The organism is Nonomuraea sp. NPDC048881 (genome assembly GCF_040649795.1).
Classification (GTDB): Bacteria; Actinomycetota; Actinomycetes; order Streptosporangiales; family Streptosporangiaceae; genus Nonomuraea.
Genome location: NZ_JBEZGC010000001.1, coordinates 1 through 110,993, shown reverse-complemented (window position 1 = coordinate 110,993; position 110,993 = coordinate 1). Strand labels below are relative to the sequence as shown.

Sequence of the window (110,993 nt, the reverse complement as noted above, 5' to 3'; positions counted from 1 at the left end):
CGACGGCCGCCGCCGGGAGGTCTACGACCGCATGCGGGCCGCGGGCATCGGCGTGCAGGTCAACTACATCCCGGCGTACTGGCACCCGGTGTTCGAGGACCTCGGCTACCGGCGTGGGCTGTGCCCGCGCGCGGAGGCGTACTACGCCGAGGAGCTGTCGCTGCCGCTGTTCGCCGACCTGACCGACGGCGAGCAGGACCTCGTCGTCGAGACCCTCACCTCGATCCTCACCGGATGAGCCCGGCCCTCAGCGTTCGGCCAGCAGCAGGCAGCCGTCCTCGCTGCGGTCGATGAGGAAGCGCCGGTCGTCCACGGTGGCGACCTGGCGCCCGGCCCGCCGCACGAGCGGGCGGATGGGCCGGCCCTGGTCGATGACCACCTCCCACCACGACTCGCGGCCGACGCTCTCGTCGATGCCGGCCAGCGGCACCCGCGCCGAGAAGTCCTGGCCGGCCAGCGCGACGGGGAAGTACATCTCCTCGCCGTCGCTCTTGCGCCGCAGCCGCACCACCGGCTCGCCGTCGCCGAGGTCGTTGATCCGGCCCGAGAACACCAGGTCGCCGTCGTCCACGCGGCACTCGCCGATGAGCGCCTGGGCGTTGCGCAGCCGCAGCCCCCACCCGCCCTTGGAACCGCGCGCCGGCACCAGCCACACGCCCGACCTGCGGCGCGGCGCGGGCACCTGCGGCGGCAGCCAGCGCGGCCCGGCCACCCTGGCGTCGAGCCTCAGCCCGTGGCCCCTGAGCTGCACGCGCAGGTCCCAGTGGCCGCGACGAGCGAGCTGGACGGACGTGAACACCGCGGGATCGACCGCGAACGCGAACGGGAAGGCGTGCTCGGGCGCCTCGACGCCCTCCTCCAGCTCGACGGTCTCCCAGACCGGGGCGCTCTCCTCGTCCGACAGGCGGATGATCTCGCCGGTCGCGCGTTCGGCCAGCCAGGCGCGCAGGCGCACCCGGCGCAGCGCGCCGGCGTCGAAGCGGCCCAGCGCGGCCCGGCCCGCGCCGGTCAGCACGCCGTCGCGCCACTCCAGCGACACCAGGCGGGCGGTGAGGGCCAGCTCCCCGGAGACCTCCGACAGGTGCGCCGGGATCGCCGGGTGGCGGCCGTACCAGCGCCTGCGCAGCAGGCCCGCCGGTCTGACGCGGGGTTGCAGCCGGCCCTCGCGGGCCTGCTCGTGCACCCCGGCCAGCTCCTGCAGCCGCCGCCGGTGCAGCAGGTGCACCTGGATCCGGTGCTCGAACGGGGCGCTCAGCCAGGACTCGCGGGACACGCCGTCGAGGTAGCGGACCATCAGGTCGAGCAGCTCGGGCCGCATCCCCGTCGTGGCGGCCGCCTCGACCGCCACCGTCATGTCGATGTCGAGCGTGTCGCGGTCGAAGTCGGGCTTGAGCCCCGGCGCGTCGCGGGCCAGCAGGTCGGCGGTCTGCAGCACCGACAACATCCGGTCGCGCAGGTTGCCCGGCTCCAGGCGGCACTGGGTGATCGAGGAGCCGGGCTCGTCACGCTGCCGCCAGTGGTAGACGACCTTGGACAGCACGTCCACCGAGCGGGCGCCCACGTGGGCGGCCATGGCGACGGGCTGGTCCTCGTACATGCGCTCGGGGAAGCTCAGGCCCAGCCGGTCCCAGAAGGACCGGCGGTAGACCTTGTTCCACAACATGCGGTCGCGGATCAGCAGCGGGTGGCGGGTGATGTGGGTACGCCGCATCGGCGTCGCGAACGCCTCCCGATGGGCCCAGGAGGGGATGAGCAGGTTGCGGTAGAGCCGCATGACGTTCCCGCAGGCCAGGTCGGAGCCCGTGGACTCCAGCGAGGACACCAGCCGCTTGAACGCCTCCCGCGGCACGGTGTCGTCGCCGTCGACGAAGGCCAGGTAGCGGCCGGTGGCCTGGGTCAGGCCGACGTTGCGGGCCTTTCCGACGCCCTGGTTGGGCTGCCTGATGAGACGGATCCGGGGATCGGCCGCCTGCCTGGACTCGACCTCGGCGCACCCGTCGTCGCGGCTGCCGTCGTCGACGCAGATGACCTCCAGGTCGGACATCGTCTGGCCGGAGATGGAGTCCAGGCAGGGGCCGATGTACTTCTCGACGTTGTGGAACGGGACGATCACCGAAAGAACCGGCACATGCACTCCTCAGCGTTGTCGTCGGCTCGTCAGCCGGACAGCAGTCGGAAGACCCGGCGGGCGACCTTGCGCGGGCGGGCCAGACGGCGGGAGAGGCGGTACCCGAGCGTGCGCCGGTAGGCGGCGGTCTTGCGCTGGGTCCTTCTCAGCTTGGACCTGGCCCGCACCAGCTCGCGCTCGCGGTAGGAGAGCTTGGTCTCCAGCCGGGAGATCCTGGCCAGGGCGGCGGTGAGCTGGTCGGCCAGGCGGTCGCGGGCGCCGAGCAGGTCACGGTAGGTGGGCGGGTCGGCGTGCTCGGCCGGGTGGCCCAGCTCGGCGTCGAACTTGCGGGCCAGGTCGAGGTCGCCCTGGTCGCAGGGACGTCCGGCCATGCCGCAGAGGGTCAGCGTGAGCTGGTCGGCCTCCAGCGGCCACGGCCACGGGTGGTGGTGGCCCGCCGCGAGCAGCCGTACGGCGAACCGCCACAGGACCCTGCACAGCACCACGCGCGGCTCGGGCGGCACGGCCGGCGCGGCGGTCTGGACGATGGCGGCGAACCGCTCGCCGTCGTGCACCAGGCCGTCGGCGGTCACGCACGGGCCGCCGTCGGTCTCCAGCCAGTCGGCCAGCGCCGACAGCAGCTCGCGCACGGCCCTGGTGTCCTCGCGGGCGCACGCCTCGACCAGGATCTCCTCGACCACCCGGCCGGCCGGGACCGGACGCTCGGCGCCGTCGGGCAACCGCCGCATGCCGCCCCTGGTCAGCTCGTGGACGACGGCCCCCTCCTCGATCAGGCCGAGCGGCAGCTCGACCGCGCCCTCCGCCTCCTCCGCGCCTGGCGTGTGCGGGGGCGACGGCGGCCGGGTGGCCACGGCGAGCCACAGCGGGGCCAGCTCCTCCCCCAGCCGGTGGCGGAACACCAGCCGGGTCAGCCGCAGCGGGTCGGCCACCAGCATGCGGTCGCCGCCCTTGGCGCTCAGCGGGAACGTGATCGCCTCCGGCAGGTCGAAGGCGAGCGCCTCGCGCGCCAGCAACGCCCGGGGGGCCTGCCGCCCCGGATAGGCCGCGTAACAGCGCTCGACGCTCAGCCCCGCCCCCTCAAGGGCGCCGTCGAGCGCGCCGGGCCCGCTCGGATGGCTCGGGTCGAACCCGTGCGGGGCCCACTGGTCGTCGCCGCCCTCCCGGTCGGCGGGCCTGGCCTCGATGAACCGGTCGACGCCCAGGTCGTTGCGCACGCCCAGCACCAGCCGCCCGCCGGGCGCGACGAGGGCCGACAGCGCGTGCAGCGACTCGATCCACGCCGCCGCCGGCGCCTCGGCCGAGTGCGTGCGCAGCAGCCCGTCGAGCGCCAGCACCAGCTCGTACGGCTCGTCCGCGTCGAACAGGTCGAGCCGCCCGCAGTGGACGGCGAGCCGCGGGTGGCGTTCGCCGAGTGCGCAGGCGTCGGGGTAGGAGCGCAGCAGCACGGCCGTCTCGCATGCCCGGTCCACCACGTCGTCGACCAGCACCTGCGGGTGCGGCCCGACCAGCAGCACCCGACCGGTCGCCGGGATCACGCGGCTGACCAGCTCCAGGGCCGCGCCGCGCCAGTCGGTGACGCCGGCCATGTTGGACAGGTCCGACCACAGCAGCATCTCGCCGCCGATCAGGCGCACGTTCGCGGGCGCCTCGCTCACGCGCTCGCTCATGACGTCACCCCGTGGAGCGCGCCCGGCCGCCCGGAGGCGGTCGCCCTCACCCAGGGCCCGGGACGTCCGGCTCCCGCCGCGCCTCCTCCTGGCGGCGCTCCCCCGGGCACCCGCTTCCATCCGAACATTCGCCGTAGCTCCTCCGGTGTCGCCTGATGTTCGAATCCCAGCTCCTGCCGCGCCACCTCGGCGGCCAGCTCGGGATCGACGTGCGTGCCGTGCAGCTCGGGCCAGAGCCGCATGCGGCGCGCCGTGCCGCCGTACTCGGGGCGCTCGTCCTCGTACTGCATCGGGTCTCCGTAGACGGCGACCTCGCAGCCGACGGAGGCGCCGTAGAACAGCGCGCTGCCGAGCCGGTTGGAGGCCACCCTGCGGTGGCGCCGCAACTGGATCAGCTGCCGGCGCAGGAAGTCGCGCCCCTTGCTCTCCCACCGGGAGCCGCGCTCGCCGTGACAGATGACCTTGAATCCCCTCGATTCGTACGCCCGCCGAATGTCCGGATTCGCATATTCCAGCCAGTAAAGACAGACAGTTACCGGTTCGGTCTCGACATTTCGGATTTCGTCGGCGAGGAGGGCATGATCCCCGGTCACGGACGACTTCTCCCAGCCATGAAAGGGATACCAGATCGTACCCTTGCGTTCGGAGACCACGCCGAGCTCAGGCTCCAGGTGAAGCAGGTAGATCCAGGGCGCGCCGATGAGGTAGTGGCCGCGTCTGCCCATCGACCAGCCCCGGCGACGAAGCACGTCAGACCAGATGAAACGGGGATATCCGGGGCTGCACCAATGGTCGTTCGGGGGAAATCCGTGAAGATAGTTCCATCCGTGTTGAAGGAAGCCCTGAATTCGCTTCGGCGTCTCGTCCGGCAGCTCGCAGTACCTGCCCAGAATGCGCGAGTGCCCGTACCAGTGATTGGATTCGTCCATCATTCCCCCTGTAGCGGTTGGCGCGCCCCTTGGGACATTCCCAGCCCTGAACGACGGCCACGCGCCGTTATACGCTTCCATTACTCACGTCGGGGGTTTGGTTTCTCCTGCCACCGCAATCCCCGCTACACTGCGTCGTGGCTTGAGGACAGAGAGTGAGACATCATGAGTCATCTCGACCGCCTGCGGGCCGTCTTCCGCACGGCGCTCAACCTGCCGGCCGACGCACACGTCGACGGTCTCGAATACCGCGGCATCCCCCAGTGGGACTCCCTGGCCCACATGGCGTTGATCGCGGCGATGGAGGACGAGTTCTCCATCATGATCGACACCGACGACATGATCGACATGAGCTCGTTCGCCAAGGCGGGCGAGCTGCTGGAGAAGCATGGAATCGGCGCAGCCGCGGTCTGAGGCCCGCGTCGCCCTGGTCACGGGGTCGACGAGGGGCATCGGCCGGGCCATCGCCACCACCCTGGCCGCCACCGGCCACACCGTCGTGCTGCACGGCCGCGACGCCGAGCGCGCCGAGAAGGCCGCCGCCGAGGTGGCCGCGGCGACCGGCGGCCGCACGTGGTCCGTCCACGGCGACGTCGCCGACCGGGCCGCGGTCGCCGGCCACATGCGCGAGATCGGCCGGCGCCACGAGCGGCTCGACGCCCTGGTGGTCAACGCCGGCGTCTACGCCTCCGGCCCGCTGGCCATGACCCGCGCCGAGACCCTCGACGAGCTCTACCGCACCAACGCCCTGGCCCCGGCCCACACGCTGCAACTGGCGTTCCGGCTGCTGCTGCGCGGGCAGGGGCCCGCCGTCGTGCTGGTCTCCTCGCTCATGGGCCGGGCGGGCGGCGCCAACCAGGCGGCCTACTCCGCGACCAAGGCGTCCGTCATCGGCCTCACCCTGGCCGCCGCCAGGGAGATGGGCCCGGCGGGCATCAGGGTCAACGCCGTGGCCCCCGGCTACGTCGAGACCGACATGCTGAAGACGCTGCGGCCCGACGACCGCGAGACGGCGATCTCGGCGACCCCGCTGCGGCGCATCGGCCGGCCCGACGACGTCGCCCAGGCGGTGGCGTTCCTGCTTTCGCCCGCCGCGTCGTACATCACCGGCCAGGTGCTCGGGGTCGACGGCGGGCTGGTGCCGTGATGTTCCCATCCCGGCAGGCCGGGCTCGTCGTCGCCGGCGACCAGGAGGGGCTGGCCGGCGACGAGCTGGCCCGGCGCGTCGCCCGCGTGGCCGAGGCCCTGTCCCGGCTGCGGCCGGGGCCGCTGTTCTGCGGCATGCGCAACAATCTGGCGTCCGTGCTGCGCTATCTCGCCGCCTGGCAGACCGGCAGGCCGATCGCGCTGCTCGACCCCGACCTGTCGGCCGCGGCCCTGGCCGACCTGGTGGGCCGGTTCCGGCCCGCGGCGCTGGTGGGGTTCACCCACGCGCCCGACGGGCCGCCGGGCGCCCGCGGCCAGGCCCCCGACCCGCATCCCGACCTGGCCGTGCTCCTGGCCACCTCGGGCTCGACGGGCAACCCCAAGCTGGTGCGGCTGTCCCGGGAGGCGGTCGCGGCCAACGCCGCCGCCATCGCCTCGGCGTTGTCGATCATGCCCGGCGAGATCGCGCCCACCAGCCTGCCGCTGCACTACAGCTACGGCCTGTCGGTGCTCAACAGCCATCTGCACGCGGGGGCGACGGTCGTCCTGACCGAGGCCGGGCTGCTCGAACGGTCCTTCTGGACACACCTCGACGAGCACAAGTGCACCTCGCTGGCGGCCGTCCCCTACCAGTACGAGATGCTGCGCAGGCTCCGCTTCGACCGCGCCGAGCATCCCACGATCCGCACGCTCACCCAGGCCGGCGGCCGGCTCAGCCCCGAGCTGGTGTCCCTGTTCGCCGCCCAGGCCGACCGCTTCTTCGTCATGTACGGGCAGACGGAGGCCACGGCCCGCATCGCCGTCCTGCCGCCCGACCGGCTCGCCGACAAGCCTGGCTCGGCCGGGCAGGCCGTCCCCGGCGGACGGCTGACGATCGACGGCGGCGAGGTCGTCTACCAGGGGCCCAACGTGATGATGGGCTACGCCGAGACCGCCGCCGACCTGGCCAGGCCCGACGACCTGGGCGGGGTGCTGCGCACCGGCGACCTCGGCCGCCTCGACGACGAGGGCTTCCTCTACGTCACCGGCCGGCTCAGGCGCATCGCCAAGATCTTCGGCGTACGGGTCAACCTCGACGACGTCGAGCAGCTGCTGCGCGACACCGTGCCGGTCGCGGCGACCAGCGGCGACGACCGGGTCACGGTGTGGGCCGAAGGGCTCGACGCCGCCGGGTGCCGCAACCTGGCCCGCCGGCTGGGCGCCGAGCTGCGGCTCCACTGGAGCGGCTTCGACGTGCGTGCCGTCGAACGGCTGCCGCTGCTGCCCACCGGCAAGATCGACTACCGGACGCTGGAGTCGGCCGCGGAGGCCGGGCGGTGAGCGTGTTCACGCTCGACGCGGCCGCGCGGGAGGAAGTGCTGGCCGGGGAGCTGGCGGCGCTGACCGAGCGGCACCGGCGGGCGTGCCCGCCCTACCGGCGGATCCTCGACGCGATCGGCGCCCATCCGCCCTACGAGCGGGTGGCCGACCTGCCGTGGCTGCCGGTGCGGCTGTTCAAGACCCACGAGCTGCGCAGTGTCCCGTCCGAGGCGGTGTTCCGGGTCCTGACCTCCAGCGGCACCACCGGGCAGCGGCCGAGCCGGGTCTACCTCGACCGGGAGGCGGCCGCCGCGCAGCCGCGCATGCTGGCCGCGACCCTGCGGGCGGTGCTGGGCGAGCGGCGGCTGCCCATGCTGATCGTCGACGGCCGCTCGGTCGTCCGCGGTCCGGCCCTGAGCGCCCGGGGGGCCGGGGTGCTCGGGATGATGAACTTCGGCAGAGACCACACCTTCGTCCTCGACGAGCAGGGCGAGGTCGACGCGGCGGCCGTCGAGGCGTTCCTGGCCCGCCACGGCGGCGAGCCGTTCCTGGTCTTCGGGTTCACGTTCATGGTCTGGCTCTACCTGCTCGGCCTGGGGGCCGACCTGTCCCAGGGCGTGCTGATCCATTCGGGCGGCTGGAAGCGGCTGGCCGAGCAGGCGGTCGACAACGACGCCTTCCGCCGGCGGCTGGCGTCCGAGTGCGGGCTGACCAGGGTCCACAACTTCTACGGCATGGTCGAGCAGATCGGCACGGTCTTCCTGGAGGGCCCCGACGGCGACGGGCTCTACTGCCCTGACTTCGCCGACGTCGTCATCCGCGACCCCGGCACCTGGCGGGAGGTCCCGCCCGGCGAGCCGGGGCTGATCGAGGTGGTCAGCACCCTGCCCACCTCCTATCCCGGCCACGCGCTGCTGACCGAAGACCTCGGCATGGTGCACGGCGTCGACGACGGCCACTGGCCGGGCAAGCGGTTCACCGTGCTGGGCAGGTTGCCGCGGGCCGAGGCGCGCGGCTGCAGCGACACGTTCGGGCAGGGCGGCTGATGACCGATCGATCGATCACCACCCGGATCCCGCGAGTGGGCGACGCGGGCGGGGTCGAGGTGCGTTTTCCGCCCGGCGGCTCGCCCGTCCCGGTCGAGGAGCTGGTCGCGCAGGTGCGGCGGGGGGCGCCCCTTGAGGTGGGCGACGAGCGGATGCGCGCGTTCCTGGCGGCGTTCGGCAAGCGGCTGCTGCGGCCCGCGCTGGCCCGCCGCCATCCCGAGCTGGGCTCGCTGGGGTTCTTCCTGCGGCCCAGCGAGCTGGCCCGCACCCTCGAAGAGCTGCGCACCCCGCACGTACGCGTGCCGCGCGGCCTGGTCTTCCACCTCCCGCCGGCCAACGTCGACACGGTCTTCGTCTACTCCTGGGCCCTGTCGGCCCTGATGGGCAACCGCAACGTGGTCCGCCTGTCGCCGCGGGCGGGGGCGGTCGCCGCGGTCGTCCTCGACACGCTCCGGGAGGCGCTGGCCGACGCCGATCCGGTGGTGACGGCCACGCAGCGCATCGTCTCCTACGACCGGCGTGCCGAGGCGGTCACCGCCGCCCTGTCGGCGGCCTGCGACCTGCGGGTGATCTGGGGCGGCGACGACACCGTACGCGAGGTGCGCCGCCACCCGCTCGCGCCGCACGCCCGCGACCTGACCTTCCCCGACCGCTCGTCGTTCGCGGTGGTGAACGCGGCGGCCTGGCTGTGCGCGCCGCGCGCGGCCAGGGTGGCGGCGGCCGAGGGGTTCGTCAACGACAGCTACTGGTTCGACCAGGCCGCCTGCTCCTCCCCCCGCACCGTGTTCTGGGTGGGGGCCGACGACGACTGCGAGGCGGCGCGGGCCGACTTCACCGAGCAGGTGTCGCGGGTGCTGGCCGGCCGCGGCTGGGACGTCGACGCGGCGATGGCGGTGGAGAAGCGGGTCTCGGTCTACGGGCTGGCCGCCGACGGGCTGGTCGATCTGATCGAGTTCCGGGGCAACGCGCTGGCCAACGTGACGCTGGCGGCGGCGGCCGCCATGCCGCGGCGGTGGCTGGGCGCGGGCACGTTCGCGCACGCGCGGGTGCGGACCCTGGCGGAGCTGATCCCGATGGTCGAGCGCAAAGACCAGACGTTGACCCACTTCGGCTTCTCGCTGGGCGAGCTGGAGGAGCTGGCCCGGGAGCTCGCCGGGCGCGGGGTCGATCGCATGGTGCCGGTGGGCAGCGCGTTGAGCTTCCACCGGGTGTGGGACGGCGTCGACCTGCCGGGCGAGTTCACGCGACTGGTGACCGTGGTCAGATGAGCCCTCATCGGACGAACCGGCCGCGCTCGGGGCCGGAGCACCGATGACGACCGTTCCCCCGCAGGCCATCGCGCCGCCGGGCGGTGATCCCCCCGTGGCGACCGGCCCGTCATCCGGGACGGGCGGCCCCCGGCGCCTGGCGCTCTCCTTCGTGGTGGTCGCGCCGATGCGGGCTGGACACGACCCGCGATCCCTGGCCGGGGCTCGGGGGCATGAGGGGGTGGCTTGGCGATGACGGCTGTGGTGGCGGAGGCCGGGGTCAGGGGGCGGCGGGCACCGGGGCGGGCGCGGCGGCTGCTCGCGGGGTGGCTGCCGGCCGGGACGGTGCTGGGCGGGGCGGCCTGGGTGTTGCTCTGGTGCGGCGTTCCGGCAGGCGATCTGGCGGCCTTCGGCGCGTACGTCCTGCTCGGGGTGGCGCTGCCGGGGACGTTGCTGTGGCGGGCACTCACCGGCGGCGGCCGGTCGTTCGCCGAGGACGTGGCCGCCGGGCTGGCCCTCGGGTACGCGGTCGAGGTCCTGGTCTACATCCTCGCCCGCGCGGCCGGCCGGCCGCTGCTCGTCCTGGGCTGGCCGGTCACCGCCGTCTTGGCGTTCCTCGCGGTGCCGCGGTTGCGGCGTCACTGGCGGGGCCGGGCCGAACGCGAACGGATGCCCTGGTGGTGCGCCTGGTCGCTGGCGGGGGTCGCCGGTTACCTGCTGGCCTTCTGCGCCCGGTCGCTCTACCGCGTGCCGATCACCGACGCGTACGTCGACATGCCCTACCACCTGGCCCTGCTCGGCGAGGTCAGGAACCACGTGCCGCCCACGCTGCCGTCGGTGCTGGGCGAGCGGCTGTCCTACCACTGGTTCGTCTACGCCGAGATGGCGGCCACGAGCTGGGTCACCGGGATCGAGCCGGTGACGCTGGTCTACCGGCTGTCCACGTTGCCGATGACGTTCGCGATGATCGTGCTCGTGGCGGTGCTCGGGCGGCGGCTCGGCGGGCGGTGGGGCGCGGGGCTCGCGGCGGTCGGCGTCACGTACTTCCTGTTCGCGCCGGTGCTGCAGGAGGGCGTGGTGTTCACCTCGCGGTCGATGTTCACCGCGTGGGCCAGCCCGACGCAGACGTTCGGCGCGTTGTTGTTCGCGCCCGTGATGCTGGTGCTCACCGCCATGCGGCCGACGGGGTGGGCGGCGGTGGCCGTGCTGCTGCTGGCGCTGACCGGGGCGAAGGCGACGTTCCTGCCATTGCTGCTGGCCGGGCTGGCGTTCGTGCTGGTCGTGCGGTTGCCGGTGGAGCGGCGGCTGCGGCGGGAGTGGCTGGTGCCGGCGGCGATCACGTCCGGCTGCCTGCTGATCGCGCAGTTCGTGGTGTTCGGGCGGGGGGCGCAGGGCACGGTGGTGGCGCCGTTCGCCACGATGCGCACGTTGTGGGGGGTGGTGGCGGACGTGCAGCCGCCCGCGCTGGCCGCCGAGCCGTGGGGGCCGGTGCTGGTGTTCGCCGGTGTGCACCTGTTCTGCCTGCTCTGCGTGTGGGGCGGCGTGCTGGCGCTGAAGGCCCGGCTGCTGGATCCGGGGGTGCTGCTGCCGGTGGGCGTCGGGCTGGCGGGCATCGGCGCGATCATGGTGCTCGGTCATCCGTCCGACGCGCAGCTCTACTTCCTGGAGGGGGTGCGGCCGTACCTGTCGGTGGCCGCGGTGTGCGGGGTGGTGGCGGCCATGGAGCGGCGGCGGGTGCCGTGGGCGGTGGTCGCCGGCCTGGCCGGGGCGGGGGCGGCGGTGGCCGTCGCGGCCGCGCGGCTGGTGCCGCCGGGTGCGGCGCTGGTGCGGGTGCTGGTCCCGTACCTGGTGCTCGCGGGGGTGGCCGTGGTGGTGCTGGCGTTCCGGCGCAGGGGGTTCTCGCTGGCGGTGGTGGCGCTGCTGGCGGGGTACGCGGTGCCGACCTCGCTGCGGGAGGTGGTCGTGCACGTCGCGCCCGAGCCGTGGGAGCGCGAGCGGCTGATCCCGGCCGGGGCACTGGAGGCCGGACGGTGGCTGCGCGACCATTCCGCGCCCGGTGACGTGGTGGCCACCGACCTCCACTGCCGCAACCCGGCGCCCCGCCGTACGTGCGACAGCAGGCACTTCTGGGTGTCGGGGTTCACCGAGCGGCGGGTGCTGGTCGAGGGGTGGGCGTACGCAGAGAGCACGCTGTCGCGCGCCGAGATGTTCGTGACCCCCTACCTCCAGGTGCCGTTCGCCGACCAGGCCAGGCTGGCGGACAACGACGCGGCCTTCCGCGAGCCGTCGGCCGCGAACGTCCGCAGGCTCTGGTGGAAATACGGCGTCAAATGGCTGTTCACCAGCAATGATCCGGCGTTGGAGAAATACGCCGAACTGCGCTTCCGCAACGCCGACGTCTCCGTGTACGAGCTCACGACCAGGTAAAGCTTGTCCCCGTTCATGGAATGGTGAGCAGAAACGGCACGCGCCCCGCTGGACGCCCCCAGCACCATTTCGGTGAACCTACCGCCGCAAGCGATCAGGGAATTCTATGGACACGCGTGCCGCCATGGACCCGAGCCCCAACGTCCTGGACACCTCGGCCGGCCTGGCGACCGTCGACATCGTCATCCCGGTGCTCAACGAGGAGCGGGCGCTGCCGGGCTGCGTGCGCACGCTGGCCGCGTTCCTGGAGGACAGGTTCCCGCTGCCGTGGCGCATCACGGTCGTGGACAACGGCAGCACCGACGACACCTGGCCCATCGCCACCCGGCTGGCCGCCGAGCACGACCGGGTGCACGCCCGCCGGCTCGACATCCGGGGCCGCGGAGCCGCGCTCAAGGCGGCCTGGCGGGAGAGCCCGGCCGACATCGTCGCGTACATGGACGTCGATCTGTCCACCGACCTGGGCGCGCTGTTCCCGCTGGTCGCGGCGGTGGCGAGCGGGCATTCCGAGATCGCCATCGGCACCCGGCTCGCGCACAGCGCCCGCACCCTGCGCTCGATCCGCCGCGAGGTGGTCTCGCGCAGCTACAACGCGCTGCTCAGGTACGGGTTCGGGGTCAGGTTCAGCGACGCCCAGTGCGGGTTCAAGGCGGCCAGGACCGACGTGGTCCGGCCGCTCATGGACAAGATCGAGGACGACGCCTGGTTCTTCGACACCGAGCTGCTGCTGCTGGCCGAGCACAACGGCCTGCGCGTGCACGAGGTGCCCGTCGACTGGATCGAGGACACCGACTCGCGCGTCCGCGTGGTCAGGACGGCGATCGACGACCTGAAGGGCCTGGCCAGGGTCGCCTGGTCGATGTCCATGGGCCGGGCCGACGTCGAGGTGGCGCGTTCGGAGCTCAGGCCCACGCATCCCGACGCGGTGGTCGCCCGGCCGAGGGCGGTGACGCTGGCGAAGTTCGCCTCGTTCGCCGCGATCGGCGTGTTCTCCGTCCTGCTGTACGCGCTCATCTACCTGCCGTTGCGCGGCGTGTGGGCGCCCGCGCCGGCCAACCTGGGCGCGCTGGTGCTCACCGGGTTCGTCAACACCGAGGCGAACCGGCGCTGGACGTTCAACCGGCTGGGCGGACGGCGTACCGCGATGCACTTCCGGGCGGCGCTGCTCTTCCTGGCGAACTACCTCCTGACCACCTCCGCCGTGCTCGGCCTGCGCAGCGTGTCGCCGGGGGCCGGACGGCTGATGGAGATGAGCGCGGTGGTCGCCACGTACGGACTGCTCACCCTGATCCGCTTCACCGCCCTGGACCGCTGGGTCTTCTCCCGCACAAGGAACCAACCACATGGAAACCACTGAGATCCGCCGGCTGCTCGACCTTGAGGACACCCACTGGTGGTACCGCGAGCGCCGGGCGATCCTGCGCAGGGAGCTGCGCGAGCTGGGCCGTCCCGGGCGGGCCCTCGATGTCGGCGCGGCCGGCGGCGGGAACACCCGGGTGCTGGTCGAGGCGGGCTGGGACGCCACCGCGACGGACTACTGCGAGACGGCGGTCGAGGTCGCCAGGGAACGCGGGCTCAAGGCCGTGCACGCCGACGCGCGGGCACTGCCGTTCGAGACGTCGAGCATGGACCTGGTGACCGCGTTCGACGTGCTCGAACACATCCACGAGGACCATCTCGTCACCGAGGAGATCGCCCGGGTGCTGGCGCCCGGCGGGCACGCGCTGATCGCCGTCCCGTGCGACATGGCGCTGTGGTCGGCGCACGACGACGCCGTGGGCCACGTCCGCCGCTACGGCCGCGACACGCTGACCGTCGTGGTGGAGAAGGCCGGGCTGAGGGTGGACCGGCTGTGGAGCTGGAACGTGCTGCTGCGTCCGCTGGTGGCCCGGCACCGGCGGCGGTCGAGGGGCAGCGACCTGCAGCGCACGCCCGCGGTGGTCAACGCGGGCCTGTCGATGGTGGTGCGCGCCGAGCGCTACCTCCCGGTCAGGTCGCTGAAGGGCGTGACGCTGTTCCTGCGGGCCAGGCTGGGCAGGTGACGGCTGCCGAACCACAGGCCGGGGTCAGATCTCAAGTCGATGTCCGGTGACGCGGACGGGCCCGGATGGTTCTAGGCTGTCGCGTGTGGTGATTCACGCCCTCCTCGCGGCCACCCTGGCCCTGACCGCCACGCCCGCGGCCGCCGCCCCGAAGATCGACTGCGCCCGGCTCAAGTGCCTGGCGCTGACCTTCGACGACGGCCCCAGCGAGCACACGGCGACGCTGCTCAAGGTGCTCAAGAAGGAGGGGGCCAAGGCCACCTTCTTCCTCGTCGGCAAGCAGGTCGAGCGGCGTCCGGCGCTGGCCGGGCAGCAGGCCGCGGAGGGGCACGCGATCGGCGACCACACCTACTCCCACCCCTCGCTGCCGACGCTGCGCGACGACGACATCATCGAGGAGCTGCGCACCACCCAGGCCCTCATCCAGGACGCCACAGGCCGGCGGCCGACGATGTACCGCCCGCCCTACGGGCACACCGACGAACGCGTGCTGCGGATGGCCGACCAGCAGGACCTCGCCGAGATCCTGTGGACGGGCACCACCCTCGACTGGAAACTGCGCGACGCCAAGAAGATCAAGGCGACCGTGCTCAAGCTGGCCAAGCGCGACGGCGTCATCCTCATGCACGACACGGTCCCGCAGACCGTCAAGGCGATGCCCGAGATCCTCAAGGAGCTCAAGAAGCAGGGCTACACCCTCGTCACCGTCCCGACGCTGCTGCGCGGCAAGGGGCCCGACTCCGGAGTGAGCTACTTCTGAGCACGTCTTCCTCCTGAGTGCTGGAACCATGGAGAGCGTCAGCCCCGCCGCCGCACGTCCCAGGCCGTGGGTCGCCCTCGTCACCTTCCTGATCATTCAGGCGGTGCTCGCCTGCTGGTGGGCGGCCTTCTACCCCGGGCTGTTCAGCCGCGACTCGGTGCTCTATCTCAGCCACACGATCGTCGGCCCGTGGGTGAGCGATCATTCGGTGGCCTACGACGCGTTGTTGTGGCTGAGCTTCACCAGGACGGGTGACCTCGGGGCGGTCACGTTCGCGCAGACCACGGCGATGGCGGGGGCGCTGACGTACCTGGCGCGGTCGCTCTGCGCGCTGGGGGCGCCGCGGTGGGCCACGACGCTGGTGGCGGTGCTGGCGCCGGTGACGCCGACGGTGGGGGCGTTCACGGTCACGTTGTGGAAGGACGTGCCGTTCACGATCTGCGCGATCATGATCGCCGGGGTCTGCGCGCGCATGGCCGCGCGCCGGCGGGTCTCCCTGGCCGGGCTCGGCGTGCTCATGACGCTGCTCGGGCTGTTCCGCGCGAACGGCTTCCTGGTGGTGGGCATCGCCGTCGTCGTCCTGCTGGTGGTCGTCGCCACGCGGCGGGTCCGGCTCGCGCTCGTCGGCACGGTGGCGGCCGCCGTGCCGCTGCTGCTGACGAACCTGCTGTTCCCCCGCTTCGGCATCACGCCGCCGTCCAGCACGTACGTCTACCACACGGCCTACGCCGACGTGGCGGTGGCGTTCAGGGAGCGGCCGGAGCTGTTCACCGAGCAGGACAAGGCGCTGATGACCTCGGTCGCGCCGCTCAGCAGGTGGTGGGAGGGCGGCACCTGCGCCACGGTCAACCTGCTGATCTGGCGTCGCGACTTCAGCTGGCCGGCCGCCGACGCGCACGCGGGCGAGCTGCTCGGCCTGTGGGAGCGGTTGCTGACCAGTGACCCCGGGATGATCGTCGGCACCCGCCTGTGCCGGGGGGCCATCGCGTGGAGCCCGGTGCAGGACCCGTACGTGGTCGGCGGGATGACGTACCGGTTCTCGCGGCGGCCCAGCGCCGACACCTACGTGGGGCCCGGCAAGGTGCCGGACTTCGCCGGCCGGGGGGTGTTCTCGCTCCGGCCGTTGTCGGCCGAGCTGAACCAGGTGGCCGAGCCGTGGCTGACGGGGGCGCTGCTCCCGCAGTGGGACTGGGTGTTGTGGCGGGGGGCCTCGTGGGCCTACCTGTCGTACGCGGCGGTGGCGCTGGGGGCGCTGGCCCTGCGCAACCGCTATGTGGTCGGGGTGGCGGCGGTCGTGGCCGGGCAGCAGCTCGCCGTGCTGGCCAACATCTCGGCCCAGGACTTCCGGTACATGGCCGCGCCGATCTTCGTCGGGCTGCTGCTGGTGCCGCTGCTCCTGGCGAGCGCCGGGCGGCTGCTGCTCGCCGCGGCCCGGTCGGCGTGGCGCGCGCTGCGCCGGCCGGCCCCGCCCGCCGCCGAGACCGGGCCGGACGACCAGGGCGGCTAGGCCAGGCCCTGGCCGTCGGGCAGCCGGGTACGGCCCGGCAGCCGCACCACGGTGACGAAGAACTCGTCGATCTGCCGGATGACGGCCATGAACTGCTCAAGGTCGACGGGCTTGGTCACGTACGCGTTGGCGAACAGCTTGTAGCTGCGCAGGATGTCCTCCTCGGCCGAGGAGGTGGTCAGGACGACGACCGGGATCGCCCGCAGCTCAGGATCGCCCTTGATCTTCTCCAGCACCTGTCGCCCGTCGTACTTGGGCAGGTTGAGGTCGAGCAGGACGAGGTCGGGCCGCGGCGCGCCCACGTGCGCCCCGCGCTGGTAGATGAAGTCGAGCGCCTCCAGGCCGTCGCGCACGACGTGGAGGTTGTTGCGGATCTTGTTGTCCTCGAACGCCTCGCGGGTGATGAGCTCGTCACCGGGATCGTCCTCGACCAGGAGCACTTCGATGGGCTGGACGGTCATGCGGTTGCTCCTTCGTCGGTGACGGCGGGCAGGGTGAAGCTGATCCGGGCTCCCTCGGTGTGGCCGGTGTCGAGCCAGATCGTACCGCCGTGGTTCTCCACGATCTTCTTGCACATCGCCAGGCCGATGCCGGTGCCGCTGTAGGCCTCGCGGCTGTGCAGGCGCTGGAAGATGATGAAGATCTTATCGGCGAACTCGGCCTCCACGCCGATGCCGTTGTCGGTGACCGAGAACAGCCACTCGTTCTCCCGCTGCTCGCAGGTGATCCGGATGCGCGGGGCGCGGTCGGGGGCGCGGAACTTCAGCGCGTTGCCGACGAGGTTCTGCCAGAGCATGCCGAGCATGGTGGGGTCGCCGATCACGTTGGGCAGCGGGTCGGGCCGCTCGATCTCGGCGCCGGTCTCCTCGATCACCGCCGACAGGTCCACCAGCGCCTTGTCGAGCGACTCCGCCAGGTCGACCGGCTTGCGGTCGTCGTACAGGCGGCCGACGCGGGAGAAGGTGAGCAGGTCGTTGATCAGGACCTGCATACGGGTGGCGCCGTCCACGGCGAAGTGGATGTACTGGACGCCGCGCTCGTCGAGCACGTCGCCGTAGCGCTTCTGGAGGAGCTGGCAGAACGTGGCGATCTTGCGCAGCGGCTCCTGGAGGTCGTGGGAGGCGACGTAGGCGAACTGCTCCAGCTCGGCGTTCGACCGCCGCAGCTCCTCGGCCTGGGCGTCGAGGCCGGCCGCCTGCTCACGCAGCACGACATGCTGCTTGCGGAACTCTTCGAGGGCAAAGACGATCTTCGTCCGCATCGACTCCACGTCCCGTGCGACCTCGCGGATGTCGGCCGGCCCGCTGGCGGGGATCGCCCGGTCGAAGTCGCCGGCGGCGATGTCGCGGGCGGCCTCGCGCAGCTCGTCGAGCGGACGCCCGATCGCCCGCCGCAGCAGCACCGCCATCGCGACGCCGGCCACCAGGAACAGGATCAGCATGATGACGAAGGCCAGGTTGCGGACCTGCTCGACCTGTCGCAGCTCCTCCTGGGCGCGCTGCCGGGCCTTGGCCAGCCGGTCGTCCTGCCGGTCGAGCAGCGCCCTGATCTGGTCGAAGGCGTGCTTGCCGCTCTCGATGCGGGCGGCGGAGATGACCCCGTCGGCCCGCTTGTCGGCGGTGAGCGGCTCGGCGTAGTCGCGCCGCCAGGTGGCCGCCGCGTCCCTGACCGCGTTCAGCTCACTGACCAGCTCCGGACGGTCGCCGATGAGCGCGGCGATGCGCTCGCGGCTGTGCCGCTCGGCCTCCATGCCCGCCGTGTACGGCTGGAGGAAGTCCTCGTTGCCGGTCAGCAGGAAACCGCGTACGCCGGTCTCCTGGTCGATCAGGGTGCTGCGCAACTGGGCGGCCTCGATCCTGGCCGGCGAGATGCGCAGGATGACCTGGTCGGACAGCCGCGCGGTGCGGTCGAGCATCACGGTGGCGACCACGACGCAGGTGACCACCAGGACCGACACGGCCGCGATCATCAGCACGAACCAGCCGTGGACGGTCAGCCGCCGCCAGCCCTGCTCGCCGCCACGCGTACGGGAAACCTTCTGCACGGCCTGCCTCTCCAGCACGGACGCCTGTTCGCTCACGATTCGTCTTTCCAGCGCAGGTGCACGACGGCGACGTCGTCGGCCGCCGCGTCGTGGACGGAGGCCGCCTCGACGTCGGCGAGGATCGCGTCGAGCAGTTCCTCGCTGCCCAGGCCCGTCCACCGGGAGGACAGCTCCAGCAGGCCCTCCTCGCCCAGCCACCGCGGAGTGTCGCCCGGCAGCCGGCGCTCGAAGAGGCCGTCGGTGTAGAGCGTCACGCCGCCGCCCTCGGGCAGCTCCAGGAGGTCCTCCTCCCAGTCGGCCTCGATGGGCAGGCCGAGCGCGGGCCCCTGCCGCGGGTCGGCGAGGAGCACGGAGTCGGCCGTGTGCACCAGCAGGCCGGGGTGTCCGGCGCGCCAGACGCGCATCGTGTGCCGGTCGGGCTCCAGGACCACCGTGGACATCGTGACGAAGATCTCGGAGCCGGCCCGCTCGGCCCGCAGAATGCGTTCGAGCTGGCGCAGCAGCGGGACGCCGGTCATGCCGTTGAGCACCAGCGCCCGCCAGGCGATGCGCAGGCAGACGCCGAGCGCCGCCTCGTCGGGCCCGTGGCCGCAGACGTCGCCGATCACCGCGTGCACGACCTTGTCGTCGGTCTCGACGACGTCGAAGAAGTCGCCGCCGAGCGTGGCCGAGCCGCGGCTGGCCCGGTAGCGGGAGGCGACCTCCAGGGGCATCTCCTGCAGCAGCGGGGTCGGCAGCAGGCCGCGCTCCAGGCGGGCGTTCTCCTTGGCTCGCATCCGTGCGGTGTGCAGCGCCACGGCCGCCTGCTCGGCCTGCTTGCGCTGCATGGCGTAACGCAGCGTGCGGCCCAGCCATTCGGCCTCGACCCGGCCCTTGACCAGGTAGTCCTGGGCTCCGGCGGTCACCGCGGCGAGGCCCGCGCTCTCCTCGGCCAGGCCGGTCAGCACGACGACCGCGGCGTCCCCGGCCTCCTCCAGCACCGACGACAGGGCGGAGAACTCGTAGGCGTCGGGCAGGCCGAGGTCGAGCAGCACGCACTGAGGGCGCAGCCGGGCCAGCGCCCTGCGGGCCTCGTCCACCGAACGCGCCCACTCCAGCCGGACGGCAAGGCCGCTGTCCTCCAGCAGCTCCTGGACGATCAGCGCATCCTGCGGATCGTCCTCCACGAGCAACACCAACGGCTGCCGGACATCCTCACTCGCATGGGCCATGTTGGCAATTGCACCCTTCGTCACCGGCACTGGGCTCTAACGAATCGACGCCTCAGGTGCCCCACTGCCCACTACGGCCAAGAAGTGGCCCAAACTCACGCACTTTTCCCAGGAAACTTTCCGGTATGCGTCCACAGGCCAAGCAATTCGTCACGGGCCGGGGTCGAGGGGGTCTGGCGAATCGACCTCCTTCCACCATAACCAACGCCCTGACCTGCATTAACCGCTCATGGCCGGACATACGAACGGCCCGGAACCGTCAGCCGGTCCGGGCCGTTCGCACACGGCGTCATTCCCACTCGATGGTGCCCGGGGGCTTGCTCGTGACGTCGACCACCACCCGGTTGACCTCGCGCACCTCGTTGGTGATGCGGGTGGAGATGCGCGACAGGACGTCGTAGGGCACCCGGGCCCAGTCGGCCGTCATCGCGTCCTCGGACGTCACCGGCCGGAGCACGACCGGGTGGCCGTAGGTGCGGCCGTCGCCCTGCACGCCCACCGAGCGCACGTCGGCCAGCAGCACCACCGGGCACTGCCAGATCTGCCGGTCGAGGCCGGCGCGGGAGAGCTCTTCGCGGGCGATGGCGTCGGCCTCGCGCAGCAGCGCCAGGCGGTCGCGGGTGACCTCGCCGACGATGCGGATGCCGAGCCCGGGGCCGGGGAACGGCTGCCGCCAGACCATGGCGGGCGGCAGGCCCAGCTCTTCGCCGGCCCGGCGGACCTCGTCCTTGAACAGCGCGCGCAGCGGCTCGACCAGCTTGAACTGAAGGTCTTCCGGCAGGCCGCCGACGTTGTGGTGGGACTTGATGTTGGCGGTGCCCGTGCCGCCGCCGGACTCGACGACGTCGGGGTAGAGGGTGCCCTGGACCAGGAAGTCGACCGGGCCGTCGGCCATGATGGCGCGCTTCTCGTCCTCGAAGACGCGGATGAACTCGCGGCCGATGATCTTCCGCTTCTCCTCCGGGTCGGTGACGCCCTCCAGCGCCTTCAGGAAGCGGTCGGCGGCGTCGACGACGCGCAGCTTGACGCCCGTGACGGCCACGAAGTCGCGCTCGACCTGCTCGGCCTCGCCCTTGCGCAGCAGCCCGTGGTCGACGAAGACGCAGGTCAGCCGGTCGCCGATGGCCCGCTGGACGATCGCCGCGGCCACCGCGGAGTCGACGCCGCCCGACAGCGCGCAGATGGCGCGGCCGTCGCCGACCTGCCGGCGCACGGCCTCGACGGAGTCCTCGACGATGTTGAGCATGGTCCACGACGGACGGCAGCCGGCCGCGTCGAGGAAGTGCTTGAGCACGGCCTGACCGTGCTCGGAGTGGAGCACCTCGGGATGGAACTGCACGCCGTACAGGCCGCGCTCGGGGTGCTCGAAGGCGGCGACCGGCGTCTCGCTCGTGGAGGCGGTGACCGCGAAGCCCTCGGGGGCCGCGGCCACGCTGTCGCCGTGGGACATCCAGACGGTCTGCGCGGCGGGCAGCCCCTGGAAGATGACGCCCTCGTCGAGCACCTCCAGCGCGGTGCCGCCGTATTCGGCGACGCCCGTGCGGGCGACCTCGCCGCCCAGCGCCTGGGCCATGGCCTGGAAGCCGTAACAGATGCCGAACGTGGGCACGCCGGTCGAGAACAGGCCGTGCGGCACGGGCGGCGCGCCTTCGGCGTAGACCGACGACGGGCCGCCGGACAGGATGATCGCCTTCGGCTTCTTGGCCATCATCTCCTCGACGGACATCGACGACGGCACGATCTCGGAGTAGACGTGGCACTCGCGCACCCGCCTCGCGATGAGCTGCGCGTACTGTGCGCCGAAGTCGACCACCAGCACTGTGTCGAATTCAGACACCGTGAGAACCCCCCAAAGGCGAAATGCGGTGCCTTCATTGTATCGGCCTCGGGTATTACGCCTGGCCTCACACCGTCACTCGTGCTAACACAGAACGGTGGATCTTGTCTGGCCGGCCTCGGCGTGGGCCCTGTGGTTCGCCGCGCTGGCCGCCGCGTTCGGGTTGACGACGCGCCGGGCCGCCGCGCCCCCGGCGGCCCCTGCTCCCCCGGCGCCGCCCGCCGTCGTCGAGCTCTTACGCGGGCTGCGGGCCGGTGAGGTCTTCCACGCCACGGTCTTCGAGCTGGCCAGGCGCGGGTTCCTGACGATCCGGGGCGACCGGCTCACGCTCTCCGCGACGGGCGAGGGGCAGGTGTGGCCGTACGAGCGGTGGGTGCTCGACCGGGTGGCCGCTCGGATGGGCGGAGCGCCGCAGGCGCCGGTCGTCGCCCTGATGCCGGACAGCGGCGACCTCGACGCCGAGTTCGTGCCCCTGGTGCGGCAGAGCGCCATCGACCTCGGGCTGGCCCGGCGGCGCTGGCAGAGCATGCTCGTGCCGCTGCTGCTGGCCGCCGGGCTCGCCGTGCCCTGGTACGTCACCATCTCGCAGGCGGGCGTGTCGTGGCCCGGCTGGATCGCGACGGCCGGGGCGTTCGTGGCCGGGGCCGCGCTGCTGCTGGGCGGGCGGGGGTTCGTGCTGACGCCGCTCGGCCGCGAGGTCGCCGGGCCCGAGCCGGCCCCGGTGGACCCGCGGCAGGAGTGGATCTTCACCGGCGACGGGTGGCGCGGCGTCCTGGTCGAGCCCGCTCCGCGCGACGGCGGCGCGCCCAAGCGGCAGGAGGTCGAGGGGCGGGTGGTCAAGCGCTGGATCGTGACCGAGCACGGCGACGACCTGTCCTCCTCGCGCACCTGTTACCTGGCGGTGCACGACGGCACGTCGGAGCGGGCGCCGGCGTACCGGGCCAAGGAGCGCGTCTACCAGGACGTGCTGCCGGGCGACTTCGTCCGGCTGCTGGTCAATCCGCGGCGCGGGAGCGTGGTGAGCGTGCTGTCCCACGAGCGCCGCTGGTAGCGCCGGGCAGTTCGCCGGCCAGCAGCAGCTCGGTCTGCCTGCGCAGCCGGTCGGCGAACTCGGGGTGGGTCAGCACGAGGAACCGTTCCTCGTGGATGGCCCGCACGACCAGGGCGGCGACCTCGGCGGGCTCGACGCCGCGCGCCATGGCCGCCCCGACGGCCTCGCGGGCGGCCGTCTCGTCGTCCGTCGGGGTGCTGACCAGGTCGGCCGGGCGGGAGCGGGCCGAGTCGTCGATCCGCGTCCTGACCGCGCCGGGGCACAGCGCGGTCACGCGGAGCTTGGAGCCCACGGCGGCCAGGTCCTGGGCCAGCGACTGCGAGGCGGCCAGCGCGGCGTACTTGGTGACCGCGTAACCGCCCGCGCCCGGCGCGGCGAGCAGCCCCGCCACGGACACGGTGTTGACCACGTGCCCCTCGGTGTCCTGTGCCATCATGCGCGGCACGAACGCGCGCACGCCGTGCAGCACGCCCCACAGGTTCACGCCGAGCAGCCAGGCGAAGTCCTCGGCGGTCCTGGTCCACAGGCGGCCGCCCTGATAGACGCCGGCGTTGTTGCACAGCACGTGCACCGCGCCCAGCTCGCCGAAGCTCCGGTCGGCCAGGTGCTGCACGGCCGCCGCGTCCGAGACGTCGGTGACCTGCGTGAGCACCTCGCCCGGCCCGGCGGACGCCTTCCCCGCGAGCGCGGCCGTCTCGGCCAGCCCGCCGGGATCGACGTCGGCCAGCATCAACGCCATGCCCTCGGCGGCGAACCGGACGGCCAGGGCCCTGCCGATGCCGCTGGCCGCGCCCGTCACCACCGCGACCCTGCCGGACAGTTCACGCACCGCCTGAACCTCCCTAGCGCTCGCTCGGCTACCCCGACGCTACAGGATCGCGCCGATCAGGCCCAGGGGCGGCGAGCCGAGGTCGAACAGCGCCTTGTGGAAGCGCTGGAGCGTGAAGCCCGCTCCCCACTGCGTGCGGGCCTGCTCGCGCAGGTCGAGGATGAGCAGCTTGCCCCAGGTGTAGCGACCGTACGTCGGGTCGAAGGAGGCGCGGCGGGCCTCCGACAGCGCGGCGGGACCGGCCAGGTGGGTGTCGGACTCGAAGCGCCGCGCGCCCTCCTCGACCGTCATCTGCCCGGTGTGCACGCCGATCGCGCAGGCCAGCCGGGTGACCCGGATCAGGGCCTCCACCCAGACGCCGATCTCGAACCGCGGGTCGTCGGGCGCGTAGCCCTCCTCGACGCACAGCTCCTCGGCGTAGTGGGCCCAGCCCTCGACGAAGGCCATCGACTGCAGCAGCCGCCGCACGTCGGAGGGGGCCCGGCGGAGCGCGCGGCCGTGCGAGAAGTGGCCGGGGGCCACCTCGTGCACGTTGATCGCGGGCAGCGTGGTGGCGCTGAAGACCTCCAGCCACTCCTCCTGGTCCTGCTCGCTCCAGGACGCGTCCGGCGGCGTGATGTGGTACCAGGACGGCCCCTCGGGCTCGCCCGGCGAGTTCCACGCCATCATGGCCATGGCCCAGCGGCGCGACTCCGGCGCCAGCCCGACCTGGCACTCGCCGTCGTGGTAGGGCACGAGGTCCTTCTCACGGGTGAAGGCGATGGCCCGTTCGGTGCCGATCCGGGCCGCCTCGATCACGCCGTCGGCGTCGGGGTGGTCCTTGACCAGCTCGCGGACGACGTCGAGGGGCCGCTCGGAACGTCCGAGCTTGGCGCAGGACTCGGCGAGCAGGCCCATGAGCCGGTCGCGTTCGGCGTCGGCGCGCTCGGCCAGCCTGCCCAGGTCGACCGGCAGGCCCTCGGCGCTGCTCATGAGCTTGACCAGGGCCGCGCCTCCGAGCGCGGCGTCGGGGTCGCCCTCGGCGGCGGCGCGGGCCACGTGGGCCACGAGCCTGCCGTGGGCCTCGATCGCGGCCTCGTCGGTGATGCCCGCGGCCAGGCCCTTGACCGCGCCCAGCAGGGACGTGGCGACCGGGGCCGCGACCTGGTCGAGCGCGGCGACCGCGGCGTCCACGGCGGCCGGCCACTGCGCGAGGTGGGCGGCCCTGGCGGCGGCGCGCTCGGCCTCGGGGCCGTAGTCGCGGTCGTAGCAGGCCAGGTCGAGGTTGGACAGGTGGATCAGCGGGTTCTTGCGGTGCAGCTCCAGCTCGCCGAACTGGATGCGCATGGCCTCCTCGAAGATCTGCAGATGCTCGGCGTCGTGCGGGTCGGCCGGCGCGTCGCCCTTGCCGAGGCGCGCCAGGCCGTCCCGTACGCCCTCGGGCGACAGGTCCTGGATCTGGCCGTCGTACTCGTGCCTGCCGCCCCCCTCGCGCGCCTCGGACACCATCAAATCGGTGATCGCGCGCAATCTGGGGTCAAGTTCCGTCATGTCGCCGACGCTAGCGCACACCCCTGATCCTGAGGACCCCGACGGAGCCGACCAGCGAGATCACGATGCCCACGACGAACAGCGCCGGATAGCCGCCCGTCCCCACCACGACTGCGGCGAGGGCGGGCGCCAGGATCTGCGGCCCGGCGTTGGCGATGTTGAGGACGCCCATGTCCTTGCCCGCGTCGCCGGGGGCCGGCAGCACCTTCGTCACCAGGGCCATGTCCACGGCCAGGTAGACGCCGAACGCGATGCCGTGCGCGACGTTGTAGACGATCATGCCCTCGAACGTCGGCATCGCCAGCGGGATGCCCAGGAACACCGCCGAGGACAGCCCGGCGACGAGCGCGAGGAGTTGCGGGGCAAGGGGTTCGAGGTGCGCGTGGTCACGGGGGCCGAGCACACGATCCACCGCCACCTGTTCGAGGACTTCCTGGCGGGGCTGGAAGGCTGGATCAGACCCGCTGCCGCAACTCGGTGAGGCGGCCGGCGACGTCGAGGCCCTTGCCGGCGGCCCAGGCGTCGTCGTGGTACGTCGCCAGGTGCCGCTCGGCCGCGTCGCCCACCAGCGAGACGATCGTGCCGCTCTCGCCCCTGGCCCGCATGCGCCCGGCCAGTTCGAGCGCGGCCCACAGCGCGGTGCCGGACGAGCCGCCCACCGGCAGCCCGGTGACCTCCCTGATGCGCCTGGCCGCCGCCACGCCCGCCGCGTCGGGCACCGGCACCACCAGATCGACCAGGTCGGACCGGAACCCCGGCTCCACGCGCGGACGGCCGACGCCCTCGATCCGCGAGGGCATGCCGGTGGCGTAGTCGGGCACGTCGAGGGTCCAGCCCGGGAAGTAGGCGGAGTTGTCGGGATCGGCGACCGCCACCCGGCAGCCGTGCGCCCCGGCCGCGGCGCCGAGCGTGGCCGAGGTCGCGCCGGTGGCCGCGCCGGTCACCACCCAGTCGGGACGGACCTGGGCGAACAGCTCTTCGGCCAGGTCGTGCGGCGTGGCCCGGCCGAACTGGTCGAGGTAGTGGCCCCCGACCTCCCCGGCCGCCTCCCTGGCCGCGTCGTAGATGGCCAGGGGCGGCGTCACGAACCTGCACTCGCCGCCCAGCGCCTCGACCGCGCGGGCCCGCGCCGGGTCGGGCGCGCCCGGCATGACCACGACGTAGGGCAGGCCGAGCCGCCGGGCGAACCACGCCTGCGCGACCGCGGCGTTGCCGCCGGTGGCCTCGACCACGGTGGTGCCCTCGGTGATCGAGCCGTCGAGCACGGCCCGCCGGAACAGCGCCCTGGCGTGCCGGTGCCGCAGGCTGCCCGTGGGCTGACCGGACTCGTCCTTCAGCAGCAGGCGCACGCCGGGGACCCGGACGGGGAAGTCGATCAGCCTGGTCGGCGGCCCGGCGGCCAGCGCGTCGAGCGCGCGCGTGCTCCAGCTCACCGGACCACCCTGTCAGGACGAGCTCAGGAAAGCTCGACCTGTTCGCCAGGGGCGAGCAGCACGAACCGCTCGCCGAGCCCGGCGAACGCCTTCTCCAGCGTGTCGCGGCCCTGCGTGAAGTGCGCCCACTGCTCGAAGTGCAGCGGGACGACGTGCCGCGCGCCCAGGATGTCGGCGGCGGTGACGGCGTCCTCGCTGGTCAGCGTCAGGAAACCGTCCACGAGCGGGGTGCGCGCGCCGCCCGCGAACAGCAGCGCCACGTCGATCCGCGGGAACCTGGCGGCCACGGCCCGCACGACGTCGAGCGAGGCGTTGTCGCCGCTCACGTAGACGGTGGGCAGGCCCTCGCCGCTGAGCACGAAGCCGGTGACCTCGCCCGTCAGGTGCTCGGTCCCGTCGGGGCCGTGCTGGGCGGGCACACCGGTCACCCGCAGCGGGCCGACCTCGGTCTCGCTCCAGTTGGGCAGGGCGCGCACCGGCTCGCCGACGCGCTCGGCCGCCGAGACGGTGGACAGCGCCAGCGGGGCCGCGGCGAGGAACGCGCGGCCCGCGTCGTCGAGGTTGTCGGGGTGCTGGTCGTGCGAGAGCAGCACGGCGTCCACCGGGCCCACCTCGTCGGGGCCGAAGGCGGGGCCGGCCGTCTTCTTGAGCACCCTGGCGCCGACCGGGTGGTCGCCCGGCGCGTCGAAGGTGGGGTCGACCAGCAGCCGGACGCCGCCCAGCTCGATGACGGCGGTCGGGCCACCGGCGTAACGAATCTTCATGTCCGTCAAGGACAAAGGGGCACAGAAGGTTTATTCCGCACGCCGTTGAGCACCCGGGTCACCGTGCGGTGGCACAGGGCGCGGAAGTCGGGCTCGGCCATGCTCATCCGGCCGCTCAGGTACTGCTGGACCAGGCCCTGGGTGCTCGCCGTGACCGCGAGCGCGGTCTCCAGCGGGTCGTCCTCGCGCAGCACGCCCGCGCGCATGCCCTCCTCGGCCAGCGCCACCACCACGCTGAACGGCGGGCCCTGGCCGTCGCGGAAGTCTTCGGGGAAGCGGCGGGCCCGCGCCCATGCGTCGGAGGTCAGGAAGTTGTACAGGTGGGGGCTGCCGAGCGCGAAGTCGAGGAAGTCGTCGAGCGCCGCCATCATGCGCTGCTCCACGTCGCCCGCGCTGGGCCTGCGGGTCCACGCCTCGGCCAGCTCGCGGGCGGCGGCGTCGGCGACGGCGCGCAGCAGGGCCTCCCTGTTGGGGAAGTGCCGGTAGATGGCCATGGCGGTGACGCCCACGGCCTCGCCGACCCGCCGCATGCTGACGGCGTCGGCGCCCTCCTCCAGCAGGATCTGCCGGGCCACGGCCTCGATGCGCGCAGCCGTCCCTCGTTCGCTCACGTTTACAGTGTATACAGACGGAGTGCCCCCGGCGCCCGCTCCGGCACGGCGGGCCGGCGGGGCGCCACCGGGGGCAGCCGGACGTACGGCGAGCCCGTGGCGGGCCTGGGATCGGGGTCGCCGGCGTTGGGCCACAGGGACATGGCCCGCTCGGCCTGCGCGGTGATGGTGAGCGACGGGTTCACCCCGAGGTTGGCCGACACCGCCGAGCCGTCCACGACGTGCAGCCCCTCGTGGCCGTAGACGCGGTGATAGGCGTCGATCACGCCGGTCTCGGGCGAGTCGCCGATCACGCAGCCGCCCAGGAAGTGGGCCGTCGTCGGGATGTCGAACAGGTCGAGCCAGGTGCCGCCGGGCACCCCGCCGATCTCGGCCGCCGCGTGCCGGACGGCCTCGTGCCCGGCCGGGATCCAGGTCGGGTTGGGCTCGCCGTGGCCGCGGGCCGACCGCAGCCCCCAGCGGGTGCGCCGGACGGTGATCGAGTTGTCCTTGGCCTGCATGACCAGCGCGATGACGGTCCGTTCCGACCAGCGGCGCAGGTCGAGCAGCCGCAGCGCCTCCAGGGGCCGCGCGGCGATCTCCCGGAACAGCGCCGGCCACCTCGGCTGGCCGCCGTCCACGAGCAGGGTGCGCAGCAGGCCCATGGCGTTGGAGCCGTCGCCGTAGCGCACGGGCTCGATGTGGGTCTCGGCGTCGGGGTGGATGGAGGAGGTGATGGCCACGCCCTTGTTGAGCTTCTCGCCGCCCGCCGACGTGCGCTCGAAGCCGAGCAGGGCCTCGGAGTTGGTCCTGGTCAGCGTGCCGAGCCTGGGCGACAGGCCGGGCAGGTCGCCGGTGGCGCGCAGCTTGTGCAGCAGGCGCTGGGTGCCGTACGTGCCGGCCGCGAAGATCACCTGCTTGGCCGTGAACGAACGGCGGCGCAGCGCCGACCCCGTCCGGCGGGCGACGACCCGGTAGCCGCCGGAGGGCAGCGGGCGCACCGAGGTGACCGTGCACTCGGCGTAGACCCGGGCCCCCGCCCGCTCGGCCAGGTGGAGGTAGTTCTTGACCAGCGTGTTCTTGGCGCCGTGGCGGCAGCCGGTCATGCACTGCCCGCACTCGATGCAGCCGCGCCGCCGCGGCCCGGCGCCGCCGAAGTACGGGTCGACGCCGTCCTCGCCGAAGTAGACGCCGACCGGGGCCAGGTGGAAGGTGTCGCCCACGCCCATCTTCTCGGCGACCCGGCGCATGACGTCGTCGGCGCGGGTGACGGTGGGGTTCGTGACCGCGCCGAGCATGCGTCTGGCCTGGTCGTAGTGGGGGGCCAGCTCCGCCTTCCAGTCGGTGATGCCGGCCCACTGCGGGTCGCGGAAGAACGGGTCGAGCGGCTCGTAGAGGGTGTTGGCGTAGACCAGCGACCCGCCGCCCACCCCGGCTCCGGCCAGCACCATCACGCCGGTGCCGCGTTCGCCGCGCAGCACGTGGATGCGCTGGATGCCCTTCATGCCGAGCCAGGGCGCCCACAGGAAGTCGCGCAGCTTCCACGAGGTGGCCGGCAGCGCGGAGTCGTCGAACCGGCGGCCCGCCTCCAGCACGCCGACCTTGTACCCCTTCTCGCTCAGCCGCAGCGCCGAGACGCTGCCGCCGAACCCCGACCCGATGACCAGAACGTCGAACGTCACTTGATCCGCAGCTTCCGCATCGCCTTGAGGGTGCCGGCCAGGACGTCGGCCCACGTCTCGTACGTCAGGTCGAAGGGCGGCTCGAAGCCCAGCCAGGACGCCTGCGAGGCCACGGTCTTGGACTCGGTGTAGCGCAGCAGGCCCTCCGCGCCGTGCCGGCGGCCGAGGCCCGACGCCTTCATGCCGCCCATGGGCGCGTCGTAGGAGGCGTAGGCCGAGCCGTACCCCTCGTTGATGTTGACCGTGCCGGCCTTGACGCGGGCGGCCAGGGCGCGGCCGCGGGCCGGGTCGGTGGTCCAGATAGAGGCGTTCAGGCCGTAGATGGTGTCGTTGGCCAGCTCGATCGCCTCCTCCTCCGAGTCGAAGGGGTAGAGGGCGACCACCGGCCCGAACGTCTCGTTGCGGCACAGGTCCATGTCGTCGCGCACGCCGGTGAGCACGGTCGGCTCGTAGAACAGCGGGCCGAGGTCGGGCCTGGCCCGGCCGCCGGTCAGCACGGTCGCGCCCTTGGCCACGGCGTCGTCCACGTGGGCGCTGACCGCGTCGAGCTGGCGTTGCGAGGTGAGCGAGCCCATCTGGACCGACCAGTCGTGGCCCGCGCCGAGCTTGAGGTTGCCGACCTGCCTGACCAGGCGCGCGGCGAAGTCGTCGAACACCGACGTGTGCACGTACAGCCGCTCGATGGACAGGCAGAGCTGGCCGGCGTTGGTGAAGCAGGCCCGGATCGCCCCCTGGACGGCGAGCGGCACGTCGGCGTCTTCGAGCACCACCATCGGGTTCTTGCCGCCGAGCTCCAGCGAGCAGCCGATGAGCCGCTTGGCCGCCTCCTCGGCGATCTTCCTGCCGCCCCTGGTCGAACCCGTGAACGCGACGTAGTCGGCGTCGTCGAGCAGCGCGTCGCCGATCTCGGCGGGCTCGCCCAGCACGACCTGCCAGATCTCACGCGGCATGCCCAGCTCGGCCAGCAGGTCGATGGTCCACAAGGTGGACATGGCGGTCTGGGTGTCCGGCTTGTGCACCAGCGCGTTCCCGGCCAGCAGCGCCGGCACGGCGTCGGTGACGCCGAGCGAGAGCGGGTAGTTCCACGGGGAGATCAGCGCGACCACGCCCTTGGGCTGGCGCAGCTCGGTCACCCGGGTGGCGCCGGGGAAGATGCCCTTGCGGGTGCGCGGCGCGAGCAGGCCGGACGCCCGCCGGGCGTAGTAGAGGCTGCACCCGGCGACGTCGAGCACCTCCTCGAAGGCGTGCTTGCGGGCCTTGCCGGTCTCGTTCTGGACGATGTCGAGGATCTCGTCCCTGCGGTCGAGGATGGCGTCGTGCAGCAGCAGGAACGGTCTGGCCCGCGCCGCGGCGGGCCTGGCCGCCCACTCGGCCTGGGCGGCCCTGGCGCGCTCGTAGGCCAGGCGTACGTCGTCGGCCGTGGAAATGGGCAGCTCGGCGAGCGGCTCGCCGGTGAAGGGGGCGGTGATCTCCCGGGTCTTGCCGCTGGACGTGACGTGCATGCCCGAAGGATATTCCGCTTGGCTACCGGCGGGTAGTTTTTGCGGATTCGCGGGGTGGGGTCAGAATCCTCTTATGCCATCGTTCGCTCCGCTACGCCCGGGAGATCCGGCGAGTCTGGCCGGCATGGACCTCCTCGGCAGGCTTGGCGAGGGCGGCCAAGGCGTCGTCTACCTCGCGAAAGATCATTCCGGCGCGCACGTCGCCGTCAAATGGCTGCGCCCCGACCTGTCCGGCGACGACGTGAGCGTCGAGCGGTTCCTGCGCGAGGTCCAGGTGGCCCAGCAGGTGGCGCCGTTCTGCACCGCGGCCGTCCTCGGCACCGGCGTCGAGCTGGACCGGCCGTTCATCGTCAGCGAGTTCATCGAGGGGCCATCGCTGCAACGGGTGGTGCAGGAGGAGGGGCCGCGCACCGGGTCCACGCTGCACCGGCTGGCCATCGGCACCGCGACCGCGCTGGCCGCCATCCACCAGGCCGGCATCGTCCACCGCGACTTCAAGCCCGCCAACGTCATCCTGGGCGCGGACGGCCCGCGGGTGATCGACTTCGGCATCGCGCGGGCGCTCAACGCGACCTCGACGATCAGCAGCATGGTCGTGGGCACGCCGTCGTACATGCCGCCCGAGCAGATCATGGGCCACACCGCCGGGCCGGCGGCCGACATGTTCTCGTGGGCCAGCGCGATGGTCTACGCGGCGTCGGGGCGGGCGCCGTTCGGCAGCGACACCATGCCCGCGGTGATCAACCGGGTCCTCAACCAGCAGCCCGACCTGGGCGTGCTCGACGGCGCGCTGCGTGACGTCGTGGCCGCGTGCCTGGCCAAGGACCCGGCGCAGCGGCCGACGGCCGAGCAGGTGATCATGCGCCTGCTCCAGCACCCGATGCCGGCGAACTCGCCCATCCTCGCCGCGGCCGCCGCCGAGGCCGTCCCCGCCGGGCCGCCCATGACCGGGCCGGTGGCGCGGCCGATGGCGGGACCGCCGCAGCAGCACCCGCAGGGACCGCCGCAGGGGCCTCCACAGGGGCCTGCACAGGGGCCTCCGCACGGGCCGATGACCGGGCCGGTGCCGGGGGGCCGGCAGCCGTACCCGCAGCAGCAGTGGCACCCGCCGGGCCCGTACGCGCAGCCCACCCACCCGGGCGTCCACCCCCGGCGGCCGGCCGGGAAGAGCAGGGCGCCGCTGGTCATCGGGGCCACGCTGGCCGTCGCCTTACTCGTGCTGGCCGGGCTCGTCGTGCTCATCGCCAACAACAGGACGCCCCTGGCCGCCGACGGCGGCGTCACGACGCCCGCGTCCGCCCAGCCGTCCGGGCGCAGCGTGCCGCCCGCCACGCCGTCGGTCGCGGCGTCGGTCGCGCCGGTCTCCGTCCCCGAGGAGGGGCCGCGCAAGGCGCTGCCCGGCGCCGCGATCGGCCTTTATGAGAACACCTCCGACGCGATCGTCCTGACCTCCTACGAGATCTACGACAAGAAGAAGGAGGACTGGATCGACCACGCCAGGGACTCGCTGCGCGGGCCGTTCCGCAAGTACGCCGGCAACTGGGAGTCGAACGTCTCCCCCGGCGGCCGCTACCTGGCCACCCGCGGCCGCAAGTACACCGACGACAACTACGACTACATCATCGTCAGCGACCGCCAGACGGGCGAGCGCACCACGATCAAGACCGTCCGCGGCCCGCTGATCGCCAGCATCCGCGGCTGGTCCGAGGACGGCTCCAAGATCCTGCTCAACATCGAGCGGAAGAGCGGCGACACCTGGACCTACCCCGGCTTCGTCATCGTGGACGTCGCCACGAAGAAGGCGAAGACCGTCATGGTGGACGACTCCGCCGTCCGCAAGACCGCCTTCGGCTGGGACGGCGAGGGCACGGGCGTGATCAACACCTTCGGCCCGGAGAAGAACCGCAGCCTGCGCTTCTTCGACGCCGACGGCAAGGCCACCCGCGACCTGCGCTCGATCGGCACGCTGCCCGCCGGCACCCAGGACGTCTTCTCCCCCTCGGGCGAGTCGTTCCTGTCCACCTGCCCCAACGGCAGCGACGGCGACACCTGCGTGTGGGACGTCAAGTCGGGCGACCGCACGCACAAGTTCGCCTCCGACTGCGACAAGGTGCTCGGCTGGTACGACGACACCCACCTCTACTGCTGGGAGCAGGACAACAACACCAGGGACGAGATCCAGGTCGTCGACCTCAAGGGCACCCTGCTCCGCAAGATCCTCGATGTGCCGGAAGACGTCGACTTCAGCCCGGTCTTCACCGCCAACCCGGCCAAGGGCTCCTGAACCATCCGGCCCGCGCAGCCGTCATGGAGGTCATGAAGACGCTGTTCCGTACGGCCGTGACCGCCGCGGCCCTCGCCATGGCCACGACGGCCTGCACCTCGGCGGCCACCGGCCAGGCGCCCGTGCCGAAGGTCACGCTCGACGCCGTCCGCCTGGTCGCCTACGACAGTTGCGACGACATGCTGTCGGGCCTGCGGGAGCACGCCGCGGAGAACGTCGGCCCGTGGGGGTTCGGCGGCCCGCAGATCATGTACATGGAGGACACCGCCGCCACCGCGCGGGCGAAGACCACCTCCGACACCCCCGAGCACTCCACCACGAACGTGCACGAGGCGGGCGTGGACGAGCCCGACCTGGTCAAGACCGACGGCAACCGGATCGTCACGGTCGTGGACGGCACCCTGCGGGTCATCGACACCGCGACCAAGAAGGTCACCGCCTCGCTCAAGCTCACCAAGAAGGACGAGCCGACCTTCGCCCCCGCCGACCTGCTGCTCTCCGGCGACCGCGCGCTGGTGCTGTTCCGCGGCGGCGACATCATGGTGAAGTCCTTCGCGCCGCCCGGAGAGACCCGTTACGTCGTGGTCGACCTGGCCGGGCAGCCGAAGGTGCTCAGCACGATCCGGGCGCAGGGCTCGTACGTGGACGCCAGGATGATCGGCTCCACGGTCCGGCTCGTCACCCGCAGCCAGCCCGACATCACCTTCCCCGAGCCCAAGAGCCCGGACGCCTCCGAGGCCGACCGCAAGAAGGCCAACCAGGACGTCGTCCGGCGGGCGCCGCTGTCCGCCTGGCTGCCCACGGTCGAGATCACCGGTGGGTCCGGCGCGGTCAAGAAGGACACGGTCAAGTGCGAGCGGGTCAGCCACCCCGCCGACTACACCGGCACCTCGCTGCTCACCGTCCACAGCATCGACCTGACCCAGGACGTCGCCGCGACCGGCACCGAGCCCATCAGCCTGGCCGCCGACGGCGACACCGTCTACGGCAGCGGCACGAGCCTGTACGTCGCCAGCAACCCCCGCTGGTGGTTCCCGGTGGTCACCGAGCCGATGCCGATCGAGCCCGTGCCGACGGCCACCGACGGCGCCGCCCCGGCCGTCGAGCCCACCCCGAGCGACCCGGCCGTGACGAGCAGCGCCCCGGCCACGCCCGCCACCTCCGAGCCCGTACCCGAGCCCACCCCCACGGCTCCGCCCGAGGAGACCGAGGTCCACCGGTTCGACATCAGCGCCGCCGGCGCCCCCTCGTACGTGGCCTCCGGCAAGGTCCCCGGCCGCCTGCTGAACCAGTACTCGCTGTCGGAGTACGAGGGCCACCTCCGCGTCGCCACCACCCTCACCGCCACCGACGGCGGTAACAGCGCCAGCAGCGTGTACGTGCTCGACGCCGCCACCATGGCCAAGACCGGCGAGGTCGGCGGCCTCGGGAAGGGCGAGCGCATCTACTCGGTCCGGTTCATCGGCCCGGTGGGCTACGTCGTGACGTTCAAGCAGGTGGACCCGCTCTACACGCTCGACCTGCGCGACCCGGCCGCCCCCAAGGTGACCGGCGAGCTGAAGATCACCGGCTACTCGGCCTACCTGCACCCCGGCGCGGACGGCCGGCTGATCGGCATCGGCCAGGAGGCCAGCGACAAGGGCAGGACGCTCGGCACGCAGGTCTCGCTGTTCGACGTCAGCGACCCGGCCGCCCCGCGCAGGCTGTCGCAGCTCTTCCAGAAGGAGTCGGGCTCCGAGGCCGAGTGGGACCCGCACGCGTTCCTGTACTGGCCGAAGACCGGCCTGTCGGTGCTCCCGCTGATGACCCCCAAGGAGTCGGGCGCGCTCGTGCTGAAGATCGACGACTCGGCCGTCAAGAGGCTCGGCATGATCAAGCACCCCACCCACCAGGACAAGGACTACACCTACCAGCCCGGCATCCAGCGCTCGATCGTCATCGGTGACGCCCTCTGGACGCTGTCCTGGGACGGCCTCCAGGTCAACGACGCCACGACGCTGGCCCGTCAGGCCTGGATCCCGCTGCGCTGACCCGCGTGAGGGCGGGGGACCGGTCCGCCGGAACGGTCACCCGCGCTCCGGCGCGACCACGGGCACGATCTCGGGGGCGCCCAGCCGGATGGCGTCGGCCTCCTGGTCGGAGTCCTGCTCCTGGGAGCGCCGCTCGGCCTCGACGCGCTTGGTGTAGTACTCCACCTCGCGCTTCACCTGCTCGGCGTCCCAGCCGAGCGGCCCGGCCAGCAGCTCGGCGGCCTCCTGCGCCACGGCCAGGCCGCGGTGGAAGGTCTCGATGGAGATGTGCGTGCGCCTGGTCAGCACGTCGTTGAGGTGCCTGGCGCCCTCGTGGGTGGCGGCGTAGACGATCTCGGCCCGCAGGTAGTCGTCGGCCCCGGCCAGCGGCCGGCCCAGCGACGGATCGTCCTCGATCAGCTGGAGCACCTCGTCGATGAGCGAGCCGTAGCGCTGGAGCAGGTGCTCGATCCGGGCGACGTGCAGGCCCGAGGTGTGGGCCAGGCGGTAGCGGGAGTTCCACAGCGCCTGGTAGCCCTCGGCCCCGGCCAGCGGGATGCGGTCGGTGCACGAGCGCGGCACCCGCTGGTCGAGCCCGTGCGCCACCGCGTCCACCGCGTCGCGGGCCATGACCCGGTACGTCGTGTACTTCCCGCCGGCGATCATCACCAGCCCCGGCACCGGATGCGCCACGACGTGCTCGCGCGACAACTTCGACGTCTCGTCGGACTCCCCCGACAGCAGCGGACGCAGCCCGGCGTAGACGCCCTCGACGTCGTCGCGGGTCAGCGGCACCGACAACACGGCGTTGACGTGGTCGAGCAGGTAGTCGATGTCGGCCCGGGAGGCGGCCGGATGGCCCTTGTCGAGTGTCCACTCGGTGTCGGTGGTGCCGATGATCCAGTGGCGGCCCCACGGGATCACGAACAGCACCGACTTCTCCGTGCGCAGGATGATGCCGGTGCGGGAGTGGATGCGGTCGCGCGGCACCAGCAGGTGGATGCCCTTGGAGGCCCGTACGTGGATCTGGCCGCGCCCGCCGACCAGCTCCTGGATGTCGTCGGTCCACACGCCCGTGGCGTTGACGACCTGCTGGGCGCGTACGTCGAACTCGGCGCCGGTCTCCAGGTCGCGCGCCCGCACGCCGGTGACCCGCTCGCCCTCCCGCAGGAACCCGACCACCTGGGCGCGCGGCGCGATCCGGGCGCCGTACGTGGCGGCGGTGCGCAGCATGGTCATCACGTAACGGGCGTCGTCGACCTGGGCGTCCCAGTACTGGACGGCGCCGGTGAGTGCGCTCTTCTTCAGCGCCGGGGCCAGCCGCAACGCCCGTGACCTGGACAGATGCCGATGGCCCGGCACCCCGCGGGTGACCCCGGAGGTGAAGCCGAGCGTGTCGTAGAGCGCCACGCCGGCGCCCACGTACCCGCGTTCCCACCCGAAATGGGTCATCGGGAACAGGAACGGCACCGGCCGGACGAGGTGCGGCGCCAAGCGTTGGAGCAGCAGCGCCCGCTCCTGCAGCGCCTCGCGCACCAGGTCGAAGTTGAGCTGCTCCAGGTAGCGCAGGCCACCGTGGATGAGCTTGGACGAGCGCGACGAGGTGCCTGAGGCGAAGTCGCGGGCCTCCAGCAGGGCCACGTCGAGGCCCCGGGTGGCGGCGTCGAGCGCGGTGCCCGCCCCCACCACGCCGCCGCCGACCACGACCACGTCGAACTCCTGGGCGGACATCTCCGCCAGCGCCGCCGCGCGCTCGGTGGGCCCGAGCCGGGCCACGCTCCTACCCGCCGTCATCGTCTCCCCTTGCATCGACTGCGGTCAGTACCTACCCGTACGCCCGGTTCCATGTAACGCAAGGGACGGCTCAGGCGCGTACGACCTTGACGCCCGCGTCGGTGAGCCGGCCGGTGAGCTCGTCGGAGAGCCGCTCGTCGGTGACCAGCGTGTCGATCTGCTCGATCGGGCAGATGCGGGAGAAGGCCCGCCGGCCCACCTTGGAGGAGTCGGCCACCACGACGACCTGGGCGGCCCGGCTGATCAGCAGGTTGTTCACGCTGGCCTCGCCCTCGTGGTGGGCCGAGGCGCCCAGCTCGACGTCGATCGCGTCGACGCCGAGGAAGGCCACGTCGAGGGTGACCTGTTCGAGCACGCCCGAGGCCAGCGGCCCGATCAGCTCGTACGACTGCTGCCTGGCCACCCCGCCGGTGACCACGATCTTGACGTGCTGCCGCACGGTCAGCTCGGCGGCGATGTTCAGGGCGTTGGTGACGATCGTGAACCCGCTCTCCAGCGTGGACAGCGTGGCGAGGGTGCGGGCCAGCTCGGAGGTGGTGGTGCCGCCGTTGAGCCCGACCACGGCGCCCGCGCTCACCAGGTCGGCCGCCGCGGCCGCTATGCGGTGCTTCTCGTCGGCGTGCCTGGCCGTCTTGTAGCGCAGCGGCAGGTCGTAGCTGACGCTCTGGGCGACGGCTCCGCCGCGCGTGCGCATGAGCATCTGCTGCTGGGCGAGCTGGTCGAAGTCACGCCGGATCGTGGCGGTCGAGACGTCGAGCGCCTGGGCGGCCTCCTCCACCGACAGCCTGCCCTCCTGGGCGAGCAGCTCCAGGATGGCGTTCCAGCGATCGTAGCGGGACACGAAGCCTCCAATGAGATCCGGACGGGATCAAGCGTGGCACAGGCAGGGAGGCGAGAGCGACCACTGCACAAAACTGCGCTTTTACTGTATAAAAAAGGCAGAAACAAACACCAACGGGGAGGAACGCGGTGACCACCCATACCGAAGCCGAGATCGAGTCCCAGCCGTCCTGCTGGCGCCGCGCGGTGGCCGACGTGCCCGCGGGCGCGCTGCCCGAGCCCGGCGAGCGGGTGGCCGTCGTCGGCTGCGGCACGTCCTGGTTCATCGCGATGGCCTACGCCACGCTGCGCGAGCGGGCCGGGCTGGGCGAGACCGACGCGTTCGCCGCGTCCGAGGCGCCGATCGGCCGCCCCTACGACAGGGTGCTCGCGCTGACCCGGTCCGGCACCACGACCGAGGTGCTGGAGCTGCTGTCCAGGACGAGCGCACGCACGACGGCCATCACCGCCGACCCGAAGACGCCGGTCATGACGGCCGCCGACGAGGTCATCGTGCTCGACTACGCCGACGAGAGCTCCGTCGTGCAGACCCGCTTCGCCACCACCCAGCTCGCCATGCTCCGCGCCAGCCTCGGCGAGGACCTGACCGGCGCGATCGCCGACGCCGAGCGGGCCCTGGCCGAGCCGCTGCCCGCCGGGCTCGTCGAGGCCGAGCAGTTCAGCTTCCTCGGCAGCGGCTGGTCGGTCGGCCTGGCCCAGGAGGCCGCGCTGAAGATGCGCGAGGCGTCCCGGTCGTGGACGGAGGCGTACCCGGCGATGGAGTACCGGCACGGCCCGATCAGCATCGCGGGCCCCGGCCGCGTCACGTGGATGCTCGGCGACGCCCCCGAGGGCCTGCGCGAGCAGGTCGAGGCGACCGGCGGCACGTTCTTCGACAGCGGCCTCGACCCCATGGCCGAGCTGGTGCGCGCCCAGCGGGTGGCGGTCGCGCGGGCCTTCGCCCGTGGGCTGAACCCCGACGAGCCCATGCACCTCACGCGATCTGTGATCCTTTCTTCATGAGCCTTACTCTCGCCGACGCCCGGATCGTGACCCCCGAAGGGGTGCACGAAGGGTGGCTGACCATCGAAGACGGCCGCATCACCCATGTCGGCCACGGATCGGCCCCCAGCCCCGGCCTGAGCCTCGGGGGGCGGCACGTCGTCCCCGGCTTCGTCGACATCCACAACCACGGCGGCGCGGGCGGGTCGTTCCCCACCGGCGACCAGGACAAGGCGCGCGACGCCGTGGCCCTGCACCGGCGGCACGGCACGACCACGATGATGGCCAGCCTGGTCACCGACGCGCTCGACGAGCTGTCCAGGGCCGCCTCCTCGCTGGCCGAGCTGTGCGAGGAGGGGCTGCTGGCGGGCATCCACTTCGAGGGGCCGTACATCGCCAAGGCCCGCTGCGGCGCGCACAACCCCGCCCTGCTGCGCGAGCCGTCGCCGCAGGAGCTGTCGGGGCTGGTCAAGGCCGCGCGCGGGCACGCGCGCATGGTCACCCTCGCCGCCGAGCTGCCCGGCGGCCTCGACACGATCCGCACGGCCGTCGGCGAGGGCCTGATCGCGGCGCTCGGCCACAGCGACGCCGACTACGACCAGGCGATCGCCGCCATCGAGGCGGGCGCCACCGTCGCCACCCACCTGTACAACGCGATGCCGCAGCTCGGCCACCGCGCGCCCGGCCCGATCGCCGCCCTGCTGGAGGACGAGCGCGTCACGGTCGAGCTGGTCAACGACGGCGTCCACGTGCACGCGGCGATGTTGCGCCTGGCCTACGAGGTGGCCGGGCCCGGCCGGACGGTGCTGATCACCGACGCGATGGCGGCCACGGGCCTCGGCGACGGCGACTACGTGCTCGGCCCCATGCGGGTGCGCGTGACCGACGGCGTGGCCAGGCTGGTCGAGGGCGGCTCCATCGCGGGCTCCACCCTCACCATGGACGCCGCCTTCCGCCGCGGCGTGCGCGAGCTCGGCATGTCGCTGCCCGACGCGGTCCAGGTGGCCTCGCTGACCCCCGCCAGGGTGCTCGGCCTGGCCGAGGAGATCGGTTCGATCGCCGTCGGCAAGGCGGCCGACCTGGTGGTGCTCTCCGGCGAGCTGGAGGTCGACGGCGTGATGAAGAACGGCGACTGGATCACGGAGCCCTGATGATCATCACCGTGACGCTCAACGCCGCGCTCGACGTGACCTACGAGGTCCCGTCCGTCGCCTGGGACGGCGTCAACCGGGTCGGCGCCGTCCACCGGCGGGCCGGCGGCAAGGGCGTCAACGTGGCCCGCGTGCTGGCCGCCCTCGGCCAGGAGGTCCTGGTCACGGGGCTGGCGGGCGGGCCCACGGGTCGCGCGATCGAGCACGACCTGCAAGCCGCGGGGCTGCCCGCCGCGCTGACGGGCATCGCCGCCGAGTCCCGCACCACGCTGGTGGTCTCCGAGCCGGGCGGGGCCACGCTGTTCAACGAGCCCGGCCCCGAGGTGACGGCGGCCGAGCTGGCCGCGTTCGTGGAACACTACAGGTCGCTGCTGGCCGGGGCCGACGCGGTGGTGGTCTCCGGCAGCCTGCCGCGCGGCGTCCCCGCCGACTTCTACGCGACACTTGCCGCCGTCGCCGCCCGCGCGGGCGTGCCGGCCATCGTCGACGCAGACGGCGACCCGCTGCGGCACGCGCCGGAGGGCCGGCCGGCCGTCGTCAAGCCCAACGCCGAGGAGCTGGCCAGGGCGGTTCCCGGCGGCACCCCCGAGGAGGGCGCCCAGGCGCTGCGCGAGCGGGGGGCCGAGGCCGTGGTCGTCTCCATGGGCGCCGACGGGCTGCTCGCCGTGACGGGCGAGGGCACCTTCCGGGCGCGGATGCCCTACACCGTGCGGGGAAACCCGACCGGGGCCGGCGACTCGCTGGTCGCGGGGCTCGCGCTGGGCCTGGTCGAGGGCTCCCCGTGGCCCGACCGGCTGCGGCGGGCCGCGGCGCTGGGCGCGGCCGCCGTGGCCGCGCCGGTCGCCGGCGACTTCGACGGCGAGGTCTACGCCGACATACACCCCCAGATCGTCATCACGTAAGGAGCTCGTCATGGCCCTCGCCGGAATCGGCGACATCGTCCGGCAGTCCCCCGCAGGGGTGGGCGCGTTCAACGTGATCCAGTTGGAGCACGCCACCGCGATCGTGGCCGGCGCCGAGGCGCTCGGCCTGCCGGTCGTGCTGCAGATCAGCGAGAACTGCGTGCGCTACCACGGCGCGCTCGAACCCGTCGCGCTGGCCGCGCTGGCCGTCGCGCGCCGCGCGGAGGTGCCGGTTGCGGTCCACCTCGACCACGCCACCGACCGCGCGCTGGTGGAGGAGGCGGTGACGCTGGGCCTCGGCTCGGTGATGTACGACGCCTCCGCCCTGCCCGACGAGGAGAACGTGGCGGCCACGGCCGAGGTGGCGGCCTGGTGCCACGAGCGCGGCGTCTGGGTGGAGGCCGAGCTCGGCGAGGTCGGCGGCAAGGACGGCGTGCACGCGCCCGGCGCCCGCACCAAGCCCCACGAGGCGGTCGACTACGTCGCCAGGACCGGCGTCGACGCGCTCGCCGTGGCCGTCGGCACCTCGCACGCCATGACCACCAAGGACGCCGTGCTCGACCTGGAGCTCATCGCCGAGCTGCGGGCGGCGGTGCCGGTGCCGCTGGTGCTGCACGGCTCGTCCGGCGTGCCCGACGACGTGCTGCGCGAGGCGGTGGCCAACGGCATGAAGAAGATCAACATCGCCACCCACCTGAACAAGGCGTTCACCCGGGCCGTCCGCGACTACCTGGCCCACGACGAGCGGGTGGTCGACTCCCGCAAATACCTCAACGCGGGCCGCGACGCCGTGGCCCGCGAGGTGAGTCACCTGCTGGGCGTGCTCACCGGCTGAGCTCCTTGCGCATCACCACGGCCGACCGGCCGTCGAGGTCGGCCCGGCCGATCTCGGCGTAGCCGAGCGAGGTGTACAGCGCGATGTTCGAGGCCATCTTGACGTTGGTGTAGAGACGCAGGGCGGGCAGGCCGAGCCGGGCGGCCTCCCGCTCGGCGTAGGCCAGCAGGCCCCGGCCGATGCCCCTGCCGTGCAGGTCGGGCCGCACCGCCACGTTGTCCACCAGCAGCGCGCCCTCCTCGGGGATGAGCACGACCAGCCCTTCGAGACCGTCGGTGACGTGCACCCGGCCCGCGGCGATGAGGGCCGCGTAGTCGGCCTCCATGGGCAGCGGCCGGGTGCCGATGATCTCGGCCCATGGCTGGTAGGCGTCATGGACGAGTTGCTCGACGGCGGCTCTGTCGGCCTCCTGCGCCAGTCTCATGCCCCCAATGATCGCAGCACCCTGTCGACCTGACGATCGAAGGTGCCGGGCGGATTGCGCGGGCTGTCGTGCGAGAGCAGGAACAGCCAGACCAGGCTCTGCAGCCTGCGGCAGTCGCGCAGCCGGCGCGCCTGCGGGCCGCTCAGCTCGAACCGGTCGGCGATCTCCACCTCGCCGTCCACCCACATCGAGACGTGCTCGGACAGCTCGGCCAGCTCGAAGGCCAGGTCGCTGCGCCCGGAGTCCTCGAAGTCGACGATGCGCACGCGGACGCCGTCCCACAGGAAGTTCGCCAGGTTGCCGTCGCCCGCCCCGAACGCCGGACGTACGCCCGACTCCCCCGGACGCCAGCCCGCCAGCCAGCGCAGGCCCTCCTCGGCCGCGCGGTCGGCCTCCGGACCGCGGGGCCGCCAGGCGGCCAGCCATTCCATGACCTGGCCGGTGACCGCCTCGACCTGCCACGGGCGTACCGGGACGGCCGCCAGCACGCCGGGCGGGACGGCCTCGTACAGCCGCGTGAGCGCCTCGGCCATGGCGGTCAGCGGCGCCTCCCCGGCCGCCAGGCCGCGCAGGGGCACGCCGTCGATCCTGGTCATCCGGACGACGCCGTCCTCGAAGGCGATCGGCCGCGGGGTCAGGCCCGGCGCGTGCTCGGCCAGCAGGGTGAGCGCCCGCCACTCGCGCTCGGCCGCGCCCTCCTTGCCGTCGACGTAGCGCTTGGTGACGACGTCGCCGTCGATGTCGAGGACGTGGGTGTGCACGAGATCGGCCATGCTAAGGCAGGATACGCCCGCCTGCCCTACGAGCCCGTCACCACGGGATGGATCGGCCGTCGCGGAAGAAGCCACCGGTCGGCCCGTCGTCGGGCAGGTCCGCGGCCCACAACACGCTCCGCGCGCCCTCGGCGACCGGCCGCCCGCCGGGGCCGCCCATGTCGGTCGCCACCCACCCCGGGCAGACGGCGTTGACCAGGATGCCGTCCCCGCGCAGCTCGGCCGCGAGCATCCTGGTCAGCGCGTTCAGTGCCGTCTTCGACACCGTGTACGCGGGCGTGCCACCGCCCATCGAGGCCAGCGAGCCGATCTCGCTGGAGACGTTGACGATCCGGCCGTGCGCGCTGCCGCGCAACAGCGGCAGCAGCGCGAGCGTGACCCGCCAGGCGCCCAGCAGGTTCGTCTCCAGCGCCTCCGACACCACGCCCAGGTCCGCGTCGCAGGCCCGCTGCCAGGTGTCGTAGTGGATGGCGGCGTTGTTGACCAGCACGTCGACCCGCCCGTGGGTCTTCTCCAGCTCCCGCGCCAGATCGGCCGCCGATCGCTCGTCGGCGACGTCGAGCCGCCGCGCCAGCACCTCGCCGCCGATCCCCGCCGCCGCCTCGACGGCCTTGCGCTCGTCCCTGGCGGTCAGCACCACCGTGTCGCCCGCCGCCGCCAGCTGCCTGGCCACCTCCAGCCCGATCCCCCGGTTGGCCCCCGTGACCACGCACACCCGGTCCATCTCACGTCCCCCTCAACGTCGCGCGCCTGCGGCGCAGGAACTCCCGCTCGACCTCGTTGCCCGCACGGGCGATGGCCTCGCCGTACGCCCGCGCCGCCTCCTCGTCGCGCCCCAGCCGCCGCAGCAGGTCGGCCCGTACGGCGTGGAACAGGTAATAGCCTGTCACCTCCAGCCCCTCCACCAGCGCCAGCCCAGCCTCGGCGCCGTCCGCCTCGGCCACCGCCACCGCGCGGTGCAACGCCACGACCGGCCCCGGCGTGAACGCCAGCAGCAGGTCGTAGAGCTCGACGATCTGCCGCCAGTCGGTCTCCCCCGCGCTCGCCGCGTCGCCGTGCACGGCGTTGATCGCGGCCTGCACCTGGTAGGGCCCCGGCCGTCCCCACCGCAGGCAGCGCCGTACGATCGCCTGCCCCTCCTCGACCAGCGCGCGGTCCCACAGGGCGCGGTCCTGCTCGGGCAGCGGCACCAGCTCGCCGCCGCCCGCGGTGCGCGCCGCCCGGCGCGACTGGACCAGCAGCATCAGCGCCAGCAGGCCCCACACCTCGGGCTCGTCCGGCATCAGCTCGGCGAGCAGGCGGCCGAGCCGGACGGCCTCCGCGCACAGGTCCTCGCGCACCAGCCGCTCGCCCGAACTGGCCGTGTAACCCTCGTTGAAGATCAGATAGATCACCGCCAGCACCGCGCGCAGCCGGTCCGGCAGGTCCGCCGCCGCCGGCACCCGGTACGGGATCCCCGCCTGCCGGATCCTGCTCTTGGCCCTGACCAGCCGCTGGGCCATGGTCGCCTCCGGCACCAGGAACGCGTGCGCGATCTCGGCCGTGGTCAGCCCGCCGAGCAGCCGCAACGTGAGCGCCACCCGCGCGTGCGGGGCGAGCGCCGGATGGCAGCAGGTGAAGATCAGGCGCAGCCGCTCGTCCCGCACGGGCCCCTCCTCGACGGGCTCGTCCCTGGCGTGCAGCAGCGCCGCCTGCACGTACTTGTCGTGGCGGCCCGACTCCCTGCGCAGCCGGTCGATGGCCCGGTTCCTGGCGGTCGTGATGATCCAGCCGGCCGGGCTCGGCGGCGGGCCGGCCTGCCGCCACTGCCGCAGCGCGATCGCGAACGCCTCCTGCACGGCCTCCTCGGCGACGTCGATGTCACCGAACACGCGGACGAGCACCGCCACCGCCCGGCCGTACTCCTCCCGGAAGGCCTGTTCGACCTGATCGGACATCCTGCAACCACCTCGCCGACACGCGCGTCACCTTGCGCGTCCTACACGAACGGCGGTGTCCCGATTCGACACGGCGAGCCGGCGGGGACCCCGGAAAGCAGTCGGCTCCGGCGGGCCGGTGAGGCCCCCGGAAAGCAGTCGGCTCCCGGAGGTCGCAACCCCCGGGAGCCGTCGTAGACGTCGGTCAGTCGCCGCCTCAGCGCTGGATCGGCGCGACCACGACCTCGACCCGCTGGAACTCCTTGATGTCGGAGTAGCCGGTGGAGGCCATCGTGCGCTTGAGCGCGCCCATCAGGTTCATCGAGCCGTCGGCCACGCTGGAGGGGCCGTGCAGGATCTGCTCCAGCGTCCCGACCGTGCCGAACTCCACGCGACGGCCGCGCGGCAGGTCGGGGTGGTGGGCCTCGGAGCCCCAGTGGAAGCCGTGGCCGGGGGCCTCGGACGCCCTGGCCAGCGGCGAGCCCACCATGACGGCGTCGGCCCCGCACGCGATGGCCTTGGCGATGTCGCCCGAGGTGCCCATGCCGCCGTCGGCGATCACGTGCACGTACCGGCCGCCGGACTCGTCCATGTAGTCGCGGCGCGCCGCGGCCACGTCGGAGATCGCGGTGGCCATCGGCACGGCCACGCCCAGCACGTTGCGGGTGGTGTGCGAGGCGCCGCCGCCGAAGCCGACCAGCACGCCCGCCGCGCCCGTGCGCATCAGGTGCAGCGCCGCGGTGTAGGTGGCGCAGCCGCCGACGATGACCGGCACGTCGAGCTCGTAGATGAACTGCTTGAGGTTGAGCGGCTCGGCGCGGCCCGAGACGTGCTCGGCCGAGACGGTGGTGCCGCGGATGACGAAGATGTCCACGCCGGCGTCGATCACGGCCTTGTGGTACTGGACCGTGCGCTGCGGCGACAGCCGGACGGCCGTCGTCACCCCGGACGCCCGGATCTCCTCGATCCGGCGCCCGATCAGCTCCTCCTTGATCGGCGCGTCGTAGATCTCCTGGAGCCGCCGGGTCGCGGCCGCGGCGTCGAGGGCGGCGCACTCCTCCAGCAGCGGGGACGGGTCTTCGTAGCGCGTCCAGAGCCCTTCGAGGTCGAGGGGGGCCAGGCCGCCGAGCCGGCCGATCTCGATCGCGGTGGCGGGCGAGACCACGCTGTCCATGGGGGCGACGACGACGGGCAGCTCGAACCGGTAGGCGTCGATCTGCCAGGCGATCGACACCTCTTCCGGGTCACGGGTGCGTCGCGAGGGCACGAGCCCGATCTCGTCGAGCGCGTACGCCCTCCGCCCGGTCTTGCCCCGGCCGATCTCCACCTGCTGAGTCATGAACTTACCTTCTGTGATAGTTCGGAGCTTCCACGGTCATCTGGATGTCGTGGGGGTGGCTCTCCTTGAGGCCCGCTGCCGTGATCGGCATGAGCTCGCAGTCGGTGTGCATCTGCTCGATCGTGCGGCAGCCGGCGTACCACATGCCCTGGCGCAGACCGCCGATGAGCTGGTGGGCGACGGCCGCGACCGGCCCGCGGTAGGGCACCTGCCCCTCGATGCCCTCGGGGATGTACTTGTCGTCGCCGCCGACGTCGGCCTGCGCGTAGCGGTCCTTGCTGAAGGAGGTGCCGCCGCGCTCGCGGTTGCGCACCGCGCCGAGCGACCCCATGCCCCGGTACGACTTGAACTGCTTGCCGTTGATGAAGATCAGCTCGCCCGGCGACTCCTCGCAGCCGGCGAGCAGCGAGCCCAGCATGACCGTGTCGGCCCCGGCCGCGATGGCCTTGACGATGTCGCCGGAGTATTGGAGGCCGCCGTCGCCGATCACCGGCACCCCGGCCGGCGCGCACGCCTTGGACGCCTCGTGGATGGCCGTGACCTGCGGCGCGCCCACGCCGGCCACCACGCGGGTGGTGCAGATGGAGCCGGGGCCGACGCCGACCTTGACCGCGTCGGCGCCCGCGTCGACCAGCATCTGGGCGCCCGCCCTGGTCGCGATGTTGCCGCCGATGACCTGGACCTTGCTGTTGGCCTTGAGCTTGGCGATCATGTCGGCCAGGCCCTTGGAGTGACCGTGGGCCACGTCGACGACGACGACGTCAACCCCGGCCTCGATCAGCGCCTTGGCCCGCAGCTCGGCGTCGCCGCCGACGCCCACGGCCGCGCCGACCAGCAGGCGGCCGTCGGCGTCCTTGGTGGACAGCGGGTACTGCTCGCTCTTGGTGAAGTCCTTCACCGTGATCAGGCCGCGCAGCCTGCCGTCGGGGTCGACGAGGGGCAGCTTCTCGATCTTGTTCTGCCGCAGCAGCGCGAACGCGTCGTCGCGCGAGACCCCCACCGGCGCGGTGACCAGCGGCATCTTGGTCATGACCTCACGCACCGGACGGGTCTGGTCGGTCTCGAAGCGCATGTCGCGGTTGGTCACGATGCCGACCAGCGTGCCCGCCACGTCCGTCACCGGCACGCCGGAGATCCGGTACGTCGCGCACAGCCGCTCGACGTCGGCCAGCGTGTCGTCGGGGCTGCAAGTCACCGGGTTGGTCACCATGCCGGCCTCGGACCGCTTGACCAGGTCGACCTGCTGGGCCTGCTCCTCGACCGACAGGTTGCGGTGGAGGATGCCGATGCCGCCCTGGCGCGCCATGGCGACCGCCATGCGGGCCTCGGTGACGGTGTCCATGGCCGCGGAGACGAGCGGGATGGACAGCGTGATGTCCCGTGACAGACGGGATCTGGTGTCGGCCTCACCTGGTTGGAGATCGGAGTAGCCGGGCACCAGCAGCACGTCGTCGAAGGTCAAACCCATCTCGGTGAACTTGGACATGCCTCGGCCCCCTCCTGACCTCTGCGCTGATTGACCTAAGTCTAGGGCCTGCCTCCAAAACGCAACGAAGCCGGGAGCACGACGGCCCCACGCCCCGTCGTGCGCCCGGCCTCGCCGTCCGGAACGCGCAAAGTGCAGGGGGATGGGACGGTCGGTGATCCGTCCCATCCCCCGGCCACCGGCACCCAGGCCTGGCGGCGTGTTCACGCCACCGAACCCCCCTCCGCGTCCTGATGGCGGCTGCCGCAAGGCCCCGCTTCAGGGTGCCGACGCTAGGTAAAGCCTGCGTCACTCAACGGCACGACGCAATGTGAAAACGTGCAATTGCACGAAGTTGCACGTTCCGCCGACGATTCCGCGGCAAGCCCCGGACACGCGGGCGGTACGGGGTTATCCTCGCGGCACGCCCGTGTCCCCCCGACGGAGCCGCCCATAATGCGTAATCAGCCCAGGCGCGTCGCAGAGCCCTTCGAGACGCTGGGCCTCGACCCGGCGCAGACCGCCCTTTACACGGCGCTGCTACGCCTGCACAGGGCCACGCGCACCGACCTCGCCCAGGCCATGGACGGCCCCGTCGAGAAGGTCGGCCGCCAGCTCGACGACCTGGTCAGGCTGGGGGTGGTCGACGAGCAGTCCGGCGAGTACCTGGCCAGGCACCCGGCGGCGGCGCTCGGCCGGGTCATCGCCGAGCGGCTCGACCGGCTGGCCGAGGAGAGCCGCAGGATCGACTCCGCGCTCGGCTCCATCCGCGGCCTGATCCACGACTACGACGCCGGCCGCGATTATCAGAGCGGCACATTCCCGGTGGAGATGGTGAACGGCGCGGACGTCCTCTACGAGAGCGTCGTCGGCATAGCTGTGCAATCGCCGCCCATGGAGTTGTTGACCGCAATCCCGGACGAGCGCACAATGGCAGATTTTGTTCGTAAATTTGCGGACCCATGGATTGATGCGCAAAAACGGCAACTTCTTACCGTTCAGGCGATCATTCCGGTCTCCACGCTGAGCCTGCCGGGCGTACGCGATCAGCTCACCCGGCTCCTCGACACCGGCGGCAAGGTGCGCACGCTCGACCGGGTGCCGAGCTGGTTCATGACGGCCGGGCCCGAGGTCGCCGGCCTGCCCGCGCTGTGGGGCGGCAACCTGCCCGACCACGCCTACAACTTCTACCTGGTGCGCACGCCGATCGTCGTCGGCATGCTGCGCTCGCTGTTCCAGGAGCTCTGGGGACGGGCCGTGCCGCTGCCCTGGGGACGCAGGGGCGACGGGATGGTCCAGGTGCTCCGCCTGGCCGCGCAGGGCGTGTGCGACGACTCCATCGCCCGCCAGCTCGGCGTCTCGGTCCGTACGGTGCGGGCGAGGTTCGCCGACGCCATGGCCGAGCTGGGCGCGCAGTCGCGCTTCCACGCCGGCGTGGAGGCCGCCAGACGGGGATGGCTCAGCTAATACTCTCCGCCGGGGCCGCTTCGGTCATATGGTGGGAAGGTGCTGGAAGACGTCCCCCGCGACCCGTTCGCGGACGACCCGAACGACCCGTCCTCGGCGATGGGCGCTCTCGACGACGCCGAGCCACTCACCGCGGCCGAGCGCGACGAGGCCATCACCGACCTGGCAGACGTCGAGGTCTTTCGCTCCCTGCTCGAACCGCAGGGGGTGCTGGGCCTCGTGCTCGACTGCCCCGAGTGCGGCGAGCAGCACTTCTTCGACTGGGAGCTGCTGCGCGGCAACCTTCGCCAGATGATCGAGAAAGGCCAGCCCCAGGTGCACGAGCCGGCCTTCCACCCCGACCCCGCCGACTACGTCAGCTGGGAGTACGCCCGAGGCTACGTCGACGGCGTCATCGACACGGAGGAGCGCCGCTGATCGACTTCCTCCGAGACATCGTCCAGTAGCGCGCCCAGCAACCGCACCGCAGGGTCGGACGAGTCCCGCGCCCGGCCCCGCGCGACCGCGTCGAGCAGCTCGTCGGTCTTGAGCAGGTCGTCGGCCTCGAGAAGCGCATGGAGCTCGTCCTCCGGCGTCAAGCCGACTCCAGCTCGGCCATCTGCCGCAACCTGGCCAGCGCCCGATGCTGGGCTACGCGGACCGCACCTGGTGACATGCCGAGTACATTACCGGTCTCCTCGGCGGACAGCCCCGACACCACCCGCAACAGCAGCAACTCCCGCTGGTTGTCGGGCAGCCTGGCCAGCAGCCTGCGCGCGTGCTCGACCTCGATGTAGCGGACCACCGTCTCCTCGGGCCCCGGGCCGTCGTCGGGCCCGTCGGGCAGATCCTGGGTGGGCACGGCCGAGCGCACCGAACTGCGCAGCGCGTCGGCCACCTTGTGCGAGGCGATCCCGAACACGAAGGACGCGAAAGGCCGTCCCATGTCCCGGTATCGCGGCAGCGCGGACAACACCGCGATGCACACCTCCTGGGCTACGTCATCGGCAATGTGATATTGCCCTGAAACCCTGCCCAGCCTGGCGCGGCAATACCGCACCACCATGGGACGCAACTCCCCGAGCAGGGATTCGATCGCACTGCGATCTCCCTGCACGGCGAGGCTCGTCAGTTCCCTAAGGTCGGAGTCATCCGTCCGTGCCGGAAGTCTCGACGCGAGCCTTACCCCAATTTTGGCGTCGGCGACGCTTCCCTCGCTCACGATAGGCATGATGCCCGCACTGATCGGGCCTGTCCCCATGGCGAACGGCTACGGATTGGTCACATTGAAGCGACGATAACTAGCAGTAATCAGCCGACCACACTAAGCCTGATGAGCTGACATAATGTTTCACTCCATAAGCCGAAATGCACGACAATTGCCAGACCCCGACGCTTAACCAGCACTGCCGGTTTACTCCAATAATCCACCTCTTCCCCCAATTTCCCCCGCCCCCACCCCCTTCCGCCCCGTAAGCCCCAGCCGCATTTCCCCACCACGCGAAACCCACCAGCCCCCTCCCCGCACCCGCCCCCGGGCCGCCCCCGGGCCCGCCGCACGGCGACGACCGACGCCGCCAAGGCCAGGAGGCAGACCACGACAAGCCGACGCACCACACCGGCCGGCCCGAAACGGACCACAGAAGGCCGACTCCCCCACCGAAGGCGCCGTGAAGGCCACCGGTCCGCCCAAGGGGGTGTTCAAGGGGTGTCCCAACGCGGTGATCACTTACCGGCGGCGGCCGGCGAAGCGAGCCGAGCGGGCTTCCGTAGTCCGAGTTGCAGGGACTGCGGAAGCCCATGACCGGACGCCGCCAGATCCCGACGTGGGTGACCTGAAGCCGGTCGAGGTCGGGACGGTTCGGTAGTCTCGTCCGATGGCGAAGATCTTGGTCACGGGGATGTCGGGAACCGGCAAGTCCACGGCGTTGGAGATGCTGGCGGCCCGGGGCCATCGCGCCGTCGATACCGATACCGACCAGTGGAGCCACTGGGTGACCTTGTCGGACGGATCCACTGATTGGGTGTGGCGTGAGCCGGCCATCAGCGACCTACTCACCAACCACGGTGAGGGCGCGCTCTTCGTGGCCGGCTGCAAGTCCAATCAGGGCCGGTTCTACCCGCAGTTCGACCACGTCGTCCTGCTCAGCGCGCCCGCTGAGGTCATGCTTGCTCGCATCGCGACGCGCACCAACAACCCCTTCGGCAAGCGCCCTGAGGAACGTGAAGCCGTCCTGCGTGACCTGGCCCACGTGGAGCCGCTGCTTAGGGCCACCTCCACGCTCGAGATCGACGCTTCTGCGCCGATCGACAGGGTCGTCCAGCAGCTTGAGCAACTCGCGCAAACGACGCCGTGACCGAAGGTTGCGGAGACAGGCGCACTCCCGGCCTCCCCGCTTCGGGGTTCAGGCGCAGGCCGCCAGGAGCTTCGTGAGGCGTTCAGCCGGGTGTCCCAGTCCATCGTCCTGCGAGGTCGGACGGGTTACTCTGCGGCGACGGCACCGGGGCCCTCGCGGGTGTGGACCGAGTCGGTGCCCTCGGGGGAAGTACTACGCAGCAGGCCGTTGGTGTCCTCGTTGGAGCTTCACTGCCAGGGGCTGGCCGAGTCGCAGAAGAGCGGGACAGCGGCGGTAGGGCGAAGACGCCGTGGGAGCCCAGTTCTGATCCCTGGTCTCAGGCAAGAGATCGCAGCAGCCGTGGCAGGGACGTGACGGTCTGACTGAAAGCCGACGGCCCGCGCCGGAGGGAACCGGGACGGGCCGTGGGAAGCCGACGGCCCGCGCCGGAGGGAACCGGGCGGGCCGTACGGGCGCGGGGGAAACAGCCGGGTCAGTGGCCGTGACCGTGGCCGTGGCCCTGGCCGGCGGCCGGAGCCTCCTCCTCGGGCTTGTCCACCACGAGCGCCTCGGTCGTCAGGAGCATGCCCGCGATCGAAGCCGCGTTCTGCACCGCGGACCGGGTCACCTTGACGGGGTCGATGACACCCTGGGCGATCAGGTCGACGTACTCGCCGGTGGCGGCGTTGAGGCCCTGGCCGGCGGGCAGCTCGGCGACCTTGTGGGTCACCACGTAGCCCTCCAGGCCGGCGTTCTCGGCGATCCAGCGGGCCGGCTCGACCAGCGCGCGGCGCACGACGCCGACACCGGTGGCCTCGTCGCCGGTCAGGCCGAGGTCGTCGAGCTCCTTACCCACGTGGATGAGGGCCGAGCCACCGCCGGAGACGATGCCCTCCTCGATCGCGGCGCGGGTCGCGGAGATCGCGTCCTCGAGGCGGTGCTTCTTCTCCTTCAGCTCCACCTCGGTGGCGGCGCCGACGCGCAGCACGCACACACCGCCGGCGAGCTTGGCCAGACGCTCCTGCAGCTTCTCGCGGTCCCAGTCGGAGTCGGACTGCTCGATGGCAATCTTGATCTCCTTGACGCGGTCCTCGATCGCCTGCTGGTCGCCGGCGCCGTCGACGATGGTCGTGGCGTCCTTGGTGACGACGACGCGGCGGGCCGTGCCGAGCACCTCGAGGCCGACGTGCTCCAGCTTGAGGCCGACCTCTTCGCTGACGACCTGGCCGCCGGTGAGGATGGCCATGTCCTGGAGCATCGCCTTGCGGCGGTCACCGAAGCCCGGGGCCTTGACGGCCACGGAGGTGAAGGTACCGCGGATCTTGTTGGTGACCAGGACGGCCAGGGCCTCGCCCTCGACGTCCTCGGCGACCACGAGCAGCGGCTTCTTGGTCTGGGCGACCTTCTCCAGCAGCGGCAGGAAGTCGGCGATGGAGGAGATCTTGCCCTGGGTGAGCAGGATGTACGCGTCCTCCAGGACGGACTCCATGCGCTCGGGGTCGGTCACCATGTAGGCCGACAGGTAGCCCTTGTCGAACTGCATGCCCTCGGTGAACTCGAGCTCCATGCCCATGGCGTTGGACTCTTCGACGGTGAGGACACCGTCCTTGCCCACCTTGTCGAACGCCTCGGCGATCAGCTCGCCGATCTTGGCGTCCTGGGCGGAGATGGTGGCGACGTTGGCGATCTCCTTCTTGTCGCCCACCTCGCGCGCGCTGGCCAGCAGCCGGTCGCTGATCTCCTTGGCGGCCTTGTCGATGCCACGCTTGAGCGACAGCGGCGAGGCGCCGGCGGCCACGTTGCGCAGGCCCTCGCGGACCATGGCCTGGGCCAGCACGGTGGCGGTGGTGGTGCCGTCGCCCGCGATGTCGTTGGTCTTGGTGGCAACTTCCTTGGCGAGCTGGGCGCCGAGGTTCTCGTAGCGCTCCTCCAGCTCGATCTCACGAGCGATGGTCACACCGTCGTTCGTGATCGTCGGCGCACCGAACTTCTTGTCGATGACGACGTTACGGCCACGCGGGCCGAGGGTTACCTTCACGGCGTCCGCGAGGGCGTTGACACCGCGCTCAAGCGCGCGACGGGCGTCCTCGTCGAACTGCAGGATCTTCGCCATGCTGAAAGTCCTCTCCTGGCGTCGAAAGCCCCGGGCCCTCAAGAGCGCCCGGGGCTCGACACAACCGGCTTACTTCTCGATGATCGCGAGAACGTCGCGGGCGGAGAGCACGAGGTACTCCTCGCCGCCGTACTTGACCTCGGTGCCGCCGTACTTGCTGTAGAGGACGACGTCGCCCTCGGAGACGTCGAGCGGAATACGCTTGTCGCCGTCCTCATCCCAGTTGCCGGGGCCCACCGCGAGGACCTTGCCCTCCTGCGGCTTCTCCTTGGCGGTGTCCGGGATGACCAGACCGGAAGCGGTGGTCTGCTCTGCCTCAAGCGGCTGAACCACGATGCGGTCGCCGAGCGGCTTAACGGGAACCTTGGTGGCGGTCGTCACGATCGGACCTCCCCTTCAGATTTGAATGATCTAGAAGAGGCGACCAGCGGGGCCTGCCGTCGCGGGTGTCAGACCTGCCTCGTCGCACGTTGGCACTCTCAAGGTGAGAGTGCCAACAGGAAACATATGCAAGAGGGCCTTGACAGTCAACACGAACGCGTCTGCTCAGAGCGATCAGACGTAGGAACCCTCGGTCAGATCGGCGACGACGCCGGGCCGGGAGGGGTTCCAGCCGAGTTCGGCGCGCGTGCGTGTCGCGCTGATGCGCTGGCCGAGCGCCAGGGCCTCGGCGAAGCCCGCCCCCAGCACCTGGGCCGCCTCGGCCTGCGGCCAGGGCTCTGCCTGCGGCTTGACGCCGGCGGACCGGGCCGCCGCCTCGGCCACCTCGGCGACCGGCACGGCCTCCTCGCTGATGCCGTGGTAGACGCGGGCGCCGCCCCTCTCCAGGACAGCCACGACGAGCTCGGCCAGGTCGTCGACGTGCACGAACGTCCAGGTGTGCGGCTCGCCGCCGGCGGTGACGTAGACCCCGGCGCCGCGCTCGGCGGCCTGCGCGCGCATCATGGCGGGGATGCCGCCGCCGCGCCCGTGGACGACGCCGGGCCGGATCACCGAGCCGCCGCCGTCGATGACCAGCTGCTCGATCTCGTGCCGGTACGCCACGAGCTGAATCGGGTCGGCCGGGCTGTCCTCGTGCCCGTCGACGGTGGCGCCCAGCACCCACACACCGCTGGTGAAGACCACCTTCCGGCCCGACGCGGCGAGCACGCCGATCGCGGCCAGGTCGGCCTCCTTGTCGCCGCCGAGCTGGGCGGCGACCACGATGGCGTCGATGTCCGGGGTGATCGCGGCGGCCAGCCCCGCGACGTCGGCCAGGTCTCCGTGACGCTCGTCCGCCACGCCCGGCACCCGCCGGGAGCCGTCGGCGGCGGGCCGCACCAGAACGGCCACCTCGTGCCCCTGCTCGGCCAGCCGCTCGACCACCGCGCCGCCGATGTACCCCGTCGCGCCCAGCACCAGCACCTTCATGATGAACCTACCTCGAAAATTTCTACGTTGAACATTTCGACGTGGACAGTACCGCACGACGCCGAACATTTCAACGTCGAAGCTTTGGTAGGGTGAGCCCTGTGGATGACGCGGTGGACGTGATTCTCGGACAGTGGGCGCGGACACGGCCCGACGTCGACGTGTCCCCGATGGGCGTGATCGGCCGGATCTCACGCGCCTCGCGCCTGCTGGAGCGCGGCGTGAAGGACTTCCTGGCCGAGCACGGGCTGGAGGCGTGGGAGTTCGACATGCTGGCCACGCTGCTGCGCAGCGGCGCCGACGCCACGATGTGCATGAAGGACCTGTCCAGCTCGGCCATGGTCAGCCCCGGCGCGCTCACCAACCGGATGGACCACCTGGTCCGGCGCGGCCTGGTCCACCGCTGGCCGGCGCCGCACAACCGGCGCATGACGCTGGTCGCCCTCACCGACGAGGGCAGGCGGGTCGCCGACGAGATGCTCGTCCTGCACGCCGCCAACGAGGAGCGGCTGCTCGCCGGGCTGTCCGAGGGCGAGCGCGAGGCCCTGGCCGGGCTGCTGCGCAGCCTGCTGGTCTCCCTGGGCGACACCTCCCTGTGAGCGATCCCGAGTTGTGAGCGGAGTGCGTACATGGATCTCGACGCCTTCGGCGAGCTGCTGACCCCGCGCGGGCAGCGGGCGCTCGCCGAGGCCGCGGAGCTGGCCGGGACCGATCCGGTCGCGGCGGCGACCAGGCTGCGCCGCACCTACGACGCGGCGCTCACCTCCGCCGCGCTGACGCAGGCGGCGCTGCGCGAGCGCGCCGCGGCGAAGTTCGGCGCGGACGCCGCGGTCATGTACTTCACCCCGCACGGCCTGGAGCAGTCCACCCGCCGGGAGGTCGCCGACCACCGCGCCCGGCGCATGGGCGCCGGACGGGTGATCGACGCCTGCTGCGGGGTCGGCGGCGACCTCCTGGCGCTCGCCCGCGCCGGCTGCGAGGTCGACGCCGTCGACCTCGACCCGCTGACCGTCGCCGTGGCGAGCGCCAACGCCGACGCGCTCGGGCTGGCCGGCCGGGTGCGGGTGCGCGTGGGCGACGCGGCGCAGGTCCGGCCCGAGGAGTACGACGTGCTGTTCGCCGACCCGGCCCGGCGCAGCGGCAAGGGCCGGACGTTCGACCCCATGGCCTACTCGCCGCCCTGGCCGGTCGTGCTCGACCTGGTCGCACGGGCGCCGCGGGCCTGCCTCAAGGTCGCCCCCGGCATCCCGTACGAGTTCATCCCCGAGGGCGCGGAGGCCGAATGGGTCTCCTACAAGGGCGAGGTCAAGGAGGCCACCCTCTGGACCGGCCCCCAGGTCGGCTCGGCCCGGCGCGCCACCCTGCTGCCCGGCGGGCACACGCTGACCGCCACCGGCGTCCAGGCCGCCGTCGGCCCGATGGGCCGCTACGTCTACGAGCCCGACGGCGCCGCGATCCGGGCCCACCTCGTCGGCGAGGTGGCCGAGCTGATCGGCGGACGCCTGCCCGACCCCATGATCGCCTACATCACCGCCGACGAGCCCAGCCACACCCCCTGGGCCTCCGGGTACGAGGTGGACGAGGTCATGCCGTTCTCGCTGAAAAAACTCCGCGCGGCTCTCCGCGAACGGCGGATCGGAAATGTCACCATCAAGAAACGCGCGTCGGCGATCGACATCGAACGCCTGCGCGCCGATCTCCGCCTTTCCGGCGAGAACTCGGTCGTCATTATCCTGACCCGCATTCTCGATAAGCCTTCAGTTATCATCTGCAACCCCCTTCCACCTGCCTGAACACTCCAAAGCGGTCATTCTTCCGCTAAATACGATCTTTCACTTCGACGCCGCCTGACCTTGATCGAAAGGCTAAGGTGGACGGGCGGGAGTTCTCCCCCTTATGCGGTAACCCGCGTACTCGCCCTTTCATCTGCAAACCGGACCTATCCCACCGCTGCGCGGCAGACCGTCGGCGAGCGAAGGAGCCTTTCGGTGGACCATTCCAACCACACCACCCTTCTTCAGGCAGGCGGCCAGTCCGCCATCTCCGAGAGGATGCGAGACCTCCTCGCGCGCGCCGCCCAGGACCATGTCTACGAGCAGCGCACCCAGGGAGCCGTGCTCGACGAGATCCGCCAGCGTCTTGAAGGCATGGAGTGGCTGCTGCGCGAGGTGCGCGAACGCGAGCTCGGCGGCCTGAGCGGCACCCTTGAGGCGGTGAGCGGGCGGCTCGACGACATCACCGCCAAGCCGCCGATGTGGGCGGAGGGCCTGGCCCAGCACGTCGAGGCCGTGCGCGACCACGTCGACGCCGTCGGGGAGAAGATCGGCCACGTCGACGCCCGGGTCGCGCCGGTGGCCGAGCTGCCGAGCCTGTGGGCGGACCTGGGCACCGTGGGCGAGGCCGTCGACGAGGCGCTCAAACGCCTGCAGTCGGTGCTCGACACCACCGACGGCATCACCCAGAACATGTCCGGCTTCGCCGCCAAGCTGACGCAGCTCAACTCCAGCATGGAGGCCGCGGCCAGCCGCTTCACCCGGCTCGACAAGTCGGTGGCCGACCTGTCGGGCCGCGCCGAACGGGTCGAGAGCGTGGTCGGCGAGCTGGCCGAGAGCGTCGCGGCCACGTCGCAGCAGGTCGCCGTCAAGATCGACGCGGCTGAGCAGCGCCTGACCGGCCGCCTCGACGACACCGACCTGCACATCGCCGCCCGCCTCGACGAGGCCGACAAACGCCTGGCCGGCCGCCTCGACGAGACCGACGAGCGGCTGACCCAGCGCCTGAACGAGCGGCTCGACCGCGCCGACGAGCGCCTGGCCGCCAAGCTCGACGAGGGCGACCAGCGGCTCACGGTCCGGCTGGCCGACGTCGAGCAGCGGCTCACGGCCCGCCTCGACGAGGCCGACCAGCACCTCGCCGTCCAGCTCGGGGAGAGCGAGCTGCGGCTCAGCGGGCGGCTCGACGGCGTCGACTCCCGGCTCGACCGGGTCGAGGGCCGGCTCATGGGGCTCGACACCCGGCTCACCGGGTTCGACGGCCGGCTGGAGTCGGCCGACGAGTGCCTGGCCGACATCGACACCAGGCTCGACGGCGTCGACGGCCGCATCAGCGGCGTCGACAAGCGCCTCACCTCGGTCGACGGCCAGCTCGGCGGCCTCGGCAAGCGCATGGGCGCCATCGACGGCCACCTCGTCCGCCACGACGACCGCTTCGACGCCCTCGACGGCCGCCTGAGCGCGCTCGACGACCGCGCCTCGGCCACCGACCAGCGCCTGGCCGAGACCGCCGTGCGCAGCGAGGGCCGCTTCAACAAGCTCGACAACCAGATGGAGTCGATCGACGAGCGACTGGTCGAGGCGGAGGAGCACCTGATCACCCGGTTCGACACCCTCGACGGCCAGTTCAGCGGGCTCGACAGCCGCTTCAACGGCCTCGACACCCACCTCAACGGCCTGGCCGCCCGCGCCGATCAGGCCGGCGAGCACCTGGAGTCGGTCGACGACCGCATCGAGGCCATGAACCAGCACGTCAGCCAGCTCCCGGCCGCCCTGGCCATCCCCGAGCGGGTCGGCGAGCTCATCGAGTCGCAGGCCGGCGCGCAGGCCGACCGCCTGTCGGCCGCCGCCGACGCGCTGACCGAGCTGGTGCGCTCCCGGCCCGACCGCGACGAGCTGAGCGAGACGGTCAGCGGCATCGTGCAGCCGGCCACCGACGACCTCACCAAGCGGCTGGCCGCGCTGGAGGAGACCATGCTGGCGCTGGCCGAGGCCCTGCTCCGGCCCACCAGGACCAAAGACTGACCCGCCCGGCGGTGGGGCACCTCCCGCGCCTCACCGCCGGCCTCCGGCCCCGCCAGGGCTCAGACGTGGACCGTCGTGATCGGCAGCGACGAGTCCGCCGGGATCTCCAGGGTCGAGGGGGTGACCCCCGCCGCCACCAGGTCGGACCCCAGGGCGGCGACCATGGCCCCGTTGTCGGTGCACAGCCCCGGCCGGGGCACCCGCAGCCGCACGCCCGCCGCGTCGCAGCGCTCCTGGGCCAGCGCCCGCAGCCGCGAGTTGGCCGCCACGCCGCCGCCGATCAGCAGGTCGTGCACGTCGTACTTCTTGCACGCCTGCAACGCCTTGCGGGTCAGCACGTCGACCACGGCCTCCTGGAAGGAGGCGGCCACGTCGGGCACGTGGATCGACTGCCCGGACGCCTCACGCGCCTCGACCCAGCGGGCGACGGCCGTCTTGAGCCCGGAGAAGGAGAAGTCGAGCGTGCCGTCGTCGATCTTGCCCCGGGGGAAGGTGACGGCCGTGCCGGAGCCCTCGCGGGCGGCCCGGTCGATGTGCGGGCCGCCGGGGAAGGGCAGCCCGAGCACCCGGGCCACCTTGTCGAACGCCTCGCCGGCCGCGTCGTCGACGGTCGAGCCGAGCGAGATGACGTCTTCGGCCACGTCGGGCACCAGCAGCAGCGAGGAGTGGCCGCCGGAGACCAGCATGGCGATGCACGGCTTGGGCAGCGGCCCGTGTTCGAGCTGGTCGACGGCCACATGGGCGGCCAGGTGGTTGACGCCGTAGAGCGGCACGCCGAGGCCCAGCGCGTACGACTTGGCGGCGGCCACGCCCACCAGCAGCGCCCCGGCCAGGCCGGGCCCGGCGGTGACGGCGATGGCGTCGATGTCGGAGAACTTGAGCCCCGCCTCGGCCAGCGCCGCCTCGACCGTGGGCGTCATGGCCTCCAGGTGGGCGCGGGAGGCGACCTCGGGCACCACGCCGCCGTATCGGGCGTGCTCGTCCATGCTGGAGGCGATGGTGTTGGCGAGGAGCGTGTGGCCTCTGACGATGCCGATGCCGGTCTCGTCGCACGACGTCTCGATGCCCAGGACCAGGGGTGCGTCAGCCATCCAGCTTCCTTCTCATCATGATCGCGTCGGTGCCGTCGTCGTAGTAGCGGCGGCGGATGCCGATCTCCTCGAACTCGAAATGCCGGTAGACCGCCTGGGCGCGCGGGTTGTCGGCGCGTACCTCCAGGAAGATCTCGCGCGCGCCCCTGCGCCGCGCCTCGGCCAGCAGCTCGGTCAGCATCGCGCTGCCGATGCCGGTGCCCTGGTGCTTCTCCAGCACGGCGATGGTCTGCACGTCGGCCTGGTCGGACGCGACCGCGATGCCGCTGTAGCCGACGATCTCGTCGTCGGCCAGGGCCACCACGTAGTGGCGCGAACGCGGCATGTCGGCCAGCTCGCCGCGCATCATGCCCTCGCTCCACGCGTCGAGCGGGAACGTGGCCTGCTCGATCGCCATGACCGCGGGCAGGTCGGCCTGGGTCATCGGCCGCAGTCTCACGCCGTCACCCTCTTGGGCGCGCCCGGCACCACGGCGTCGGGCCGGCGCAGGTAGATGGGCCGCGGCGGGTCGAGCGGGACGCCCGCGGCCAGCCGCTCGGCGGCCAGCGCGGCCAGCGCGCCCGCGTAGGGGTAGGGCGGGGCGTCGTGGCGGCCCAGGACGTCGGGGTAGAGGCCGGCGCCGGCGCCCACGACCGGCAGGCCCTCGACGGGCACGTCGGCGGGCCGGTCGACGAACGGGCCGTCGGCACGGGTGCGCATGTCCTGGTAGCGCGCCCAGAACACCTCCTTGCGCCGGGCGTCGGTGGCGACCAGGAACGGCTCGCCGAGCCCGCTGCCGTAGGCGACCGCGTCGAGGGTGCAGATGCCGTACGCGGGCACGGCGAGCGTCGTCGCGAGCCCCTGGGCGGTCATCAGCCCGACGCGCAGGCCCGTGTAGGGCCCGGGGCCGCTGCCCGCGACGACGGCCGTCACGTCGCGCAGGGCGGCGCCCGACTCGGTCAGCACGCGTTCGATGGTGGGGACGAGCAGCTCGCCGTGGCGGCGGGCGTCGATCGTCGTGGACTCGGCGAGCACCCGCTCACCGTCGTGGAGGGCGGCGGTGACGGCGGGCGTCGCGGTATCAAGGGCCAGGACCAGCACGACTGTTTAGCCTACCCGCCGGACGGGTCACACCCAGCCGGTACGTCGTTTCAGCCACTCCAGCGCGACCACTCCCTGCGCCCGCTGGAACGCCCTGAGCGTGGGCAGCCCGGGCGGATCGGGCAGCCGGCCGTTCCGGACGAAGTAGCCGGTCTGGGCCGCGACGACCGCGGTGACCGCCGGGTCGGGATCGTCGAACAGCTCGTGGGGCGCGGGCCCGCCCTGCATGCCGACCGACGGCAGCATGGCCACCTGGTCGTACCAGGGCGCGGCCAGGCAGGCCCACGGCCAGTCCACCACGTAGACGCGGTCGGGCGTGAGCAGGATGTTGTCGGCCCGCAGGTCGGCGTGGACGAGGGTGTCGCCGGCCGCCGCGATCTCCCAGCCGGACTCCAGCTCGGCCAGCTCGGGCAGGTGGCGCAGCGCCCACGGGTCGAGCCCCGCGGTGTCCTCGCCGAGCAGCCTGCGCCACCCCTGGAAGGAGTCGCCCAAGACCTCGCCGATCGTGCGGGCCTCGATCGGCGCCGGGGTGAGCGCGGCGGACATCTCCTTCAGGGCCGTGACGACCCGGTCGAGCTCGTCGCGCCGCCACGGCATCTCGGGGTGCGCGGCCTCGACGTCCTCGAAGACCAGGGCGACCCAGCCCTCCAGCTCGAACGCCGTCAGCAGCTTCGGCGCGGGGACCGACTCGGGGAGCGCGGCGGCGTTCCTGAGCTCGGAGCGGTAGATGCGCACGCTGTCGGGGTTGGGCTCGGGGCCGACGGCCTTGACGAACGCGCGCCGGCCGTCGTCGGTCCGCAGGCGCACCGCGGCCGCCGGGGAGAAGCCGCCCTCCTGGGTGACGGCCTCCACGACGCGGCCGCCGAGGAAGCCCTCGACCGCCTCGCGCACCAGCGGGTGGACCTCCAGCCAGGGCACGCGGGCGCCGGACGCCGGCGGGTTGAGGTCAGTGCTCATCGTTCCATGATCAGGCTCGGGACGCGTAGACGATGATGTTGTCGACATATTCGCCTCTGGCGTAGTCGAACTTACCGCCGCAGGTGACGAGTTTGAGCCCGTCGTCGACGTACACCCGCCGGGCGGGGAAGTGGTCCTTGGAGACCTGCTCGATGGCGTCCACCTTGAAGCTGACGACCTTGCCGTCGCTGCGCTCCACCTTGACGGTCTCGCCCTTGCGTAACTGCCTGAGCTTGTAGAACACGGCCGGGGCGGTCTTGGTGTCGACGTGGCCGATGATCACCGAGGCGCCCTTCTCGCCGGGCACCGCGCTGCCGCTGTACCAGCCGGCCACCTTCGGCTTCTCGTACGGCGGCAGCTCGACCTCGCCGTCCTTGCTCAGCCCGAGCTTCATCAGCGGGGCCTCAAGGTCGAGCGACGGGATGTCGATGCTCTTGGGCACCACGCTCGCCGCCGGGGTGGAGGAGTTCTGCATGCTCTTGCCGAAGGCGACCAGCAGCAGGCCCGTGACGGCGCCCGCGAGCACCACCCGTCCTGGACGTGCCATCGATCAAGCCCGGCTGCGCCGCTTGACCATCACGACCGCGCCGCCGACGAGGACCAGGGCCACCAGCGCGCCGGCCGGACCGAGCGGGAACGAGGACTCGTCGTCGACGTCACGGCCGAAGGTGCCGCCGCCGCCCGCCTTGGGCGCCTTGGTGGGCACGCCGGTCGGGTCGGCCTCGGCCCTGGCCACCTTGAGCGTGGCCTTGCCGACGTCGTTGGTGCCGTCGCACTTGACGTCGACGGTGTACGAGCCGCGCTTGACCGTGCCGGAGACCGTCGCCTCGCCGCGGACCCAGGGCGAGCCGTTCGCCGGGCTGCTGGTCGCGGTCGGCGTGGCCGACCCGGCCGGCACGGGGTTGAGCGGGACGCCGTTGAGGAACGCCCGCGAGGTCGCGGTGCCGGTGTGGGCCGGTCCGCCGGACGGCAGCGGGCAGTTGGCCAGGATCCACACCTTGGACGTCTCCCCCGCGGTGACCCGGTCGGGGTTGACCTGGACCGCGATGCTCGGCCTCTTGGTGGGCGGGGCGGTCGCGGTGGTCGTGGCCGTGGCGGTGGTCGTCGTGGTAGCGGTGGTGGACGTCGTGGCTGTGGCCGTCGGTGTGCCTGTCGGTGTGGTCTCGGCCGAGGCCGCACACCCGGTCAGCCCGACCACCATGATGGCACCCGCGTACGCGACTCGCCTGACCCTGAGCACCGCCGCACCCCACTTTGCCGTCTTGCACCCAGCATCCACCAAAAATGTGGATGTCGCCCCTCCTGATACCCAGAAATTCTGGGCAAATCCCTGACCAACGATCATGATTTATGTCATCGGTCAGGTACGTCAAGGGTGACAGCTTTGCCGGAAATTGACGGAGGTTTTAGCCTTAGGCCGGATCAGACGGCGTGTCGGCCCACCGGTCGCCCACCCCGCGCAGGGTCACCAGGCGGGCGTCGTCGCCGGTCTCCCGGTCGATGTGAATCTCCAGCCGGTCTTCGGCCAGCCCCTCGACCAGGCCCTCGCCCCACTCGACCACGGTGACCGACTCCTCCAGCGAGGCGTCGAGGTCGAGGTCGTCGACCTCCAGGTCGCCGCCGAGCCGGTAGGCGTCGGCGTGCACCAGGGGCGGGCCCTGCCGCAGCGACGGGTGCACCCTGGCGATCACGAAGGTGGGCGAGGTGATCGGCCCGCGTACCTTGAGACCTTCGGCGATGCCCTGGACGAGCGTGGTCTTGCCCGCGCCGAGCGGCCCGGACAGCACGATCAGGTCGCCGGGCCGCAGGTGGGCCGCCAGGCGGGCGCCGTAGGCCCGCATGTCCTCCGCTGTCGCCAGTCGCACTACAACTCCACTCGCTTGATCAGGTCGCGCAGCGCGTCGTTGACGATCCCCGGGCGCTCCAGCTGGATCAGGTGGGAGGTGTCGGGGATCTCGGTGACCTGCGCCTTGGGCAGCGCCGCCGCGATGGCCCTGCTGTGGTCGGGCGGGGTCAGCCAGTCGCGCTCGCCGTAGACGATGGCGGTCGGGACCGGGTCGAGGACGTGCAGCGCGGACAACTTGTCGTGGTTCATCAGGGCCGGGTAGAAGGCGGCGAACACCTCGGTGGGGGTCTGCCTGATCATCGACTCGGCGAAGTCGACCACGGTCGGGCTCACGTTCGCGGAGTCGCCGAAGCCCATGTAGCGGGTGATCAGGAACGCGATGTCGCTGCCCGCGTGCCTGGTCCTGTCGACCAGCGCGCCCTTCCTGCCCAGCAGCGACACCGTGGACGGCGCGACCTTGTGCACGGCCTTGGACACCATCGCCGGCAGCCCCAGCGTCAGCTCGGCCAGCTTGCCCGCCGAGGTCGCGACGAGCGCGACCGCCCGGATCTTCGTGCCGAACAGCTCAGGGTGGCTGTCGGCGAGCGCCATGATCGTCATGCCGCCCATCGAGTGGCCGACCACCACGCACGGGCCGGGCACGAACTCCTCGATCACCTCGGCGAGGTCCTGGCCCAGCCGGTCGATGGTGCTGTCGTCGGCCGTCACGCGCTGCGAGCGGCCGTGGGAGCGGATGTCCCACAGCACCAGGCGGTAGTTCTCGCGCAGGTCCTTGCGCTGGTAGTGCCACGATTCGAGGTTGAGGCAGTAGCCGTGGCACATCACGATCGTCAGCGGCGCGTCCTCGGGGCCGTCGATCTCGACGTGGAGCGCCACCCCGTCGGAGGTGACGAGCGTGCGCTCCCTGCCGCGCAGCTCGCCGAACGGCTCGCTGGCCTCCTCGTCGTGCCGCAGCCTGATCCGGCCGACCGCGTAGCGCTTGGCCAGAGCCGCCGCCGCGACACCGGCCGACGCCGCTCCGACGATCGCGCCGGCGATTCCGACCCTGCGCCGCCGTGTTGTCGTCGTCATGTCCCCGATCCTTCTCCGCTCATGGCCGCTCCGGAGTGCCCGCCGTCACATGCTGGTGGACCCGTGGCACCCGGGAACCGATCCTGGTCACGATCTCATGCGTGATCGTGCCGAGGGTATCCGCCCATTCCTGGGCGGTCGGCTCGCCCCCGTCGCCGGGACCGAACAGCACCACCTCGTCGCCCGGCGACAAGGGGTCGTCGCCGACGTCGATCACGAACTGGTCCATGCACACCCGGCCCGCCACTTTCCGGCGGCGCCCGCCCGCCAGCACCTCGGCTCTTCCCGACGCGTGCCGGAGTATGCCGTCGGCGTAGCCGAGCGGCACGAGGCCGAGGGTGGTCTCGTGGTCGGTGACGTAGAGGTGACCGTAGGAGACGCCCGACTCCTGCGGGACCCGCTTGACGAGCGCGATCCTGGCCGTCAGGGTCATGGCCGGACGCAGCCCGAAGTCGCCCAGCTCGGGGACGGGGCTCAGGCCGTACATGGCGATGCCCGGCCTGACCAGGTCGAAGCGGGCGGCCGGCAGGGTCATGACGGCGGCCGAGTTGGCCAGGTGCCTGATCACCGACGACCCGGCGGCGCCCGCCTGCTCGGCCTGCTTCAGCGCGCTCTCGAACGCCTCCAGCTGCTGCTCGACCGAGGGATGGCCGGGCAGGTCGGCGCAGGCGAAGTGGGACCACAGGCCGACGATCTCGACGACGCCCTCCGCCCGCAGCGCGAGCGCCCTGCTCAGCAGGCCCGGCCAGGCGGCCAGCGGCGCGCCGCCCCTGCTCATGCCGGTGTCGGCCTCCAGGTGCAGCTTGGCCGGACGGCCCACGCGGCGGGCGGCGGCCGCGATCTCGTCGAGCAGGCCCTCGTGGGCGGCCGACAGCTCGACGTCCTGTGCCACCGCCCGGTCGAGGGGCTCGCCGGGGGTGATCAGCCAGGCCAGGACGGGCGCGGTGACGCCGCCCTCGCGCAGCGCCAGCGCCTCGGCGACGAAGGCCGTGCCCAGCCTGGACGCGCCGCCCTCAAGGACGGCCCTGGCCGAGGGCACCAGCCCGTGGCCGTAGGCGTCGGCCTTGACGGCCCCCATCAGCTCGGCGCCGCCCGCCCGCTCCTTGAGCAGGGCCACGTTGTGCCGGATCGCGGACAGGTCGACCCGCGCCTCGGCGGGGGTGGCCATCGAGGAGTACATCTCTCCAGTGTGGCAGCTCAGACGGGTGGTCGAGCGCGGTTCGCGCCGCTCAGCGACGGGTTCGCCGTGGACGGAGTGGACGGCCTCAGCGACGGGGTTCGCCGTGGACGGACCGGATGGCCTCCGGGACGGCCGCCGCCACCCCGGCCGCGGTGAGCGGGGCGCCGCGGGCGGCCAGCCGGCCGGCCAGCCCGTGCACGTACGCGCCGACCGAGCCCGCGTCGTAACAGCACAACCCCTGGGCCAGCAGCGCGCCCGCCACGCCCGACAGCACGTCGCCGGTGCCTCCGGTGGCCAGCCACGACGTGCCGGTCCCGTTGACGCGGACCGGCCTGGCCTCCTCGGCCACCACCGTGGTCGAGCCCTTGAGCAGCACGGTCACGCCCAGCTCGGCCGCGGCCCGGCGGGCGTGCTCCAGCCGGGCGGCCTCGATGTCGTCGCGGCTCACGCCGATCAGCCGCGACAGCTCGCCCGCGTGCGGCGTGATCAGCACGGGCGCCCGCCTGCGCAGCAACGACCGGTCGCGGGCCACCAGGGTGAGCCCGTCGGCGTCGATCAGCACCGGGACGTCCGAGGCCAGCACGCGGGCGGCCAGCTCGTGCGCCCAGTCGCCGGTGCCGAGCCCCGGCCCGAGCAGCCACGCCTGGACGCGGCCCACGTCCTCGACGGACGGCCGGTCGAGCGGCGTGATCACCGCTTCCGGCCAATGGGCGCGCACCTGCTGGACCGGCTCGTGGGTGCCCGCGTAGCGGACCAGGCCCGCGCCCGCCCGCAGCGCGCCGCCCACGGCCAGCACGGCCGCACCGGTGTACAGGTCGCTGCCCGCGGCCACCCCGAGCACGCCCCTGCGGTATTTGTCGGACTCGTTGCCGGGCCTGGGCAGCAGGTCCTCCACGTCCGCGCGGGTCAGCGCCGCGACGTCGGGGTCGGGCAGGAAGGGGCCGAGCCCGATGTCGACCAGCTCGACCCGGCCCGTGTGCGCGGCGCCCGGATCGACCAGCAGCCCCGTCTTGCAGGCCCCCATCGTCACCGTCACCCGCGCCCGCACCGCCGCGCCCGCGACCCGCCCGGTGCTCGCCTCGACGCCGCTCGGCACGTCGACCGCGACGATCGTGCCGTGGGCCGCGTTCGCCTCCTCGGCCAGCCGGGCGTACGGCTCGCGCAGCGCGCCCGCGGCCCCGATGCCCACCAGCCCGTCCACGATCAGGTCGGCGTCCTGGACCTCCTGGACCGCTGACGGGCCGGCCACGCGGCCTCCGGCGTCGAGGAAGGCGCGCAGGCCGCCCTCGTGCGTCTTGGCGCCTGCCAGGACCGCCTCGACCCGGGCTCCCCGGCGGGCCAGGCGCTCGCCGGCGTAGAGGGCGTCGCCGCCGTTGTCGCCGCTGCCGACCAGCAGCACGACGCGGGCGCCGTACACCCGGCCCAGCAGGTCGGCGCAGGCGGCGGCGAGACCGTGGGCGGCCCGCTGCATGAGGGCGCCCTCGGGCAGGCGCGCCATCAGCGTGCGCTCGGCGTCCCGGATCTGGTCGGCGGTGTAGGCGGTCTTCATGGCCTCACTCCGTTCGGCTGCTCGGTCGCCATATGCCGCCGCCTTCCCCCGCTCCGGTCGCTGCTCCACGCGAGGGCACTCCCTGGCGCGCATGATCCGAAACTATCCCTCCGCGATCACATAGGCCACGGCGACGCCCCCGTCATGGCTGAGCGACAGGTGCCAGCGCTTGACCCCGAGGCCGTAGGCCACCTCGGCGACCTTGCCCGACACGTGCAGCTCGGGCTTGCCCAGCTCGTCGCAGCGCACCTCGGCCTCCAGGTGCCCGAGCCCCCTGGGCGCGCCGAGCGCCTTGGCCACGGCCTCCTTGGCGGCGAACCTGGCGGCCAGCGAGTGCGCCGGCAGCGGCCGTTCGAGGTCGGTGAACAGCCGCTCGCGCAGCTGCGGTGTACGTTCGAGAGCCGCCTCGAAGCGGGCGATGTCGACGATGTCCACTCCGATACCCAGGATCATCGTCCCAGGCTACTCAGAACAGGCCGCGCTCCCACGGCCCCCAGATGGCGAACGACCGCCCCTGGACGGCCTGGACGTTGACGTAGAGCGTCTGGCCGCCCGGCCCGAACGTCGAGCCGGCGAACTCGGCGCCCGGATCGCCCGGGATCGGCTGCAGGCGGCAGAAGTCGAAGATCTCGCCCGTCCTGGTGAGGCCGCGCAGGAAGTTGTCGCCGTCGCCGTCCTCGCAGAGCACCAGCGTGCCGCGCCGGCTGACGGTCACGTTGTCGGGCAGGTCGAGCGCCGACGAGCGCGGCGACTCGTAGACCAGCCGCAGCCGCCCGCTCCACGTCTCGTACGCCCACACCTGGCCCCGCCCGTCGCCGAAGCCGGGAGGCGGCCGGTCGCCCGGCGCGGTGGCTCCGCCCTGGGTGGAGACGAAGTACACCACGCCCTGGTGGAAGACCGCGCCCTCCAGCCTGGCGAAGATCGCCGCGCCGCCCGCGCGCCCCTGCCGGCCGACCGCCTGGACGGCCTCCTCGTACGGCGGCCTGCCGGTGAAGCGGGGGTCGGGCTCGTCGATGTCCACCCAGCGCGTGGCGTAGGAGGCCCCCGCCCGCTGCCCGCGCGACAGGTCGGCGCGCTCGACGCCGGCGACGGCGAGCATCTGCAACCGGCCGCCGTCGAGCAGCCGGCCCTCCCGCATCGGGTGCTTGGGCGGCAGGTAGCGGTAGAAGCCGGAGGGGAAGGAGAAGTTGTCCTCGGTGAGGTAGACGGCCCCGGCGGCGGGGTCGAAGGCGGCCGACTCGTGCGGGAAGCGGCCGGCCGACCTGATCGGGCGCGCGCTCGCGACCCCGCCGACCGGCACCTCGAACAGGTAGCCGTGCCTGCGCCTGAGCTTGGTGTTGTCGTTCCCGGACGGGTCGTCGCCCACGTCGGGGCCGTTGACCGTCTCCTCGCAGCTCACCCAGGCCCGCCAGGGCATCGGGCCGCCGGAGCAGTTGGTCATGGTGCCGTTGAGCGAGGGGCCGCTGCTGAGCACCTCGCCGTGGCGGGTGACGTGCAGGGTCGAGGTGCCGCCGCCGGCCGCCGGGTCGTAGGCGGTCTCCTTGTCGCCGAACGCGCCGACCGGGCCGGTGACCTCGTGGTTGCGTACGAGGATCGTGCTGCCCTTGGGGCCGCTGAAGGCCGCCATGCCGTCGTGCCGGCCGGGGACGGTGGAGCCGTCGGTGAACTTCTCGCCCGCGGCGCTGAACGAGCGGTACCGGAAACCGTCGGGAAGGTGCAGGCGCACCTTGCCGTCACGCAGGTCGGCGACCGGTCGCAGCGGCCCGTAGCCGACGGCGGGCCGGACGCCGCCCCTGGCCCCGGCGCAGGCGACCCCGGTGAAGGGCCCGGCCACGGCCAGCACGTTGGCGAGGAAGCGACGGCGATCCACAAGACCTCCCGGGAGGCTACGTCCGGAACAGTAGCCGCCCGCCGGTTCCGGCACGCCCGGATCGTCAGGACCGGTCTTTCTTCCCGGAATCATGCTTTGGTAATCCCACGTTTTTATCCACAGGCTGTGGATGTCCGCCGCGCGCCACCCGCCCATGATCGCATTTGTCCCCCATCGCTACGCTGCCTAGGTGAACAACGGCTACGTGGAACTGAGCAGGGAGCAGTGGAGCGAGCTCCGCAAGAACACGCCCTTGACTCTCACCGCAGACGAGCTGGAAGACCTGCGCGGCGTCGATGACCCCATCGACCTCACCGAGGTCACCGACATCTATCTCCCCCTGACCCGGCTGCTCAACCTGCACTTCACCGGGTCCAAGCAGCGCAGCAGCGTGCTGAGCGCCTTCCTCGGCGACGCGGGGACGCGCGTGCCGTACATCCTGGGCATCGCCGGGAGCGTCGCGGTCGGCAAGTCGACCACGGCGCGGCTGCTGCACACCCTGCTGGCCCGCTGGCCCGAGCACCCGCACGTGGAGCTGATCACCACCGACAGCTTCCTCTACCCCAACGCGGTGCTGGAGGCCAAGGGCATCATGCAGCGCAAGGGCTTCCCGGAGAGCTACGACCGGCGCGCGCTGGTCAGGTTCGTGGCGGAGGTCAAGGCGGGCGCTCCCGAGGTGTACGCGCCGGTCTACAGCCATCTGGAGTACGACATCGTCCCCGGCGCCCGCCAGGTCGTGAAAAATCCAGACATCTTGATCATCGAGGGGCTGAACGTCCTCCAGCCCGCCCCGCCCACGTCCCTGGCCGTCAACGACTACTTCGACTTCTCCATCTACGTGGACGCCAAGGTCGAGGACATCCGCACCTGGTACGTCGAACGGTTCCACAAGCTGCGCCGCACGGCCTTCGAGGACCCGAAGTCCTACTTCAAGTACATCGCCGAGCTCACCTACGAGCAGGCCACGGACTTCGCGGTCAACGTCTGGCGCGACATCAACGAGCGCAACCTGGTCGAGAACATCGCCCCCACCAGGGGACGCGCCGACCTCGTCCTGCAGAAGGGCGCCGACCACGCGGTCAGGCGGGTACGGCTTCGCCGGACCTGAACACCTCGTCGAAGACATAGGCGGCGAACCGGCCCGCGCACTCCTGGTCGTCGATGTCGGCGAACCAGCAGTCCTCACCGTGATCGTGGCATCTGAAGCGAGTCATGTGAGGCAGCCTCGCGTACGGCGGTCAACGCGACGTCAATGTCCGATGGACAACAATGGCGGAGTGCTGCATCTCCGACTGATCATCCCTGCCGACCGCACCGACGAGGCCGTCGCGCTGTTGCAGGAGTGCACGGGCGTCACCAACGTCATCGTGCTGCCCGGGGCGGCCCGCGAGCCGGCGGGCGACGTCGTCCTCTGCGACGCCGCCCGCGAGGCGGCCAACGAGGTGATCAGCCGGCTCAAGTGGGTGGAGGACGTCGGCTCGATCGCCATCGAGCAGGTGGACCTGTCGCTGTCCAGGGCCGCCACGGCGGCGGTCGAGGAGGCGCCCGGCGATCCCGACGACGCGGTGGTGTGGGAGGAACTGGCCCACAAGGTCTCCAGCGACTCCCGCATCACCTGGGCCTACCTGGCGTTCCTGGCCATCGCGACGCAGCTCGCGGGCATCGGCGTGCTGCAGAACTCGCCCATCCTGATCGTCGGCGCGATGGTGCTCGGCCCGGAGTTCGGCGCGATCGCCGCGATCTGCTTCGGCCTGCTGGGCCGGCGCGGACGCCTGATCACCACCGCTCTGCGGACGCTGGTCATCGGCTTCACCGTGGCCATCGCCATCACCTTCGCCTGCGCGCTGGTCTCCAACTGGCTGGGCTGGATCGACATCGGCAACCTGAAGGTGAACGCGGAGGTGCAGTTCATCGTCAAGCCGGACAAGTGGTCATTCATCGTGGCGCTGCTGGCGGGGGCGGCGGGGGTCCTGTCGGTGACGGCGGGCAAGTCCTCGGCGCTGATCGGCGTGTTCATCTCGGTCACCACGGTCCCGGCGGCCGGCTACCTCGCCGTCGCGCTGGGGCTCGGCGACTGGGCGGAGGTCGCGGGGTCGGTCTCGCAGCTCGCGGTGAACATCCTCGGCATGGTCATCTCGGGCACCGCCACGCTCGTGGTCCAGCGGAAATTCTGGCCTCAAGTAGGACAACGTTCATCCGTGTGAACGAGGCCAGGCCCACCCCGCGCCCGGTAGGGTCCGCCACATGCACATCCTCGCCACCGAGGGGCTGACCAAACGTTTCCCCACCGTCACCGCGGTCGACGGGCTCACGGTGACCGTGGGATCCGGCGTCACCGGGCTGGTGGGGGCGAACGGCGCGGGCAAGTCGACACTGATCAAGATGCTGCTCGGCCTGCTGCCGCCCAGCCAGGGCGCCGCGCGGGTGCTCGACCTCGACGTGACCGCGCAGGGCGCCGAGATCCGCCGGCTCGTCGGCTACATGCCCGAGCACGAATGCCTCCCTCCCGACGTCTCCGCGACCGAGCTGGTCGTCCACCTCGCCAGGATCTCCGGGCTGCCGCGCACGGCCGCCCGCGAGCGCGCCGCCGACGTGCTGCGCCACGTGGGCCTGGCCGAAGAGCGCTACCGCCCGATCGGCGGCTACTCCACCGGCATGAAACAGCGGGTCAAGCTGGCCCAGGCTCTCGTGCACGACCCCAAGCTCGTCTTCCTGGACGAGCCCACCAACGGGCTCGACCCGCGCGGCCGCGACGAGATGCTGACGCTGATCAGGCGCATCGGCACCGAGTTCGGCATCAGCGTGCTGGTCACCTCCCACCTGCTGGGCGAGCTGGAACGCATCTGCGACCACGTGATCGTCATCGACGGCGGCCGGCTGCTGCGCTCGTCGGCGATCTCGGAGTTCACCCAGGCCACCCAGACCGTCACGGTCGAGGTCGAGGACGGCCTGGAGCCCCTGGCCCGGCGCCTGACCGAGACCGGCCAGACCGTCTCCCAGCAGGGCCGCCTGCTGGTGGTCAAGGTGCTCGGGCCCGAGACCTACGACGCCGTCCGCGACGCCGCCGTCGACCTCGACCTGTGCCTGATCCGCCTCGAACAGGGACGCCACCGCATCGAGGACGTCTTCAGGGAGGAGGCGGCCAATGTCTGAGATCTACGACATCGGCTACCGGCACTACGACGGCCCCCGCATGGGCGGCGCGTACGCCACCCGCGCGCTCACCGTCCACAGCCTGCGCGGCATCTTCGGCCTCGGCCGTCCGGCGCGCAGCAAGATCGTGCCGTTCGCGCTGGTCGTCATCATGCTGCTGCCCATGGTGGTGTCGATCGCGTCCATGGCGCTGGCCAAGCAGCGTCTCGTCCCCTACAGCGGATTCGCCGTCCTCCTGCAGGCCGTGGTGGCCATCTTCCTGGCCTCCCAGGCCCCCACGGTCGTCGCCCCCGACCTGCGCCACCGTGTGCTGCCCCTGTACCTGTCGCGGCCGATCTCGGTCTTCCAGTACGTGACCGCCAAGGTGATCGCGATGACCGCCGCACTGTTCCTGCTGGTCGGCGGGCCCCTGACGCTGCTGTGGATCGGCGAGCTGGTCGTGGACATGCCGGGGCCGCCCGCCACCGGCGAGTACTTCGGCGCGCTGCTCATGGCGCTGGTGCTGGCGCTGCTGCTGTCCGCGTTCGGCCTGGCCCTCGCCTCGTTCACGCCGCGGCGCGGGCTGGGGGTGGCCTCGGTGATCACGGTCTACCTGCTGTCCTCGGCGTCGGTGCCGCTGCTCTACGGCACGATGCTCAACACCGGGAACGAGTCGGGGGCCGCCTGGGCCTGGTTGATGAACCCGTTCTGGCTGGTCGACTCGGTGCAGTCGTGGCTGTTCGGCACCCCGTCCCACGCCGACGGCCCGTACCCGAACGGTCCCGCCTCGGCGGCGATCCTGGTGGTGCTGATCGGCGTCGGCCTGGCCGCTCTCGCGCTGCGCTACAGGAAGGCGGCCTCGCGATGAAGATCGAGCTCTCCCAGGTGTCCCGCTGGTACGGCAACGTGGTGGCGGTCAACGACGTGACCATGACGATCGGCCCCGGCGTCACCGGCCTGCTCGGGCCCAACGGCGCGGGCAAGTCGACGTTGCTGCACATGATGGCCGGGTTCCTGGCGCCGTCCGGCGGCTCTGTCACGCTGGACGGCACCCAGGTCTGGAAGAACCACCACATCTACCGAAATATCGGCCTGGTCCCGGAACGTGAGGGCGTGTACGGCTTCCTCACCGGCTGGCAGTTCGTCCTGTCCGCCGCCCGCCTGCACGGCCTCCCCGACCCCGTCGAGGCCGCTCGCAAGGCCCTGGCCACGGTCGAGATGGAGGAGCCGAAGGACCGCCGGGTGGAGACGTACTCCAAGGGCATGCGCCAGCGGGTCAAGGTGGCCGCCGCCCTCGTCCACGACCCGGCCGTGCTGCTGCTCGACGAGCCGTTCAACGGCATGGACCCGCGCCAGCGCCTCCACCTGATGGACCTCATCCGCGCCATGGGCACCGCGGGCAAGACGATCCTGTTCAGCTCGCACATCCTGGAGGAGGTCGAGCGGGTCGCCCAGCACATCGAGGTCCTGGTGTCCGGCCGGCACGCCGCCTCGGGCAACTTCCGCGAGATCAGACGCCTGATGACCGACCGGCCCCACCTGTTCGTCATCCGGTCCAGCGACGACAGGAAGCTCGCCGCGGCCCTGATCCGCGACGAGTCGGCCGGCGGCATCACGCTCCGCCCGGACGGCCTGGAGGTCCAGGCGACCGAGTTGCGGCGCTTCGCCCGGCTGCTCCCCCGCGTCGCCCGCGACGAGGGTGTGCGCCTGCACCAGGTCTCCCCCGCCGACGAGGACCTGGAGAGCGTCTTCGCCTACCTGATCAACAGGAGCACCTGAATGAACACCGTGGTCGCGGGCATCACGTACCGCTCACTGCTCGGGCGTCGCCGCATCATCCTGCTCCTGCTGCTCCCGCTGGCCCTGATCGCCCTGGCCGTGCTGCTGCGCGTGGCGACCGGCGCCGACCAGAAGCTGGCCGTGGACCTGATGCAGAAGTTCGCCGTCCAGGCGATGCTGCCGCTGCTGGGGGTCATCGCGGGCACCGGCGTCATCGCACCGGAGATCGACGACGGCACCGTCATCCACCTGATGTCCAAGCCCATCTCCAGGCCCGTGATCGCCCTGACCAAGTTCGGGGTGGCGGCCTCGCTCATGGCCGTGTTCGGGGCCCTGCCGACGTACGTGGCGGCCTGGATCCTGGTGGGCGGCGAGGACGGCATCGCGGCCGGCTTCGCCCTCGGCGCCCTGATCGCCGGCATCGCCTACGCCGCGCTCTTCCTGCTCCTCGGGGTCGTGACCAAGCACGCGGTCACGATCGGCGTCATCTACGCTCTCGTCTGGGAGGTCACCGTGGTGAACGTCATCGAGGGGGCGGGCAAGTTCTCCATCCAGGCGTGGGCCATGGCCATCGCCGACCAGATCTCCGACTCGCCCTTCCTGGGGGCGAAGGTCGCGATGGGCTTCGCCGTGCCGGCGCTGGTCGTCGTGACCGTGGGCGCGGTCTTCTGGGCCGGCCGCAGGCTGCGGGCGTTCGCCCTCACCGGCGACGAGTAGCGGCCCGGCGGGTACGGCGCGAGGCCGTACCCGCCCAGGCGCGTCAGGAGGCGCAGGCCGTACGGACCACGTCGGCCAGGCGGCCCGCCACCTGGTTGGCGTGCTCCTCGGAGGCGGCCTCCACCATCACCCGGATCATCGGCTCGGTGCCGCTCGGCCGGATCAGCACCCGGCCGGTCTCCCCCAGCTCCGCCTCGGCCTCGGCCACGGCGGCGATGAGCTCGGGCACCGACGCCTTGCCCTTGTCGACGTCCTTGACGTTGATCAGGATCTGCGGCAGCGGGGTCATCACCGAGGCCAGCTCCTTCAGCGGGACGCCCGACTTGGCCACCACGCCCAGCAGGTGGAGCGAGGTGAGCAGGCCGTCGCCCGTGGTGGCGTGGTCGAGCATGATGACGTGGCCGGACTGCTCGCCGCCCAGGTTGAACCCGTCGGACTTCATGCGTTCGAGGACGTAACGGTCGCCGACCGCGGTCTCGATCACGGTGATGCCGCTCTCGCGCATCGCCAGCTTGAAGCCCAGGTTGGACATGACGGTCGCGACCACGGTGTCCTTGGACAGCAGGCCGTCGCCGTGCATGGCGGCGGCGAGCACCGCCATGATCTGGTCGCCGTCGACGACCGTGCCGGTGTGGTCGACCGCCAGGCAGCGGTCGGCGTCGCCGTCGTAGGCCACGCCCAGATCGGCGCCCCTGGACACGACTATCTGCTGGAGCTTGTCCAGGTGAGTGGAGCCGTGCCCGGCGTTGATGTTGAGCCCGTCGGGTCTGGCGCCGATGGCCTCGACCCGGGCGCCCGCCCGCACCAGCGCCTCGGGCGCGACCATGTGGGCGGCGCCGTGCGCGCAGTCGACCACGACGTGCAGGCCGTCGAGCGCGGCGGTCATCGTGGTCAGGACGTGCGAGATGTAGCGGTCGGCCTCGCCGTACGCGTCGCGCACGCGGCCGACCCCCGAACCGACGGGGAAGGACCAGCTCTCACCGAGCCGGCGCTCGATCTCGTCCTCGACCGCGTCGGACAGCTTGAAGCCGCCCCTGGCCAGGAACTTGATGCCGTTGTCCGGCGCCGCGTTGTGCGAGGCGGACAGCATGACGCCGAGGTCGGCGCCGAGCGCGGCGGTGAGATGGGCGACGGCCGGGGTGGGCAGCACGCCGAGGCGCAGCACATCCACTCCGGACGCCGCGAGGCCGGCGACCACTGCGGCCTCCAGGAACTCCCCGGAGGCTCGCGGGTCCCGGCCCACGACGGCCACGGGACGACGTCCCGTGGCCGCGAACGCGCCCGCATCACCGAGTACATGGGCGGCCGCCACGGACAGGTCCATGGCGAGCTCGGCCGTGAGGTCGCGACCAGCGACCCCACGTACCCCGTCGGTGCCGAAAAGGCGCGCCAATTTAGCGCTTGCTGTACTGCGGAGCCTTGCGGGCCTTCTTGAGGCCGTACTTCTTCCGCTCCGTGGCGCGGGCGTCACGGGTGAGGAAGCCGGCCTTCTTCAGCGGCGGGCGGTTGACGTCGACGTCCAGGATCGCCAGGGCGCGGGACAGGCCCATGCGCAGCGCGCCGGCCTGACCGGTGACGCCGCCGCCGTCGATGCGCGCGATGACGTCGAACGCCTCTTCGGCGCCGAGGACCACGAAGGGCTCGTTGACGATCTGCTGGTGGACCTTGTTCGGGAAGTAGACGTCCAGCGAACGACCGTTGATCGTCCACTTGCCGGTGCCGGGGACGATGCGCACGCGGGCGATCGCCTCCTTGCGGCGACCGGTGCCGTACGAGTTACCCGTGGTGACGGGCTTGCGCACGGGCGCGTCAGCGCTGGCAGCGGACTCGGTGGTGTACTCGGACGGGAAGTCCTCGCCGGAGAATTCCTCCAGCTCGGTCTCGACGACCGTCTCGACACCGGTGGGCTCAGCCACGGTTCTCCTCTAACTCTTTCGAACTACTACTGGGCGATCTGGGTGATCTGGAACTGCACCGGCTGCTGGGCCTGGTGCGGGTGGTCGGAACCCGCGTAGACCTTCAGCTTCTTGGCCATCTTCCGGCCGAGGGAGTTCTTCGGCAGCATGCCCTTGACGGCCTTCTCGACGGCCTTCTCCGGCCGCTTGTCCATGAGCTCGCCATAGGTGACGGAACGCAGACCGCCCGGGTAGCCCGAGTGACGGTACGCCTTCTTCTGCTCACGCTTGTTACCGCTCAGCGCAATCTTGTCGGCGTTGATGACGATGACGAAGTCACCGGTGTCGACGTGGTTGGCGAAGATCGGCTTGTGCTTGCCGCGGAGCAGGTTCGCGACGTGGCTGGCCAGCCGGCCCAGCACGACATCGGTCGCGTCGATGACGTACCACTGACGCTGGACGTCGGCGGGCTTCGGTGAGTACGTGCGCACGGTCGTAGCCTTCTTTTGCTCGCGTCTTCGGCGCTGTCGGATGCGACAGCTACATGGGTCGGTCGGTGCGGGCACACGGCAGCCCGGACCTTCCGTCTCCCGAGCCCGATGGGCTTGACGATGGGAGATGACGCCGGACGCGCCGCGCATCGGTCACGCTGGACCTATGCACACAACGAACGATTAGGTTACCCGCCTATCGGCGCGCAGGTCAAAAAACCGGTAACCCTGCACGAGTCTACCTGACAGCAGAACGGTTCCATTTCGTTTCCCTGGGATCCCTTCTTTCCCTGTACCCGACATCTCTATCGTTAGCTGCGGTATGTGGCGGAACTCTCACACCCGGCAAACCCAGCGGGGCGCGCGGCGCCGGAACAGCCTGGGCGTGCTGGCCTGCCTGATGGCCGCGCTGTTCACCGGCGTGCTGCTCGGCCGGCTGTCCGACGACGTCGAGCCCACCGCCCACATCTACCTCAACGAGACCGCCCCGCCGGCCGCGGCCACCGCGCGTCCCGCGCCCACCGCAGGGCAGAAGGCCCGGCCCGAGCTGGACCGCATCCCGCGACAGGCCAGCACGGTCAGGACGCCGCGCGGCAGGTCCACCCCGAGGCCCACGAAGACCCCCGAAGGGCAGATCGCCGGCTTCGACGCCGCGGACGACCCCACCCAGGTGTTCACCGGCGGCGGCGACCAGGCCAAGGTGATCCCCGGCATGGCCGCCCGGGTCGTCACGCTCACCAACGCCGCCCGCGCCGAGCACGGCTGCGGGCCGCTGCGGGTGGACGGCAGGCTGGGACGCTCGGCGCGCGAGCACTCGCTGGAGATGGCGCGCAGCGGGCAGCTCGCCCACAACTCCCCCGACGGCGCCTCGCCCTGGGACCGCATGGACCGCGCCGGCTACCACTGGGGCGCCGCCGAGAACATCGGCAACGGCTACAGCACGCCCGAGCAGGCCGTACGCGGCTGGCTGGACAGCCGCGACCATCGCAGGAACATCCTGGACTGCACCCTCAAGGCCATCGGCGTCGGCGTCGCCGCCGGACCGGACGGCCCATGGTGGACCCAGGACTTCGGAACTCAATGACGAACATCACGGTAATGTCTCCGCATGGTTTCCAACGGCAATGAGGAACGTGGCATGGACAGCGGTCCCCGCCGTTTGCGCAGGGAGCGCGCCGCCGAGAGCGAGACCACTCAGCAGTCTCCGTTCCCGCAGCCGCCGTCCTCGCAGTCTCCGTCCTCGCAGTCTCCGTTCCCCGGGCCTTCGCAGCCGCCGCAGTCCGCCCGCACCGGCCAGTTCCTGCCGCCCGAGCAGCCCGGCCAGCCGGGGCCGTTCGGGCAGTCCGGGTCGTTCGGTCAGTCCGGGTCGTTCGGTCAGTCGGGGTCGTTCGGTCAGCCGCCGTATTCGTCGCAGTCCGAGCAGTCGGCGCAGTCGGGACAGCCGGGCCAGTCGGGCCAGCCGGGCCAGTCAGGGCAGGCGGCGGAGTCCGAGCAGTCGCCGCAGCCGCAGCAGAGCCGGGTCGGCTGGAGCCCCTACGACGAGGGCCGGCGCTCGCGCGCCCCGCTGTACTTCGCGATCGGCGGCGTCCTGCTGCTGGGCCTGCTCGGCGGCGGCCTGGCGCTGATGTGGAACGCGGACGGCCCCAGCACCGCCGAGGCCGGCGCTCCCACCAGGACCTCCGCGCCGCTCCCCTCTGCCCCGCCCGGCAAGTACGGCTTCGCCGCCGAGCGCAAGACCGACCCCGACCCGATCACGGTCAAGGAGATCTTCGGCTCGACCAAGAAGATCAACGTCTCGGGCCGCTCGTACGAGATGACGGTCACCAGCAAGGACAAGAAGTGCACCGACGGCGCCCTGGGCGACAAGCTCCAGAAGGCGCTCAAGTCAGGCAAGTGCACCCAGCTCCTCCGGGCCAGCTTCCGCGACAAGTCCGGCAAGGTGATCGGCACGATCGGCGTGGCCAACCTCAAGACGAGCGGCACCGCCAGCAAGGTGGCCAAGGTCGGCGACGCGAGCAACTACGTCAAGCCGCTGGCCGGCAAGGACAGCGTCACCAAGATGCTCGGCTCGGGCAGCGGCGGCGCCAAGATCTCGACCCACGGCCACTACGCGATCATGGTGTGGTTCCAGAACAAGGACGGCAGCAAGCCGGACAAGAAGGAATCGAAGCGCATCCTCGAAGCCATCAAGGACCTCAGCGACGCGACCGTCTTCAAGGCTCTGGACAACCGTTCGATGACGGGGAGCGCGCTCAGCTGAACCGGCATCCCGCCCGATAACCCCCCAAAGAGGGCAGCGGATCCCGTGGGGAACCCCCATACCGACATAACGATCTCGCTACTCTCGCTAGGCTCGCCCTATGCGTGGCCAGGAACCCGGGTCTGAGCACGATCGCAGGGAAGCCGACCGTACGACCGCATCACCGATGCCGCCGCCGAGTTTCGGCCGCATCGGCAGCGGCGTCCCGTCGGCGTTCTCTCCGTCAGGTGAGCCGACCGGCGACGAGACGCGGGTTCCAGGTGGCACTCCACCGGAGCCCGAGGAGACGTCCGCCGGCGTACAGCCGTGGGAGGTGGCCGACGACGACTCGGCCCCCTACGACTGGTTCGCCGACGACGCCCCCGACACCACCGCTCCACCATCCCCGCCCTCCCCCGCCTCCGCTCCCCACCCCTCCATCAGCACCCCCTTCGGCACCCCAGGCCCCTCCTCAGAGCCCGGCGCCCCAGTCGCCTCCTCCGGGACCCATGCCCCGGGCGCGTCCTCCGGGCTTCGCTCGCCAGGCGCCGCCTCCGGGCCCGCGGCCCCAAACGCCGCCTCCGGGCCCGCGGCCCCAAGCGCCGCCTCCGGGCCCAGTGCCCTTCCCGCGACCTCCGGCCACCGCGCGGGGGGCTCCTCCGAAGCTTCTGGCCCCTTCAACGTCCCTGGGCATCACGCCCCCTACGGCGCGCCCGTCCCCACCACCGGCGCCCCCTTCGCGCCTCCCGAGGCCGGCGCCCCCCAGGGCCCGAGAATCGACGAAGACACCGTCGCCGCCATACGGGTCCCCCGCAGAGACACCGGCCCCTGGCCGACCGGCACGCCGAACACCCCCACCGGCGCTCCCCCCGCTCCCACCGGCGCCGCCCCCGCCCCGGCCTCGGGCCCCGCGGCCTCCGGTTCCGGCATCCCCGGCACACCGGCCCCCGGCCCCAACCCGGGAGCCCCCACCTCCGCCCCCGGCGCCTCGGGAACGCCTGCCTCCACGTCCCACATGCCCGGAACGCCCGTCTCGGCTTCCGACCCCGCAGGGATTGCCGATGCCCCCGAGTGGGCTGTTGACGCCCCGACGAGGCCCGCCTGGGCCCCCCAGATCTCCGACGCAGCCGGCGAGCCGTCCCGATCGTCGGCCCAGCCCGCCTGGGCCCCCCAATCCCCCGACCAGGCCGCCTCGCCGCCCAGAGCCGTCACCGACCCCGGACGCCCCCTCGGCACCCCAACCGAAGCCGGCTGGGGCCCCAGGCCGTCCACCGAGACCGGACCGGGCGCAGGCACCACCGACACACCCGCCTGGGCCCCCCAAGCCCCCGACCAAGCCTCCTGGACCCCCAGAAACGCCACCGAAGCCACCTGGGGCCCACAGCCCGGGAACGACGCCAGCTGGAGCCAGCACCAAGGGGGCAACCCCGCCGTGGGCCCACAGCCGGAAGCTGGCGCCCTCTGGAGCCCACAACCCGAAAACGACATTAGCCGGGGTCCGCAGCCCGCGGAGAACGCCACCCGGGGTCCGCAGCCGGAGGACGACGCCTCCTGGACCCCTGCTCCCGGCCAGTGGGCCGCCGTCCCGGAGGAAGACTCTCCCGCCTGGCGAGGCCAGTCGGCCGCGCCGGCTGTGCCGCCGTGGGAGCAGCCAGGGCCGGTCGTACCGGGTGCGCCGCCGTGGGAGCCGCCGCCGGCGTTCACGGCCGCCGCCGCGGGCCTTCAGGTGTGGCCCGCCCCGGTCGCCGACCCGCACGTCATGCCCCCCTGGCCCGCCGCCACGGGCGAACTCGTAGCCGAACCGGACACCGACGACCCGGCCCTCGGCGACCCCACCGCCCGATTCCCCACCACCCAGGCCGGCCGCCCCACAGAGCTGCCGGTCACCCCGTCGACCGCCGCGACCGGCACCGGCACCGCCCCCACCGGCACCGCCGCCACCGGCGTGCCCGCCGACCCGAACGCCACCGCACCGGCGTTCCCCCACGACCCCGCCACGTCGTACGACCCCGCCACGCCGTACGACCAGGACGCCGCCCCGTACGCCCCCAGCCACCCGCCGTACCCCGCCGACGCCCTCGACACCCCGGACGCCGCACCACACGACGGCCCTGACGCCGCACGGTTCGGTTCCAAGCCCGCACAGTTCGGCCCCGACGCCGGACGCCTCGCCCCCGAGGCCGGTTCATACGAGCCGGACGCCGGTTCATACGGGCCCGATGCCGGGTCATACGACCCCGATGCCGGTTCGTACGACCCCGATGCCACCCGCCCGGGCGGCATCCCCAAGGCGGCCCACTACTTCGACCCCGAGGCCGCCAAGCGCGACGCCGCCGCAACGGTCCAGCAGCACGCCACCCCGGCCCCTCCCCACGAGGAGCACGACCCGGCAGCCCTGGACACCCCGCCTCAGGGCATGCGCGCGTCCGACCCCCGCGAGGAGCCCACCGGCCCCATGCGGACGGCCCACTACGCCGAGCCCCACCGGACCAACCCGACGGGCCGCCCCCCGGAGCCGGGCGACGTCCCCGTATGGCCCCCCATGCCCCCCGCCGAGGAGAAGCGCCCGGAGGACAGGCACCCGGACGAAATGCCAGACGAGGCGACGCAACGCGCAACCGGCCACTCTCCCGACGCGCCCGCACAGACCACCCACCCAGCAGAACAGGGCCAGGACGACAGGCAGGCCGAACCCCAGCCTTCACCAGAGCCGCGTCAGGACCCGTCCCCCACCCAGGACAGACTCCCCGACCTGCCCTTCAACCAGGACCTGTGGACGAAGAGGCCCGGCACCGCCCTGGACCTCCCCACCCCGCCCCACGGCACGCCCACCTTCCCACCCGGCGCGTTCAGGCAGCCCCCGTTCCAGATCCCGCCGCCACCGCCCCCAGCCCGCGGCAAGAGCAAGCGAGCCCTGCTCGTGACCCTCGGCGCCCTGGCCCTGGCCGGCGTCGCGACCGGCGGCTTCTTCGCCTACCGCGCGCTGAACACCGCCCCGCCGGCCGCCACGACCGCGGGCGCCACCCCCGCCCCGCCCACGCTGCTGCCCACCTCGGAGCTGACCACCAGCCCGCCCGCCGACGTGCCGGGGGCGTCCATGCTCAATTCGGAGGAGACCGACCCGAAGAAGATGTCCCTGACGGAGGCGTTCCCGAAGAAGAAGGTCTCCGCCGCCGGCACGACGTTCACCAGGGTCAAGACCGACACCGAGACCAGCTGCGACAAGGCGGCGACCGGCGCGTTCGCCGACGCGCTGCGCGAGCGGAAGTGCAGCCGGATCATCCGGGCCACCTTCGTCGACAGCAAGCGCCGCTACGCCGTGACCACCGGCATCGCGGTGCTGCCGACCAAGGAGGACGCCGTCCAGACCGACCTGGCCAAGAACCTCCCGCGCAACGTCTGGTTCCGCGCGCTGCCGGGTGCGAAGGGAAGCGGGGGCGAGCGGGTGTCCATCGCCGGCGGCTACGCGGCCGGCCTGGTGTGGGGCAGGTACATCGTCTTCAGCTACGCCACCCACGCCGACGGCCACACCCCGGACGCCGGCGACAAGACGCTGGCCAAGGTCAGCGGGGCGTTCCGGGACCAGACCTCACTCGTCCTGGAGCGCCGCGTCACCAAGGGCTGAGAGCGTGCGGACCCGCCGGGTGGCGGCGGCCCGCGCGGCGAGTTCGTCCGCCGCCGGGTAGCCCACCTCCTCCAGGCACAGCCCGTGCGCGGGCGCTACGTGCACTCCGGAGTCCCGTACGGCCCGGGTCAGCACCTGGCCGGGCCACTCCACCGGCCGCCGCCCGTCGCCCGCGGCCAGCAGCGAGCCCACCAGCGCCCGGACCATCGAGTGGCAGAACGCGTCCGCCACGACGGCGGCCACCAGCACGCCGTCCGCCTCGCGCGTCCACTCCAGGCGCTGCAGCTCCCTGATCGTCGTGGCGCCCTCACGCTTCTTGCAGAACGCCGCGAAGTCGTGCTCGCCCACCAGCCGCCGGGCCGCCTCGTTCATGGCGTCGAGGTCGAGCGGACGGCTGTGCCAGACCACCTCGTGCCGCCGCAGCGGATCGACCCCGCCCGCCGTGTCGCACACCCGGTACGCGTACCGCCGGAACATCGCCGAGAAACGGGCGTCAAAGCCCTCAGAAGCCACCGAGACCCGATGAACGCGTACATCCAGCGGCAGAATCCCACCCAGCCGCCGGACGAGCGCAGAGAGCCGCTCATCGAGCTCCAGGGGCCCGCGGTTGCCGTCGAGCTCGGCCAACGACGCGGCCGGCACATCCACGTGCGCCACCTGGCCGCGCGCGTGCACGCCCGCGTCCGTACGCCCGGCCACGGTCAGCGCGGCGGGCTCGCCCAGGCGCAGGATCCTGGTGAGCGCCAGCTCGATCTCACCCTGGACCGTACGGCGACCGGGCTGCCTCGCCCATCCGGAGAAGTCGGTCCCGTCGTATGCCAGATCCAGGCGGAGCCGTAGCACGATCGTCCCTTTCGCGTTCACGGAAAAGGGCCCGGACCCCCGCGAAGGGGATCCGGGCCCGATTCAACCAGCCTGAGAGATCAGGCCTCGTCCTTCTTCGCCTCGGCCTCGGCGGCCGGAGCCTCCTCGGCGGCAGCCGGGGTCTCCTCGGCGGCGGCCTCGGGGGCCTCGGTCTCGGCGGCCTCGGTCTCCTCGGCGGCCGGAGCCGGAGCGGCAGCGGCGGCCGGAGCCTCGGTACGGCGGGTGGTGACACCGTTCAGCGGCTCGGACACCAGCTCGATGACGGCCATCGGAGCGTTGTCGCCCTTACGCGCGCCGATCTTGGTGATCCGGGTGTAACCACCCGGACGCTCGGCGAACGTCACCGCGATCTCGGTGAACAGGTGGTGAACCACGCCCTTGTCCTTGACCACGGTCAGGACCTGGCGGCGGTTGTGGATGTCGCCCTTCTTCGCCTTGGTGATCAGGCGCTCCGCCAGCGGGCGAAGGCGCTTGGCCTTGGCGACCGTCGTGCGGATCTTGCCATGGCGGAACAGGTCCGTGGCGAGGTTCGCCAGGATCAGCCGCTCGTGCGCCGGGCTGCCGCCAAGACGTGCACCCTTGGTGGGCTTGGGCATTGCTTTCTCCTCTTGGGTTAACCCGCCCCGGCCGTACCAGGTACCGGAGTCGGGCCGGCCGCAGTCACCACGACTGGGCCGTTACGTTCGTCACGCGCCGAGCGGCTGGGCTACTCGGCGCGTGCGGGGCACGTGCGGAGACGGGTCTCCGCACGAGGCTCAGTACTGCTCGGTCTCGACGTACGCGCTGTCGTCGTCGTCGTAGCCGCCGCCGGCCACCGCGCTCGGGTCGAACCCGGGCGGGGAGTCCTTGAGCGCCAGCGACATCTCGTGCAGCTTCTGCTTGACCTCTTCGATCGACTTGGCCCCGAAGTTCCTTATGTCGAGAAGGTCCTGCTCGCTGCGGGCGACGAGCTCACCCACGGTGTGGATGCCCTCGCGCTTGAGGCAGTTGTAGGAGCGAACGGTCAGGTTCAGCTCCTCGATCGGCAGCGCCAGGTCGGCGGCCAGGGCGGCGTCGGTCGGCGACGGGCCGATGTCGATGCCCTCGGCCTCGACGTTGAGCTCACGGGCCAGGCCGAAGAGCTCGACGAGGGTCTTGCCGGCCGAGGCCACCGCGTCGCGGGGCTTCATGGCGGGCTTGGTCTCGACGTCGAGGATGAGACGGTCGAAGTCGGTGCGCTGCTCGACTCGGGTCGCCTCGACCTTGTAGGTGACCTTGAGCACCGGGGAGTAGATCGAGTCGATCGGGATGCGCCCGATCTCCTGGCCCGGCTGCTTGTTCTGGGCGGCGGAGACGTAGCCGCGACCGCGCTCGACGGTCAGCTCCATCTCCAGCTTCGCCTTGCCGTTGAGCGTGGCGATGCGCAGCTCGGGGTTGTGCACCTCGACACCGGCCGGAGGCGCGATGTCGGCGGCGGTGACCTCACCCGGGCCCTGCTTGCGCAGGTACATCACGACCGGCTCGTCGTGCTCGGAGGAGACGACCAGCTCCTTGAGGTTCAGGATGATGTCGGTGACGTCTTCCTTGACCCCGGGAACGGTCGAGAACTCGTGCAGCACGCCCTCGATGCGGATGCTCGTCACGGCCGCGCCCGGGATGGACGACAGCAGCGTGCGACGCAGCGAGTTGCCGATGGTGTAGCCGAAGCCCGGCTCCAGCGGCTCGATGACGAACCGGGACCGGGTCTCGTCGATCGACTCTTCGAGAAGAGTCGGACGCTGAGCGATCAGCATGGTGTGGGTTCTCCCCTTGTCGTGTGGCGCCCGCTATATGACGCCACTCCGATAAACAGTCTAGTTCGGGCACGGAAGACCGCGCATAGAGGTCTTCCGCAGGCAGCGCCTTGCGCGCCTACGGAAATCCGCACCCGAACTAGGACGTCAGTGACTACTTGGAGTAGTACTCGACGATGAGCTGCTCTTGGACCTGGGTGTCGATCTGCTGGCGAACCGGCAGCTGGTGGACCAGGACACGGAGCTTCTCCGGCACGACGCCGAGCCACGCGGGAACCGTGCGCTCGCCCGCGGTCGCCCGAGCGACCTCGTAGGGCAGCAGGTTGCGCTTGGTCTCGCGGACCTCGATGATGTCGTGCTCGCGAACGCGGTACGACGGGATGTCGACCTTCTTGCCGTTCACCAGGATGTGGCCGTGGCGCACCTGCTGGCGGGCGGCGTCACGCGACTGGGCGAAGCCGGCGCGGTAGACGACGTTGTCGAGACGGCTCTCCAGGATCTGGAGCAGCACCTCACCCGACTTGCCGCTCTTGCCCGCGGCCTCCTCGTAGTAGTTGCGGAACTGCTTCTCGAGGACGCCGTAGATGCGACGGGTCTTCTGCTTCTCGCGAAGCTGAAGCTGGTACTCGGACTCCTTGGGGCGTCCGCGGCCGTGCTCACCCGGCGGGTAAGGACGGATCTCGATGGGGCACTTGGCGGACTCGCACTTGCTGCCCTTGAGGAAGAGCTTGGTCTTCTCGCGACGGCAGAGCTTGCAGTCCGCGCCCGTGTAACGAGCCATTTCTCAATATCTCCTGGGGAAATTCAGACGCGGCGGCGCTTCGGCGGACGGCAGCCGTTGTGCGGGACCGGCGTGACGTCCTGGATCGAACCCACCTCGAGGCCGGTGGCCTGGAGGGAGCGGATCGCGGTCTCACGGCCGGAGCCGGGGCCCTTGACGAACACGTCGACCTTGCGCATGCCGTGCTCCATGGCGCGGCGGGCGGCGTTCTCGGCGGCCATCTGGGCGGCGAACGGGGTGGACTTACGGGAGCCCTTGAAACCCACGTGGCCGGCGCTGGCCCAGGAGATCACGTTCCCGTTCGGGTCGGTGATCGAGACGATCGTGTTGTTGAACGTGCTCTTGATGTGGGCGTGCCCGTGAGCGACGTTCTTCTTTTCCTTGCGGCGCACCTTCTTCGGGGCACCCTGACGGCTCTTAGGAGGCATTGTTTGCCATTACTCCTGAGATCTTCGGTCCGCGGCTGTGGACTACTTCTTACCGGGCTTCTTCTTACCGGCGACGGTCTTCTTCTTGCCCTTACGGGTACGCGCGTTGGTCTGCGTGCGCTGACCGTGGACCGGAAGGCCCTTGCGGTGCCGGATGCCCTGGTAGCAACCGATTTCGATCTTGCGACGGATGTCGGCCTGGACCTCGCGGCGCAGGTCACCCTCGATCTTGAAGTTCGCCTCGATGTAGTCACGCATCGGGACGAGCTCGGTGTCGGAGAGCTGGTGCACGCGGAGGTCGCCGCTGACACCGGTCGCCTGGAGGATCTCCTGGGCGCGGGTGCGGCCGATTCCGTAGATGTAGGTGAGAGCGATCTCCAGCCGCTTCTCGCGGGGGAGGTCGACGCCAACCAGGCGAGCCATGGTCGGGCATTCTCCTTCTTTTGGGCGGAGGTCTTGCGCCGCACTACCCCTCCCCATGCCCGGGGTGAGGGCCCCGGCCTCCGACCGGGGGTCTCCTGAGTGGTACGGATCGCTCCGCCGGCCCAGGTGTGAGACGCGATTACTGTCGCGGGCTCCTCATGCGTCGAGCCCGCTCCCTAAATCGGGGCGGACTCGGAGAAACCTTGCGTACGACTAACCCTGACGCTGCTTGTGGCGCAGGTTGTCGCAGATCACCATGACGCGACCGTGCCGGCGAATCACCTTGCACTTGTCGCAGATCTTCTTGACGCTCGGCTTTACCTTCATTGTCCTTCGTGTTCCTCAGACGTCTTACTTGTATCGGTAGACGATCCGCCCGCGACTCAGGTCGTAGGGGCTCAGTTCAACGACTACCCTGTCGTCCGGCAGAATTCGGATGTAGTGCATCCGCATCCGTCCGCTGATGTGGGCCAGGACCTTATGGCCGTTGTCGAGCTGCACCCGGAACATGGCGTTCGGGAGCGACTCAACCACAGTGCCCTCGATCTCGATGGCGCCGTCTTTCTTGGCCAAAATCCCTCGCGTTTCACTGATCGGTCGTCTGAGGCTCCGGTTCACTAAGCAGCCGCGACCTCACGCTTCGAAGAGAGCGGCGATCGGCAAAGACCGCCGACGCGTGATAGTCATAGTGAGCCGACTAAGGAGTGTACGACACCTGAGCCCAAAACGCGAAACGCGTGCCAGGTGTCCTGACACAACCATGTAAGAGTCTACCCCACGGCCCGCACTCCTTCGTCCCTACACCGAAGGACCCGCCGGGCGGACCGGCGAGCCCTTCACGGGGTGCTCCTAGAAGACGCGGTGCCGGTCACCGCAGTACGTGGACGAGCCGCCCCAGCACGTCCAGGTGTAGATCTTCTTGATCCCCCGGCCGGACCAGGTCTCGTCGTGGCTCCCGTCCCACTTCCGGGAGAACTGGTGCCAGCTGCCGTTCGCGTAGTACCGGAACCACACGTAGCCGAACTTCGGCGTGGCCTCCTTGCCGTACCAGTGGGTGTAGACCTTGCCGTGCGACCGGTACGTGCTGCCGTGCGTGTACGCCTTGTGGCTGGCAGCGTAGAACGTGCCCCACCCCCCGGACGAGGCCGCCTGGGCGGCGGGGGCGACGGCGAGACCGGTGACGGCGATCGAGCCGGCGAGGGCGGCGGCTGCTAGGACCTTGCGCATCTGATTCCTCCGTGAGTCGTGTTCCCGACACGGCACACGCTAGGAACCAGAGCCGCCCCGCACTGCGGAGGAATACACACAGTGCATTACGGCACACCCGGCTCCGGGCTAACTGCGCTTCGGCCCGTTCCCGAAGATCGTGCTCATCAGCAGGATCGCGCCCCAGGGCCCCATGACCCACAGCGGCCACGGATAGATCATGTGACCGGACGAGACGCTCACGATCAGCCAGATCACCCAGTTGATGGCGCTGGCCGTCGCCCAGGCGCCCCAGGCCGCCCGCATGCCCGGATGCAGGTTGCCGCGCGTCGCGGGCGCCGCCTCGGGCTTCGCCGGCCGGTGGCGCAGGTCGACGTCGGGCAGGTCGGCCGTCAGCTTGGCCAGGTCACCGTAGGTCTTGCTCTTGTAGAGCTCTTCGAGCCGCTCGTTGAACTCGTCCATCGTGATGCGGCCCTGCGCGGTGTGCTCCCGGAGGATGGCGGCCACCCGATCGCGGTCGACGTCCGAGGCACGCATCTCGGGGCTGTTCGCCATTCCACCACTCCCGGGGGTCAGGGCTGCAGGTGACTCAGGCGCTCTTCGCCACCGTCCAGGGCGGTAAGCACCCAAGGTCCATTATGTGTCACCGCGACGCTGTGTTCGAAGTGCGCCGAGGCCTTCCCGTCGATCGTCACGACCGTCCAGTCGTCGGACAGCACGCGGGTGCGCTCGGTGCCCAGGTTCACCATGGGCTCGATGGCCAGGCACATGCCCTCCTCCAGCAGCGGGCCGCGGCCCGGCTTGCCGTGGTTGGCGATCCACGGATCCATGTGCATCTCGGTGCCGATGCCGTGACCGCCGTACTCCGGGGGGATGCCGAAGCGGCCCTGAGTCTTGACGTAGCGCTCGATCTCGTAGCCGATGTCGGACAGGTGGCGGCCGACCTTCAGCGCGGCGATGCCGCGCCACATGGCCTCCTCGGTGACCCGCATCAGCTCGGTCAGCTTCGGGTCGACCTCGCCGACCGGCACCGTGACGGCGGAGTCGCCGTGCCAGCCCTCCAGGATCGCGCCGCAGTCGATGGAGATGACGTCACCCTCGCGCAGCTTGCGGGCGTCCGTGGGGATGCCGTGCACCACCTCGTCGTTGACGGACGCGCAGATCGTCGCGGGGAAGCCCTGGTAGCCCTTGAACGACGGGATCGCGCCTTCGTCCCTGATCGCCTTCTCGGCGATGGAGTCGAGGTCGAGCGGCGTCATGCCGGGCTCGACGGAGCGCTTCAGCAGATCGAGCGTGCGCCCGACCACCAGGCCGGCGGCCCGCATCTTCTCCAGCTGCTCGGGCGACTTGATCTGGATTCCGTGTCGGTTTCTCTTGAACATTGTTCGGCACCCCCCGGGGTTTCTGACGGGCCTCGTGGGAGCCCTAATTCCCCCACAATAGCCGCACACAAAAAAGCAAGGTGGCACGGAGATCCGTGCCACCTTCGCAGGAGATCGTGTCCGGCGTCATCCCAGGTACGGGCGGATCGCCTCCATGGCCCGCTGCGTCACCTCTTCAACCGGCCCGGTCGCGTCGACGCCCACGAGGATGTCCTCGCCGACGTAGTACGAGACCAGCGGCGCGGTCTGCTCCTGGTAGACCTCCAGGCGGTGCCTGACGGTCTCTTCCTTGTCGTCGTCCCGCTGGAACAGCGCGCCGCCGCAGGCGTCGCACTTGTCGTCCTTCTTGTCGTCGAACTCCACGTGCCAGATACGGCCGCACTGACTGCACGTGCGCCGCCCCGCCAGCCGCCGGACGACCTCGTCGTCGTCCACGACCAGCTCCAGCACCAAGTCGAGCTCCAGACCCCAGTCCTTGAGCATGTCGCGCAGGATCTCCGCCTGCGCGACGTTCCTCGGGAAGCCGTCGAGCAGGAACCCGTCCTGCGCGTCGTCCTCGGACAGTCGGTCGCGGACCATGGCGATGGTGACCTCGTCGGGCACGAGATCGCCACGGTCCATGTAGGTTTTGGCCAGCTTGCCGAGGTCCGTGCCGCCCGAGACGTTGGCACGGAAGATGTCACCTGTCGAGATCTTCGGGATGGACAGGTTCGATGCGATGTACTGGGCCTGTGTCCCCTTACCCGCTCCGGGGGGCCCGACGAGAACGAGACGCACTACCGCAGGAAACCTTCGTAGTTACGCTGCTGGAGCTGGCTCTCGATCTGCTTCACCGTGTCCAGGCCGACACCAACCATGATCAGAATGCTCGTCCCTCCGAACGGGAAGTTCTGGCTAGCCCCGGCCACCGCCAGCGCGACGATCGGGATCATGGAGATCAGACCCAGATAGAGCGCGCCGGGCGCGGTCAGACGGGTGAGCACGAAGTTCAGGTATTCAGCCGTCGGACGGCCGGGACGGATGCCCGGAATGAACCCACCGTACTTCTTCATGTTGTCGGCGACTTCAGCGGGGTTGAACGTAATCGACACGTAGAAGTACGTGAAGAAGACGATCAGCACGAAGAACGTGATCATGTAGACCGGGTGGTCGCCCCTGACCAGGTACTGGGAGATCCACTGCACGACCGCGTTGTTCGACGTCGGGAAGAGCGAGGTCAGCAGCTGCGGCAGGTAGAGCAGCGACGAGGCGAAGATGACCGGGATGATGCCGGCCTGGTTGACCTTCAGCGGGATGTACGTCGAGGTGCCGCCGTACATCCTGCGGCCCACCATGCGCTTGGCGTACTGGACTGGGATGCGGCGCTGCGCCTGCTCGACGAAGACCACGGCCGCGATCATGAAGACACCGACGACCAGGACCACCGCGAAGGTGAACTTGTTCGCCTGGAAGATGTTGGTCAGCTCGGACGGGAAGACCGCGACGACCTGCGTGAAGATCAGGATGGACATGCCGTTGCCGACGCCGCGGTCGGTGATGAGCTCACCGAGCCACATGATCACCGACGTGCCGGCCGTCATGATGATGACCATCGTGACGATGCCGAAGACGTCGTCGGGGTCACGCAGGACGGACTGCTGGCAGTTGGGGAACAGCTGGCCGGACCGCGCGAGCGCGATGAAGGCGGTCGACTGGAGGACGCCGAGGCCGATGGTCAGATAACGCGTATACTGCGTGATCTTGGCCTGACCCGCCTGGCCTTCCTTCTTGAGAGCCTCAAGACGTGGAATCACCACGACGAGCAGCTGAAGAATGATGCTCGCGGTGATATACGGCATAATGCCCAGCGCGAACACCGACAGCTTCAGGAGCGCACCACCACTGAACAGCTGCACCATCCCATAGATGTTGCCGGTGGCTCCGTTACGGGCCTGATCGAAACAGGCCGCGAGGTTCTGGACGTGAACTCCCGGAGTCGGAAGAACCGAGCCGAGACGGAACAGCGCGATGATGCCCAGGGTGAAGAGCAACTTCTTGCGCAGGTCCGGTGTCCGGAACGCCCGGGTAAACGCGGTCAGCACGGTCCCTCCTGCGCGCCTTTATGGCGATGTGAGTATGCGGTGGTGCGGGGATCTGCCATGTCAAGTCTCAAGTCAAACGAGCCGGACAGAATCCTGCCGTCTCGCCGAACTCTAACGCACTAAGGGCGTGGGGGCCCATTGTCGGAACCCCCACGCCTCGTCATAGCGGAGCTACAGCTCGGTAACGGAACCACCGGCGGCGGCGATCTTCTCCTTCGCGGCGGACGAGAAGGCGTGAGCCGTAACGTTCACAGCGACGGAGATCTCGCCGGTGCCGAGCACCTTCACGAGCTGGTTCTTGCGAACGGCGCCCTTGGCCACCAGGGCCTCGACGGTGACGTCGCCACCCTCGGGGAACAGCTCGCCGAGCCTGTCCAGGTTGACGACCTGGTAGGTCGTCTTGAACAGGGCGTTGGAGAAGCCCTTGAGCTTCGGCAGACGCCTCTGCAGCGGCACCTGGCCACCCTCGAAGCCGAGGGGAACCGTGGTACGGGCGTGGCTGCCCTTGGTGCCGCGACCGGCCGTCTTGCCCTTGGACGCCTCGCCACGACCCTTGCGGATCTTGGACTTGTTGGCACCCGGAGCAGGACGCAGGTCGTGAATCTTGAGCGGAGCCTTGTCAGTCATGACTAGTCGACCTCTTCCACCTCGACGAGGTGCGTCACCACGGACACCATCCCGCGAATCTCGGGACGGTCCTCCTTGACGACGACATCGCCGATTCGCTTCAGGCCAAGCGAACGCAGCGAGTCACGCTGGTTCTGCTTGCCACCGATCTTCGAGCGAACCTGAGTGATCTTCAGGCGTGCCATGACTAGCTCACCGCCTTCGCGGCCGCGGCCTCGGCGATGCCCTCGCGCTGAGCCTTGAGCATGCGGGCCGGAGCCACGTCCTCGATCGGCAGGCCACGGCGGGCGGCGATCTCCTCGGGGCGGGAAAGGCCCTTCAGAGCCGCCACGGTGGCGTGCACGATGTTGATCGGGTTGTCCGAGCCGAGCGACTTGGACAGCACGTCATGGATGCCGGCGCACTCCAGGACCGCGCGCACCGGGCCACCGGCGATGACGCCGGTACCGGCCGACGCCGGACGCAGGAAGACGACACCGGCCGCCTCCTCGCCCTGCACGGTGTGCGGGATGGTGCCCTGGATGCGGGGCACCTTGAAGAAGTGCTTCTTGGCCTCTTCGACGCCCTTGGCGATGGCCGCGGGGACTTCCTTGGCCTTGCCGTAACCGACGCCGACCAGGCCGTTGCCGTCACCGACGACGACGAGGGCGGTGAAGCTGAAGCGACGACCACCCTTCACGACCTTGGCCACTCGGTTGATCTTCACTACGCGCTCGATGTACGAGACGCCCTTGTCGGCGGCGCCACCGCGGCGATCGTCACGACGGTCCCGCCGCTCGCCACCGGTGCCGCCACCGCGACGCGGAGCTGCAGCCATCAGTGGTTCCTCTTCTCAGTTGCCATCAGAATTCCAGCCCGCCTTCGCGGGCGCTGTCCGCCAGAGCCGCGATGCGACCGGCGTAGCGGTTGCCACCGCGGTCGAAGACGACCTTGGTGATCCCGGCTTCCTTGGCCCGCTGAGCGAGGAGCTCGCCGACCTTCTTGGCCTTCTCCGTCTTGTCGGCCTCAAGGGTGCGCAGCGAGGCGTCCATGGTGGAGGCGCTCACCAGCGTGTGACCGACGGAGTCGTCCACGATCTGGACGAACATGTGACGGGTCGAACGGTTGACGACCAGGCGCGGACGCTCGGCCGTACCGACGACGAACTTGCGGACGCGGCGGTGACGGCGAGCCCGCGAGACGGTGCGGGCAGCCGTGTGCTTGCTGAACGCAGTCTTCGGAGCCATGCCTACTTACCAGCCTTTCCGACCTTGCGGCGGATCTGTTCGCCCTGGTAACGCACGCCCTTGCCCTTGTACGGGTCAGGCTTGCGCAACTTGCGGATGTTGGCCGCGACCTCGCCGACCTTCTGCTTGTCGATGCCGTCCACGTGGAACAGGGTCGGCTTCTCGACGCGGAAGGAGACACCCTCGGGGGCGTCGACGATGACCGGGTGGCTGAAGCCCAGCGAGAACTCCAGCTGCGTCGGGCCCTTGGCCTGGACGCGGTAACCGACGCCGACGATCTCCAGGGACTTCGTGTACCCCTGGGTGACGCCCTGCACCATGTTGGCGATCAGCGTCCGGGACAGGCCGTGCAGCGCACGGACCTTGTTCTCGTCGTTGGGCCGGGAGACGGCGATGGCGCCGTCGTCGTCACGACCGACCGTAATCGGGTCCGCGACCGTGTGAGAAAGCGTGCCCTTCGGGCCCTTGACCTGGACATCCTGGCCGGTGATCGTGATGTCTACGCCACTGGGCACAGGGATGGGCAGCCGTCCGATTCTCGACATGCTGTGTTCCTCCCCTCTACCAGACGTAGGCGAGGACTTCGCCGCCCACGCCACGCTTGCCGGCCTGCTTGTCAGTCATGAGACCGGCGGACGTCGAGATGATCGCGACGCCCAGCCCGCCCAGGACTCGAGGCAGGTTGTCCTTCTTCGCATAAACCCGCAGACCGGGCTTGGAAACCCGGCGCAGGCCCGCGAGCGAACGCTCACGGGTAGGCCCGAACTTGAGCTCCACCACGAGGTTCTTTCCGACCTTGGCGTCTTCGACGGCCCAGGACTGGATGTAACCCTCCTGCTGGAGGATCTCGGCGATGTGCGCCTTGATCTTCGAATACGGCATCGACACGCTCTCGTGGTACGCCGAGTTCGCATTGCGCAGACGCGTCAGCATGTCTGCGATGGGGTCGGTCATCGTCATGGCCAGTGGCCTTCCTCGCCGCGGTTTCCAGTCGGCCAAGCAGCGCTCTGCCGGTGGACCTTCGGCGCGGTCATGGACGCGAAGCGTCCTGTCTTCTTCTGAACATGGATTCCGGGGGACGACGCGGAGCCGCCCCCCAGAGTATCTACCAGCTCGACTTGGTGATGCCGGGCAGCTCGCCCCGGTGCGCCATCTCGCGGAAGCACACGCGGCACAGACCGAACTTGCGGTACACCGCGCGCGGACGACCGCAACGCGAGCACCGGGTGTAGGCCCGGACCTCGAACTTCTGCTTGCGCCCCGCCTTGGCGATCAGCGACTTCTTCGCCATTGGATCAGGCCTCCTTGAACGGGAAGCCGAGGAGCTTCAGCAGCGCCCGGCCCTGGTCGTCGTTCGTCGCGGTGGTCACGACCGTGATGTCCATGCCCCGCGGGCGGTCGACCTTGTCCTGGTCGACCTCGTGGAACATGACCTGCTCGGTCAGACCGAACGTGTAGTTGCCGTTGCCGTCGAACTGCTTCGGCGACAGGCCGCGGAAGTCCCGGATACGGGGCAGCGCCAGCGCCAGCAGGCGGTCGAGGAACTCCCACATGCGGTCGCCGCGCAGCGTGACGTGCGCGCCGATCGGCATGCCCTCACGCAGCTTGAACTGCGCGATGGACTTGCGCGCCCGGACGACGGCCGGCTTCTGGCCGGTGATCGCGGTGAGGTCGCGTACGGCGCCTTCGATGAGCTTGGAGTCGCGAGCCGCCTCACCGACACCCATGTTGACCTTGATCTTGGTCAGGGCCGGGATCTGCATGACGTTCTCGATGCCGAACTGCTCGCGAAGCTGGGCCGCGATCTCCTCGCGGTACTTCGTCTTGAGTCGCGGCGTCGGGCGCTCGGTCTCAGTGGTCGTGGCGGTCATCAGCTGTCCTCACCCGTCTCCTCGGCCTTGTCGGCCTTCTTGTCGGCGGGCTTCTCGTCCTTGAGCTTCTTCACGTTGGACACGTGGATGGGGCCCTCCATCGTCTGCACGCCGCCGGTCTTGGCGCCACGCGGACCCTGGAGAGACTCCTTGGTGTGCTTCTTGATCATGTTGACGCCCTCGATCACCACGCGGTCCTCGCGCGGGTACGTGGCGATGACGTGACCCTTGGCACCCTTGTCCTTGCCGGCGATGACCTGAACCAGGTCACCCTTCTTCACATGCAGCTTCGGCATTACAGCACCTCCGGGGCGAGCGAGATGATGCGCATGAACTTCTTGTCGCGCAGCTCGCGGCCGACCGGGCCGAAGATACGAGTGCCACGAGGGTCACCGCTGTCCTTGATGATGACGGCGGCGTTCTCGTCGAAGCGGATGTAGGAGCCGTCGGGCCGGCGGCGCTCCTTGACCGTGCGGACGACGACGGCCTTGACCACGTCGCCCTTCTTGACGCCCGTGCTGCCCGGCAGCGCGTCCTTGACAGTGGCGACGATGATGTCGCCGATACCGGCGTAGCGTCGGCCCGAGCCACCGAGAACACGGATGCAAAGGATCTCCTTCGCACCAGTGTTGTCGGCGACCTTGAGCCGCGACTCCTGCTGGATCACTTGAACTCCTGTTAGTCGCGCCGGTTCTCATCTCTGAGCCTGGCGGAACCTGTCGTTGTCTTGTTCCCACGGCCACAGTCCACGAAGGGGCCGCACCGCAGGCGACGCGAGGCCCGGAGGACCTCGCGTCCTTGGACGCCGTCATGGGGGCCCTGAGGCCCCCACGAGGCGCGGTATATCCGAGAAGAGCCTTACTTGGCCTTCTCGAGGATCTCCACGACCCTCCACCGCTTGGTGGCGGAGAGGGGGCGGGTCTCCATGAGCAGCACGCGGTCGCCGACGCCGCAGGCGTTGGCCTCGTCGTGTGCCTTGTACTTGGTCGTACGGCGGATGACCTTGCCGTACAGACGGTGCTTGACGCGGTCCTCGACGGCGACGACGACGGTCTTGTCCATCTTGTCGCTGACGACCAGGCCCTCACGGACCTTGCGGAAGTTCCGCGCGTCGTTCGCCTCGGTGGTTTCGGTGGTCTCGGTCTCAGCCATCGCTCGTCTCCTTCTCGACCGTGACGATGCCGAGCTCACGCTCGCGCATCACGGTGTAGATACGGGCGATCTCGCGGCGGACGGCGCGCAGCCGCCCGTGGCTCTCCAACTGACCGGTCGCTGCCTGGAAGCGGAGGTTGAACAGCTCCTCCTTGGCTTCCTTGAGCTTCTGGACCAGGGTGTCCTGGTCCTCCACTCGCAGCTCGCCGGCGGTCAGGCCCTTAGCCATCACGCCTCACCCACTTCACGCTTAACGATCTTGCACTTCATCGGCAGCTTGTGGATCGCCCTGGTGAGCGCCTCACGAGCGACCGACTCCGCCACGCCGGACAGCTCGAACATCACGCGTCCGGGCTTGACGTTGGCGATCCACCACTCCGGCGAACCCTTACCGGAACCCATGCGGGTCTCGGCCGGCTTCTTGGTGAGCGGACGGTCGGGGTAGATGTTGATCCACACCTTGCCGCCACGGCGGATGTGACGGGTCATGGCGATACGAGCGGACTCGATCTGGCGGTTGGTCACGTAGGAGTGCTCAACAGCCTGAATGCCGAACTCGCCGAACACGACCCTGGTGCCGCCCTTGGCGGCTCCGCTGCGGTCAGGCCGGTGCTGCTTGCGGTGCTTGACCCTGCGCGGGATCAGCATGGTCAGCTCCCTTCAGCACCCGGCTGCGCAGCCGGGCCGGTCTCAGGGGCAGCCTGCGAAGCTGCCTCGGTACGGGGGGCGCGGTCGCCACGGCCGCCGCCACGACGCGGACGGTCACCGCCGCCACGACGCGGACGGTCGCCGCCGCCACCACGACGGTCGTCACGCTCGCGACGCTGACCGGCACGAGCGCCGGCGGCAGCCGCCTCACGCTCGGCGCGGCTGGTCGGAGCCTCGCCCTTGTAGATCCAGACCTTCACGCCGATGCGGCCGAAGGTGGTACGGGCCTCGTAGAAGCCGTAGTCGATGTCCGCGCGAAGGGTGTGCAGCGGCACGCGACCCTCACGGTAGAACTCCGACCGCGACATCTCGGCGCCGCCCAGACGACCGGCGCACTGGACACGGATGCCCTTGGCGCCGGACTTCATGGCCGACTGCATCGCCTTGCGCATGGCGCGGCGGAACGAGACACGGCTGGACAGCTGCTCGGCGACGCCCTGAGCGACGAGCTGGGCGTCGATCTCCGGGTTCTTGACCTCGAGGATGTTGAGCTGGACCTGCTTCTTGGTCAGCTTCTCGAGGTCACCGCGGATGCGGTCCGCCTCGGCGCCGCGGCGGCCGATCACGATGCCCGGACGCGCGGTGTGGATGTCCACCTGCACACGGTCCGTGGTGCGCTCGATCTCGACCTTGGAGATGCCGGCCCGCTCCATGCCCTTCTGCAGCATGCGGCGGATCGCCACGTCCTCGGCGACGTACGACTTGTACAGCTTGTCGGCGTACCACCGGCTCTTGAAGTCGGTCGTGATGCCGAGGCGGAACCCGTGCGGGTTAACCTTCTGGCCCACTATCGGGTCCTTCCCTTCGGCTCGCGGGATTCCACGATCACGGTGATGTGGCTCGTCCGCTTGTTGATCCGATAGGCGCGACCCTGTGCACGCGGGCGGAACCGCTTCAGCGTCGGGCCCTCGTCGACCCAGGCGCGGCTCACGACGAGCGTGCTGGGGTCGAGGTTGAAGTTGTGCTCGGCGTTCGCCATGGCGCTGCTGAGCACCTTGTAGATCGGCTCGCTCGCCGACTGGGGAGCGAACTGCAGCACGGCCTGCGCCTCCGAAGCGGGCAGCCCGCGAATAAGGTCCACCACGCGGCGGGCCTTGAGGGGCGTGACACGGACGAACCGCGCCTGAGCCCTGGCTTCCATCGCTTACTCCTCTAAATGCTTCTGAAGGCGTCTATCGCCGGCTGCGCCGGTCTTCCTTGACGTGGCTGCGGAACGTCCGCGTGGGGGCGAACTCTCCGAGCTTGTGGCCGATCATCGACTCGGTGACGAACACCGGGACGTGCTTGCGGCCGTCGTGCACGGCGATCGTGTGCCCGAGCATGTCGGGAACGATCATGGAGCGCCGCGACCACGTCTTGATGACGTTCTTGGTGCCCTTCTCGTTCTGGGCGTCCACCTTCTTCTGAAGGTGGTCGTCCACGAAGGGACCCTTCTTAAGGCTACGTGGCATTTCGGCTGCTCCTACCGCTTCTTCCTCTTGCTCCGACGACGGATGATCAGCCGGTCGCTGGACTTGTTGGCCTGGCGGGTGCGGCCCTCGGGCTTGCCCTTGGGGTTCACCGGGTGGCGACCGCCGGACGTCTTGCCCTCACCACCACCGTGCGGGTGGTCAACGGGGTTCATGGCGACACCACGGACGGTCGGGCGCTTGCCCTTCCACCGCATACGGCCGGCCTTGCCCCAGTTGATGTTGGCCTGCTCGGCGTTGCCGACCTGGCCGACCGACGCCCGGCAGCGCACGTCGACCATGCGCATTTCACCGGACGGCATACGCAGGGTGGCGTACTGGCCTTCCTTGGCGAGCAGCTGGATCTGGGCGCCCGCGGAACGACCGAGCTTCGCGCCGCCGCCCGGACGGAGCTCCACCGCGTGGATGAAGGTACCGGTCGGGATGTTGCGCAGCGGCAGGCAGTTGCCCGGCTTGATGTCGGCAGCGGGGCCGTTCTCGATTCGGTCGCCCTGCTTGAGGCCGGTCGGCGCGATGATGTAGCGCTTCTCACCGTCGGCGTAGTGGAGCAGAGCGATGTTGGCGGTGCGGTTGGGGTCGTACTCGATGTGAGCGACCTTCGCCGGGATGCCGTCCTTGTCATGCCTACGGAAGTCGATGATCCGGTAGGCGCGCTTGTGTCCGCCGCCCTGGTGGCGCGCGGTCACCCGGCCGTGTACGTTCCGGCCGCCCTTGCTGTGAAGGGGCGCAAGCAGCGACTTCTCGGGAGTGCTGCGGGTGATCTCGGAGAAGTCCGAGACACTCGACCCGCGGCGACCCGGAGTCGTCGGCTTGTACTTACGGATGCCCATCTTTTTCGTTCATCCTTCGTCGGTTACATGGGCGAGCCCGCCGCACCGAAATGCGACGGTCTCGTCCCTCGCAGACCTTTCGGTCCGCTTCCTATCTATGGCGCTGCTAGCCGATCTGACCGAAGATGTCGATCCGATCGCCCTCGACCAGGCTCACGATCGCGCGCTTGGTGTCGGGACGCTTGCCGAAACCGGTGCGGGTGCGCTTGCGCTTGCCCGTCCGGTTGATGGTGTTCACGCTGGTGACCTTGACCCCGAAGATCTGCTCAACGGCGATCTTGACCTGGGTCTTGTTCGCGGTCTTCTTCACCAGGAACGTGTACTTGTTGTTCTCATCGATCAGGCCGTAGCTCTTCTCAGAGACGACCGGCTTGATGATGATGTCGCGCGGGTCGGCGATCTTCTCCATCAGGCGTCTTCCTTCCCGCCCTGGCTCAGCCGCGCGACGACCTGGTCGTACGCCTCCTGGGTGAAGACCACGTCGTCGTGCACGAGCACGTCGTAGGTGTTGAGCTGCCCGGCGTCCAGCAGGTGGACCTCGGGAGCGTTACGCAGGCTCATCCAGGTCAGCTCGTCGGCCTCGTCGACGACGACGAGCACGCGGGGAGCCTGAGTGATCTTGCGCAGGGCGTCCAGGGCAGCCTTGGTCTTGGGGGTCTCCCCCGTCACCAGCGTGCTGACCACGTGGACGCGACCGCCACCGGCCCTGTCGGACAGGGCGCCGCGGAGCGCGGCGGCCTTCATCTTCTTGGGCGTGCGCTGCGAGTAGTCACGCGGCACGGGCCCGTGGACGGTGCCACCGCCGGTGAACTGCGGCGCGCGGGTCGAGCCCTGACGGGCGCGGCCGGTGCCCTTCTGGCGGTACGGCTTCTTGCCGCCACCGCTGACCTCGCCACGGGTCTTGGCCTTGTGGGTGCCCTGCCGGCGAGCGGCGAGCTGGGCCACGACCACCTGGTGGATCAGCGGAACGTTGACCGTCGTGCCGAAGACGTCTTCGGGCAGTTCGACGGTGCCGGCCTTGGCGCCGCTGGCGTCGAGGACGTCAATAGTGGTGCTCACTTGGCAGCCCCCTTCTTGGCAGCGGTGCGGACGAGGACCAGGCTGCCGTTCGCGCCGGGGATCGCACCCTTGATCAGGATGAGACCGTTCTCGGCGTCGACGGAGTGAACCTTGAGGCTCTGCACAGTGGTGCGGACGTTACCCATCCGACCGGCCATGCGCAGGCCCTTGAATACGCGGCCCGGGGTGGCGCAGCCACCGATGGAACCCGGCGAGCGGTGCTTGCGCTGCGTACCGTGCGACGCGCCCAGACCACCGAAGCCGTGCCGCTTCATGACACCGGCGAAGCCCTTGCCCTTGCTCTTGCCCGTCACGTCGACGAACTGGCCGGCCTCGAAGGTGTCGGCCAGCAGCTCCTGGCCCAGGGTGTAGTCGCTCGCGTCGTCGGTGCGGATCTCCGCGAAGTAACGGCGCGGGGTGATGTCGTGCTTACGCAGGTAGTCGCCGAGCGGCTTGTTGACCTTCCGGGGGTCGACCTGCCCGAAGCCGAGCTGAACGGCGGAGTAGCCGTCCTTGTCTGCGGTACGGACCCGGGTCACCACGCACGGACCGGCCTCGACCACGGTCACCGGAACCATCCGGTTGTCCGCGTCGAAGACCTGGGTCATGCCGAGCTTCTTGCCCAGGACGCCCTTGATCGTCTTAGCCATGTCAGTGCGTTCCCTCAGAGCTTGATCGAAATGTCGACACCCGCGGGGAGGTCGAGCCGCATGAGCGAGTCAACCGTCTTGGGGGTCGGGTCGATGATGTCAATCAGCCGCTTGTGCGTGCGCATCTCGAAGTGCTCGCGGCTGTCCTTGTACTTGTGCGGCGAGCGGATGACGCAGTACACGTTCTTCTCGGTCGGCAGCGGCACCGGGCCCGCGACCTTCGCGCCAGTCCGCGTCACCGTCTCGACGATCTTCTTGGCCGAGCTGTCGATGACCTCGTGGTCATAGGCCTTAAGCCGGATGCGGATCTTCTGTCCCGCCATAGTGGCCTCGGTGTCCTTCGCTGTCGTCTGAAAAAGTATCGTGCGGCCTTGTGCCGCTGTGTTGCTGCAGGTCTGACCCTGCGTGACCCCACGAGACAGACACTGTTGATCTGTCTTTTCTTCCGTGATCCGGCAGTTACTTCGGTCACTATGGCCGAAGCGACTGCTGGATCACGGCGCTTTACGCGAGGCCCTTGACGCGGTACGGCGGTCGGCCCTGAATGTGGGGCCGACCGCCGCCCCGACGGTCGAGCTACTTGAGGATCTTCACAACCCGGCCGGCGCCGACGGTGCGGCCACCCTCACGGATCGCGAACTTGAGGCCTTCCTCCATGGCGATGGGCTGGATCAGCTCAACGCGCATCTCGGTGTTGTCGCCCGGCATGACCATCTCGGTGCCCTCGGGGAGGTTCACCACACCGGTCACGTCAGTCGTACGGAAGTAGAACTGCGGGCGGTAGTTGTTGAAGAACGGCGTGTGGCGGCCGCCCTCGTCCTTGGACAGGATGTAGACCTGGCCGGTGAACTCGGTGTGCGGGGTCGTCGTGCCCGGCTTGATGATGCACTGGCCGCGCTCGACGTCGTCGCGCTTGATGCCGCGGAGCAGCAGGGCGGCGTTGTCGCCGGCGTGACCCTCGTCGAGCATCTTGTTGAACATCTCGATGCTGGTGACGGTGGTCGTCGTCTTCTCCGGCTTGATGCCGATGATGTCGACCTGCTCGTTGACCTTGACGATGCCGCGCTCGATACGACCGGTGACGACGGTGCCGCGACCGGTGATCGAGAAGACGTCCTCGACGGGCATGAGGAACGGCTTCTCCGTGTCACGGGGAGGCTCGGGGACGTTCTCGTCCACCGCGTTCATCAGCTCGATGATGCTGTCGGCCCACTTCTCGTCACCCTCGAGAGCCTTGAGGGCGGAGACGCGGACGACGGGCAGGTCGTCGCCGGGGAACTCCTGCGCGGACAGGAGCTCACGGACCTCCAGCTCGACGAGCTCGAGGATCTCCTCGTCGTCGACCATGTCGGCCTTGTTCAGCGCCACGACGATGTAGGGGACGCCGACCTGGCGGGCCAGGAGGACGTGCTCCTTCGTCTGCGGCATCGGGCCGTCGGTGGCGGCGACCACGAGGATCGCGCCGTCCATCTGAGCGGCACCGGTGATCATGTTCTTCACGTAGTCGGCGTGACCGGGGCAGTCAACGTGAGCGTAGTGACGCTTCTCGGTCTGGTACTCGACGTGCGCGATGGAGATCGTAATACCGCGAGCCTTCTCCTCGGGCGCCTTGTCGATCTTGTCGAACGGGGTCGCCTTGTTGAGCTCGGGGAAACGGTCGTGAAGCACCTTGGTGATCGCCGCGGTCAGCGTGGTCTTGCCGTGGTCGATGTGTCCAATGGTGCCGATGTTCATGTGCGGCTTAGTCCGCTCGAACTTGGCCTTGCCCACTGGTTCTCTCCTTGAGAATCTGACTGACTTGTCTACACACTCGGGCCCGGGAAATCCCAGACCCCTAGGCGGCGGGGTGGCTCACACCACCCCGCCAGGGACCGGGAAGTTATTCGCCCCGGGCCTTCGCGACGATCTCCTTGGCGATGCCCGGAGGCACCTCCGCGTAGGAGTCGAACTGCATGCTGTAGCTCGCGCGCCCCTGCGTCTTGCTACGCAGGTCACCCACGTAGCCGAACATCTCAGACAGCGGCACGAGCGCCTGGACGACACGGGCGCCGGCCCGCTCGTCCATCGCCTGGATCTGCCCGCGGCGACCGTTGAGGTCACCGATGACGTCACCCATGTAGTCCTCGGGCGTGGTGACCTCGACGGCCATCATCGGCTCGAGAAGAACGGCGTCCGCCTTGCGCGCGGCCTCCTTGAAGGCCATCGAGCCGGCGATCTTGAACGCCATTTCCGAGGAGTCGACGTCGTGGGCGGCACCGTCGGTCAGCGTAACCTTCACGCCCACCATCGGGTAACCGGCCAGCACGCCGAACTCGGCGGCCTCCTGGGCGCCGGCGTCGACCGAGGGGATGTACTCCCTCGGGACGCGGCCACCGGAGACCTTGTTCTGGAACTCGTAACCGTCGTTGCCCTCGCCCAGCGGCTCCAGGTCGATGATCACCCGCGCGAACTGACCGGAACCACCGGTCTGCTTCTTGTGGGTGTAGTCGACCTTCTCCACCTTGCGGCGGATGGTCTCGCGGTAGGCCACCTGCGGGCGGCCCACGTTGGCCTCGACCTTGAACTCGCGACGCATACGGTCGACGAGGATCTCCAGGTGAAGCTCGCCCATGCCCCAGATGACCGTCTGGCCGGTCTCCTCGTCACGACGGACCTGGAAGGACGGGTCCTCCTCGGCCAGCCGCTGGATGGCGGTGGACAGCTTCTCCTGGTCGCCCTTGGTCTTGGGCTCGATGGCGACGTTGATGACCGGAGCCGGGAACGTCATCGACTCGAGCACGACCGGGTTGGCCGGGTCGGCAAGGGTGTCGCCGGTCGTGGTGTCCTTCAGACCCATGACGGCGACGATCTGACCGGCGATCGCCTGCGGGCGCTCTTCGCGCTTGTTGGCGTGCATCTGGTAGATCTTGCCGATCCGCTCCTTCTTGCCCTTCACCGAGTTCACGACCTGCGAACCGGTGTCGAGGGTGCCGGAGTAGATGCGGATGTAGGTGAGCTTGCCCAGGTGCGGGTCGCTGGCGATCTTGAAGGCCAGCGCGGAGAACGGCTCGGCCGGGTCCGCGTGACGCTCGATCACCTTCTCCTCGTTGCCGACCGCGTAACCCTTGAACGCCGGGATGTCGGTCGGGGCGGGGAGGTAGGCGACGATCGCGTCGAGCAGGGGCTGAACGCCCTTGTTCTTGAACGCGGTGCCGCACAGCACCGGGTTGATGGCGCTGCTCAGCGTGGCGCGGCGGATGGCCGCGACCAGCTGCTCCTCGGTGGGCTCGGTGCCCTCCAGGAAGAGCTCCATCAGCTCGTCGTCGTTCTCGGCCACCGTCTCGATGAGGCGGTCACGCCACTCGCGGGCGGCGTCGGCGTGGTCGGCCGGGATGTCGACGGTGTCGTACATCTCGCCCTTGGCCGCGTCGGCGCTCCAGATGAGCCCCTTCATCTTGATGAGGTCGATGACGCCCTTGAAGTCGGCCTCGACACCCCACGGAAGCTGGATCACAGCGGGGGTCGCGCCCAGGCGGCTGACCATCATCTCGACGCAGCGGTGGAACTCCGCGCCGACACGGTCCATCTTGTTCACGAAGCAGATGCGCGGGACCTCGTACCGGTCAGCCTGCCGCCACACCGTCTCCGACTGCGGCTCGACACCGGCGACACCGTCGAACACGGCGACGGCACCGTCGAGGACGCGGAGCGAGCGCTCCACTTCGATGGTGAAGTCGACGTGACCCGGAGTGTCGATGATGTTGATGGTGTGACCGATCCACTCACAGGTCGTCGCGGCAGACGTGATCGTGATGCCGCGCTCCTGCTCCTGCTCCATCCAGTCCATGGTGGCAGCGCCCTCATGGACTTCACCGATCTTGTAGTTGATACCGGTGTAGAACAGGATGCGCTCGGTCGTGGTGGTCTTGCCCGCGTCGATGTGGGCCATGATCCCGATGTTGCGGACCTTGGCCAGGTCAAGAGCGGTCGTAGCGGCCACTTTAACTCGCGTCCTCGTCGTCTCGTCGAACCCGCCGGGTTACCAGCGGTAGTGGGCGAAGGCCTTGTTGGACTCGGCCATCTTGTGGGTGTCCTCGCGCTTCTTGACACTCGCCCCGAGGCCGTTGCTGGCGTCGAGGAGCTCGTTCATGAGGCGCTCGGTCATGGTCTTCTCGCGGCGGGCGCGGGAGTACTGCACCAGCCAGCGCAGGGCCAGGGTGGTGCTGCGCGCGGCGCGCACCTCGACCGGCACCTGGTAGGTCGCGCCACCGACACGGCGGCTGCGGACCTCGAGGGTGGGCTTGACGTTGTCAAGCGCGCGCTTGAGGGTGACGACCGGGTCGTTGCCCGTCTTCTCCCTGCAGCCTTCGAGGGCGCCGTAGACGATCGACTGCGCGATGGAGCGCTTGCCGTCAAGGAGCACCTTGTTGATCAGGGCGGTCACCAGCGGCGAGCTGTAAACCGGGTCAGACATGAGCTGACGACGGCCAGGAGAACCCTTACGAGGCATTGTTAGCTCTTCTCCTTCTTCGCGCCGTAGCGGCTGCGGGCCTGCTTGCGGTTGCGGACACCCTGGGTGTCGAGCGAACCGCGGATGATCTTGTAGCGAACACCAGGCAGGTCCTTCACACGACCGCCACGCACGAGCACGATGGAGTGCTCCTGCAGGTTGTGGCCCACACCGGGGATGTAAGCCGTGACCTCGATGCCGTTCGTGAGCCGAACGCGGGCCACCTTGCGCAGTGCCGAGTTGGGCTTCTTCGGGGTCGTGGTGTAAACGCGCTGGCACACACCGCGCCGCTGCGGACTCCCCTTGAGGGCAGGAGTCTTGGTCTTGGAGACCTTGTCCTGCCGGCCCTTGCGGACCAACTGCTGAATAGTGGGCACTGCCACTCCGTTTCGTGCCTTGGCCGGTGTTACGTCATTGGGTCTTGCATTTCGCAGGTTCTGCCGGTGTCATGACCTGCTGGTTTTCCTCGTCCCGGTGCCCCCGCGGTCGGGCGTGTCGCGCTATTCACACAGACACAGCCACGGAGACTTGCGAGCCTGAGAGTCCAGCCGACGCTCTCCCTATGGATATGAGCGCACAGCCGAAAGCCCGCTAGAGACGGGCACGATGCTCAAGACTACCCAGGCCCAGCCGACACGTCAAAACGGCACGGCAACGCCTGTCGGCCTCGCCGCTCCGTGCCACCGGGGCCTGTCTCATCCAGCCCATCCGAAGCGCCGCGGCAATGATACCGGGCCTGGGGACCGACGTGTGCCGATTCGCCGGGGAGCCCCCCAACCGGCCCACAGACCGCCAGCCCGGCGGACCGTCTCCCCCGGGCCCGCCCCGCCCCCACAGGGCGTCTGGGAGCGTCTACGGCAGCGCGTACGGCCGGAAAAGCGCCGCGCCCGGGCCTCTTCGAAGAGAGACCCGGGCGCGGCGCCTGCGAAACTGCTAGCGGTTGTACTGACCGAAGTCGTACTCCTCCAGCGGGACGGCCTCGCCGCTGCCCGTGCCGAAGGTGTAGTCGGCCGCGGAACCGTCGTAACCGCCGACGGTGTACATGGCGGCCTTGGCCTCCTCGGTCGGCTCGACCCGGATGTTGCGGTACTGGGGCATGCCCGTACCGGCCGGGATGAGCTTACCGATGATGACGTTCTCCTTCAGGCCCAGGAGCGAGTCGGACTTGGCGTGGATCGCCGCGTCCGTCAGGACCCTGGTCGTCTCCTGGAAGGAGGCCGCCGACAGCCACGACTCGGTGGCCAGCGACGCCTTCGTGATGCCCATGAGCACCGGACGGCCCGCGGCCGGCGAGCCGCTCTCGGCCACCGTCTCGCGGTTCATCTGCTCGAAGCGCGGACGCTCCACCAGCTCACCGGGCAGCAGGTCGGTGTCACCGGACTCCAGCACGTTCACGCGCTTGAGCATCTGCCGCACGATGATCTCGATGTGCTTGTCGTGGATCGACACACCCTGCGACCGGTAGACCTGCTGGACCTCGGCCACCAGGTGCAGCTGCACGGCCCGCGGGCCGAGGATGCGCAGCACCTCGTTGGGGTTGACCGCGCCGGCGATCAGCTGCTGGCCGACCGTCACGCGCTGACCGTCCTGGACGAGCAGGCGCGAACGCATCGAGACCGGGTAGGCGATCTCCTCCGACCCGTCGTCGGGGGTGATGACGATCTTCCTGGTCTTGTCGGTCTCGTCGATCCTGGCCCGGCCCTCGGCCTCGGAGATCGGGGCGACACCCTTGGGGATGCGCGCCTCGAACAGCTCCGTGACACGGGGCAGACCGTGGGTGATGTCGGCGCCGGCCACACCACCGGTGTGGAACGTACGCATCGTCAGCTGCGTGCCGGGCTCACCGATCGACTGGGCGGCGATGATGCCGACCGCCTCGCCGACGTCCACGAGCTTGCCGGTGGCCAGCGAGCGGCCGTAGCAGGTCGCGCAGACACCGATCTTGGCCTCGCAGACGAGCGCGCTGCGGGTGCGGACGGTCTCGACGCCGGCCTCGACCAGCTTCGTCACGTGGATGTCGTTGATGTCGACACCCGCCGGGACGATGACCTTGCCGTCGACCTCGACGTCCTCGGCCATGATGCGGCCGTGCACGTTGGACTCGGCGTTCTCCGCCTTGACCAGGTTGCCCGACGCGTCACGCTCGCCGACGTGCAGCGGGACCGCGCGGTCGGTGCCGCAGTCGATCTCACGCACGATGACGTCCTGGGCGACGTCCACCAGACGACGGGTCAGGTAACCCGAGTCGGCGGTCCGCAGGGCGGTGTCGGCCAGACCCTTTCGCTGACCGTGGGTGGAGATGAAGTACTCCAGCACCGACAGGCCCTCACGGAAGGAGGCCTTGATCGGCCGCGGGATCGTCTCACCCTTGGTGTTGGACACCAGGCCACGGATACCGGCGATCTGCCGGACCTGCATCTTGTTACCACGGGCGCCCGAGTTGACCATCATCCAGACCGGGTTGGTCGCCGGGAAGGCGTTGACCATGTCGGTCTCGACGTCGGCCGTGGCGTGGGTCCAGATCTCGATGAGCTCCTGACGGCGCTCCTCGTCGGTGATCAGACCACGCTCGTACTCGCGCTGGACCTTGTCGGCCCGGCGCTCGTAGTTCTCCATGATGTCGGTCTTGTTCGGCGGCGCGACGACGTCCTCGATCGAGATCGTGACGCCGGAGCGGGTCGCCCAGCGGAAGCCCGCGTCCTTGAGCGCGTCGAGCGAGTTGGCGACCTCGACCTTGGGGTAGGTGTCGGCCAGCTCGTTCACGATCGTGGACAGCTGCTTCTTGCCCACCTGGAAGTTGACGAACGGGTAGCTCTCGGGGAGCGTCTGGTTGAACAGGCACCGCCCGAACGTCGTCTCCAGCCGGATCGGGTCACCCTGCTCCCAGCCCTCCGGAGCGACCCAGTCGCGCGGCGGCAGGACGTCCTTGACCCGGATCTGGATCTTCGCCTGGATCTCCAGCTCGCGGCGGTCGAAGGCCATCTGCGCCTCGGCGATCGAGCCGAACACGCGGCCCTCGCCGGTCGCGCCTTCCTTCTGGGTGGTCAGCCAGTAGAGGCCGATGACCATGTCCTGGGTGGGCATCGTCACGGGCTTGCCGTCGGCCGGCTTGAGGATGTTGTTGGTCGAGAGCATCAGGATGCGAGCCTCGGCCTGGGCCTCAGCCGACAGCGGCAGGTGCACGGCCATCTGGTCGCCGTCGAAGTCCGCGTTGAAGGCGGTGCAGACGAGCGGGTGGATCTGGATGGCCTTGCCCTCGACCAGCTGCGGCTCGAACGCCTGGATGCCCAGACGGTGGAGCGTCGGAGCGCGGTTGAGCAGCACCGGGTGCTCGGTGATGACCTCTTCGAGCACGTCCCACACGACAGGGCGGGCGCGCTCGACCATCCGCTTGGCCGACTTGATGTTCTGCGCGTGGTTGAGGTCCACGAGCCGCTTCATCACGAACGGCTTGAACAGCTCCAGCGCCATCTGCTTGGGCAGACCGCACTGGTGCAGCTTGAGCTGCGGGCCGACGACGATGACCGAACGGCCGGAGTAGTCGACTCGCTTGCCCAGCAGGTTCTGGCGGAAACGACCCTGCTTGCCCTTCAGCATGTCGCTGAGGGACTTCAGCGGCCGGTTGCCGGGGCCGGTCACCGGGCGACCGCGACGGCCGTTGTCGAACAGCGCGTCGACGGCCTCCTGGAGCATCCGCTTCTCGTTGTTCACGATGATCTCGGGGGCGCCGAGGTCGAGCAGACGCTTGAGGCGGTTGTTCCGGTTGATGACCCGGCGGTACAGGTCGTTGAGGTCGGAGGTCGCGAACCGGCCACCGTCGAGCTGCACCATCGGGCGCAGGTCCGGCGGGATGACCGGGATGCAGTCGAGCACCATGCCGCGCGGCGAGTTGGTCGTGTTCAGGAACGCCGACACGACCTTGAGCCGCTTGAGGGCGCGGGCCTTCTTCTGGCCCTTGCCGCTGCGGATGGTCTCGCGCAGGTTCTCGGCCTCGGCGTCGAGGTCGAAGCTGATCAGGCGGTCCTGGATCGCCTGCGCGCCCATGCCGCCCTTGAAGTAGCGGCCGAAGCGGTCGCGCATCTCGCGGTAGAGCAGCTCGTCGCCCTCAAGGTCCTGGACCTTGAGGTTCTTGAAGCGGCTCCAGACCTCGTCGAGCCGGTCCAGCTCGCGCTGGGCGCGGTCGCGGAGCTGGCGCATCTCGCGCTCGGCGCCCTCGCGGACCTTGCGCCGCTGGTCGCCCTTGGCGCCGGCGGCCTCCAGCTCGGCCAGGTCGGACTCGAGCTTCTTCTGCCTGGACTCGACGTCGGCGTCACGGCGCTGCTCGATGTGCTGCCGCTCGACGGAGATCTTCGCCTCCAGCGAGGGCAGGTCACGCTCACGCATGTCGGTGTCGACGTGCGTGATCATGTAGGCCGCGAAGTAGATGACCTTCTCCAGGTCCTTCGGAGCCAGGTCGAGCAGGTAGCCGAGGCGCGACGGCACGCCCTTGAAGTACCAGATGTGCGTGACGGGCGCGGCCAGCTCGATGTGGCCCATCCGCTCACGACGCACCTTGGCCCGGGTCACCTCGACGCCGCAGCGCTCACAGATGATGCCCTTGAACCGGACGCGCTTGTACTTGCCGCAGTAGCACTCCCAGTCGCGGGTCGGACCGAAGATCTTCTCGCAGAAGAGTCCGTCCTTTTCCGGCTTGAGAGTCCGGTAGTTGATGGTCTCGGGCTTCTTGACCTCGCCGTGCGACCACTGACGGATGTCGTCGGCGGTCGCAAGACCGATCCTGAGCTCGTCGAAGAAGTTGACGTCTAGCATTGTGTGCGATCTCCCCCTCAGACTTCTTCCACGCTGCTCGGCTCACGCCGGGACAGATCGATACCGAGTTCCTCCGCCGCGCGGAAGACGTCCTCGTCGGTGTCGCGCATCTCGATGGACATGCCGTCGCTGGACAGCACCTCGACGTTGAGGCACAG

The 110,993-nt window shown here is 70.7% G+C and carries 116 protein-coding genes (1 of these 116 running past the window's edge); 33 read left to right on the top strand and 83 right to left on the bottom strand.

The genetic code is table 11. The features are described from left to right. Window positions 1–238 carry the 3' portion of an aminotransferase class V-fold PLP-dependent enzyme gene (locus AB0C33_RS00580; RefSeq protein ID WP_358282244.1) on the top strand. It extends 890 nt beyond the left edge of the window, so 238 of the gene's 1,128 nt are visible here — the last part of the coding sequence; the start codon falls outside the window, past its left edge; the stop codon is at window positions 236–238. Between the two features lie 9 nt (window positions 239–247). On the opposite strand, the gene AB0C33_RS00575 is transcribed toward AB0C33_RS00580, so the two are convergent. The 3 genes from AB0C33_RS00575 to AB0C33_RS00565 are packed head-to-tail and all read right to left on the bottom strand — an operon-like array spanning window position 248 to window position 4,727. After that, the gene (locus tag AB0C33_RS00575; RefSeq protein WP_358282242.1) at window positions 248–2,128 is read right to left on the bottom strand and encodes a glycosyltransferase family 2 protein; all 1,881 of its coding nucleotides are present in this window, start codon (window positions 2,126–2,128) and stop codon (window positions 248–250) included. Between the two features lie 29 nt (window positions 2,129–2,157). Then, complete coding sequence (locus tag AB0C33_RS00570) at window positions 2,158–3,795, bottom strand: hypothetical protein (protein WP_358282240.1); 1,638 nt, start codon at window positions 3,793–3,795, stop codon at window positions 2,158–2,160. Next, window positions 3,792–4,727 (bottom strand): hypothetical protein, encoded by a 936-nt coding sequence (locus AB0C33_RS00565; RefSeq protein ID WP_358282238.1) that lies wholly within the window; start codon window positions 4,725–4,727, stop codon window positions 3,792–3,794. The genes AB0C33_RS00570 and AB0C33_RS00565 overlap by 4 nt, the downstream gene beginning before the upstream one ends. A gap of 162 nt (window positions 4,728–4,889) precedes the next feature. On the opposite strand from AB0C33_RS00565, the gene AB0C33_RS00560 reads away from it, so the two are divergent. From AB0C33_RS00560 to AB0C33_RS00515, 10 genes are all read left to right on the top strand, one after another. Beyond that, window positions 4,890–5,138 carry an acyl carrier protein gene (locus AB0C33_RS00560; RefSeq protein ID WP_352362763.1) on the top strand — a complete coding sequence of 83 codons (249 nt, stop codon included), beginning with the start codon at window positions 4,890–4,892 and terminating at the stop codon, window positions 5,136–5,138. Then, window positions 5,113–5,871, top strand: a complete 759-nt coding sequence (locus tag AB0C33_RS00555) for an SDR family oxidoreductase (RefSeq protein WP_358282236.1) — start codon at window positions 5,113–5,115, stop codon at window positions 5,869–5,871. The genes AB0C33_RS00560 and AB0C33_RS00555 overlap by 26 nt, the downstream gene beginning before the upstream one ends. Then, complete coding sequence (locus AB0C33_RS00550; RefSeq protein ID WP_358282234.1) at window positions 5,871–7,190, top strand: AMP-binding protein; 1,320 nt, start codon at window positions 5,871–5,873, stop codon at window positions 7,188–7,190. The genes AB0C33_RS00555 and AB0C33_RS00550 overlap by 1 nt, the downstream gene beginning before the upstream one ends. Beyond that, window positions 7,187–8,215, top strand: coding sequence for an acyl-protein synthetase (locus AB0C33_RS00545; protein WP_357982583.1), 1,029 nt, complete (start codon window positions 7,187–7,189; stop codon window positions 8,213–8,215). Before AB0C33_RS00550 ends, AB0C33_RS00545 begins: the two co-directional genes overlap by 4 nt. Continuing rightward, window positions 8,215–9,483 (top strand): acyl-CoA reductase, encoded by a 1,269-nt coding sequence (locus AB0C33_RS00540; RefSeq protein ID WP_358282232.1) that lies wholly within the window; start codon window positions 8,215–8,217, stop codon window positions 9,481–9,483. Before AB0C33_RS00545 ends, AB0C33_RS00540 begins: the two co-directional genes overlap by 1 nt. Window positions 9,484–9,714: 231 nt before the next feature. Further along, the gene (locus AB0C33_RS00535; protein WP_358282231.1) at window positions 9,715–11,889 is read left to right on the top strand and encodes a hypothetical protein; all 2,175 of its coding nucleotides are present in this window, start codon (window positions 9,715–9,717) and stop codon (window positions 11,887–11,889) included. A gap of 106 nt (window positions 11,890–11,995) precedes the next feature. Continuing rightward, window positions 11,996–13,246 (top strand): glycosyltransferase, encoded by a 1,251-nt coding sequence (locus tag AB0C33_RS00530; protein ID WP_358282230.1) that lies wholly within the window; start codon window positions 11,996–11,998, stop codon window positions 13,244–13,246. Continuing rightward, complete coding sequence (locus AB0C33_RS00525) at window positions 13,233–13,931, top strand: class I SAM-dependent methyltransferase (RefSeq protein ID WP_358282229.1); 699 nt, start codon at window positions 13,233–13,235, stop codon at window positions 13,929–13,931. The genes AB0C33_RS00530 and AB0C33_RS00525 overlap by 14 nt, the downstream gene beginning before the upstream one ends. Before the next feature lie 85 nt (window positions 13,932–14,016). Then, on the top strand, window positions 14,017–14,691 hold the full coding sequence (locus AB0C33_RS00520) for a polysaccharide deacetylase family protein (protein WP_358282228.1): 675 nt from the start codon (window positions 14,017–14,019) through the stop codon (window positions 14,689–14,691). A 28-nt stretch (window positions 14,692–14,719) separates the two neighbouring features. Next, window positions 14,720–16,198 (top strand): hypothetical protein, encoded by a 1,479-nt coding sequence (locus tag AB0C33_RS00515; protein WP_358282226.1) that lies wholly within the window; start codon window positions 14,720–14,722, stop codon window positions 16,196–16,198. Here the strand turns inward: AB0C33_RS00515 and AB0C33_RS00510 are convergent. From AB0C33_RS00510 to guaA, 4 genes are all read right to left on the bottom strand, one after another. Then, window positions 16,195–16,659: a response regulator gene (locus tag AB0C33_RS00510; RefSeq protein WP_352318742.1), complete on the bottom strand. Its 465-nt coding sequence runs from the start codon at window positions 16,657–16,659 to the stop codon at window positions 16,195–16,197. The two genes, AB0C33_RS00515 and AB0C33_RS00510, sit on opposite strands and share 4 nt — an antisense overlap. Further along, window positions 16,656–18,278, bottom strand: coding sequence for a CHASE3 domain-containing protein (locus tag AB0C33_RS00505; protein ID WP_358282224.1), 1,623 nt, complete (start codon window positions 18,276–18,278; stop codon window positions 16,656–16,658). The genes AB0C33_RS00510 and AB0C33_RS00505 overlap by 4 nt, the downstream gene beginning before the upstream one ends. Next, on the bottom strand, window positions 18,275–19,453 hold the full coding sequence (locus AB0C33_RS00500) for a fused response regulator/phosphatase (protein ID WP_358282222.1): 1,179 nt from the start codon (window positions 19,451–19,453) through the stop codon (window positions 18,275–18,277). Before AB0C33_RS00500 ends, AB0C33_RS00505 begins: the two co-directional genes overlap by 4 nt. A 289-nt stretch (window positions 19,454–19,742) precedes the next feature. Beyond that, on the bottom strand, window positions 19,743–21,290 hold the full coding sequence (gene guaA, locus AB0C33_RS00495; protein WP_358282220.1) for a glutamine-hydrolyzing GMP synthase: 1,548 nt from the start codon (window positions 21,288–21,290) through the stop codon (window positions 19,743–19,745). 97 nt (window positions 21,291–21,387) lie between these two features. On the opposite strand from guaA, the gene AB0C33_RS00490 reads away from it, so the two are divergent. After that, complete coding sequence (locus AB0C33_RS00490; protein WP_358282218.1) at window positions 21,388–22,341, top strand: hypothetical protein; 954 nt, start codon at window positions 21,388–21,390, stop codon at window positions 22,339–22,341. Here AB0C33_RS00490 and AB0C33_RS00485 read toward each other — a convergent pair. From AB0C33_RS00485 to AB0C33_RS00450, 8 genes are read right to left on the bottom strand one after another with little or no spacing between them, the layout of a single operon-like run. After that, on the bottom strand, window positions 22,286–23,170 hold the full coding sequence (locus tag AB0C33_RS00485; protein ID WP_358282216.1) for an SDR family NAD(P)-dependent oxidoreductase: 885 nt from the start codon (window positions 23,168–23,170) through the stop codon (window positions 22,286–22,288). The two genes, AB0C33_RS00490 and AB0C33_RS00485, sit on opposite strands and share 56 nt — an antisense overlap. Window positions 23,171–23,209: 39 nt before the next feature. Beyond that, a complete protein-coding gene (locus AB0C33_RS00480; RefSeq protein WP_358282215.1) occupies window positions 23,210–24,700 on the bottom strand; it encodes a DUF885 family protein in 1,491 nt (496 codons plus the stop codon). A gap of 10 nt (window positions 24,701–24,710) precedes the next feature. Then, entirely contained in the window at window positions 24,711–25,118 is a 408-nt protein-coding gene (locus tag AB0C33_RS00475; protein WP_358282213.1) for a hypothetical protein, read from the bottom strand. Window positions 25,119–25,155: 37 nt separating this feature from the next. Further along, entirely contained in the window at window positions 25,156–26,133 is a 978-nt protein-coding gene (locus AB0C33_RS00470; protein ID WP_358282212.1) for a pyridoxal-phosphate dependent enzyme, read from the bottom strand. A 23-nt stretch (window positions 26,134–26,156) separates the two neighbouring features. Continuing rightward, window positions 26,157–26,897 (bottom strand): MBL fold metallo-hydrolase, encoded by a 741-nt coding sequence (locus AB0C33_RS00465; RefSeq protein ID WP_358282211.1) that lies wholly within the window; start codon window positions 26,895–26,897, stop codon window positions 26,157–26,159. 5 nt (window positions 26,898–26,902) lie between these two features. After that, window positions 26,903–27,508: a TetR/AcrR family transcriptional regulator gene (locus AB0C33_RS00460; RefSeq protein WP_358282209.1), complete on the bottom strand. Its 606-nt coding sequence runs from the start codon at window positions 27,506–27,508 to the stop codon at window positions 26,903–26,905. Between the two features lie 2 nt (window positions 27,509–27,510). Further along, complete coding sequence (locus tag AB0C33_RS00455; protein ID WP_358282207.1) at window positions 27,511–29,169, bottom strand: GMC family oxidoreductase; 1,659 nt, start codon at window positions 29,167–29,169, stop codon at window positions 27,511–27,513. Then, a complete protein-coding gene (locus tag AB0C33_RS00450; RefSeq protein WP_352318716.1) occupies window positions 29,166–30,671 on the bottom strand; it encodes a succinic semialdehyde dehydrogenase in 1,506 nt (501 codons plus the stop codon). The genes AB0C33_RS00455 and AB0C33_RS00450 overlap by 4 nt, the downstream gene beginning before the upstream one ends. A 124-nt stretch (window positions 30,672–30,795) precedes the next feature. Here AB0C33_RS00450 and AB0C33_RS00445 point away from each other — a divergent pair, with 124 nt between their 5' ends. Together AB0C33_RS00445 and AB0C33_RS00440 are read left to right on the top strand one after the other, a co-directional pair. After that, the gene (locus AB0C33_RS00445; protein WP_358282204.1) at window positions 30,796–32,955 is read left to right on the top strand and encodes a protein kinase; all 2,160 of its coding nucleotides are present in this window, start codon (window positions 30,796–30,798) and stop codon (window positions 32,953–32,955) included. 32 nt (window positions 32,956–32,987) lie between these two features. Beyond that, the gene (locus AB0C33_RS00440; protein ID WP_358282202.1) at window positions 32,988–34,985 is read left to right on the top strand and encodes a beta-propeller domain-containing protein; all 1,998 of its coding nucleotides are present in this window, start codon (window positions 32,988–32,990) and stop codon (window positions 34,983–34,985) included. A 36-nt stretch (window positions 34,986–35,021) separates the two neighbouring features. On the opposite strand, the gene AB0C33_RS00435 is transcribed toward AB0C33_RS00440, so the two are convergent. Together AB0C33_RS00435 and AB0C33_RS00430 are read right to left on the bottom strand one after the other, a co-directional pair. Then, window positions 35,022–36,758 (bottom strand): glycerol-3-phosphate dehydrogenase/oxidase, encoded by a 1,737-nt coding sequence (locus AB0C33_RS00435; RefSeq protein WP_358282201.1) that lies wholly within the window; start codon window positions 36,756–36,758, stop codon window positions 35,022–35,024. 70 nt (window positions 36,759–36,828) lie between these two features. Continuing rightward, window positions 36,829–37,599: a DeoR/GlpR family DNA-binding transcription regulator gene (locus AB0C33_RS00430; RefSeq protein WP_358282199.1), complete on the bottom strand. Its 771-nt coding sequence runs from the start codon at window positions 37,597–37,599 to the stop codon at window positions 36,829–36,831. 128 nt (window positions 37,600–37,727) lie between these two features. On the opposite strand from AB0C33_RS00430, the gene AB0C33_RS00425 reads away from it, so the two are divergent. From AB0C33_RS00425 to AB0C33_RS00410, 4 genes are read left to right on the top strand one after another with little or no spacing between them, the layout of a single operon-like run. After that, a complete protein-coding gene (locus AB0C33_RS00425; protein WP_358282197.1) occupies window positions 37,728–38,600 on the top strand; it encodes a sugar isomerase in 873 nt (290 codons plus the stop codon). Beyond that, window positions 38,597–39,730, top strand: a complete 1,134-nt coding sequence (gene nagA, locus AB0C33_RS00420; RefSeq protein ID WP_358282195.1) for an N-acetylglucosamine-6-phosphate deacetylase — start codon at window positions 38,597–38,599, stop codon at window positions 39,728–39,730. The genes AB0C33_RS00425 and nagA overlap by 4 nt, the downstream gene beginning before the upstream one ends. Then, the gene (locus tag AB0C33_RS00415; protein ID WP_358282194.1) at window positions 39,730–40,632 is read left to right on the top strand and encodes a 1-phosphofructokinase family hexose kinase; all 903 of its coding nucleotides are present in this window, start codon (window positions 39,730–39,732) and stop codon (window positions 40,630–40,632) included. Before nagA ends, AB0C33_RS00415 begins: the two co-directional genes overlap by 1 nt. Before the next feature lie 10 nt (window positions 40,633–40,642). After that, window positions 40,643–41,467: a class II fructose-bisphosphate aldolase gene (locus tag AB0C33_RS00410; RefSeq protein ID WP_358282192.1), complete on the top strand. Its 825-nt coding sequence runs from the start codon at window positions 40,643–40,645 to the stop codon at window positions 41,465–41,467. Here the strand turns inward: AB0C33_RS00410 and AB0C33_RS00405 are convergent. The 6 genes from AB0C33_RS00405 to guaB form a co-directional block, all read right to left on the bottom strand. Beyond that, complete coding sequence (locus AB0C33_RS00405; RefSeq protein WP_358282190.1) at window positions 41,457–41,891, bottom strand: GNAT family N-acetyltransferase; 435 nt, start codon at window positions 41,889–41,891, stop codon at window positions 41,457–41,459. The two genes, AB0C33_RS00410 and AB0C33_RS00405, sit on opposite strands and share 11 nt — an antisense overlap. Continuing rightward, a complete protein-coding gene (locus tag AB0C33_RS00400; protein WP_358282188.1) occupies window positions 41,888–42,664 on the bottom strand; it encodes an aminoglycoside phosphotransferase family protein in 777 nt (258 codons plus the stop codon). Before AB0C33_RS00400 ends, AB0C33_RS00405 begins: the two co-directional genes overlap by 4 nt. Window positions 42,665–42,701: 37 nt before the next feature. Beyond that, window positions 42,702–43,388 carry an SDR family oxidoreductase gene (locus AB0C33_RS00395; protein WP_358282186.1) on the bottom strand — a complete coding sequence of 229 codons (687 nt, stop codon included), beginning with the start codon at window positions 43,386–43,388 and terminating at the stop codon, window positions 42,702–42,704. Window position 43,389: 1 nt separating this feature from the next. Then, a complete protein-coding gene (locus tag AB0C33_RS00390; RefSeq protein ID WP_358282184.1) occupies window positions 43,390–44,601 on the bottom strand; it encodes an RNA polymerase sigma factor in 1,212 nt (403 codons plus the stop codon). A gap of 196 nt (window positions 44,602–44,797) precedes the next feature. Further along, on the bottom strand, window positions 44,798–45,919 hold the full coding sequence (locus tag AB0C33_RS00385; protein WP_352362831.1) for a GuaB3 family IMP dehydrogenase-related protein: 1,122 nt from the start codon (window positions 45,917–45,919) through the stop codon (window positions 44,798–44,800). 4 nt (window positions 45,920–45,923) lie between these two features. After that, a complete protein-coding gene (gene guaB / locus AB0C33_RS00380) occupies window positions 45,924–47,405 on the bottom strand; it encodes an IMP dehydrogenase (RefSeq protein ID WP_358282182.1) in 1,482 nt (493 codons plus the stop codon). A 435-nt stretch (window positions 47,406–47,840) separates the two neighbouring features. Here guaB and AB0C33_RS00375 point away from each other — a divergent pair, with 435 nt between their 5' ends. Further along, window positions 47,841–48,851, top strand: a complete 1,011-nt coding sequence (locus AB0C33_RS00375; RefSeq protein WP_358282180.1) for a LuxR C-terminal-related transcriptional regulator — start codon at window positions 47,841–47,843, stop codon at window positions 48,849–48,851. 39 nt (window positions 48,852–48,890) lie between these two features. Continuing rightward, window positions 48,891–49,268, top strand: coding sequence for a DUF5319 domain-containing protein (locus AB0C33_RS00370; RefSeq protein ID WP_090930411.1), 378 nt, complete (start codon window positions 48,891–48,893; stop codon window positions 49,266–49,268). On the opposite strand, the gene AB0C33_RS00365 is transcribed toward AB0C33_RS00370, so the two are convergent. Both AB0C33_RS00365 and AB0C33_RS00360 read right to left on the bottom strand, forming a co-directional pair. Beyond that, window positions 49,229–49,429, bottom strand: coding sequence for a hypothetical protein (locus AB0C33_RS00365; protein ID WP_358282178.1), 201 nt, complete (start codon window positions 49,427–49,429; stop codon window positions 49,229–49,231). The genes AB0C33_RS00370 and AB0C33_RS00365 overlap by 40 nt on opposite strands. Next, on the bottom strand, window positions 49,426–50,061 hold the full coding sequence (locus AB0C33_RS00360; protein ID WP_090930520.1) for a sigma-70 family RNA polymerase sigma factor: 636 nt from the start codon (window positions 50,059–50,061) through the stop codon (window positions 49,426–49,428). The genes AB0C33_RS00365 and AB0C33_RS00360 overlap by 4 nt, the downstream gene beginning before the upstream one ends. 646 nt (window positions 50,062–50,707) lie before the next feature. Here AB0C33_RS00360 and AB0C33_RS00355 point away from each other — a divergent pair. After that, window positions 50,708–51,187, top strand: coding sequence for an AAA family ATPase (locus tag AB0C33_RS00355; protein WP_358282176.1), 480 nt, complete (start codon window positions 50,708–50,710; stop codon window positions 51,185–51,187). A gap of 472 nt (window positions 51,188–51,659) precedes the next feature. Here AB0C33_RS00355 and groL read toward each other — a convergent pair whose 3' ends face one another. The 3 genes from groL to AB0C33_RS00340 all read right to left on the bottom strand — a co-directional run bounded on the left by groL (window position 51,660) and on the right by AB0C33_RS00340 (window position 54,689). Continuing rightward, window positions 51,660–53,279 carry a chaperonin GroEL gene (gene groL, locus AB0C33_RS00350; protein WP_352318685.1) on the bottom strand — a complete coding sequence of 540 codons (1,620 nt, stop codon included), beginning with the start codon at window positions 53,277–53,279 and terminating at the stop codon, window positions 51,660–51,662. Window positions 53,280–53,348: 69 nt separating this feature from the next. After that, window positions 53,349–53,663, bottom strand: coding sequence for a co-chaperone GroES (gene groES, locus AB0C33_RS00345; protein WP_226899011.1), 315 nt, complete (start codon window positions 53,661–53,663; stop codon window positions 53,349–53,351). 171 nt (window positions 53,664–53,834) lie between these two features. Then, window positions 53,835–54,689, bottom strand: a complete 855-nt coding sequence (locus AB0C33_RS00340) for an NAD-dependent epimerase/dehydratase family protein (protein WP_358282174.1) — start codon at window positions 54,687–54,689, stop codon at window positions 53,835–53,837. Between the two features lie 101 nt (window positions 54,690–54,790). On the opposite strand from AB0C33_RS00340, the gene AB0C33_RS00335 reads away from it, so the two are divergent. The 3 genes from AB0C33_RS00335 to AB0C33_RS00325 all read left to right on the top strand — a co-directional run bounded on the left by AB0C33_RS00335 (window position 54,791) and on the right by AB0C33_RS00325 (window position 58,486). Continuing rightward, the gene (locus tag AB0C33_RS00335; protein ID WP_358282172.1) at window positions 54,791–55,288 is read left to right on the top strand and encodes a MarR family transcriptional regulator; all 498 of its coding nucleotides are present in this window, start codon (window positions 54,791–54,793) and stop codon (window positions 55,286–55,288) included. 30 nt (window positions 55,289–55,318) lie between these two features. Continuing rightward, complete coding sequence (locus AB0C33_RS00330) at window positions 55,319–56,482, top strand: class I SAM-dependent methyltransferase (protein WP_358282170.1); 1,164 nt, start codon at window positions 55,319–55,321, stop codon at window positions 56,480–56,482. A gap of 258 nt (window positions 56,483–56,740) precedes the next feature. Then, window positions 56,741–58,486, top strand: a complete 1,746-nt coding sequence (locus AB0C33_RS00325; protein ID WP_358282168.1) for a hypothetical protein — start codon at window positions 56,741–56,743, stop codon at window positions 58,484–58,486. Between the two features lie 59 nt (window positions 58,487–58,545). On the opposite strand, the gene tsaD is transcribed toward AB0C33_RS00325, so the two are convergent. From tsaD to AB0C33_RS00265, 12 genes are all read right to left on the bottom strand, one after another. Next, window positions 58,546–59,577, bottom strand: coding sequence for a tRNA (adenosine(37)-N6)-threonylcarbamoyltransferase complex transferase subunit TsaD (tsaD, locus tag AB0C33_RS00320; RefSeq protein WP_352318676.1), 1,032 nt, complete (start codon window positions 59,575–59,577; stop codon window positions 58,546–58,548). Further along, a complete protein-coding gene (gene rimI / locus AB0C33_RS00315) occupies window positions 59,570–60,001 on the bottom strand; it encodes a ribosomal protein S18-alanine N-acetyltransferase (protein ID WP_358283889.1) in 432 nt (143 codons plus the stop codon). The genes tsaD and rimI overlap by 8 nt, the downstream gene beginning before the upstream one ends. Window positions 60,002–60,012: 11 nt before the next feature. Then, window positions 60,013–60,657, bottom strand: a complete 645-nt coding sequence (gene tsaB / locus AB0C33_RS00310; RefSeq protein ID WP_358282165.1) for a tRNA (adenosine(37)-N6)-threonylcarbamoyltransferase complex dimerization subunit type 1 TsaB — start codon at window positions 60,655–60,657, stop codon at window positions 60,013–60,015. A 27-nt stretch (window positions 60,658–60,684) separates the two neighbouring features. After that, window positions 60,685–61,614: an aminoglycoside phosphotransferase family protein gene (locus tag AB0C33_RS00305; RefSeq protein ID WP_358282163.1), complete on the bottom strand. Its 930-nt coding sequence runs from the start codon at window positions 61,612–61,614 to the stop codon at window positions 60,685–60,687. Window positions 61,615–61,624: 10 nt separating this feature from the next. After that, window positions 61,625–62,161, bottom strand: coding sequence for a class F sortase (locus AB0C33_RS00300; RefSeq protein WP_358282161.1), 537 nt, complete (start codon window positions 62,159–62,161; stop codon window positions 61,625–61,627). 3 nt (window positions 62,162–62,164) lie between these two features. Then, window positions 62,165–62,815: a hypothetical protein gene (locus AB0C33_RS00295; protein ID WP_358282159.1), complete on the bottom strand. Its 651-nt coding sequence runs from the start codon at window positions 62,813–62,815 to the stop codon at window positions 62,165–62,167. A gap of 211 nt (window positions 62,816–63,026) precedes the next feature. Beyond that, window positions 63,027–63,479 (bottom strand): tRNA (adenosine(37)-N6)-threonylcarbamoyltransferase complex ATPase subunit type 1 TsaE, encoded by a 453-nt coding sequence (gene tsaE / locus AB0C33_RS00290; RefSeq protein WP_352362852.1) that lies wholly within the window; start codon window positions 63,477–63,479, stop codon window positions 63,027–63,029. Next, a complete protein-coding gene (locus AB0C33_RS00285; protein WP_358282157.1) occupies window positions 63,479–64,531 on the bottom strand; it encodes an alpha/beta hydrolase in 1,053 nt (350 codons plus the stop codon). Before AB0C33_RS00285 ends, tsaE begins: the two co-directional genes overlap by 1 nt. Before the next feature lie 19 nt (window positions 64,532–64,550). Beyond that, complete coding sequence (alr, locus tag AB0C33_RS00280; protein ID WP_358283887.1) at window positions 64,551–65,699, bottom strand: alanine racemase; 1,149 nt, start codon at window positions 65,697–65,699, stop codon at window positions 64,551–64,553. Window positions 65,700–65,796: 97 nt separating this feature from the next. After that, window positions 65,797–67,260 carry an NAD(P)H-hydrate dehydratase gene (locus AB0C33_RS00275; RefSeq protein WP_358282155.1) on the bottom strand — a complete coding sequence of 488 codons (1,464 nt, stop codon included), beginning with the start codon at window positions 67,258–67,260 and terminating at the stop codon, window positions 65,797–65,799. Window positions 67,261–67,362: 102 nt separating this feature from the next. Next, on the bottom strand, window positions 67,363–67,713 hold the full coding sequence (locus AB0C33_RS00270; protein WP_352318661.1) for a holo-ACP synthase: 351 nt from the start codon (window positions 67,711–67,713) through the stop codon (window positions 67,363–67,365). A gap of 13 nt (window positions 67,714–67,726) precedes the next feature. After that, window positions 67,727–69,130 (bottom strand): alkaline phosphatase PhoX, encoded by a 1,404-nt coding sequence (locus AB0C33_RS00265; RefSeq protein WP_358282153.1) that lies wholly within the window; start codon window positions 69,128–69,130, stop codon window positions 67,727–67,729. A 205-nt stretch (window positions 69,131–69,335) separates the two neighbouring features. Here AB0C33_RS00265 and coaA point away from each other — a divergent pair, with 205 nt between their 5' ends. Further along, window positions 69,336–70,238, top strand: coding sequence for a type I pantothenate kinase (coaA, locus tag AB0C33_RS00260; RefSeq protein ID WP_352362923.1), 903 nt, complete (start codon window positions 69,336–69,338; stop codon window positions 70,236–70,238). On the opposite strand, the gene AB0C33_RS00255 is transcribed toward coaA, so the two are convergent. After that, on the bottom strand, window positions 70,210–70,344 hold the full coding sequence (locus AB0C33_RS00255) for a hypothetical protein (RefSeq protein ID WP_352318657.1): 135 nt from the start codon (window positions 70,342–70,344) through the stop codon (window positions 70,210–70,212). The genes coaA and AB0C33_RS00255 overlap by 29 nt on opposite strands. A gap of 63 nt (window positions 70,345–70,407) precedes the next feature. On the opposite strand from AB0C33_RS00255, the gene AB0C33_RS00250 reads away from it, so the two are divergent. The 5 genes from AB0C33_RS00250 to AB0C33_RS00230 are packed head-to-tail and all read left to right on the top strand — an operon-like array spanning window position 70,408 to window position 74,758. Next, window positions 70,408–71,334: a DUF389 domain-containing protein gene (locus AB0C33_RS00250; protein ID WP_358282151.1), complete on the top strand. Its 927-nt coding sequence runs from the start codon at window positions 70,408–70,410 to the stop codon at window positions 71,332–71,334. Between the two features lie 40 nt (window positions 71,335–71,374). Next, window positions 71,375–72,283, top strand: a complete 909-nt coding sequence (locus AB0C33_RS00245) for an ABC transporter ATP-binding protein (RefSeq protein ID WP_352362861.1) — start codon at window positions 71,375–71,377, stop codon at window positions 72,281–72,283. Further along, window positions 72,276–73,130 (top strand): ABC transporter permease, encoded by an 855-nt coding sequence (locus AB0C33_RS00240; protein WP_358282150.1) that lies wholly within the window; start codon window positions 72,276–72,278, stop codon window positions 73,128–73,130. The genes AB0C33_RS00245 and AB0C33_RS00240 overlap by 8 nt, the downstream gene beginning before the upstream one ends. After that, the gene (locus AB0C33_RS00235) at window positions 73,127–74,041 is read left to right on the top strand and encodes an ABC transporter ATP-binding protein (RefSeq protein ID WP_352362865.1); all 915 of its coding nucleotides are present in this window, start codon (window positions 73,127–73,129) and stop codon (window positions 74,039–74,041) included. Before AB0C33_RS00240 ends, AB0C33_RS00235 begins: the two co-directional genes overlap by 4 nt. Further along, window positions 74,042–74,758: an ABC transporter permease subunit gene (locus tag AB0C33_RS00230; protein ID WP_358282149.1), complete on the top strand. Its 717-nt coding sequence runs from the start codon at window positions 74,042–74,044 to the stop codon at window positions 74,756–74,758. It begins immediately after the preceding gene. A gap of 43 nt (window positions 74,759–74,801) precedes the next feature. On the opposite strand, the gene glmM is transcribed toward AB0C33_RS00230, so the two are convergent. Genes glmM through rplM form a run of 3 tightly spaced genes read right to left on the bottom strand, consistent with a single transcriptional unit; the run spans window position 74,802 to window position 77,144 of the window. After that, entirely contained in the window at window positions 74,802–76,151 is a 1,350-nt protein-coding gene (gene glmM, locus AB0C33_RS00225; protein ID WP_358282147.1) for a phosphoglucosamine mutase, read from the bottom strand. A 1-nt stretch (window position 76,152) separates the two neighbouring features. Continuing rightward, window positions 76,153–76,674: a 30S ribosomal protein S9 gene (gene rpsI / locus AB0C33_RS00220; RefSeq protein ID WP_125644639.1), complete on the bottom strand. Its 522-nt coding sequence runs from the start codon at window positions 76,672–76,674 to the stop codon at window positions 76,153–76,155. Between the two features lie 26 nt (window positions 76,675–76,700). Next, window positions 76,701–77,144, bottom strand: a complete 444-nt coding sequence (rplM, locus tag AB0C33_RS00215; RefSeq protein ID WP_352328322.1) for a 50S ribosomal protein L13 — start codon at window positions 77,142–77,144, stop codon at window positions 76,701–76,703. A gap of 322 nt (window positions 77,145–77,466) precedes the next feature. On the opposite strand from rplM, the gene AB0C33_RS00210 reads away from it, so the two are divergent. The 3 genes from AB0C33_RS00210 to AB0C33_RS00200 all read left to right on the top strand — a co-directional run bounded on the left by AB0C33_RS00210 (window position 77,467) and on the right by AB0C33_RS00200 (window position 83,008). Next, window positions 77,467–78,228 (top strand): CAP domain-containing protein, encoded by a 762-nt coding sequence (locus AB0C33_RS00210; RefSeq protein ID WP_358282145.1) that lies wholly within the window; start codon window positions 77,467–77,469, stop codon window positions 78,226–78,228. Window positions 78,229–78,282: 54 nt separating this feature from the next. Then, a complete protein-coding gene (locus AB0C33_RS00205) occupies window positions 78,283–79,404 on the top strand; it encodes a hypothetical protein (RefSeq protein WP_358282143.1) in 1,122 nt (373 codons plus the stop codon). 1,738 nt (window positions 79,405–81,142) lie between these two features. Beyond that, window positions 81,143–83,008 carry a hypothetical protein gene (locus AB0C33_RS00200; protein WP_358282142.1) on the top strand — a complete coding sequence of 622 codons (1,866 nt, stop codon included), beginning with the start codon at window positions 81,143–81,145 and terminating at the stop codon, window positions 83,006–83,008. On the opposite strand, the gene truA is transcribed toward AB0C33_RS00200, so the two are convergent. The 39 genes from truA to AB0C33_RS00005 form a co-directional block, all read right to left on the bottom strand. Beyond that, window positions 82,973–83,851: a tRNA pseudouridine(38-40) synthase TruA gene (truA, locus tag AB0C33_RS00195; protein WP_358282140.1), complete on the bottom strand. Its 879-nt coding sequence runs from the start codon at window positions 83,849–83,851 to the stop codon at window positions 82,973–82,975. The two genes, AB0C33_RS00200 and truA, sit on opposite strands and share 36 nt — an antisense overlap. A gap of 80 nt (window positions 83,852–83,931) precedes the next feature. Beyond that, entirely contained in the window at window positions 83,932–84,468 is a 537-nt protein-coding gene (gene rplQ / locus AB0C33_RS00190) for a 50S ribosomal protein L17 (RefSeq protein WP_352362883.1), read from the bottom strand. Between the two features lie 159 nt (window positions 84,469–84,627). Continuing rightward, window positions 84,628–85,644 (bottom strand): DNA-directed RNA polymerase subunit alpha, encoded by a 1,017-nt coding sequence (locus AB0C33_RS00185; protein ID WP_043623495.1) that lies wholly within the window; start codon window positions 85,642–85,644, stop codon window positions 84,628–84,630. A gap of 154 nt (window positions 85,645–85,798) precedes the next feature. Continuing rightward, window positions 85,799–86,425 carry a 30S ribosomal protein S4 gene (gene rpsD, locus AB0C33_RS00180; RefSeq protein ID WP_352327498.1) on the bottom strand — a complete coding sequence of 209 codons (627 nt, stop codon included), beginning with the start codon at window positions 86,423–86,425 and terminating at the stop codon, window positions 85,799–85,801. 23 nt (window positions 86,426–86,448) lie between these two features. Next, window positions 86,449–86,853: a 30S ribosomal protein S11 gene (gene rpsK, locus AB0C33_RS00175; protein WP_020542285.1), complete on the bottom strand. Its 405-nt coding sequence runs from the start codon at window positions 86,851–86,853 to the stop codon at window positions 86,449–86,451. Between the two features lie 42 nt (window positions 86,854–86,895). Beyond that, window positions 86,896–87,276, bottom strand: coding sequence for a 30S ribosomal protein S13 (gene rpsM, locus AB0C33_RS00170; RefSeq protein ID WP_125644650.1), 381 nt, complete (start codon window positions 87,274–87,276; stop codon window positions 86,896–86,898). 213 nt (window positions 87,277–87,489) lie between these two features. Then, window positions 87,490–87,603 carry a 50S ribosomal protein L36 gene (gene rpmJ / locus AB0C33_RS00165; protein ID WP_003956441.1) on the bottom strand — a complete coding sequence of 38 codons (114 nt, stop codon included), beginning with the start codon at window positions 87,601–87,603 and terminating at the stop codon, window positions 87,490–87,492. 24 nt (window positions 87,604–87,627) lie between these two features. Next, entirely contained in the window at window positions 87,628–87,849 is a 222-nt protein-coding gene (gene infA, locus AB0C33_RS00160) for a translation initiation factor IF-1 (RefSeq protein WP_012887858.1), read from the bottom strand. Between the two features lie 276 nt (window positions 87,850–88,125). Then, entirely contained in the window at window positions 88,126–88,503 is a 378-nt protein-coding gene (locus tag AB0C33_RS00155; RefSeq protein ID WP_358282138.1) for a hypothetical protein, read from the bottom strand. A gap of 108 nt (window positions 88,504–88,611) precedes the next feature. After that, window positions 88,612–89,037, bottom strand: coding sequence for a DUF1707 domain-containing protein (locus AB0C33_RS00150; protein ID WP_358282137.1), 426 nt, complete (start codon window positions 89,035–89,037; stop codon window positions 88,612–88,614). A gap of 17 nt (window positions 89,038–89,054) precedes the next feature. Further along, a complete protein-coding gene (gene map / locus AB0C33_RS00145; RefSeq protein WP_352362891.1) occupies window positions 89,055–89,864 on the bottom strand; it encodes a type I methionyl aminopeptidase in 810 nt (269 codons plus the stop codon). 126 nt (window positions 89,865–89,990) lie between these two features. After that, on the bottom strand, window positions 89,991–90,641 hold the full coding sequence (locus tag AB0C33_RS00140) for an adenylate kinase (protein WP_358282135.1): 651 nt from the start codon (window positions 90,639–90,641) through the stop codon (window positions 89,991–89,993). After that, window positions 90,641–91,945: a preprotein translocase subunit SecY gene (secY, locus tag AB0C33_RS00135; protein WP_358282133.1), complete on the bottom strand. Its 1,305-nt coding sequence runs from the start codon at window positions 91,943–91,945 to the stop codon at window positions 90,641–90,643. Before secY ends, AB0C33_RS00140 begins: the two co-directional genes overlap by 1 nt. Before the next feature lie 171 nt (window positions 91,946–92,116). Continuing rightward, window positions 92,117–92,572: a 50S ribosomal protein L15 gene (gene rplO, locus AB0C33_RS00130; protein ID WP_352327492.1), complete on the bottom strand. Its 456-nt coding sequence runs from the start codon at window positions 92,570–92,572 to the stop codon at window positions 92,117–92,119. Between the two features lie 2 nt (window positions 92,573–92,574). Further along, window positions 92,575–92,757, bottom strand: a complete 183-nt coding sequence (gene rpmD / locus AB0C33_RS00125; RefSeq protein ID WP_080043226.1) for a 50S ribosomal protein L30 — start codon at window positions 92,755–92,757, stop codon at window positions 92,575–92,577. Window positions 92,758–92,759: 2 nt separating this feature from the next. Then, window positions 92,760–93,389 (bottom strand): 30S ribosomal protein S5, encoded by a 630-nt coding sequence (gene rpsE, locus AB0C33_RS00120; RefSeq protein WP_049572667.1) that lies wholly within the window; start codon window positions 93,387–93,389, stop codon window positions 92,760–92,762. A gap of 25 nt (window positions 93,390–93,414) precedes the next feature. Continuing rightward, a complete protein-coding gene (gene rplR, locus AB0C33_RS00115; protein ID WP_125644663.1) occupies window positions 93,415–93,798 on the bottom strand; it encodes a 50S ribosomal protein L18 in 384 nt (127 codons plus the stop codon). Between the two features lie 2 nt (window positions 93,799–93,800). After that, window positions 93,801–94,343: a 50S ribosomal protein L6 gene (gene rplF, locus AB0C33_RS00110; RefSeq protein WP_352327491.1), complete on the bottom strand. Its 543-nt coding sequence runs from the start codon at window positions 94,341–94,343 to the stop codon at window positions 93,801–93,803. Window positions 94,344–94,359: 16 nt separating this feature from the next. After that, window positions 94,360–94,758: a 30S ribosomal protein S8 gene (gene rpsH / locus AB0C33_RS00105; protein WP_125644666.1), complete on the bottom strand. Its 399-nt coding sequence runs from the start codon at window positions 94,756–94,758 to the stop codon at window positions 94,360–94,362. A gap of 145 nt (window positions 94,759–94,903) precedes the next feature. After that, on the bottom strand, window positions 94,904–95,089 hold the full coding sequence (locus tag AB0C33_RS00100) for a type Z 30S ribosomal protein S14 (RefSeq protein ID WP_020542298.1): 186 nt from the start codon (window positions 95,087–95,089) through the stop codon (window positions 94,904–94,906). A gap of 4 nt (window positions 95,090–95,093) precedes the next feature. Continuing rightward, on the bottom strand, window positions 95,094–95,669 hold the full coding sequence (rplE, locus tag AB0C33_RS00095) for a 50S ribosomal protein L5 (protein WP_352327490.1): 576 nt from the start codon (window positions 95,667–95,669) through the stop codon (window positions 95,094–95,096). Continuing rightward, on the bottom strand, window positions 95,669–95,956 hold the full coding sequence (gene rplX / locus AB0C33_RS00090) for a 50S ribosomal protein L24 (protein WP_352327499.1): 288 nt from the start codon (window positions 95,954–95,956) through the stop codon (window positions 95,669–95,671). The genes rplE and rplX overlap by 1 nt, the downstream gene beginning before the upstream one ends. 8 nt (window positions 95,957–95,964) lie before the next feature. Beyond that, window positions 95,965–96,336 carry a 50S ribosomal protein L14 gene (gene rplN, locus AB0C33_RS00085; protein ID WP_090769698.1) on the bottom strand — a complete coding sequence of 124 codons (372 nt, stop codon included), beginning with the start codon at window positions 96,334–96,336 and terminating at the stop codon, window positions 95,965–95,967. Window positions 96,337–96,527: 191 nt separating this feature from the next. After that, the gene (gene rpsQ, locus AB0C33_RS00080; RefSeq protein WP_352327248.1) at window positions 96,528–96,821 is read right to left on the bottom strand and encodes a 30S ribosomal protein S17; all 294 of its coding nucleotides are present in this window, start codon (window positions 96,819–96,821) and stop codon (window positions 96,528–96,530) included. Further along, entirely contained in the window at window positions 96,814–97,050 is a 237-nt protein-coding gene (gene rpmC, locus AB0C33_RS00075; RefSeq protein WP_080047279.1) for a 50S ribosomal protein L29, read from the bottom strand. Before rpmC ends, rpsQ begins: the two co-directional genes overlap by 8 nt. Continuing rightward, window positions 97,050–97,469 (bottom strand): 50S ribosomal protein L16, encoded by a 420-nt coding sequence (rplP, locus tag AB0C33_RS00070; RefSeq protein ID WP_125644673.1) that lies wholly within the window; start codon window positions 97,467–97,469, stop codon window positions 97,050–97,052. The genes rpmC and rplP overlap by 1 nt, the downstream gene beginning before the upstream one ends. A gap of 2 nt (window positions 97,470–97,471) precedes the next feature. Beyond that, entirely contained in the window at window positions 97,472–98,317 is an 846-nt protein-coding gene (rpsC, locus tag AB0C33_RS00065; RefSeq protein WP_352362898.1) for a 30S ribosomal protein S3, read from the bottom strand. Next, on the bottom strand, window positions 98,317–98,670 hold the full coding sequence (gene rplV, locus AB0C33_RS00060; RefSeq protein ID WP_080043235.1) for a 50S ribosomal protein L22: 354 nt from the start codon (window positions 98,668–98,670) through the stop codon (window positions 98,317–98,319). The genes rpsC and rplV overlap by 1 nt, the downstream gene beginning before the upstream one ends. Window positions 98,671–98,701: 31 nt before the next feature. Next, window positions 98,702–98,980: a 30S ribosomal protein S19 gene (gene rpsS, locus AB0C33_RS00055; protein WP_030451498.1), complete on the bottom strand. Its 279-nt coding sequence runs from the start codon at window positions 98,978–98,980 to the stop codon at window positions 98,702–98,704. Between the two features lie 11 nt (window positions 98,981–98,991). Then, window positions 98,992–99,828: a 50S ribosomal protein L2 gene (gene rplB, locus AB0C33_RS00050; RefSeq protein ID WP_125644676.1), complete on the bottom strand. Its 837-nt coding sequence runs from the start codon at window positions 99,826–99,828 to the stop codon at window positions 98,992–98,994. A 106-nt stretch (window positions 99,829–99,934) separates the two neighbouring features. After that, a complete protein-coding gene (rplW, locus tag AB0C33_RS00045) occupies window positions 99,935–100,237 on the bottom strand; it encodes a 50S ribosomal protein L23 (RefSeq protein WP_352327250.1) in 303 nt (100 codons plus the stop codon). Further along, a complete protein-coding gene (rplD, locus tag AB0C33_RS00040) occupies window positions 100,237–100,887 on the bottom strand; it encodes a 50S ribosomal protein L4 (protein WP_352362901.1) in 651 nt (216 codons plus the stop codon). The genes rplW and rplD overlap by 1 nt, the downstream gene beginning before the upstream one ends. After that, window positions 100,884–101,537, bottom strand: a complete 654-nt coding sequence (gene rplC / locus AB0C33_RS00035) for a 50S ribosomal protein L3 (protein WP_358282128.1) — start codon at window positions 101,535–101,537, stop codon at window positions 100,884–100,886. Before rplC ends, rplD begins: the two co-directional genes overlap by 4 nt. A gap of 14 nt (window positions 101,538–101,551) precedes the next feature. Continuing rightward, window positions 101,552–101,860, bottom strand: a complete 309-nt coding sequence (rpsJ, locus tag AB0C33_RS00030; RefSeq protein WP_012887830.1) for a 30S ribosomal protein S10 — start codon at window positions 101,858–101,860, stop codon at window positions 101,552–101,554. Window positions 101,861–102,113: 253 nt separating this feature from the next. Further along, on the bottom strand, window positions 102,114–103,307 hold the full coding sequence (gene tuf / locus AB0C33_RS00025; RefSeq protein WP_358282126.1) for an elongation factor Tu: 1,194 nt from the start codon (window positions 103,305–103,307) through the stop codon (window positions 102,114–102,116). A 109-nt stretch (window positions 103,308–103,416) separates the two neighbouring features. Then, a complete protein-coding gene (fusA, locus tag AB0C33_RS00020; protein ID WP_358282124.1) occupies window positions 103,417–105,516 on the bottom strand; it encodes an elongation factor G in 2,100 nt (699 codons plus the stop codon). A gap of 39 nt (window positions 105,517–105,555) precedes the next feature. Further along, window positions 105,556–106,026, bottom strand: coding sequence for a 30S ribosomal protein S7 (gene rpsG / locus AB0C33_RS00015; RefSeq protein WP_043623423.1), 471 nt, complete (start codon window positions 106,024–106,026; stop codon window positions 105,556–105,558). Window positions 106,027–106,028: 2 nt separating this feature from the next. Next, complete coding sequence (gene rpsL, locus AB0C33_RS00010) at window positions 106,029–106,403, bottom strand: 30S ribosomal protein S12 (protein WP_020542315.1); 375 nt, start codon at window positions 106,401–106,403, stop codon at window positions 106,029–106,031. Window positions 106,404–106,959: 556 nt separating this feature from the next. Beyond that, entirely contained in the window at window positions 106,960–110,835 is a 3,876-nt protein-coding gene (locus AB0C33_RS00005) for a DNA-directed RNA polymerase subunit beta' (RefSeq protein WP_357982792.1), read from the bottom strand. Window positions 110,836–110,993 lie beyond the last annotated feature (158 nt).

Excerpts from the sequence above, each read along its gene's own strand:
- AB0C33_RS00570 (WP_358282240.1), bottom strand. The coding sequence starts at position 3,795 with ATGAGCGAGCGCGTGAGCGAGGCGCCCGCGAACGTGCGCCTGATCGGC.
- AB0C33_RS00565 (WP_358282238.1), bottom strand. The coding sequence starts at position 4,727 with ATGATGGACGAATCCAATCACTGGTACGGGCACTCGCGCATTCTGGGC.
- AB0C33_RS00560 (WP_352362763.1), top strand. The coding sequence starts at position 4,890 with ATGAGTCATCTCGACCGCCTGCGGGCCGTCTTCCGCACGGCGCTCAAC.
- AB0C33_RS00555 (WP_358282236.1), top strand. The coding sequence starts at position 5,113 with ATGGAATCGGCGCAGCCGCGGTCTGAGGCCCGCGTCGCCCTGGTCACG.
- AB0C33_RS00550 (WP_358282234.1), top strand. The coding sequence starts at position 5,871 with ATGTTCCCATCCCGGCAGGCCGGGCTCGTCGTCGCCGGCGACCAGGAG.
- AB0C33_RS00540 (WP_358282232.1), top strand. The coding sequence starts at position 8,215 with ATGACCGATCGATCGATCACCACCCGGATCCCGCGAGTGGGCGACGCG.
- AB0C33_RS00535 (WP_358282231.1), top strand. The coding sequence starts at position 9,715 with ATGACGGCTGTGGTGGCGGAGGCCGGGGTCAGGGGGCGGCGGGCACCG.
- AB0C33_RS00530 (WP_358282230.1), top strand. The coding sequence starts at position 11,996 with ATGGACACGCGTGCCGCCATGGACCCGAGCCCCAACGTCCTGGACACC.
- AB0C33_RS00525 (WP_358282229.1), top strand. The coding sequence starts at position 13,233 with ATGGAAACCACTGAGATCCGCCGGCTGCTCGACCTTGAGGACACCCAC.
- AB0C33_RS00515 (WP_358282226.1), top strand. The coding sequence starts at position 14,720 with ATGGAGAGCGTCAGCCCCGCCGCCGCACGTCCCAGGCCGTGGGTCGCC.
- AB0C33_RS00510 (WP_352318742.1), bottom strand. The coding sequence starts at position 16,659 with ATGACCGTCCAGCCCATCGAAGTGCTCCTGGTCGAGGACGATCCCGGT.
- AB0C33_RS00500 (WP_358282222.1), bottom strand. The coding sequence starts at position 19,453 with ATGGCCCATGCGAGTGAGGATGTCCGGCAGCCGTTGGTGTTGCTCGTG.
- AB0C33_RS00480 (WP_358282215.1), bottom strand. The coding sequence starts at position 24,700 with ATGACGGAACTTGACCCCAGATTGCGCGCGATCACCGATTTGATGGTG.
- AB0C33_RS00465 (WP_358282211.1), bottom strand. The coding sequence starts at position 26,897 with ATGAAGATTCGTTACGCCGGTGGCCCGACCGCCGTCATCGAGCTGGGC.
- AB0C33_RS00450 (WP_352318716.1), bottom strand. The coding sequence starts at position 30,671 with ATGCACGTCACGTCCAGCGGCAAGACCCGGGAGATCACCGCCCCCTTC.
- AB0C33_RS00445 (WP_358282204.1), top strand. The coding sequence starts at position 30,796 with ATGGACCTCCTCGGCAGGCTTGGCGAGGGCGGCCAAGGCGTCGTCTAC.
- AB0C33_RS00440 (WP_358282202.1), top strand. The coding sequence starts at position 32,988 with ATGAAGACGCTGTTCCGTACGGCCGTGACCGCCGCGGCCCTCGCCATG.
- AB0C33_RS00435 (WP_358282201.1), bottom strand. The coding sequence starts at position 36,758 with ATGACGGCGGGTAGGAGCGTGGCCCGGCTCGGGCCCACCGAGCGCGCG.
- nagA (WP_358282195.1), top strand. The coding sequence starts at position 38,597 with ATGAGCCTTACTCTCGCCGACGCCCGGATCGTGACCCCCGAAGGGGTG.
- AB0C33_RS00415 (WP_358282194.1), top strand. The coding sequence starts at position 39,730 with ATGATCATCACCGTGACGCTCAACGCCGCGCTCGACGTGACCTACGAG.
- AB0C33_RS00410 (WP_358282192.1), top strand. The coding sequence starts at position 40,643 with ATGGCCCTCGCCGGAATCGGCGACATCGTCCGGCAGTCCCCCGCAGGG.
- AB0C33_RS00405 (WP_358282190.1), bottom strand. The coding sequence starts at position 41,891 with ATGAGACTGGCGCAGGAGGCCGACAGAGCCGCCGTCGAGCAACTCGTC.
- AB0C33_RS00400 (WP_358282188.1), bottom strand. The coding sequence starts at position 42,664 with ATGGCCGATCTCGTGCACACCCACGTCCTCGACATCGACGGCGACGTC.
- AB0C33_RS00395 (WP_358282186.1), bottom strand. The coding sequence starts at position 43,388 with ATGGACCGGGTGTGCGTGGTCACGGGGGCCAACCGGGGGATCGGGCTG.
- AB0C33_RS00390 (WP_358282184.1), bottom strand. The coding sequence starts at position 44,601 with ATGTCCGATCAGGTCGAACAGGCCTTCCGGGAGGAGTACGGCCGGGCG.
- AB0C33_RS00385 (WP_352362831.1), bottom strand. The coding sequence starts at position 45,919 with ATGACTCAGCAGGTGGAGATCGGCCGGGGCAAGACCGGGCGGAGGGCG.
- guaB (WP_358282182.1), bottom strand. The coding sequence starts at position 47,405 with ATGTCCAAGTTCACCGAGATGGGTTTGACCTTCGACGACGTGCTGCTG.
- AB0C33_RS00375 (WP_358282180.1), top strand. The coding sequence starts at position 47,841 with ATGCGTAATCAGCCCAGGCGCGTCGCAGAGCCCTTCGAGACGCTGGGC.
- AB0C33_RS00360 (WP_090930520.1), bottom strand. The coding sequence starts at position 50,061 with ATGCCTATCGTGAGCGAGGGAAGCGTCGCCGACGCCAAAATTGGGGTA.
- AB0C33_RS00355 (WP_358282176.1), top strand. The coding sequence starts at position 50,708 with ATGGCGAAGATCTTGGTCACGGGGATGTCGGGAACCGGCAAGTCCACG.
- groL (WP_352318685.1), bottom strand. The coding sequence starts at position 53,279 with ATGGCGAAGATCCTGCAGTTCGACGAGGACGCCCGTCGCGCGCTTGAG.
- AB0C33_RS00340 (WP_358282174.1), bottom strand. The coding sequence starts at position 54,689 with ATGAAGGTGCTGGTGCTGGGCGCGACGGGGTACATCGGCGGCGCGGTG.
- AB0C33_RS00330 (WP_358282170.1), top strand. The coding sequence starts at position 55,319 with ATGGATCTCGACGCCTTCGGCGAGCTGCTGACCCCGCGCGGGCAGCGG.
- AB0C33_RS00325 (WP_358282168.1), top strand. The coding sequence starts at position 56,741 with ATGCGAGACCTCCTCGCGCGCGCCGCCCAGGACCATGTCTACGAGCAG.
- tsaD (WP_352318676.1), bottom strand. The coding sequence starts at position 59,577 with ATGGCTGACGCACCCCTGGTCCTGGGCATCGAGACGTCGTGCGACGAG.
- rimI (WP_358283889.1), bottom strand. The coding sequence starts at position 60,001 with ATGACCCAGGCCGACCTGCCCGCGGTCATGGCGATCGAGCAGGCCACG.
- AB0C33_RS00305 (WP_358282163.1), bottom strand. The coding sequence starts at position 61,614 with ATGAGCACTGACCTCAACCCGCCGGCGTCCGGCGCCCGCGTGCCCTGG.
- AB0C33_RS00300 (WP_358282161.1), bottom strand. The coding sequence starts at position 62,161 with ATGGCACGTCCAGGACGGGTGGTGCTCGCGGGCGCCGTCACGGGCCTG.
- AB0C33_RS00295 (WP_358282159.1), bottom strand. The coding sequence starts at position 62,815 with ATGGTGGTCGGGCTGACCGGGTGTGCGGCCTCGGCCGAGACCACACCG.
- AB0C33_RS00285 (WP_358282157.1), bottom strand. The coding sequence starts at position 64,531 with ATGACGACGACAACACGGCGGCGCAGGGTCGGAATCGCCGGCGCGATC.
- alr (WP_358283887.1), bottom strand. The coding sequence starts at position 65,699 with ATGGCCACCCCCGCCGAGGCGCGGGTCGACCTGTCCGCGATCCGGCAC.
- AB0C33_RS00275 (WP_358282155.1), bottom strand. The coding sequence starts at position 67,260 with ATGAAGACCGCCTACACCGCCGACCAGATCCGGGACGCCGAGCGCACG.
- AB0C33_RS00270 (WP_352318661.1), bottom strand. The coding sequence starts at position 67,713 with ATGATCCTGGGTATCGGAGTGGACATCGTCGACATCGCCCGCTTCGAG.
- AB0C33_RS00255 (WP_352318657.1), bottom strand. The coding sequence starts at position 70,344 with ATGACTCGCTTCAGATGCCACGATCACGGTGAGGACTGCTGGTTCGCC.
- AB0C33_RS00245 (WP_352362861.1), top strand. The coding sequence starts at position 71,375 with ATGCACATCCTCGCCACCGAGGGGCTGACCAAACGTTTCCCCACCGTC.
- AB0C33_RS00240 (WP_358282150.1), top strand. The coding sequence starts at position 72,276 with ATGTCTGAGATCTACGACATCGGCTACCGGCACTACGACGGCCCCCGC.
- AB0C33_RS00235 (WP_352362865.1), top strand. The coding sequence starts at position 73,127 with ATGAAGATCGAGCTCTCCCAGGTGTCCCGCTGGTACGGCAACGTGGTG.
- AB0C33_RS00230 (WP_358282149.1), top strand. The coding sequence starts at position 74,042 with ATGAACACCGTGGTCGCGGGCATCACGTACCGCTCACTGCTCGGGCGT.
- AB0C33_RS00210 (WP_358282145.1), top strand. The coding sequence starts at position 77,467 with ATGTGGCGGAACTCTCACACCCGGCAAACCCAGCGGGGCGCGCGGCGC.
- AB0C33_RS00205 (WP_358282143.1), top strand. The coding sequence starts at position 78,283 with ATGGACAGCGGTCCCCGCCGTTTGCGCAGGGAGCGCGCCGCCGAGAGC.
- AB0C33_RS00200 (WP_358282142.1), top strand. The coding sequence starts at position 81,143 with ATGCCCCCCTGGCCCGCCGCCACGGGCGAACTCGTAGCCGAACCGGAC.
- rplQ (WP_352362883.1), bottom strand. The coding sequence starts at position 84,468 with ATGCCCAAGCCCACCAAGGGTGCACGTCTTGGCGGCAGCCCGGCGCAC.
- AB0C33_RS00185 (WP_043623495.1), bottom strand. The coding sequence starts at position 85,644 with ATGCTGATCGCTCAGCGTCCGACTCTTCTCGAAGAGTCGATCGACGAG.
- rpsD (WP_352327498.1), bottom strand. The coding sequence starts at position 86,425 with ATGGCTCGTTACACGGGCGCGGACTGCAAGCTCTGCCGTCGCGAGAAG.
- rpsK (WP_020542285.1), bottom strand. The coding sequence starts at position 86,853 with ATGCCTCCTAAGAGCCGTCAGGGTGCCCCGAAGAAGGTGCGCCGCAAG.
- rpsM (WP_125644650.1), bottom strand. The coding sequence starts at position 87,276 with ATGGCTCGCCTGGTTGGCGTCGACCTCCCCCGCGAGAAGCGGCTGGAG.
- rpmJ (WP_003956441.1), bottom strand. The coding sequence starts at position 87,603 with ATGAAGGTAAAGCCGAGCGTCAAGAAGATCTGCGACAAGTGCAAGGTG.
- AB0C33_RS00155 (WP_358282138.1), bottom strand. The coding sequence starts at position 88,503 with ATGCGCAAGGTCCTAGCAGCCGCCGCCCTCGCCGGCTCGATCGCCGTC.
- AB0C33_RS00150 (WP_358282137.1), bottom strand. The coding sequence starts at position 89,037 with ATGGCGAACAGCCCCGAGATGCGTGCCTCGGACGTCGACCGCGATCGG.
- map (WP_352362891.1), bottom strand. The coding sequence starts at position 89,864 with ATGTTCAAGAGAAACCGACACGGAATCCAGATCAAGTCGCCCGAGCAG.
- rplO (WP_352327492.1), bottom strand. The coding sequence starts at position 92,572 with ATGACTGACAAGGCTCCGCTCAAGATTCACGACCTGCGTCCTGCTCCG.
- rpmD (WP_080043226.1), bottom strand. The coding sequence starts at position 92,757 with ATGGCACGCCTGAAGATCACTCAGGTTCGCTCGAAGATCGGTGGCAAG.
- rpsE (WP_049572667.1), bottom strand. The coding sequence starts at position 93,389 with ATGGCTGCAGCTCCGCGTCGCGGTGGCGGCACCGGTGGCGAGCGGCGG.
- rplR (WP_125644663.1), bottom strand. The coding sequence starts at position 93,798 with ATGGCTCCGAAGACTGCGTTCAGCAAGCACACGGCTGCCCGCACCGTC.
- rplF (WP_352327491.1), bottom strand. The coding sequence starts at position 94,343 with ATGTCGAGAATCGGACGGCTGCCCATCCCTGTGCCCAGTGGCGTAGAC.
- rpsH (WP_125644666.1), bottom strand. The coding sequence starts at position 94,758 with ATGACGATGACCGACCCCATCGCAGACATGCTGACGCGTCTGCGCAAT.
- AB0C33_RS00100 (WP_020542298.1), bottom strand. The coding sequence starts at position 95,089 with ATGGCGAAGAAGTCGCTGATCGCCAAGGCGGGGCGCAAGCAGAAGTTC.
- rplE (WP_352327490.1), bottom strand. The coding sequence starts at position 95,669 with ATGACCGCCACGACCACTGAGACCGAGCGCCCGACGCCGCGACTCAAG.
- rpsQ (WP_352327248.1), bottom strand. The coding sequence starts at position 96,821 with ATGGCTGAGACCGAGACCACCGAAACCACCGAGGCGAACGACGCGCGG.
- rpmC (WP_080047279.1), bottom strand. The coding sequence starts at position 97,050 with ATGGCTAAGGGCCTGACCGCCGGCGAGCTGCGAGTGGAGGACCAGGAC.
- rplP (WP_125644673.1), bottom strand. The coding sequence starts at position 97,469 with ATGCTGATCCCGCGCAGGGTCAAGCACCGCAAGCAGCACCGGCCTGAC.
- rplV (WP_080043235.1), bottom strand. The coding sequence starts at position 98,670 with ATGGAAGCCAGGGCTCAGGCGCGGTTCGTCCGTGTCACGCCCCTCAAG.
- rpsS (WP_030451498.1), bottom strand. The coding sequence starts at position 98,980 with ATGCCACGTAGCCTTAAGAAGGGTCCCTTCGTGGACGACCACCTTCAG.
- rplB (WP_125644676.1), bottom strand. The coding sequence starts at position 99,828 with ATGGGCATCCGTAAGTACAAGCCGACGACTCCGGGTCGCCGCGGGTCG.
- rplW (WP_352327250.1), bottom strand. The coding sequence starts at position 100,237 with ATGGAGAAGATCGCCGACCCGCGCGACATCATCATCAAGCCGGTCGTC.
- rplC (WP_358282128.1), bottom strand. The coding sequence starts at position 101,537 with ATGGCTAAGACGATCAAGGGCGTCCTGGGCAAGAAGCTCGGCATGACC.
- rpsJ (WP_012887830.1), bottom strand. The coding sequence starts at position 101,860 with ATGGCGGGACAGAAGATCCGCATCCGGCTTAAGGCCTATGACCACGAG.
- rpsG (WP_043623423.1), bottom strand. The coding sequence starts at position 106,026 with ATGCCTCGTAAGGGTTCTCCTGGCCGTCGTCAGCTCATGTCTGACCCG.
- AB0C33_RS00005 (WP_357982792.1), bottom strand. The coding sequence starts at position 110,835 with ATGCTAGACGTCAACTTCTTCGACGAGCTCAGGATCGGTCTTGCGACC.